Genomic DNA, 112,364 nt, shown 5'->3' with positions numbered 1-112,364 from the left:
CGCGGGCTTCATGGCCTTCCTCGGCTCGATGATCCTGCTCCCGCTCTACCTGCAGAACCTGCGCGGCCTCTCGGAGCTGGAGACGGGCCTGCTGGTCATGCCGGGTGGTGTCGCGATGGGCCTGCTCGGCCCGACGGTGGGGCGCATCTACGACCGCGTGGGTTCACGGCCGCTCGTGATCCCGGGCTCGATCGGGATGGTGGCCTTCCTGTTCGGTCTCAGCCGGATCGGCACCGATACGCCGTACGCGCTCATCCTGGCGCTGCACGTGGGCCTGATGGTGACCCTGGCGATGATCTTCACTCCGGTGTTCACCATCGGGCTCGCCGACCTGGCGCCGCACCTGTACTCGCACGGCAGCTCCCTGCTCGGCACTCTGCAGCAGGTGGCCGGCGCGTTGGGCACGGCCCTGCTCGTGGTCATCCTCGACGGACGCTCGGAGCACCTGGCGGCGTCCGGCGCCGCGCCCGCGGACGCCTTCATGGGCGGGCTGCAGTGGGCGTTCGCGGCCGGGGCCGTGATCGGCGTCGTCGTGGTGGGGCTCGCGCTGCTGCTGCCGGCGAAGGTGGACGCGCCCGAGGGCGCCCCCGCGCCGCACTGACCCGGACTGAACCCCGCGCTCAGTCGGGCTGGGAGCGCCAGTTGATGGCGCCGACCAGGAGCATTCGCAGCTGGGTCCGGGTGGTCTCGGCGATCCGCTCCTCGTCCGGCGAGGACGGGGCCACCGAGATCAGGCGCTCGGCGGTCGACACCATCGCGCCCACGATGAGGCCCGACAGCATCTCGCGGTCGCGTGCGCTCCACTGGTCGGTACCCGGCAGCTGGGCCAGGTCGGCCGCCAGCTCCTTCTCCGCCAGGTCGATGCCGTGCTCGATGGCGGCGCGCACCGCCGGCGGCCCGGCGAACCGCTCGCGAGCGATGAAGCCGAAGTGGGCGTGGTGCTGGCGCACCTGCTCGACGAGGACCGTGACGGACCCGTCGATGATCGTCCGGTAGTCCGCGCCCGCGCCGCGGCGCAGCGCACGCAGCAGGGTGCGCAGCGTGTCCAGGGACTCCTCGACCAGGGTGAGGCCGAGCTCCTCGATCGAGTCGAAGTGACGGTAGAACGCCGTCGGCACGATGCCGACCTCCTTGGCGACCTGCCGCAGGGACAGCGCGAGGAGGGTGGACTCGTCGGACAGGCCCAGCGCCGCGTCCAGGATGGCGCGCCGGGTCCGCTCCTTCTGCTCCAGCCGCGGCACCGTCACGCCTCCATCCTACGAGCAGTGCACATGTGTCCACTGTCACGTGGCCGAGGCGTTGAACGACGCCCGGCTCTGCGTACTGTTTTCGGTGTACGCACGTACACTGAAATCCGAAGGAGGCGCGATGACCGCGCTCATCCCCGAGCAGGCAGTGCCTGCGAATCCCGGCTCCCGGCTCCCGGTGACGCGGCGGGTGCTCGACGGCGTGCTCCGCTCCCGGCTCACCGCCGCCCTGACCACGCCGCACGGCGTGGACCGCTACCTCGAGCGCTTCCACCCCATGTGGGCCGCGCACGACGTCCGCGCGCGCATCGTCTCGGTGCACCGGGAGAACCCGTCCTCGGACGCCGCGCCCGTCGCCACGTTGACCCTGCAGCCCACCACCAGCTGGCGCGGGCACCGCGCCGGCCAGCACGTCCTCGTCGGCGTCGAGCTGCCCGGCTCCGCCCGCCGCCTCACCCGCGCGTTCTCGATCTCCTCGCCCGCCTCGGCGCCCGGCGAGCAGATTACGCTCACCATCCGCGCCCACGCCGAGGGACAGGTCTCCTCGTACCTCGTCAGCGAAGCGCGGCCGGGCATGATCCTGCACCTCTCGCAGGCCCAGGGCGAGTTCACCCTCGCCGAGAGCCCCGCGACCCCCACGGCCAACCACCTGCTGTTCCTCACCGGCGGGTCCGGCATCACCCCGGCCATGTCCATGGTCCGCACCCTGCTGCGCGACGGGTACGACGGCCACGCCGGCCGGCGGGTGACCTTCTTGCACTACGCCCGCAGCCCCGAGGACCAGATCTTCGCCGAGGAGCTGGCCGCCATCGCCGCCGCCGACAACGGCGTCGACGTCCACCTGCGTCACGGCGAGGAGACCTTCAACGAGCTCGAGCTGCGGCGACTGGTGCCGGACTTCCGCAACACCGACACCTGGCTGTGCGGGCCCGCCGGCCTCGTCGAGCTCGTCACCGAGGCCTACACCGACCGCGACGGCGTCCTGGCGCCCCGGTTGCGGATGGAGTTCTTCAAGCCGCTCGTCGCCCGAGCCGCCCGCGGCGACCAGGACGTCACCGGGGAGGTCGCCTTCGCCCGTTCCGGGCTGAGCGCGCCCGCGGACGGCACCAGCCTCCTCGAGCAGGCCGAGGCCCTGGGGCTGAGCCCCGAGCACGGCTGCCGGATGGGCATCTGCTTCTCCTGCACGCGGACCAAGGTCGCGGGCACCACACGCAACCTCCTGACCGGCGAGGAGTCCTCCCTGCCGGACGAGGAGATCCGGATCTGCGTCACCGCCGCTGCCGGCGACTGCCAGATCGACCTCTGAGACGCGCCACCCGCCGTACGAAGGAGCCAGACATGACCAGCACCACCGACCACACCGCCGAGTCCACCGACCACACCGCTGCCGACACCGCTGCCGACACTGCCGATGACACCCGGTACCACGGCCTGACCGCCGAGCAGGTCGAGAGCCTGGGCAAGGAGCTCGACGCGCTGCGCCAGCGCGTGCTGGCCGACCTCGGCGAGGCCGACGCCGCCTACCTGCGCAACGTGGTGAAGACGCAGCGCGGGCTCGAGGTCGCCGGCCGCGCCCTGTTCTACCTGCCGCCCGCCTGGCCGCTCGCGGTCGCCGCGCTCTCGGTGTCGAAGATCCTCGACAACATGGAGATCGGCCACAACGTGATGCACGGCCAGTACGACTTCCTGGGCGACCCGGCCTTCAACTCCCGGATGTTCGACTGGGACACCGTGTGCCCCGGCGAGCAGTGGAAGTACTCGCACAACTACATCCACCACACCTTCACGAACATCATCGGCAAGGACCGCGACATCGGGTACGGCATCCTGCGGATGGACCCCGACCAGAAGTGGCACCCCTACTACCTCGGCAACCCGGTCTACGCCTTCGCGCTGATGGTGCTGTTCGAGTGGGGCGTGGCGCTGCACGACCTCGAGGTCGAGAACATCGTCTCCGGCAAGCGCAGCCTGAAGGACAACAAGCCGCTCTACCCGGGCCTGCTGCGCAAGATCAAGCGCCAGGCGCTCAAGGACTACGTGCTGTTCCCGGCCCTGACCGGCCCGCTGTTCCCGCTGACCTTCGCCGGCAACGCCACCGCCAACCTGGTGCGCAACGTGTGGGCGTTCAACATCATCTTCTGCGGGCACTTCCCGGCGGGCGTCGCGTCGTTCACGGCGGAGGAGACCGCGGAGGAGACCCGGGGGCAGTGGTACCTGCGCCAGATGCTGGGTTCCGCCAACATCACCGGCAGCCGCCTGATGCACCTGATGAGCGGCAACCTCTCGCACCAGATCGAGCACCACCTCTTCCCCGACCTGCCGGCGCGCCGCTACCCGGAGATCGCCGCGGAGGTCCAGGACATCTGTGAGCGCTACGGCCTGCCCTACAACACCGGTCCGCTGCACAAGCAGCTGTTCAGCGTGTTCCGCAAGATCGTCCGGCTCTCCCTGCCGGGCGGTCAGGCGCAGGAGGCACCCGTGCCCGGGCCCGACGCCGGGCGCGACGACGCAGTGGCCGCCTGAGCCAGGTCGGGGGACACTGAGCCCATGAGCCCACGTGATGAGCTGAGCCGAGCCGAGATCGCCAAGGACGCCGTGCAGGCAGGTGCCCAGGCGGCGGCCCACACCGTCGGCGAGGTGACCTCGATCGTCACCCGAGCCGTGGGCGACGTCGCCGGCGCCGTGGGCGGGTTCGCGACCGAGCTCTTCGAGATCCGGGACTCCTCCCGCCGGGCGCTGGCCGAGGCCGCCAGTGGGGACGGTCTCGGGGACGGCCTCGGCCCGGTCGCGGAGGTCGCTCAGATGAACGAGAGCCGGAACCGGTCCATCCGGAACGAGCCCAGCTGACGCGCTCCGGCGAGGAACCCCAGGGGACCCTGGGGGTCGAACGTCCAGCGCGCCCGGCAGGGGAGCGCCTTGGCCGATCCCTTCATGGTCACGAAGGCGGTGTCGGGGTGCTCGGCGATGCCCGGCTGCACCACGTCGCCGGTGAAGGGCACCCGCGGCGCCGCCCGTGAGACGTCGGTGAACCGTGCCGTCACGATCGGTGCGGACGCGGTGCTCGCACCCCAGCGCGCCGACGTCAGCGGCCCGCGGGTCGCGGTCTCGGCCTCGAAGTCGCACAGCTGTTTGGGGATCGCCCAGAGCTCGCGACCGCCGGCCTGGGAGGCGGCCGAGTCGACCCAGATGTCGGTGATCGTCACCGCACCCTTGCCCTCGGGCGTCTTGGTCGTGCGGGCGAGCAGCAGCTCGCGGTAGGTCAGCGGGCTGGGCGCCTCGTAGGAGACCAGCGCGACGCCGTACTGGCCGGCGGGGTGGTGCTCGTCGACGTCCTCGCGCAGCCGCAGGACCGAGAGCCACAGCGAGCCGTGCATGTGCCAGGGAGCAGGGGGGTAGGCGGTCACGGCGGCCACCCTAGTGACGCAGCACACGTGTGGGCGAGGGTCGTGGTCACGCCGTGGACAGGCCCGTGGACAGGCCGGGACGCAGCAGACCCCGGCCCGATGGGCCGGGGTCTGCTGCGTGCCTCGTGCGTCCGGGTCAGTCCTCCGGGTCGTCGAGCCGTGCCAGCCAGGTGGCGAACCGCTCGACGGCGACCTCGAACTCGGGGTTGATGTCGACGAACTCCTGCAGCCGCTCACCCAGCCACGCCAAGGTGACCTCCTCGTCACCCCGACGCCGCTCGAGCTCCTCGATACCGCGGTCGGTGAAGTACACGTCGCCGTCCCCGGATCAGGCGAAGGCCTGCCCGATGAGCACCTTCGCCTCCTCGAGGTGGCGCTTGGCCGTGCCCACCGCGGTGGTCGACGACGCCGCCCGGGTGACCGGCTCGACCTCGCGACCCAGCTGGGGCACCACGTTGAGGTGGTACGTCGGCCACGGGCCCTGGTTGAACGGCTCGTCCTGCACCCAGCGCACCTTGGCGTTCGGGTACTTGTCGAGCTCGGCCTTGATCTCCTCGACCGGCCACGGGTAGAGCTGTTCGACCCGGACGATTGCGACGTCCTCGCGCTCGGACTTCTTGCGCTCCACCACGAGGTCCCAGGTGAGGCGGCCCGAGACCAGCAGCACGGTGCTCACCTTGGCGGGGTCGACGGTGTCGTCGCCGATGACGTTGCGGAAGGCGCCCGAGGTGAAGTCGCCGGGCTGCGACGCCGCCTCCTTGCGCTTGAGCATCGACTTCGGGGTGAAGACGATCAGCGGCTTGTGCTCCTCGCCGAGCGAGTGGCGACGCAGCAGGTGGAAGTACGACGCCGGGGTCGACGGCTGCGCGACGACCATCGCCTCGTCCGCGCACAGGGTCAGGAACCGCTCGATGCGGGCCGAGGAGTGGTCCGCGCCCTGGCCCTCGTAGCCGTGCGGAAGCAGGAGCACCACGCCGGAGTCCTGGCCCCACTTGGTCTTGCCGGAGGTGATGTACTCGTCGATCACCGACTGGGCGCCGTTGACGAAGTCGCCGAACTGCGCCTCCCACAGCACCAGCGCCTCGGGGCGGGCCACCGAGTAGCCGTACTCGAAGCCGAGCGCGGCGTACTCCGAGAGCAGGCTGTCGTAGACGTGGAACTTGGCCTGGTCCTCGGTGAGGTTGGCCAGCGGAGTCCACTCGTCGGCGTTGTGCCGGTCGATCACGGTCGCGAACCGGGACACGAACGTGCCGCGCCGCGAGTCCTGGCCGGCCAGGCGGACCGGGCGACCCTCCATCAGCAGCGAGCCGAAGGCGAGGATCTCGCCGGTGCCCCAGTCGATCGGGCCGTCGGCGATCGCCGCGGCACGACGCTGCAGCTGCGGCATCACCTTGGGGTGCACCGTGAAGCCCTCGGGCGGGCTGACGTAGGCGTCCGCGATCCGCTTGAGGACCTCGTTGGGCACCGCGGTCTGGGTCTCGCCGGCCGGCTTGTCGGGGTAGTCCGGCACGGTGGTCCACTCCGACGGCGCGGCAGTCGCCTCGCGCACCTCGGTGAAGACGCGCTCGAGCTGCTGCTGGTAGTCGCGCAGGACCTGCTCGGCCTCCTCGATCGTGATGTCGCCACGACCGATCAGGGACTCGGTGTAGAGCTTGCGCACCGAGCGCTTCTGCTCGATCAGGTCGTACATCAGCGGCTGGGTGTACGACGGGTCGTCACCCTCGTTGTGGCCGCGGCGGCGGTAGCAGACCAGGTCGATGACCACGTCGCTGTTGAACTGCTGGCGGTACTCGAACGCCAGCCGCGCCACCCGGATGCACGCCTCGGGGTCGTCGCCGTTGACGTGGAAGATCGGCGCCTGCACCATCCGGGCGACGTCGGTGCAGTAGAGCGTGGAGCGCGAGGAGCCCGGCGAGGTGGTGAACCCGACCTGGTTGTTGATGACCAGGTGGATGGTGCCGCCGGTGCGGTAGCCGCGCAGCTGGGAGAGGTTGAGCGTCTCCGCCACCACGCCCTGGCCCGCGAAGGCCGCGTCGCCGTGCACCAGCACGGGCAGCACCGGGAACTCGGCACCGCGGTCGAGCACGTCCTGCTTGGCGCGGGCGATGCCCTCCAGGACCGGGTCGACGGTCTCCAGGTGCGAGGGGTTGGCCGCCACCGAGACCTTGATGGTCTCGCCGGTGCCGGCGACGAACTCGCCCTCCGCGCCGAGGTGGTACTTCACGTCGCCGGAGCCCTGGACCGTGCGCGGGTCGATGTTGCCCTCGAACTCGCGGAAGATCTGGTTGTAGGACTTGCCGACGATGTTGGCCAGCACGTTGAGCCGGCCGCGGTGCGCCATGCCGATGCAGACCTCGTCGAGGCCCGACTGCGCGGCGGCCTCGGCGATCTCGTCGACCACCGGGATGGTGGTCTCGCCGCCCTCGAGGCTGAACCGCTTCTGGCCGACGAACTTCGTCTGCAGGAACGTCTCGAACGCCTCGGCCTGGTTCAGCTTCAGCAGGATCCGCAGCTGCTCCTCGCGCGGCGGCTTGGTGTGCGGCTGCTCCACGCGCTCCTGGATCCAGCGCCGCTGCTCGGGATCCATGATGTGCATGTACTCGATGCCGGTGGTGCGGCAGTAGGAGTCGCGCAGGATGCCCAGGATGTGGCGCAGCTTCATGAAGCGGCGGTCGCCGCCGCCGAAGGAGCCGGTCGGGAACTCCCGGTCGAGGTCCCACAGCGTCAGGCCGTGCGACTCGATGCGCAGGTCCGGGTGGCTGCGCTGCTTGTACTCCAGCGGGTCGGTGTCGGCCATCAGGTGGCCGCGCACGCGGTAGGAGTGGATGAGCTCGAGGATCCGCGCCTGCTTGTCGATCTCGTCGTCGTGCGAGGTCGCGATGTCGGCGTTCCAGCGGATCGGCTCGTAGGGGATGCGCAGCGCGCGGAAGATCTCGTCGTAGAAGCCGTCGGCGCCGAGCAGGTACTGGTGCACCTGGCGCAGGAACTCACCCGACTGGGCGCCCTGGATGACCCGGTGGTCGTAGGTGGACGTCATCGTCAGGATCCGGGAGATCGCGTTGCGCGCGATCGTCTCCTCGGAGGCACCCTGGAACTCCGGCGGGAGGTCCATCGAGCCCACGCCGATGATGGCGGCCTGGCCGGCCATCAGCCGCGGCACCGAGTTGTTGGTGCCCAGGCCACCGACGTTGGTCAGGCTCACCGTCGTGCCGGAGTAGTCCTCCATGGTGAGCTTGTTGTCCTTGGCCTTGCGCACGATCTCCTCGTACGCCGTCCAGAACTGCGCGAAGTCCATCGACTCGCAGGCCTTGATCGACGGCGCCACCAGCTGGCGGGTGCCGTCCTTCTTCTGCTGGTCGATCGCCAGGCCGAGGTTGATGTGCGCCGGGGTCACCATGGCGGGCTTGCCGTCGACCTCGGTGTAGGTGTTGTTCATCGCCGGCTGGGCCTTGATCGCCTTGATGATGGCGTAGCCGATGAGGTGGGTGAACGACACCTTGCCGCCGCGAGCGCGCTTGAGGTGGCTGTTGATGACGATGCGGTTGTCCCACAGCAGCTTCACCGGGATGTTGCGCACCGACGTCGCGGTCGGCACCGACAGCGAGACGTCCATGTTCTTCGCCGTCGCCGCGGGGATGCCGCGCAGCACGGTCACCGTCGGCTCGTCCTGGGCCTGCACCGGCTCAGGCTTCGGCGCGTCCTTCGGCGTCGGCTTCGCGGCGTCGGCCTTGGGCGGAGCCGGGGTGGTGGAGGAGGCAGGGCTGGTCTGCGGCGCCGGCTTGGCCTTCGGCGTCGGCGCGGCCGCAGGCTTCGCAGCCGGTGCCGCGGCCTTCGCCGGGGCGGGCGCGGCGGCCTTCGACGCAGCGGAGCTGCGGGCCGGTGCGGCGGTCTTGGTCGCCGTACCACCGCCCTCGGAGCGGAAGTAGGCCGCCCAGGCCGGATCCACGCTCCCGGGGTCAGCCTCGAACTGCTCCTTCATCTCCTCGACGAGCCACTCGTTGGCTCCGAAGTCAGGGGGAACTGCAGGAGAACCGTTGGACTGGTCCGACGACTGCGTCACGACGTGCTTCGCCTCTTCCGATGAGCTGGACCGACCCGCCGCCGATAGCGGGTGGCTGTCGCTGGACAACGTTAGTCCCATGCCGAAGCAAATGCCGCCCCGCGGGTCCCCTTTGGGGCAGGGTGAGGTCGGACACGCTTCGCGGCGCCCCGTCAGGCGGCGCCGACCGGTGGCCCGCGAGCAGCGGAACCGGGATGATCGAGAGGCGATCCAGAGCCGATCCAGAGCCGATCCAGAGCCGATCCAGAGGCGATCGAGAGGGGAGCCACACCATGCTGCGCAGGATCGATCCCGCTCCGGGCGGGTGGCGGCGACGGGCCGGCGTCGGCGCGTCGCGCCTGCTGGCTACCGGGCGCGCGAGCCTGCTGGCGACCTGCCTCGTGCTCACCCTCGCCGCCTGTTCCGGCGACGACGAGCCGAAGCCGGCGCCGTCCTCGGGATCGGCCCAGGCGAGCGAGTCCGCGCCGGTGACCACGACCGCCCGGATCGGCAAGGTCAGCGGCCGGCTCTCCGACGCGCGTCGGGCGGAGGTGCTCGCCGCCGCGACCAAGATCGTGCAGGCATGGGTCGACGGTGCCTACGTCGGCGACCTCCCGCGCACCGACGTCACCGCCGCCTTCGCCGACTTCACCACCGAGGCCCGCGAGCTGGCGCTGAAGCAGCCGGCGATCATGAGCAACGCGGCGAGCGGCGCGGACCTGGAGTCCGCGACGATCACCGCGAGCACGTTGGGTCTCGACCTGGTCGCGGCTCGCGGCCGGGCCATCGGCGCCACCGCTCGGGTGAGGATCACGATGACGTTGGCCGGTGAGCCCGAGCGCACCGACGTGGTCGCCGGGCGGCTGTTCCTGACACCGTTGAAGGGCAAGTGGCGGGTCTTCGGGTACGACGTCCGCCGCGACGAGGGGGACTGATGAGGATGCGCACGCTGACGATCCGAAAGCTGACGATGCGCAAGGTGGTCCGGACCGCGGTGCTGGGCCTGGTGCTCGGCCTGGTCGCGCTGGTCGTGCCCGACTCGACGCGGGCGCCGGTGGACTTCACGCTGGTCAAGGTCGAGAAGGCGGAGGCCGTCGACGTCGACCCCGACGTCGTCTGGATCCTCGCGGTGGGCTCGGACGCCCGCCCCGGCGAGGACCCGCTGCGCACCCGTGGCGACGCGCTGCAGCTCATCGGGCTGAACTCCCGCACCGGGGCCGCTACCGCGATCGGCATCCCGCGCGACAGCTGGGTGCCCATCCCCGGGGTCGGCTCGAACCGGGTCAACGCCGCACTCTTCTTCGGTGGGCCCAACCTGCTCGGGCGCACCGTGGGCAACCTGGTCGGGATCCAGCCGGACTACGTCATGGTGGCGACCTTCAGCGGCCTGGCGAACCTGATCCGCGGCATCGGTGGGATCACGGTCAACAACCCGCGCGCCTTCTCCGACTCTAGCCTCCACCCCCAGGGCTGGGCGGCCGGCCGGATCAAGATCAACGGCATGAAGGCCGTCGAGTTCGCCCGGGTGCGCAAGTCGCTTCCCGGCGGCGACTTCGACCGCTCCGCCAACCAGCAGCGCGTGCTGCGCGGGATCCAGCGCAAGGTCGCGGCGAAGGCGGCGCGCCCGGGGTTCATCGAGGCCGGGGTGCTGAGCGTGCTGAAGAACCTGCACACCAGGGGAGTCTCGGCGCCTGAGCTGTTCCGCCTCGCCCAGGCGGTCGCCCAGGTCGACCCGGCGAAGGTGAGGACCTGTGTGCTGCCGGGCTCGATCGGCAACGTCGGCGGTGCCAGCGTGGTGCTGCCGAACACCGCGGTCGCCAAGCGCTACGGGCGTGAGGCCCGCAAGGACGCCACGCTCAAGCGCTGCTGACGCCCAGCCCCGCGCCCGAGCCTGCGGCGTCCCGGGCCTCGCGGGCGCCCAGGCCCGCGAGCCGGTCGGCGTGCTCGTTGCCCGGGTCGCCGGCATGGCCCTTGACCCAGTGCCAGGTGACGTCGTGCCTCGCGGCCGCCTCGTCGAGGCGGCGCCACAGGTCGTCGTTCTTGACCGGCGCCTTGGCCGAGGTGCGCCACCCGTTCGCCTTCCACTTCGCCACCCACGAGGTGATCCCGTTGCGCACGTAGCTGCTGTCGGTGTGCAGGTCGACGCTCGCCGGCCGGTTGAGGGCCTCGAGGGCGACGATCGCCGCCATCAGCTCCATCCGGTTGTTCGTGGTCTGCGGCTCGCCGCCGTACAGCTCCTTGAGGTGGGTGCCGTAGCGCAGCACCGCGCCCCAGCCGCCGGGGCCGGGGTTGCCCAGGCAGGCGCCGTCGGTGTGGATCGTGACGGTCTGCGTCACGGCACGAGCTCCAGGAGACCCGCGGCGGTGCGGGCCCGCTCACGCGCCTGCTCGACGTCCTCGCCGAGGGCGAGCGCGACCGCCATCCGGCGCCGGCCCGACACGGCGGGCTTGCCGAACAGGCGCACGCTCGTGTCCGGCACGGCCAGCGCCTCGACGACGCCGGCGATCCGGGGCGCGAGGACCTCGCCCTCGAACACCGCCGCGCAGGACGCCGCCGGGCCGCGGGTGGTGATGGTGGGGATCGGCAGGCCGAGCACCGCGCGAGCGTGCAGCGCGAACTCGGAGAGGTCCTGGGAGACCAGGGTGACCAGGCCGGTGTCGTGCGGGCGCGGTGAGAGCTCGGAGAAGATGACCTCCTCGCCGCGCACGAACAGCTCGACCCCGAACAGCCCGCGTCCGCGTTCGCCGCACAGGTCGGCGACCACGGCGGCCGAGACCTCCTGGGCGCGCGCCACCACGGCGGGGGAGAGCGCCTGGGGCTGCCAGGACTCGCGGTAGTCGCCGTCGACCTGGGTGTGCCCGATCGGGGCGCAGAACGAGATCACGTCGGCCCCGCCGTCGGTCGCGGCGTGCTTGACGGTGAGCAGCGTGATCTCGGTGTCGAAGTCGACGAAGCCCTCGACGATGACGCGTCCGGCGCCGGCGCGTCCACCGGCCTGGGCGTGCTCCCAGGCCGTCCGGGCGTCGGCGGGGGTGTGGACCACCGACTGGCCCTTGCCGGAGGAGGACATCACCGGCTTCACCACGCACGGGGTGCCGATGGTGGCCACCGCGTCCTCGAGCTCGGCCAGGCTGTCCGCGAAGCGGTACGGCGAGGTGGGCAGCCCGAGCTCCTCGGCCGCCAGGCGCCGGATGCCCTCACGGTCCATGGTCAGCCGCGTGGCGCGCGCGGTCGGCACCACGGTGACGCCCTCGGACTCGAGCTCCAGCAGGGTCGGGGTGTGGATGGCCTCGATCTCCGGCACCACCCAGTGCGGCCGCTCCGCCTCGATCACCGCACGCACGGCGGCCGGGTCGAGCATGTCGATGACGTGGCTGCGGTGCGCGACCTGCATCGCCGGCGCACCCGGGTAGCGGTCGACCGCCACCGTCTCCACACCGAGACGCTGGAGCTCGATCACCAGCTCCTTGCCGAGCTCGCCGGAGCCGAGGAGCAGCACCCGGGTGGCGTGCGGGGACAGGGGGGTTCCGAAGATCGTCACGGGCGTCCACTCTAGGCCGCCTCCCGGTGCGGCGGCGTGTTCACGTACTGCCCTGGCCTGCGAGGACGGCAAGCCCGGCGGGGCCGGCCCCTGTGCCGGAGGTTGTGCGGCCCACGACCCCGCGTCGTCCTTCGGAGGGGGCGGTCAGACGTCGACGACGACGCTGGCGGGGAGGTCGACCTCGGGAGCGAGCTCCGCGACGAGGTCGCGAACGCGGGCGTCGAGGTCGGTGATGATGCGACGGACGGTGATCTCGTCCTGGCCGCCGGGGTCGTCGACGGCCCAGTCGCGATAGGCGACGCCGGGGACGTAGGGGCACTCCTCGCCGCAGCCGAGGGTGATGGCGAGGTCGCTGGCGGCGACCATCTCGGTGGTGAGGTGCTCGGGCTGCTCGCGGGACGTGTCGAGGCCGAGCTTCTCGAGTGCGGTGGCGACCTCGGGGTGGATGTGCTCTCCGGGTCGGGTGCCGGCCGACAGGGCGATGAGGGCGCCTTGGGCGTAGTGCTCGGTGAGCACGCGGGCGATGACGGAGCGGCCGCCGTTCCGGACGCAGGCGAAGACCACCTGCCGTACGCGGGGCGCCTCGGCGCTGGGGTGATCGGTCATGGGGCTGTCTCCTGCGCGGTGTCGGGGAAGAAACGGCGTGCCCAGAGGCTGACGTAGACCAGGCCGACGAGGACGGGGACCTCGATGAGCGGTCCGACGACGCCAGCGAGGGCCTGCCCGCTGGTCACGCCGAAGGCCCCGATCGCCACGGCGATGGCGAGCTCGAAGTTGTTGCCGGCCGCGGTGAACGCCACGGTCGTGGACCGGGCGTACCCGAGTCCGATCCAGCGGGCCAGCAGGAGGGACCCGACCCACATGATCGCGAAGTAGGCGACGAGGGGGAGGGCGATGCGGGCGACGTCGAGCGGCTGGGCGGTGATCGTCTCGCCTTGGAGGGCGAAGAGCACGACGATGGTGAACAGCAGGCCGTACAGCGCCCACGGGCCCAGGCGCGGCAGGAGGGCCTGCTCGTACCAGTCGCGTCCGCGCCGGGCCTCGCCGATGCGGCGGGTGAGATAGCCGGCGGCGAGCGGGATGCCGAGGAAGGCTCCGACGCTGCCGGCGATCTGCCATGGCGAGACGTCGAGACCGGTGGCGGACAGGCCGAGCCAGCCGGGCAGCAGGTCGAGGTAGAACCAGCCGAGCAGCGCGAAGGCGAGGACCTGGAAGACGGAGTTGATCGCGACCAGGACGGCAGCGGCCTCGCGGTCGCCGCAGGCCAGGTCGTTCCAGATGATGACCATGGCGATGCAGCGGGCCAGGCCGACGATGATCAGGCCGGTGCGGTACTCGGGCAGGTCGGGCAGCAGCAGCCAGGCCAGGGCGAACATCAGTGCCGGCCCGAGGAGCCAGTTCAGCGCCAGCGACAGCACCATCATCCGTTTGTCGCGGGCGACGGGACCGACCTCGTCGTAGCGGACTCGCGCCAGCACCGGGTACATCATCACCAGCAGCCCGAGCGCGATCGGCACGGAGATCGAGCCGACCTTGATCGCGTCGAGGGCATCGGCCACGACGGGGGTCCACCGACCCGTCAGGAGCCCAACGGCCATCGCTGCCCCGATCCACACCGGCAGGTAGCGGTCGAGGGTGGACAGGCGCCGGGCGACGGGCGCCTCAGCCGTCGTCTGGGTCACGTGGCCGGCTGCTCCGGCTTGGTGGCGCGGATGATCGCGCCGTGCATGCCGGGGACGACCTCGTGGGTGAGCTCGACCTCGGCGTCGACGAACCCGGCCGCCGCGAGCCCGTCGAGGTACTCGGAGCGGGACAGGGCGCCGGCGATGCAGCCGACGTACGAGCCACGCGCGGCGCGCTCGGACGGGGTGAGGTGGTCCTCGGCGACGACGTCGGAGATCCCGATCCGACCACCCGGGGTGAGCACGCGGAACATCTCGGAGATGACCTGGGGCTTGTCGACCGAGAGGTTGATGACGCAGTTGGAGATCACCACGTCGACGGAGGCGTCGGGGAGCGGGACGTCCTCGATGGTGCCCTTGAGGAACTCCACGTTGGTCGCCCCCGCCTTCGCGGCGTTGGCCCGGGCGAGGTCCAGCATCTCGTCGGTCATGTCGACGCCATAGGCGAACCCGGTCCCACCGACCCGGCGCGCGGAGAGCAGGACGTCGATGCCGCCGCCGGAGCCGAGGTCGAGGACCCGCTGGCCAGGACGCAGGTCGGCGACCGCGGTCGGGTTGCCGCAGCCGAGGCTGGCCGCGACCGCCTCGGCGGGCAGGGCGTCCTGGTCGTCGGCGGCGTACAGCGCGGCGCCGAAGGACTCGTCGACAGCGACGTCACCGCTGCAGCACGACGACGTGCCGCAGTTGTCGTCGACCTGGAGGGCGTCGTTGAGCTCGGCGTTCGTCGTGCCGCGGGTGACGGCGGTCGCCGCCTCGGCGTAGCGGCGACGGACCTCCTCGCGTACGTCGGTGACGGAGTCGGTAGCGGAGTCGGTAGCGCGGTCGGTAGCGGGGTCGGTGGTGCTCATGGCAGGTGCTCCTCGGTGCCGTGATCGGATCGAAGGGTGTCGATGCATCGAGATTCGTCGATACATCGAGAGATGTCAATACGTCTGGCACACTGGGCCCGTGACCACCTCCGAGCTGCCCCTTGTCGACGCTGTCGATGGCGTCGATGCGGCCGCGTGCTGCTCGACCGTCGTCGGCGGTGTGCTGGACGTCGACCAGGCGCAGCAGCTCGCGAAGACGTTCAAGGCGCTGGGGGATCCCACCCGAGTCCGGCTGCTGTCGCTCATCGCCGCCCAGCCCGAGCGCGAGGCCTGCATCTGCGACCTCACCGACCCGGTGGGTCTCTCGCAGCCGACGGTCTCGCACCACATGAAGCAGCTCGTCGACGCTGGGCTCGTGGTCCGTGAGCAGCGCGGACGCTGGGCCTTCTACCGCCTGGTCGACGGCACGCTCGAGTCGCTCAGTCGAGCGCTGAGGCCCTGACCGACAGCGTCCTGCGCGGTCGAGAGATGAGAGAAGGCCAGGAGCCCTCAGCGGCTTCCTGGCCTTCGTCTTCGCGAGCGGCTGCCTGTTGCTGCACAGCCATGTCGTGGTGGTGGCGCCTCCGGCAGGATTCGAACCTGCGACACCTGGTACCGGAAACCAGTGCTCTATCCCCTGAGCTACGGAGGCATGCGTCGTCGATCGTTCTCCTGACGCGTTGCGGAACACTACCGGGCGACATCGGTGCGGGGGAAACCGGCACCCGCCGATACTCTTCGCAGGTGACTCCTGCTCAGCTCTCCAGCACCATCGTCGGCGTCCTGACCGCGCTCAGCGAGGAGGGGGCCCTGGCCCTCCCTGACGGCGTCCCGACCGAGGTGAACGTGGAGCGCCCGCGCCAGAAGGGGCACGGCGACTACGCCACCAACGTGGCGATGCAGCTGGCCAAGAAGGCGGGCACCAACCCGCGTGCCCTCGCCGAGCTGATCGCGGAGAGGCTGCGCGCGGCCGACGGCGTCGCGGCGGTCGAGGTCGCGGGCCCCGGCTTCCTCAACGTCAGCGTCGAGGCCGGCGCCCAGGGCCGGGTCGCCGCCGAGGTGGTGCGCGCCGGGGCGTCGTACGGACGCACCGAGGTGCTCGCCGGGCAGCGGATCAACATCGAGTTCATCTCCGCCAACCCGACGGGTCCGCTGCACCTGGGCCACACCCGCTGGGCGGTGCTCGGCGACGCGATCGGCCGGGTGCTGGACGCGGCCGGCGCCGAGGTCACCCGCGAGTTCTACATCAACGACCGCGGCGTGCAGATGAACCATTTCGCCGACTCGATCATCGCCTCCGCGCTAGGGGAGCCGAAGCCCGAGGACGGCTACGCCGGCGCCTACATCGACGACCTCGCGCGCCAGGTCGGCGAGGCGCACCCGGGGATCTTCGAGCTGCCCGCCGACGAGCGCCGCGCGGCCGTGCGCGCCGCCGGCTACGAGGTGCAGCTGCGCGAGCAGCGCGAGACGCTGGACGCCTTCAACACCCACTTCGACGTGTGGTTCTCGGAGCTGTCCCTGCACGAGTCGGGCTCGGTGCCGGAGACCCTGGCCCGGCTCAAGGAGCTCGGCCACGTCTACGAGGAGGGCGGTGCGCTGTGGATGCGCACCACCACCTTCGGCGACGACAAGGACCGGGTGCTGATCAAGTCCGACGGCGAGCTGACCTACTTCGCCTCCGACACCGCCTACTACCTCAACAAGCGCGAGCGCGGCTTCGACCACTGCATCTACCTGCTCGGCGCCGACCACCACGGCTACGTGGGCCGGCTCAAGGCGATGGCCGCGTGCGTCGGGGACGACCCGGCGAAGACCCTGGACGTGATGATCGGCCAGCTGGTCAAGATCCTGCGCGACGGCGAGGAGCTCAAGCTCTCCAAGCGTGCCGGCACGATCGTCACGCTCAACGAGCTCGCCGAGGACATCGGGGTGGACGCGCTGCGCTATTCCCTGGCGCGCTACCCGGCCGACTCGCCGCTGGTGCTGGACGTCGCCGAGATCACCAAGGCCTCCAACGACAACCCCGTGTACTACGTGCAGTACGCCCATGCGCGCACGTGTCGGATGCTCGCGAACGCCGCCGACCTCGGGATGCGGCTGCCCGACCTGGAGCCCGGCGCCGAGAACGGCTTCGACCCCGCGCTGCTCGACCACGAGCGCGACGGCGCGCTGCTGCGCGCGCTGGCCGAGTACCCCCGCGTCGTCGCCAGCGCTGCGGAGCTGCGTGAGCCGCACCGTGTCGCGCGCTACCTGGAGGACACCGCCTCGGTGTTCAACAAGTGGTACGACACCAAGGAGTGCCGGATGCTGCCGCAGGGCGACGAGCCGGTGAGCGCCGCGAACGAGGCCCGGATGGCCCTCGTGGTGGCGACCCGCACGGTGATCGCCAACGGCTTGGACCTGCTCGGCGTCTCGGCGCCCGAGCGGATGTGAGCGGGGACCTGCGATGACGCATGAAGCCGGTTGGGCGCACGCGCCCGGCGCCCTGCGCGGTCCCGCCTGGCTGCAGGCCCCCACCGACGTCAACGCCCTGGTGCCGCAGCTGTGGTCGAGCACCGCGCACAAGACCGACGCCGGTGACCTGGTGGTCGGCGGCATCCCGGTCGCGGACCTGGTCGCCGAGCACAACACCCCGGCCTACGTCCTCGACGAAGACGACTTCCGCAGCCGGGCCCGTGCGTTCCGCGACGCCTTCTCCGACTTCGACGTCTACTACGCCGGCAAGGCGTTCCTGAGCACCGCCGTCGCCCGCTGGATCGACGAGGAGGGCCTGCTCCTCGACGTCTGCTCGGCCGGGGAGCTCACCGTCGCGCTGCGGGCAGGGCTGGACCCGCGCCGCATCGGCTACCACGGCAACAACAAGTCGGTCCCCGAGCTGCGCCGTGCCGTCGCGGCGGGAGTCGGGCGGATCATCGTGGACTCCTTCACCGAGGTCGAGCGCCTCGCCTCGATCACCGCCGACACGGGGTTGACCGCACGCACCATGGTCCGCGTCACGGCCGGTGTCGAGGCCCACACCCACGAGTTCATCGCCACCGCGCACGAGGACCAGAAGTTCGGGTTCTCGATCGCCTCCGGCGACGCGCTGGAGGCGGTGCGCCGGCTGCACGCCGCCCCGGGGGTCGAGCTGCTCGGCCTGCACTCCCACATCGGCAGCCAGATCTTCGACACCGCCGGCTTCGAGATCGCCGCACGTCGCGTCCTCGCGCTGCACGCGCAGGTGCGCGACGAGCTCGGCCTCGCCCTGCCGGAGATGGACCTCGGTGGCGGCTTCGGCATCGCCTACACCACGCAGGACGACCCGAGCACCCCGGCGCTGCTCGCCGAGGGGATGCGGCGCATCGTGGACACCGAGTGCCGCTCGCTCGGCGTGGACCGGCCGCGGCTGTCCATCGAGCCGGGCCGCGCCATCGTCGGACCGGCGATGTGCACCGTCTACACGGTGGGCACGGTCAAGCAGGTCACCCTGGATGCCGGCGCCGTGCGCACCTACATCAGCGTCGACGGCGGGATGAGCGACAACATCCGCACCGCGCTGTACGACGCGGACTACTCCTGCACCCTGGCCGGCCGGCGCTCCGAGGCGCCGCCCGTGCTCGCCAGGGTCGTCGGCAAGCACTGCGAGGCCGGCGACATCGTGGTGCGCGACGAGTTCCTGCCCGCAGACCTCGCCCCCGGCGACCTGCTGGCCGTGCCGGGCACGGGTGCCTACTGCCGGTCCATGTCCTCGAACTACAACCACGCCCTGCGACCGCCGGTGATCGCGGTCAAGGACGGTGCCGCGCGCGTGATCGTGCGTCGCGAGACCGAGGAGGACCTGCTCGCCACCGACCTCGGCTGAGGTCCGACTCAGGGAGCTGCCGCGGTGGCGAGCCCCTCCCGCGCCGTCGCCCGAGCGGTGGACCGGGCGCCGGGGTGTCCGCGACCGATGGCCGTGACGGACTCCGGTCCGTGCGCCGATACCCTTGCTACGTGAACAGTCCCCTCAAGGTCGCCGTGCTCGGCTGCGGGTCCGTCGGGTCGCAGGTCGTGCGCCTCATCGGTGAGCAGGCCGACGACCTGGCCGCCCGGGTCGGTGCTCCCGTCGAGCTCGCCGGCGTCGCCGTACGACGAATCGACGCGCCCCGCGAGGTCGACGTCCCCGCCGAGCTGCTCACCACGGACGCTGCCGGCCTGGTGGCCCGCGATGACGTCGACGTGGTGATCGAGGTCATCGGCGGGATCGAGCCCGCCCGGACGCTGATCCTCTCGGCGCTGGAGAACGGCGCCTCCGTGGTCACCGCCAACAAGGCCCTGCTCGCCGAGGACGGCGCGACGCTGTTCGAGGCGGCCGAGAAGGCCGGGCGCGACCTGTACTACGAGGCCGCCGTCGCGGGGGCCATCCCGATCCTGCGCCCGCTGCGGGAGTCGCTGGCCGGCGACAAGGTCACTCGCGTGCTGGGCATCGTCAACGGCACCACGAACTTCATCCTCGACAAGATGGACACCTCCGGTGCCGGCTTCGCCGACGCCCTCGAGGAGGCGCAGGCGCTGGGCTATGCCGAGGCCGACCCGACTGCCGACGTGGAGGGCTTCGACGCCGCGGCCAAGGCCGCGATCCTGGCCAGCCTGGCGTTCCACACCCGGGTCACCGCCGCCGACGTGCACCGCGAGGGCATCGCCGACGTCACCGCGGCCGACGTCCGCTCGGCGCGCGAGATGGACAGCGTCGTCAAGCTCCTGGCCATCGCCGAGCTGGTCCCCGCCGCCGGCGAGGAGGACCCGGGCGTGAGCGTGCGGGTGCACCCCGCGATGATCCCTCGCTCGCACCCGCTGGCCAGCGTGCGCGAGGCCTACAACGCCGTCTTCGTGGAGTCCGAGGCCGCCGGCCAGCTGATGTTCTACGGCCCCGGCGCCGGCGGCGCGCCGACGGCGAGCGCCGTGCTCGGCGACCTGGTCAGCGTCGCGCGGCACCACCGCCAGGGCACCCGCGGCGTCGGCGAGTCCGTCTACGCCGACCGTGCCGTGCTGCCGATGGGGGAGACCCGGACGCGCTACCACGTCGCCATCGACGTCGAGGACCGCGCCGGCGTGCTGGCCGCGGTCGCGCACGCGTTCGCGGAGCACGAGGTGTCGATCCAGACCGTTCGTCAGGAGGGCCGGGGCAACGACGCCCAGCTCGTCGTGGTCTCGCACGAGGCGACGGACGCGGCGCTCGCCGCGACCGTCGAGCAGCTGCGGGACATGGAGATCGTGCGCGAGGTCACCTCGGTGATGCGCGTCGAGGGAACCGAAGAGTGAGCATGAGCGACACCAGCCAGGCAGCAGCCCCCAACGCCCAGGCCAACGGCCAGTGGCGCGGCGTCATCGAGGAGTACCGCACCCTCCTCGACATCCCGCAGGACACCCCGGCGGTGACGCTGCGCGAAGGCGGCACCCCGCTGGTGCACAGCGACTGGCTCTCCGGGCTGACCGGCGCTCAGGTCTGGCTCAAGGTCGAGGGCAACAACCCCACCGGCTCCTTCAAGGACCGCGGGATGACGACCGCGCTCTCGGTCGCCGTGCACGAGGGCGCGAAGGCCGTGGTGTGCGCCTCGACGGGCAACACGTCCGCCTCCATGGCCGCGTACGCCGCCAAGGCCGGGGTCACCCCCATCGTGCTGGTGCCGGAGGGCAAGATCTCCGCGGGCAAGATGGCGCAGGCGGTGCTGCACGGCTCGCTCGTCATCCAGGTCCGCGGCAACTTCGACGACTGCCTGCGGATGGCCCGGGAGATGGCCTGGAGCTACCCGGTCGCGCTGGTCAACTCCGTCAACCCGGCCCGCCTCGAGGGGCAGAAGACGGCCGCGTTCGAGATCGTCGACTTCCTCGGCGACGCCCCCGACTTCCACCTGCTCCCGGTCGGCAACGCCGGCAACATCTCGGCCTACTGGCTGGGCTACACGCAGTACGCCGCGCTGGGGCGGGCGACCAAGCGCCCGGTGATGCGCGGGTTCCAGGCCGCAGGTGCCGCTCCGCTGGTCACCGGCGAGCCGTTCCCCGAGCCCGAGACCGCGGCCACCGCGATCCGGATCGGCAACCCCGCCTCCTGGAAGCTCGCCGAGGCCGCCCGCGACGAGTCGGGCGGGCGGTTCGCCGCCGTCTCGGACGCGCAGATCCTCGCCGCGCAGAAGCAGCTCGCCGCCAAGGACGGGGTCTTCGTGGAGCCCGCCTCGGCGGCCGGCATCGCCGGCATCCTCGCCGAGCTGGAGGCGGGGGAGTCCTACGCCGGGGCCACGGTGGCGATCACCGTCACCGGCCACGGCCTCAAGGACATCACCACCGCCCTCGAGGGACTGGTGCTGCCCGAGACCGTCGTCGACGCGGACGTCGACGCGGCCGCGCGCGCGGCCGGCCTCTGAGCCCGGTCCGGCGATGACCTTCGTCGACGGGCCCGTGCGGGTCAGCGTGCCGGCCACCTCGGCCAACCTCGGCCCCGGGTTCGACACCCTCGGCCTGGCACTCGACCTGCGCGACACGCTGGAGGCCGAGGTGACCTCCGGCGGCCTGTCCGTGGAGGTGGACGGTCACGGCAAGGGTGAGGTGCCTCTCGACGAGAGCCACCTCGTCGTCCGCGCGATGCAGGCGACGTTCGACCGGCTGGGGCGTTCGCCCGCGGGCCTGCGGCTGTCGTGCACCAACGTGATCCCGCACGCGCGAGGACTCGGCTCCTCCTCGGCGGCGATCGTCGGCGGCGTGTGGCTCGCCCGTGAGCTGGTGGCGGGCGGGCGGCTGCTGCTGAGCGACACCGCGCTGCTGGACCTGGCCGCGCAGCTGGAGGGCCACCCGGACAACGTGGCCCCGGCCATGCTCGGCGGGTTCGTGATCTCCGGGCAGGACGCCGACGGGGTGTTCTTCGCCGTCCCCGGCTCGGTCGACCCCAGGGTCAGCGCCGTGGTCTTCGTGCCGCCCTCGCCCGTCTCCACCGCGGCCGCCCGCCGGCTCCTGCCCGCCCAGGTGCCGCACGCGGACGCCGCTGCGAACGCGGGCCGCGCGGCCCTGCTGGTCGCCGCGCTCTCGGGCCGTCCCGAGGAGCTGCTGCGCGCCACCGAGGACCGGCTGCACCAGGACTACCGCCGCCCGGCGATGCCCGAGAGCCTGGAGCTGGTGGACACGCTGCGCGCGGAGGGCGTGCCGGCGGTCGTCTCCGGTGCGGGCCCGACGGTCCTGGCCTTCACCGAGGGCGTGGGTACGGCGTCCTCGGCCGCGCTGGCCGCCCGCTGCCCGAGCGGCTGGGCGATGCACCAGGTCGCGATCAGCCACGTCGGGGCGGCGCTCGCCGACGCTCGGTGATCTCCCGCTGCGGGGCTGATCCGGGTGGTACATTGACGCTGCGTCGTGACTCGGCGCCCGGCCGGCGCCCTCGGTGCCCGGCCTTCTCCACCGGCTCGGCCGGTTCCGAACGGTCTCGCTCTGCTTCGGTCCGGCTGTGCAGGACTCAGACCAGCTGCCGTTCCGCCGGGTGAACCCGGATCGGACGTGCGTGATACGTGGGAAGGACTCACGTGACCGAATCTCTGGACCCCGCTGACGTCTCCGCTCCGTCCGGCACCGCGCCGGACGCCGCGACGAAGGCTCCGCGCAAGCGCGGGGGCGGGCTCAACGCCATGCTCCTGGCCGACCTCAAGGCGATGGCCGCGGGGATGGGCATCGCCGGGGCGGGCGGGATGAAGAAGGCGGCGCTGATCGAGGCGATCCGCGGCGCCCAGGCGGGCCAGTCGGGCCAGGCGGGCCAGTCGGGCCAGTCCGGACAGTCCGGTCAGGCGCAGCCGGCCGAGGCGGCGTCCGCGCCGGTCGCGGCGTCCGCGCCGGCCGAGCGGCCCGCGCCCCAGTCCGACAAGCCGCGCGTCGAGGTGACCCGACGGGAGCGCACCCGCCGGGGTGCGCGCCCCGCCGCCGAGACCGCGCCCGGCTCCGGCGACGACGCCGCCGCGGCGTCCGTCGGGGCGGGCAACGACACCTCCGCCAAGGCCGGCGAGCCCGACCCCGCCGCGACCAAGGGCGACGCCAAGAACGACGCCAAGAACGACGCCAAGAACGACGGCAGGGACCGCCGGGACGAGGCCGAGGGCGGCGGGGCGAAGTCGCAGGGCAAGGGCGGCCGCGGTGCCCAGGACCGCTCCGGCAGGCCCGAGACCAAGTCCGACAAGCAGGCCGACGGCAGGTCCGAGAAGCAGGCCGACGGCAAGGTGCAGGACAAGCAGGACGGCCGGCAGGACGGCAAGCAGGACGGCAAGCAGGACGGCAAGCAGGACGGCAAGCAGGACGGCAAGCAGGACGGCAAGCAGGACGGCCGCCAGCAGGACGGCCGGGCCGACAAGCAGTCCGCCGGCAAGCAGGACGGCCGGTCCGAGAAGCAGCACGACAGGCAGGACCGCAACGAGGGCCGTGGGGACCAGTCGCGTGCCGGGCACGACGACCACGACGACCACGACCACGACGACGACGGCGAGGGCGGCAGCCGGCGCAACCGCCGTCGCCGCGGTCGCGACCGCGACCGGACCGGTCGCGCAGGCAGCCGCGAGCCCGACACCGAGGTGCGCGAGGACGACGTGCTCGTCCCGGCGGCGGGCATCCTCGACGTCCTCGACAACTACGCGTTCGTGCGGACCAGCGGCTACCTCGCGGGTGCCGACGACGTGTACCTGTCGCTGTCGATGGTGCGCCGCTACGGCCTGCGTCGCGGCGACGCGATCACCGGCCAGGTCCGCCAGCCGCGCGAGGGCGAGCGGCGGGAGAAGTTCAACCCGATGGTGCGCATCGACACCGTGAACGGTGTCGAGCCCGAGCAGGCCAAGCACCGGGTGGACTTCGACTCCCTCACCCCGGTCTCGCCCGACGAGCGGCTGCGCATGGAGACCGGGCCGGACAACCTGACCGGCCGCGTCATCGACCTGGTCGCTCCGGTCGGCAAGGGCCAGCGAGGAGTCATCGAGTCCCCGGCCAACGCCGGGAAGACGACGACGCTGCAGGCGATCGCCGGCGCGCTGACCGCGAACAACCCCGAGTGCCACCTCATGGTGGTCCTCCTCGACGAGCGTCCCGAGGAGGTCACCGACTTCGAGCGCGCGATCAAGGGCGAGGTCATCGCCAGCACCTTCGACCGGCCGGCGACCGACCACACCACGCTCGCCGAGCTCGCCATCGAGCGGGCCAAGCGGCTGGTCGAGCTCGGCCACGACGTCGTCGTGCTGCTCGACGGCCTCACCCGGCTGGGGCGTGCCTACAACCTCGCGGTGCCGGCGTCGGGGCGGATCCTGCCCGGGGGAGTGGACGCCGCGGCGCTGTTCCCGCCGAAGAAGCTGTTCGGTGCGGCCCGCAACATCGAGAACGGCGGCTCGCTGACCATCCTGGCGACGGCATCGGTGGAGACCGGCTCGCGCCTGGACGAGGCGATCTACGACGAGTTCACCGGTACGGCGAACTGGCGCCTCCGGCTCCGTCGGGAGCTGGCCGAGCGCGAGGTGTTCCCGGCGATCGACCCGGTGGCCTCGGGCACGCGACGTGCGGAGCTGCTGCTGGCGAGCGAGGAGGTCGCCGTCCTCGGTGCCCTGCGGCGCGAGCTGGCAGCGGAGGAGGGCCGCCAGGGCGCGGAGGACCTCCTCGAGCAGCTGCGCGGGACCCAGACGAACTACGAGCTGCTGCTGCGCCGCCAGCGAGCGGCGCGCGGCTGAGCGGCTGAGCGGCTGTGCGCACGGAGCGCTGAGCGGGGCGGAACACCGCGCCGCCAGATCTGGTTGAGACCTCCGGGTGGACCGCCCGGCCGCGCCGGTTTGGGCGGGGTCTCGCCGAGAAGTAAGATCACCCGTTGGCTCCGGTTCACGTCCGCATCGGCGTGTGACGACCCGGACCCCCTGTTGAGAGGACACCCATGAAGAAGGACATCCACCCGGAGTACGTGCCGACCGAGGTGACCTGCACCTGCGGCGCCACGTTCACCACCCGTAGCACCGTCGCGTCCGGCGTCATCCGCTCGGACGTGTGCTCGCAGTGCCACCCGTTCTACACCGGCAAGCAGAAGATCCTCGACACCGGCGGCCGCGTGGCCCGCTTCGAGGCCCGCTACGCCAAGGCTGCCAAGAAGTAGCCCGTCTCGAGCGCCGGTCCGCCCCTTCGTGGGGTGGACCGGCGCTCGTCCTTTTGCTCCCTCCGGACCCGTCCGGGCCCGGACCGACCACCAGCCCCCGAGGAGTCCCGTGTTCGAAGCCGTCGAGGGCATGCTCGCCGAGCACGCCGCGCTCGAGTCCCGGCTCGGGCTCCCCGAGACGCACGCCGACCCGCGGCTGGCCCGCACGCTCAACCGCCGTTACGCCGAGCTCAACGCGATCATCGCCACCTGGCGCGAGTGGCGCCAGCTCGGCGAGGACGCGGAGGCGGCGCGGGAGCTGGGCGAGGACGACCCCGCCTTCGCTGCGGAGGTCGAGGGCCTGCTGGCCCAGCAGGAGACCGCGGCGGAGCGGCTGAGGCGGCTGCTCGTCCCACGCGACCCCGCCGACCACAAGGACGCGCTGCTGGAGGTCAAGTCGGGGGAGGGCGGTGAGGAGAGCGCGCTGTTCGCCGGCGACCTGCTCCGGATGTACACCCGGTTCGCCGAGCGCCGCGGCTGGAAGACCGAGGTGCTGGATGCGACCGAGTCCGACCTCGGCGGCTACAAGTCGGTCACCGTGGCGGTGAAGGCGACCGGAACCGTCGAGCCGGGGCAGGCGCCGTACGCCTTGTTGAAGTTCGAGGGTGGCGTGCACCGGGTCCAGCGGGTCCCGGTCACCGAGTCCCAGGGCCGCATCCACACCTCCGCCGCGGGCGTGCTGGTGATGCCGGAGGCCGAGCAGGTCGACGTGGAGGTCCACGACAACGACCTGCGCATCGACGTCTTCCGCTCCTCCGGCCCGGGCGGGCAGAGCGTGAACACGACCGACTCGGCGGTGCGGATCACCCACCTGCCGACCGGCATCGTGGTCAGCTGCCAGAACGAGAAGTCGCAGCTGCAGAACAAGGAGCAGGCGTTGCGCATCCTGCGGGCCCGGCTGCTGCAGGCCGCCCAGGACGCCGCCGCGGCCGAGGCCAGCGACGCGCGGCGCAGCCAGGTCCGCACGGTGGATCGCTCCGAGCGGATCCGGACCTACAACTACCCCGAGAACCGGATCTCCGACCACCGCACCGGCTACAAGTCCTACAACCTCGACCAGGTCCTCGACGGCGACCTGCAGCCGGTGCTCGACTCCTGCGTCGAGGCCGACCTGGCGGCCCGGCTGGCCGCGTTGGAGGAGTGAGCGTGAGCGAGCCCCTCGCCGGCGCCGCCCGGCGACCCCGTGCCCTGCTGGTCGAGGCTGCCGCCCGGCTGGCGGAGGCCGGCGTCGCGAGCCCGGAGCACGACGCGGCGGAGCTGCTCGCCCACACCCTCGACGTCCCGCGCAGCCACCTGCCGCTGGTCGGCGAGGTCGGTGCCGACCAGGTGGCCTCCTTCAAGGCCCTGGTGCAGCGCCGGGCGCAGCGCGAGCCGCTGCAGCACCTGATCGGTCGCGCCTGGTTCCGTCACGTCTCGGTGGCGGTCGGCCCCGGCGTGTTCGTGCCCAGGCCCGAGACCGAGCTGCTCGCCGGCTGGGCCGTGGACGCGGCGCGAGCCGTGCTGGCGACCGGCCGCACCCCGACGGTGGTCGACCTGTGCACCGGGTCCGGGGTGATCGCCCGCAGCCTCGCCGACGAGGTGCCGCAGGCGAGCATCCACGCCGTCGAGCTCGACGCCCCGGCGCACGCCTGGGCGGAGCGCAACCTCGCCGACACCGAGGTCGACCTGCGCCACGGCGACCTGGCCACCGCCTTCGACGACCTGCTCGGCACGGTCGACGTGCTGGTCAGCAATCCGCCGTACGTGCCGTTGGAGGCCTGGGAGTCGGTGGCCCTCGAGGCGCGTGACCACGACCCGCACCTGGCCCTGTTCTCCGGCGCCGACGGGCTGGACGCGATCCGTGAGATCGAGCGGCGGGCGGCCCGGCTGCTGCGTCCCGGCGGGGTGGTGGGCATCGAGCACGCCGATGCTCAGGGCGAGTCCGCACCGGCGGTGTTCACCGAGGCGGGGCGCTGGGAGGAGGTCCGCGACCACCGCGACCTCGCCGGCCGGCCGCGCTACCTGACCGCCCGCCGGCCCCGATGAGCGCGACGGTGGTCGGCGCCACGGCGACGCCGAGGGGGATCCGTGGCGCGGCGGTGCGAGGATGGTCGCCGTGAGCGCCGAGCGGTTCCCCACCCAGTCCGACGAGCAGCGCGAGGCGGCGATCGACGCCGCCGCGACGGCCGTGCGCCGCGGCCGGCTCGTGGTCCTGCCCACCGACACCGTGTACGGCGTCGGCGCCGACGCCTTCGACGCGGCCGCCGTGCAGCGCCTGCTCGCGGCCAAGGGCCGGGGCCGCGAGATGCCGCCGCCGGTCCTCGTGGGCACCGCCGGCACCCTGGACGCCCTGGCGACCCGGGTCCCGGTCTACGTGCCGGTGCTCGTGGAGCGCTTCTGGCCGGGCGCCCTGACCCTGGTCTGTCACCAGCAGCCGTCCCTGCAGTGGGACCTGGGGGAGACCCGCGGCACCGTCGCGGTCCGGATGCCCGACCACGAGGTGGCGCGGGCACTGCTGGACCGCACCGGTCCGCTCGCGGTCAGCTCGGCCAACCTGACCGGCCGGCCGGCGGCGCTCGATGCCGACGAGGCGATGCAGATGCTGGGGGAGTCGGTCGCGGTCGTCGTCGACGGCGGCCCGGCGCCGGGCGGGGTGGCCTCCACCATCGTCGACGCGACCGGCGAGCGCCCACGCCTGCTGCGCGACGGAGCGATCAGCGTCGCCGAGCTCGACGCGGCCCTCGCCGAGCTGGGCCTCACCGTCGACACCGGAGCCGAGTCCGTCGAGGAGGCGCGTCCGAGCGATGCGTGAGTACCTCGTCGTCTTCCTCGTCGCAGCGACGGTCACCTACCTGCTGACCGTGCTGGCGCGCGAGCTGGCGGTGCGGACCGGGGCGGTGGCGAAGGTCCGTGATCGTGACGTCCACGCCACACCCATCCCGTACATGGGTGGGGTGGCCATGCTGGGCGGCCTGTTCGCCGCCTACGTCGTCGCCCGCGAGCTGCCCTTCCTGAGCACCGCCAGCCCCTTCGTGTACGACGACGCGCTGGCCGTGCTCGTCGCCGGCGCCCTGGTCTGCGTGGTGGGTGTGCTGGACGACATCTTCGACCTGGACGCGCTGACCAAGTTCGGCGGGCAGCTGCTCGCGGTCGGGGTGCTGGTCTACTCGGGGATCCAGTTCCGCTACTTCTACAAGTCGACCGGCGAGGTGTTCTCCCTCGACACCGCCCAGGGCGCGCTGCTGACGGCGTTCGTGGTGGTCGCGACCGTGAACGCGGTCAACTTCATCGACGGCCTCGACGGGTTGGCCGCGGGCGTGATCGGGATCAGCGCGTCGGCGTTCTTCCTGTTCTGCTACTCCCTGTCGTTCCTCAACGACGTCAGCCGGGCCACCACCGGCGCGCTGCTGTCCGCGGCGCTGGCCGGTGCGTGCGTGGGGTTCCTGGTGCACAACTTCCACCCGGCGCGGCTGTTCATGGGCGACTCGGGCTCGATGCTGATCGGGATGGTGCTGTCCGCCACCGCGATCACCATCACGACCCAGTTCGCCCCCGGTGACCTGACCCAGGGTGCCGACGGCACCCGGGCCAGCCTGATGCCGGTGCTGCTGCCCGTGGTGCTGCCGATCCTGATCCTCATCGTGCCGCTGGCAGACCTCGTCCTCGCCGTGGTCCGCCGCACCCGGGCCGGTCGCTCGCCGTTCGCCCCCGACAAGCAGCACCTGCACCACCGGCTGCTGGAGATCGGGCACTCGCACCGCCGCGCGGTGGTGATCATGTGGCTGTGGGCCGGGCTGATCGCCTACGGCGTCGTGGTGGCCAGCGTCTTCACCGGCGTCGTCGTGTGGCTGGGCATCGGGACGGGGCTGCTCGTCACCGTCGCGCTCACGTTCGCGCTGCCGAAGGTGAGGGCCGGGGCGTTGGAGAGCGCCATCGACACGGCGCTGGAGACCACGGACCCCGAGATCGAGATCGAGCCGGAGCCGGAGCCGGACGCCGCCGGACCCCCGGGCGTCGGCGTCCGAGACCCCTTGTGATAACTTTCACGAAGTCCCGACGGCCCCCTCGGGGAGCCGCCAGAACCGCGATCCAGAACGGCCGCCGATGAAGACGACCGAGACCCGCCTGCCAGGTGTTCTCGCACGGGCGGCGCTTGCTGCCGGCGTGGCCGGGGCGGCGCTGGTGATCTTGGCCGCGCTCGTCTCCGGGGCGTCTGCCGCCGCCGGTGCCGCTGTCGGTGGCGTGCTCGCGATCGCCGTCTTCGCGTTCGGTGCCTTCGCCGTGGACGCCGTAGCCCGGCTGCTGCCGGCGGCGTCCCTGCTGTTCGCGATGCTCACCTACACCCTGCAGGTGGTGGTGATGGGGCTCGCCTTCGTCGCCTTGAACCGCTCCGGCCTGCTCGACTCCGAGGTCGACCGGGGCTGGCTCGGCGGCGCCATCATCCTGGGCGCGCTGGTGTGGACCGCCGTCCAGCTCCGGCTGGCGACGACGGCCCGCATCCCGATCTACGACACAACGTCGGAGGTGGATGCGCGGTGACCCGGGGTGACTGCTATTGTCCGGGGCGCAATGAGTCAGCCCGAGGAGAGACCCAAGGGCGATCCGTGGCACGCGTTCGGCTACATCACAGCCGGGGTCGCTTTCTACGGGTTGCTCGGCTGGCTTGCGGATCGGTGGCTGGACACCCGGTTCCTCGTGGCGGTCGGCATCCTCGTGGGTGCCGCGCTGGGGATCTACATGACAGCCGCGCGGTTTCGCCCCGATCCGCCGGACAGCACGAAGTCAGACGAGCAGTGAACGCAGAGGAGACCTGGTGACCATCGCAGCCACCGCCCCCATTGCCGCCAGCGGCGGAGGTGACGGGTTCCACGCTCCGGGCCCGAGCATCTTCGAGCTTCCGGCGGCCTTCGACATCGGCGCCCTCGGGGTCACCAAGCCGATGCTGCAGGTGGTCCTCAGTGCGATCCTGGTGTTCGGCCTGCTCTACGCCGCCTCGCGCAGCCGTTCCCTGGTCCCCGGCAAGCTGCAGTTCGCCGGTGAGGGCGCCTACAACTTCGTCCGCAACGGTGTCGGCCGCGACATCATCGGGGGCCACGACTTCGCGAAGTTCGTGCCCTACCTGGTCGCGCTGTTCTTCTTCATCCTGATCAACAACCTGTTCGCGACCTTCCCGGTCTTCCAGTTCCCGACGTTCAGCCGCTCGGGCATGGCCTACGCGCTGGCCGGCCTCTCCTGGCTGGTCTACAACGGCGTGGGCATCCGCAAGCACGGCCTGCTCGGCTACCTGAAGCTGCAGAGCGTGCCGAGCGGGGTCAGCCCGGCCATGTACCCGCTGCTCGTGCCGCTGGAGTTCTTCTCGAACATCCTGGTCCGCCCGGTCACGCTCGCCCTGCGTCTGTTCTGCAACATGTTCGCCGGCCACATCCTGCTGGTGCTGTTCTCGACCGGCGGGTTCTACCTGATCCTGGAGTACGGCGGCATCGGTTACGTGGCGGGTCCGCTCGCACTGGTCCTCGCCATCGCGGTGAGCTTCCTGGAGCTGCTGATCCAGTTCCTCCAGGCCTACGTCTTCGTCCTGCTGAACGCCATGTACATCCAGGGCGCGCTCGCAGACGAGCACTGATCCACACCGCACGACTCCACGTCCCCACAGTTCTCGCACGAGAAAACAACCCGAAAGGAAGAAAGCCATGGGTGGCTCTCTCAACATGATCGGTTACGGCCTGGCTGCCATCGGCCCGGGTATCGGCATCGGTCTCATCTTCGCCGCGTACATCAACGGCGTTGCCCGCCAGCCCGAGGCGCAGAGCCGCCTCCAGTCGATCGCGATCCTCGGCTTCGCGCTCGCCGAGGCACTCGCCATCATCGGTATCGCTCTCGCCTTCGTCCTCACCGGCTCCAGCACTGAGTGACGTTCGTCGTCCGACGACGAACCACCGACCGCACGCTCGACCCAGATAGGTCAGGTCCATGAAATCACTGGTGATCCTCGCTGCCGCGGAGGGAGAGGAGCACAACCCTCTCGTCCCGCTGTGGGAGGAGGTGGTGATCGCCCTCGTGGTGTTCGCCATCCTCTTCTTCGCCATCAAGAAGTTCGTCGTCCCGAACTTCGAGAAGACGTTCGCCGAGCGCACGCAGGCGATCGAGGGTGGCATCGAGGCTGCCGCGAGCAAGCAGGCTGAGGCTGACGCCAAGCTTGCCGAGCTCGAGCAGCAGCTGGCCGATGCCCGTCACGAGGCCGCCCGCATCCGCGAGGAGGCTCGCGAGCAGGGTGCTGCGATCGTGGCCGAGATGCGGGAGCAGGCCCAGGCCGAGTCCGCCCGCATCGTCGAGCACGCCCACACGCAGATCGAGGCGGAGCGCCAGCAGGCGGTCATCTCGCTGCGGGCGGAGGTCGGCGCCCTGGCGACCGGCCTGGCCGGTCGCATCGTCGGGGAGTCCCTGGAGGACGAGGCGCGCCAGTCGCGCGTCGTCGAGCGGTTCCTCGCCGAGATCGAGACGGCTGACGCGGGGAGGGACGCCTGATGGTGTCCTTCCGCGCCGCCTCGGCCGAGGCCATGGCCGCCCTCACCGACAAGCTCGGTGGGGTGGCCGAGGCCTCTGCGGCGAAGGTGGCCGACGACCTCTTCGCCGCAGCGCGGACCCTGCGCTCCGAGGGCGCGCTGCGCCGTTTCGTCACCGACCAGTCGGTGGCGGCCCCGGCGCGTGCCGGCCTCGTCGGCGACGTGTTCGCGGGCAAGGTGGACCCGGCTGCGGCCGAGCTGCTGAGCGCCGCCGTCGCGGCGCGGTGGACGCGGAGCCGCGACCTGCCCGACGCCCTCGAGCAGCTCGGGGTGGTGGCGGCAGTGCGCTCGGTCGGCGCGCAGGCGGAGACCCTGGTGGACGAGCTGTTCGGCGTTCGCCAGCTGGTGAAGCAGAACAGCGACCTGCGCAACGCGCTGTCCGACCCGGCCCGCAGCGCCGCCGACAAGTCGGCGTTGCTGGACACGCTGCTCGGTGGCAAGGTCCTTCCCGCCACCGTGCAGCTGGTGCGCCAGTCGCTCTCGGGCTCCTACCGCACGGTCACCGCCGCGCTGGAGGCCTATGAGCGCACTGCGGCCGACGTGCACGGCGAGAGCGTCGCGACGGTGCACGTGGCCCGCCCGCTCGACGAGCGGGCGCAGCAGCGCCTCAACACCGCGCTCAGCCGGCAGTACGGCCGTTCGGTGCACCTGAACGTCGTCGTCGACCCGGCCGTCATCGGCGGCATCCGGGTCGAGATCGGTCACGACGTCATCGACGGCACCGTGTCCAGCCGCCTGGACGACGCCCGCCGCAAGATCGCCGGCTGACCCGCCCGCCGGAACGCATCCCCAGACTTCCACGCAGCAAAGAAGAGAGAAGGCACCAGAGATGACGGAACTCTCCATCCGTCCGGACGAGATCCGTGACGCCCTCGCCAAGTACGTCTCGGACTACGAGCCCAGCGCCGCCAGCAAGGAGGAGGTCGGCGCCGTCGCCTCCGCCGGCGACGGCATCGCCCGGGTCACCGGTCTGCCCTCGGCCATGGCCAACGAGCTGCTCGAGTTCGAGGACGGCACGCTCGGCCTCGCGCTGAACCTCGAGGACCGCGAGATCGGTGTCGTCATCCTCGGTGACTTCGACAAGATCGAGGAGGGCCAGACGGTCCGCCGCACCGGGGAGATCCTCTCCGTGCCGGTGGGCGAGGGCTACCTCGGCCGCGTGGTCGACCCGCTCGGCAAGCCGATCGACGGCCTGGGCGAGATCGCCACCGAGGGCCGCCGCGCCCTCGAGCTGCAGGCTCCCGGCGTCATGGCCCGCAAGTCGGTGCACGAGCCGCTCGCCACCGGCATCAAGGCGATCGACGCGATGACCCCGATCGGCCGCGGCCAGCGCCAGCTGATCATCGGGGACCGCGCCACCGGCAAGACCACGGTCGCGATCGACACGATCATCAACCAGAAGCAGAACTGGGAGTCGGGCGACCCCTCGAAGCAGGTCCGCTGCATCTACGTCGCCATCGGCCAGAAGGGCTCGACCATCGCCTCGGTGCGTGGTGCCCTCGAGGCGGCCGGCGCGCTGGAGTACACCACCATCGTGGCCGCCCCCGCCTCCGACAGCGCGGGCTTCAAGTACCTCGCGCCGTACACCGGCTCGGCCATCGGCCAGCACTGGATGTACGACGGCAAGCACGTCCTCATCGTGTTCGACGACCTGACCAAGCAGGCCGAGGCCTACCGCGCCGTGTCGCTGCTGCTGCGCCGTCCGCCGGGCCGCGAGGCCTACCCGGGTGACGTCTTCTACCTGCACTCGCGCCTGCTCGAGCGTTGCGCGAAGCTCTCCGACGAGCTCGGCGCGGGCTCGATGACCGGCCTGCCGATCATCGAGACCAAGGCCAACGACGTCTCGGCGTTCATCCCGACCAACGTCATCTCGATCACCGACGGCCAGATCTTCTTGCAGTCGGACCTGTTCGCGGCGAACCAGCGTCCCGCGATCGACGTGGGTATCTCCGTCTCCCGCGTGGGTGGTGCGGCGATGACCAAGGCGATGAAGGCCGTCACCGGCTCGCTGAAGGTCGACCTGGCGCAGTTCCGCGCCATGGAGGCCTTCGCGATGTTCGCCTCCGACCTCGACGCCGCGTCGAAGCAGCAGCTGGCCCGCGGCCAGCGGCTGATGGCGCTGCTCAAGCAGCCCGCCTACTCCCCGTACCCGCTCGAGGAGATGGCCGTCTCCCTGTGGCTGGGCACCTCGGGCCGCCTGGACAAGGTGCCCACCGAGGACGTGCTCCGCTTCGAGAGCGAGTTCCTCGACTACCTGCGCCGCTCGCAGTCGGGCCTGCTGGCCTCGATCCGTGAGAGCCAGAAGTTCGAGGTCGAGGACGACCTCGCCTCGGCGTACGACTCCTTCCTGGACCAGTTCGAGACCTCCGAGGGCGGCAGCATCAAGGTCGGCAGCGAGGCTGCTGCCGAGGCGCTGGCCGACGACGAGCTCGAGCAGGAGCAGATCGTCAAGCAGAAGCGGGGCTGACCCATGGCCGTATCGCTGCGGGAGTACCGCGCGCGGATCAAGTCGACGGAGTCGATGAAGAAGATCACGCGCGCCATGGAGCTCATCGCTGCGTCCCGGATCATCAAGGCGCAGCAGCGGGCTGCTGCGGCGGCTCCGTATGCGCGTGAGCTGACCCGTGCCGTGTCGGCGGTGGCGACGTTCTCGAACGTCGACCACCCGCTGACCCGGGAGCAGGAGAACCCGAAGCGGGCCGCGGTGCTGGTGATCACCAGCGACCGTGGTCTGGCCGGGGCGTACTCCTCGAGCCTCATCAAGGAGGCCGAGCGCCTCTCGGAGCGGTTGCGCGAGGAGGGCAAGGAGATCGACTTCTACCTTGCCGGGCGCAAGGCGGAGGCCTACTACAAGTTCCGCGGGCGCCCCTACGTGCAGGCGTGGACCGGCTTCTCCGACCAGCCCAGCTACGACAAGGCGGCAGAGATCGGCTCCGCGCTGATCGAGGCCTTCCTCAAGGAGCAGGGCGAGGACGGGGACGTGGACGAGGTCCACGTCGTCTACACCCGGTTCCGCTCGATGCTCACCCAGGAGCCGACGGCCATCCGGCTGCTGCCGCTGGAGGTCGTCGAGGGCGAGGAGACCCCGGACACCGCGGATCTGCTGCCGCTGTACGAGTTCGAGCCGTCGGCGGAGCAGGTGCTGGACGGGCTGCTGCCGCAGTACGTCCAGAGCCGGATCTTCTACTGCCTCCTGCAGGCCGCCGCCTCGGAGCTTGCCGCGCGTCAGAAGGCGATGAAGTCGGCCACGGACAACGCGGAAGAGCTGATCAAGAAGTTCACGCGGATCGCCAACCAGGCGCGTCAGGCCGGCATCACCCAGGAGATCAGCGAGATCGTCGGTGGCGTCAACGCCCTCGCCGACGCCACCGCTGCCAACGACTGACCCACTCAGAGTTCACACCAAACGGAGTAAGACATGACTGCAACGGTTGAAGAGACCACCGCCAGCGGTGCGGCCTCGGTGGGTCGGATCGTCCGGGTCATCGGCCCGGTCGTCGACATCGAGTTCCCGACCGATGCGCTGCCCGAGATGTACAACAAGCTCGAGGCCGAGGTGACCTTCGGCGACGAGACCACCTCGCTGCCGCTCGAGGTCGCTCAGCACATCGGTGACGGCATCGTCCGCGCCATCTCGCTGAAGCCGACCGACGGCCTGGTCCGCGGCCAGGCGGTGACCGACACCGGCGGCCCGATCTCGGTGCCCGTCGGCGACGTCACCCTCGGCCACGTGTACAACGCCACCGGCGACGTGCTCAACCTGACCGAGGGCGAGGCCTACGAGGTCAAGGAGCGGTGGGGCATCCACCGCAAGGCGCCCGCCTTCGACCAGCTCGAGTCGAAGACCGAGATGTTCGAGACCGGCATCAAGGTCATCGACCTGCTCGCGCCGTACGTGACCGGTGGAAAGATCGGTCTGTTCGGTGGTGCCGGTGTCGGCAAGACCGTGCTCATCCAGGAGATGATCGCGCGTGTCGCCAAGAACCACGGTGGTGTGTCGGTGTTCGCCGGTGTCGGTGAGCGCACCCGTGAGGGCAACGACCTGATCGTGGAGATGCAGGAGGCCGGCGTCTTCGACAAGGTCGCCCTGGTCTTCGGCCAGATGGACGAGCCGCCGGGGACGCGTCTTCGTGTCGCCCTGTCCGCGCTCACGATGGCGGAGTACTTCCGCGACGTGCAGGGCCAGGACGTGCTGCTGTTCATCGACAACATCTTCCGGTTCACGCAGGCCGGTTCCGAGGTCTCCACGCTGCTCGGCCGCATGCCGTCCGCGGTGGGCTACCAGCCGAACCTGGCCGACGAGATGGGCACGCTCCAGGAGCGGATCACCTCGACGCGGGGTCGCTCGATCACCTCGATGCAGGCGATCTACGTGCCGGCCGACGACTACACCGACCCGGCGCCGGCGGCGACGTTCGCCCACCTCGACGCCACGACCGAGCTGTCCCGCGACATCGCCTCGCAGGGCATCTACCCGGCCGTGGACCCGCTGACCTCGACCTCGCGGATCCTCGACCCGCAGTACATCGGTCAGGCGCACTACGACTGCGCGATCCGCGTCAAGGCGATCCTGCAGCGCAACAAGGAGCTGCAGGACATCATCGCGATCCTGGGTGTCGACGAGCTGTCCGAGGAGGACAAGATCATCGTCTCCCGCGCGCGTCGCATCCAGCGGTTCCTGTCGCAGAACACCTACGTCGCCAAGCAGTTCACCGGCATCGAGGGCTCGACGGTTCCCGTGGCCGACACCATCGAGGCGTTCAACAAGATCGCCAACGGTGAGTACGACCACGTCGCCGAGCAGGCGTTCTTCATGTGCGGCGGTCTCGACGACGTCGAGCGCAACTGGGCCGACATCCAGAAGAGCCTCTGATCATGGCGGACACCACGGTCGACACCCTGCACGTCGAGCTCGTCGCTGCCGACCGGACCGTGTGGTCCGGTGAGGCGGCGATGATCGTCGCGCGGACCGTCGAGGGTGACATCGGTGTGCTGCGCGGTCACGCGCCGCTGCTCTCGCTGCTCTCGGCCTCCGTGGTCGAGATCCAGGTGGCGGGCACCAACGACCTCGTCGTGGTGGCCGTGGACGGCGGGTTCCTCTCGGTCGCCAACGACCGGGTCTCGATCCTGGCCGAGCGGGTGGAGCGGGCCGAGGACATCCACCTCGAGCAGGCTCGCGTCGACCTCGAGGAGGCGCGTCACCTGCTGGAGACCAACAACGAGGCCGAGCAGCGGGTGCGGCACGCCGAGGCTCGCATCCGCGCGGCAGAGAAGGCCTCGTAGTACCCAGATGGCGTGGTGGGAGTGGCTGCTCGACATCTGTGGCGCGCTCCTGCTCGGTTGCGTGCTGTACGGCGCCGGACTCATCGTCCGGCGCCGTCTGCTTGCCCGCAACGGCGGCACCTTCGAGCTGAGCCACCGCTTGCGCCGCGACGTGCCGGAGCGTGGTTGGACCCTCGGCCTGGGCCGGTACTCCGGTGAACGGCTGGAGTGGTTCCGGGTGTTCACGCTCTCGCCGCGGCCCAAGCGTTCGTGGTCGCGTGACGAGCTGCAGTACGACGGCCGGCGCGCGCCCGTCGGCGCTGAGCGCGCGTCGTTGTACCCGGACCACCTGGTGATCTCGTGTGAGTCAGCAGATGGCCCGGTGGAGCTGGCGATGAGCGTGTCCTCGTTGACCGGCTTCCAGGCGTGGCTCGAGGCCAAGCCGCCGGGCACGGACTGGAGCCGCGCGAAGGGTGGCGAGCACTGAGCACGGACACATCACCGGAATCACCGCGGTCCCTCGGGCCGCGGTGATTCTCCTTTTCAGTCCTCGAAGAGGTTGCGGATGTCCTCGGCGCCGATGCCGGCGCCCATCGCGCCGTCGCCGTCCATGACCTGGGCGAAGAGCTCGGCCTTGCGGGCCTTGAGCTCCATGACCTTCTCCTCGACAGTGTCGCTGGCCACCAGCCGGTAGACGTGCACCCGCCGGGTCTGGCCGATGCGGTGTGCCCGGTCGACCGCCTGGGCCTCGGCCGCCGGGTTCCACCAGGGGTCGAGGACGAAGACGTAGTCGGCCTCGGTCAGCGTCAGGCCTACCCCGCCCGCCTTGAGCGAGATGAGGAAGACCGGCGCTGCTCCGGAGCGGAACTCGTCCAGGACCGCGGCCCGGTCGCGAGTCCTGCCGTCGAGGTAGGTGGTGGGGATCTCGGCCTCGTCGAGGCGGTGGCGCACCCGCTGCAGGAACGACGTGAACTGGCTGAACACCAGGGCGCGGTGGCCCTCGGCGCTCAGCTCGGCGAGGTGCTCCACCAGCACGTCGAGCTTGGCCGAGCCGACCCGCTCGTGGGTGGGGTCCACCAGCGCCGGGTCGAGGGCCAGCTGGCGCAGGGTGGTCAGCGCGCTGAAGATCGCCACCCGGTTGCGGTCGAAGTCCTCGACCAGGCCGAGGATGCGCTGGCGCTCTCGAGCCAGGTGGGTGTCGTAGATCTTGCGGTGCCGCGGGTCGAGGGTCACCGGCAGCACCTGCTCCTGCTTCGCGGGCAGGTCGGCGGCGACCAGCTCCTTGGTGCGCCGCAGCAGGAACGGCTTGATCCGGCTCCGGAACCGGCTCAGCACCGCCTGGTCACCCGAGCGCTCCACGGGACGCACCACCCTGTCGGCGAACTGCCGCGGCCACGGGTACAGCCCCGGCACGGTGATCGACAGCAGTGACCACAGCTCCATCAGGCGGTTCTCGAAGGGGGTGCCGGTGACGGCGAGCTTGAAGGGGGCGTCGACGGTGCGCACGGCGGTGTAGGTCTTGCTCTGGTGGTTCTTCACCTGCTGGGCCTCGTCCAGCACGAGGCCGCCCCACCCGACCGCGCCGTGGCTCTCGTGCGCCAGGCGCAGCAACGTGTACGTCGTGACCACCACGTCTGCGTCGCGGGCCAGCGCCGCGACGTCGTCGGTACGACGTCCCACGACCGCCACCCGCAGCCCGGGGGCGTGGCGGCGGACCTCGTCGGCCCAGGCGGTGACGACGCTGGTGGGCGCCACGACGAGGAACGCCCCGTCGTCGGGGCGCTGCGCGCGGGCGTAGGAGATCAGCGCCAGCACCTGCAGCGTCTTGCCCAGCCCCATGTCGTCGGCCAGGATCCCGCCGAGACCGTGCTGCCAGAGGAACGCCAGCCACCAGAACCCCTCGCGCTGATAGCTGCGCAGCTCGGTGGCCAGGTGCACCGGCTCGGGGTGCGGCAGGTCGACGAGGTCGCGCAGCGCCTGCGCGCGGTGGACCCAGTCGGCGACCTGGCGGTCCACGATGCCGGCCTCGGCCAGCTGCGCCCACAGGCCCAGGTCGTGGCGGCTGATGCCGATCCGCTCGCCGTCGCGCTCACGCAGCTCGGCCGCGGCGTCGACGACCTCGCGCAGCCGGTCGAACTCGGGACGGTCGGTGCTCACGTACAGCCCGCTGGGCAGCACCAGGAACTCCTGCTCGTGCGTGAGCGCGGCGAGCACGTCGGGCAGCGGGATCGCCTCCCCGTCGACCGTCACGGCGACGGAGAGGTCGAACCAGTCGGTGGATCCGGCGTCCTGGTCGCCGCCCACGAGGTCGAAGCTGATCTCGGGCGCGGCATCGGTCTCGCGGAAGTCGGGTCGCTCCTCCTCGCGTACGACGACGTCCTCGACCTCGCGCAGCCGCGGCAGCTCGTGGACCGCGAGGGTCAGCGCGTCGCCGTCGGTGAGGGCACCGTGCGTGAGGAGGTCGGCGGGGACGCGGCTCAGGATGCGGCGCTCCGCCACCCGGTCGCGGATCCCGCCGAGGGTGTCGCGGCTGGCAAGGGTGCAGGTGTGCTCGGCATGCTCGCCGTACTCCCAGGTCCAGGTGAGCGCGGCCTTGGTGGCGCTGTGCCAGGTGACGGTCAGGGCCAGGGTCGGGGTGAGCGGCGGGGGCAGCTCGACGGTGCTGCGGTCAGCGCGCACGGTGAGGTGGCGCATCAGGGCGGGCAGCGCGGCGCGCAGCTCCTCGGTCTCACCCGGGGGCACGGTGATGCCCGGCCCGTCCAGGAAGTGGCGCAGCGAGGCCGGCATCGGGGTCGCGAGCTCGGCCAGCACCAGCTCGCCGTCGTCGTCGAGCAGGCCGACGACCGCGGCCGGGTGGCCCACGGGCAGCACCCGGTCGCCGTGCCAGCTGCGCTCACCGACCGTCACCACGGCCTGGAGGCGGGTGCCGGCGCCGTCGCTGTCGTCGAGGTCGACGACGAGGTCGGCCGCCTCGTCGGCGACCCGGACCGCACTGAGCCCGGCGCCGGGAAGGATGGTGACGCCGGCGTCGCGGGCCTGGCGCAGCGCCCGGACGACGTGGTCGCCGAACTCATCCAGGGTGGGGGAGAGGCCGGGCTGGTGGAAGCCCCGGCGGCTCGTCATCAGGGCGTGCAGGGCGGCGATGGCGTCGGCCTGCTCGGGCGGGTAGGCACGCGCACCGTCGGAGGCGATGTCCGACCAGTCCGCCCCGGACTTGATCCACGGCTTGTTCTTGCCACGGCGCAACGGCCGCACGTGCAGGGTGGGGCCCTGGGAGGTGTAGCCGCGGCGCGGCTCCACGAGGGTGATCTCGAGCGCGAGCGGCACCGGGTCGCTCAGGGCCGGTCGCTGCCGTTGCAGGTCGTCGACGAGCACGTCGAGGGTGCGTCGCCAGCCGGGCTGGGTGGGCTGCGGCGTCGCGAAGCTCTGGCGCAGCGTCAGGGCCAGGGCCGCCCCGTGCTTGCACACCGAGCGCACCGGGCAGCTGCACACGGTGAACAACCAGCCGTCGTAGCCCTCGGTGGGCGCCTCGGCGTGCAGCTGCACCTGGTAGGGCTCGTCGCGGCTGCCGAGCACCTCGGCGGTCGCGGTCACCGAGCCCGCGGACAGCATCCCGATCTCGGGTCGGCCCACGCAGCCGTCGGCCACCACGCGCTGGGCGCGCGTGAGCGTGGCGGCGTCGAAATGACGCGCCAGGAAGGTGTCGGTGAGCTGGGCGAGGACGTTCACGGCCCGTCCATCGTGGCACGCGTGCCCGACGGCTCGGACAGGCCTCCACCCGTCGACGCCATCCGCCTCCGCAGGAACACGCGAGGCCCGAGCGGGCTAGGCGTCGCGCTCGCCGCCCGGGACCCAGAGCACGTCGCCCTGCTCGCGGTTCGCGTGGCGGGCGAGGATGAACACGAGGTCCGAGAGCCGGTTGAGGTAGGTGATCGCGAGCTTGTTCATGACCTCGCCGTGCACCTCGTAAGCGGCCCAGGCGGCGCGCTCGGCCCGCCGCACGACGGTGCGCGCGACGTGCAGGTGGGCGGCACCCGGCGTGCCGCCGTTGAGGATGAACGAGCGCAGGCTCGCCAGCTGCTCGTTGTACTCGTCGCACCAGGCCTCGAGGCGGTCGACGTACGACTGCTCGATGCGCAGCGGCGGGTACTCGGGGTCGGGCACGACGGGGGTGCACAGGTCGGCGCCGACGTCGAACAGGTCGTTCTGCACGCGGACCAGCAGCTGCACCACGTCGGGCTCGAGACCGCCGGTGGCCACCGCGACGCCGATGTGGGCGTTGGCCTCGTCCACGTCCGCGTAGGCCGCGAGCCGCAGGTCGGTCTTCGTGGTCACGCTCATGTCGCCGAGCCGGGTCTCCCCGGCGTCGCCGGTGCGGGTGTAGATGCGGGTGAGGTTGACCATGGCGACGAGGGTAGACGACACACTTTTTGCAGTACTTCGGTCTCAGGTGCAACCAATCCGGGTAGCGGGGCGTCATGGTGGTGTAGGCGGTCGGCAACGGCCCCGATCCCGGGAGACCAGATGAGGGAGCGGCAGGTGGACGCAACGGCGCGTCACGAGGCGGCCGGCACGGTGAGCATGGAGATCCGCAGCGAGCACGGCGTGCTGGTGCTCTCCGGCGACCTCGACGTGCGCAGCACGCAGGCGGTGCGCGCGGCCCTCTACTCCCACCTGGCCGAGCAGAGCCGGTACGACGACTCCGCCGTCGCGGTCGTCGACATCAGCGGGGTGCGCTCGGCGGACGCGACGGCGTTGAAGATGCTGGCGGCCGCGAACCGGATCGCGCACCGCACGGGAGCCCGGATCCGGGTGCGGGGCGCCTGCCCGGCGGTGCGCCGGATGCTGCACCTGACCCACCTGATCCGGCTGGTCGAGCTCGAGCGGGAGCCGGTCGGGGCGTGAGCGCGGCCCTCGGCGAGCCGCAGCGCGACGCGGTGTGGTGTTGAGCACAAAGCCAGCCGTTACTTATCGGTAGCAATCGGCCTACGCTTCGGCCTATGAGCACCTCGTCTGACACCCCCGGTCCCGCGAAGGCCTCGCACGCCAAGGACCGCCCCTGGGTGATGCGCACGTACGCCGGCCACTCGACCGCCGAGGCGTCGAACGCGCTCTACCGCACCAACCTGGCCAAGGGACAGACCGGCCTGTCGGTGGCCTTCGACCTGCCCACCCAGACCGGCTACGACCCCGACAGCCCGCTGTCTCGCGGCGAGGTCGGCAAGGTCGGCGTGCCGGTGCCGCACCTGGGCGAGATGCGCAAGCTCTTCGACTCGATCCCGCTCACCGAGATGAACACCTCGATGACGATCAACGCCACCGCGATGTGGATGCTGGCCATGTACCAGGTGGTCGCCGAGGAGCAGAACCCCGACCTCTCGCCGTCCGAGGTGGCCCACCAGCTGGCGGGCACCACGCAGAACGACATCATCAAGGAGTACCTGTCGCGGGGCACGTACGTCTTCCCGCCCGAGCACTCGCTGCGCCTGATCGGCGACATGATCGCCTACACCGTCCACGAGATCCCGAAGTGGAACCCGATCAACATCTGCAGCTACCACCTGCAGGAGGCGGGCGCCACGCCCGTGCAGGAGATCGCCTACGCCATGTGCACCGCGATCGCGGTGCTGGACCAGGTGAAGGCCTCGGGCCAGGTCTCCGACGGAGACTTCGAGAAGGTCGTCGGCCGGATCTCCTTCTTCGTCAACGCCGGGGTGCGCTTCGTCGAGGAGATGTGCAAGATGCGCGCCTTCGTCGAGCTCTGGGACGAGATCACCCGGGAGCGCTACGGCGTCACCGACCCGAAGATGCGGCGCTTCCGCTACGGCGTGCAGGTCAACAGCCTCGGCCTGACCGAGGCGCAGCCGGAGAACAACGTGCAGCGCATCGTGCTCGAGATGCTCGCCGTCACCCTGTCCAAGAAGGCCCGGGCCCGCGCGGTGCAGCTGCCCGCCTGGAACGAGGCGCTCGGCCTGCCCCGGCCCTGGGACCAGCAGTGGTCGCTCCGGCTCCAGCAGGTGCTCGCCTTCGAGTCCGACCTGCTGGAGTACGAGGACATCTTCGACGGCTCGCCCGTCATCGAGGCGAAGGTCGCCGAGCTCGTCGCCGGCGCCAAGGCCGAGATCGACCGGGTGCAGTCCATGGGCGGCGCGATCGCCGCGGTGGACTCCGGCTACATGAAGCAGGAGCTGGTCTCGGCGCACGCGGCCCGTCGCGGCCGGATCGAGACCGGCGAGGAGATCATCGTCGGCGTCAACAAGTTCGACACCACCGAGCCCAGCCCGCTCACCGCGGACCTGGACGGCGCCATCCAGAGCGCCGACCCCGAGGCCGAGCGTGCCGCCCTCGCCTCGGTCGAGGCGTGGAAGGCGCAGCGGGACCAGGGCGAGGTCGAGGCCGCGCTGGCGCGGCTCGCCGACGACGCGAAGAACGGCGCGAACCTGATGCATGCCACCCTCGCGGCTGCCCGGGCCGGGGTCACCACGGGGGAGTGGGCCGGCACCCTGCGCGAGGTGTTCGGCGAGTTCCGTGCGCCCACCGGCGTCTCCGGGGCCGTCGGCGTGGCGGAGGCCGGCGCCGAGCTCACGGTGGTGCGCGAGGCCGTGCAGAAGACCGGTGAGGAGCTCGGGGGAAGGCTGCGGCTGCTGGTCGGCAAGCCCGGCCTCGACGGACACTCCAACGGCGCCGAGCAGGTGGCCGTCCGCGCCCGGGACGCCGGCTTCGAGGTCATCTACCAGGGCATCCGGCTCACCCCCGAGCAGATCGTGGCGGCCGCCGTCGCCGAGGACGTGCACTGCGTCGGGCTCTCGATCCTCTCGGGCTCGCACATGGAGCTGGTGCCGGCGGTGCTCGACGGCCTGAAGGCCGCCGGCATGGACGACGTGCCGGTGATCGTGGGCGGGATCATCCCCGACTCCGACGCCCGGGCGCTGACCGCGCTCGGTGTGGCCGCGGTCTACACCCCCAAGGACTTCGGGCTGACCGAGATCATGGGCGGGATCGTGGAGGTCATCCGCAGGGCCAACGGCCTGGCCTGAGTGGATTGCCGGCTGGGGCCGGTCGGGTGGCTCGCCGCCCGACCGGCCCTCGTCGTTCTCAGCGCCGCCCGGGAGGTCGTGGTCAGTCGGCGGCGATGACCCGGGCCAGTGACTCGGGGTCTCGGCCCACCACCGTGGTGCCGTCGGCGGCGGTCAGGATCGGGCGCTGCAGCAGGCGCGGCTCGCGGGCGAGCAGCTCGATCCACTCGTCGCGCGCGGCGGGGTCCTTGGCCGGAAGGGTGAGGCCGAGCTTGGTCGCGTCGGCGGTCCGCGCGACGTGCCAGGGCTCCAGGCCGAGGCGCTCCAGCACGTCCGCGATCTCGGCGACGGTGGGCGGGTCCTCCAGGTAGCGGCGCACGACGTACTCGGCGCCGGCCGCCTCCAGCTCCGCCTGCGCCGTGCGGCACTTCGAGCAGGACGGGTTCAGCCAGATCTCGATCACGCGGCTCAGCGTAGGGCGAGCTGGTCCACACCCAGGCAAGGGTGGCCTTCGTGACACCTGTCACATAGGTAAGGACAACCTATCTTCGCGCTGCTACTCTCTCGCTGTGGGCAAGAAGGAGAAGTCGTCGAAGGGCAAGCTGCGCAAGCTTCCCAAGACGAAGTGCTGCGTCTCCAAGAAGCGCTGTGATCGCTGCCCGATCCGGATGCTCAAGGAGGGCACCCTCCCCGAGGGCTACACCGTCAAGAAGCGGGAGCTGGTCCGCGTCGACGGCAAGAAGGTCACGAAGAAGCGCCTGCAGAAGGTGGCCTGAGGGCGCCGGCCACTAGGCTTCGGCCATGGCCGCCCCCCGTTTCGCAGAGCAGCTCAACGTCCAGATCGGTCACGAGTTCGCCGCGCACAACCAGTACCTCTCCTGCGCGGTCTACTACGACGCGCTGACCATGCCGCAGCTGGCCGGGTTCTTCTACGCCCAGGCGGTGGAGGAGCGCGAGCACGCACTGATGATGGTGCAGTACCTGCTCGACACCGACGTCCCGGTCCGGATCCCCGGCGTCGAGCAGCCCGTCGCGGAGTTCACCGACATCGCGCACCCGCTGCGGCTCGCGCTCGAGCAGGAGCGCCGGGTCACCGAGCAGGTGCACAACCTGCTCCGGATCGCGCGGGAGGAGAGCGACTTCGCCTCCGAGCAGTTCATGCAGTGGTTCGTCAAGGAGCAGGTGGAGGAGACCGCCACCATGAACGACCTGCTCACTGTCGTCTCCCGCAGCATCGACGACGTCAACGCCATCGAGGAGTGGGTCGCCCGCGAGCGTGCCGGCGAGGTCACGGACCCGACCGCGCCTCCCGTCGCCGGGGCGTGAGGCTGCGGGCCGGCGGGGCCTGCGGGGCCTGCGGGGTCTGCGGCGGGGTCGAGGGTCAGGGACGGGTCGAGCGTCGGCGCTGCCGGTAGAGCCGGACCGCGAGCACGGCACCGGCGACCACGCCGATCACGCCTCCGATGCCCGGCGCGGCCTCGGTGTCGAGGGCCAGGCCCACGCCCAGGCCCACGGCGATGCCGAGCGAGCCGAGCGCGACCACCAGCAGGACGAGCCCGGCGTTGATGAACATCTCCTCCAGGAACAGCCGCGAGAAGCCCGCCTCCGGCGCCGTCGTACGACGTGCGGCGGGCGAGGTGGCCGCGGGTGGCGCGGGAGCCGGGGGAGTGGGGGGATTCGGGGGAGTCGGGGGAGTCGGGGGAGTCGGGGTGGCCGGGGCCAGGCTGATCGCGCGCACCACGGCGGAGACCTGCAGACGCCCGTAGATGTGCGGGAACGTCTCGGTGCCGCCGGGGACCGCCGGCTCCTCCACGACGGGCACGTCGAGCCGGTCGGTGTCGATCTGCAGCAGCACCAGCGGCTCGGTGACCCCGGCGTAGTACCGGTCGCGGACCTCGGCCCACTGGTCGGCGCGGCTGGCGTGGATGAAACCCTCCTCGGCCAGGGTGCGACCCAGCGTGGAGGTGGTGTAGACGCCGTCGCGCTGGGCGCGGGCCCAGTCGCTGGCCAGCGCCAGGTGGAAGATGACGCTCATCGGCACGCTCCGGCTGCCGGCTGAGCGAGGCGCATCAGAAGAGCCGGTCCTCGGCGTTGTCCAGCCCGCGCAGTGCGTCGTAGTCGACGACCGCGCAGGCGATGCCGCGGTCCTCGGCGAGGACGCGTGCCTGCGGCTTGATCTCCTGGGCGGCGAAGATGCCGCGGACCCGGCCCTTGCCGGTCAACAGGGGGTCGCGGTTGAGCAGCTCCAGGTAGCGGGTCAGCTGCTCGACTCCGTCGATCTCGCCGCGGCGCTTGATCTCCACGGCGACGCTGATGCCGGTGATGTCGCGGCACATCAGGTCGACCGGGCCGATGGCGGTGGGGAACTCGCGTCGTACGAGGGTCAGCCCCTCCTGCAGGGTGCCGGGGTGCTCGGCGAGCAGCTCCTGCAGGTGCTTCTCGACGCCGTCCTTCTGCAGCCCGGGGTCGACGCCGAGGTCGTGGGAGGAGTCGTGGAGCAGCTCGTCGATCAGGATCCGCAGGGTGTCGGGGGTGGCGCCCTTGGCGGCCTTCGCGGTGACGGTCCACTCGACGCGACCGTCCTCGGTGGTTCCCTCGCGCACCGTGCAGGGCGGGGACATCCAGTTGAGCGGCTTGTAGGAGCCACCGTCGGAGTGCACGAGGACCGAGCCGTCCGCCTTGAGGATCAGCAGCCGTGTCGCCATCGGGAGATGGGCCGTCAGCCGTCCTGCGTAGTCCACCTGGCAGCGTGCCACGACAACTCTCACGGACACGGAACATACCTGCACCACCCCGCGTACCGAGCGCAGCGGTCCCGGTTCCGCGCGATGCGCGGCGAACGGGTCGCGCGTCGTCGTGACGCACGTCTCAGGCGAACCGAGATCGTATATTACTCACGGGTAGTATTTGGCTGCAGGCGCTGCCATGCTGACCTCCATGACCTCTGGTGAGCAGATCTTCTCCACGCTGGTGCTGCCGTACCTCAACCACGCGGTGCGCACCTACGAGTCCGGCTACGCCTCCGTGGCCGACATCGACGCGGCCATGCGGTTCGGCTGCGGCTACCCCAAGGGCCCCCTGACCGTCCTCGACGAGCTGGGCCTCGCCTCCGTGCGCGACGACCTGTTCGCGCGCCACGCCGAGACCGGCGACCACCTCCACGAGCCGGCCGCGCTGCTGGACAAGATGGCCGCCTCCGGGCGTACCTTCGCCGACGAGGCGGCGGCCGCCGGCCAGGCGGCGGCGCCGCAGCTGCGTCGCGAGATCGCGAAGGTCGGCGTGGTCGGCACCGGCACCATGGCCGCCGGCATCGTCCAGGTCTTCGCCCAGTCCGGGTACGACGTGGTGTTCGTCGGCCGCAGCCAGGACAAGCTCGACGGCGTGGTCGCCGGCATCGCCAAGGGCCTCGACCGGGCGATCGCGAAGGGCCGGAGCACCGAGGAGGATAAGGCGGCCGTGCTGGGCCGGCTCCACGGGTCCACGGAGCGGGAGGCTCTGGGCGAGGTCGACCTCGTCGTCGAGGCCATCGCCGAGGACCTCGAGGTCAAGCTGGCGCTCTTCGCCGACCTTGACCGGATCGCCAAGCCGGGCGCCATCCTGGCCACCACCACGTCCTCGCTCTCGGTCACCCGGCTCGGCGCGGAGACCGGCCGGCCCGAGGACGTCATCGGCATGCACTTCTTCAACCCCGCGCCGGTGATGAAGCTGGTCGAGGTCATCACCACCCCGGCCACCGCGCCGGAGGTCGACGAGACCGTGCGCGCGCTGACCGCCGCTGTCGGCAAGGTCGCGGTCTCGGCCGGCGACCGTGCGGGCTTCATCGTCAACCTGCTGCTCTTCCCCTACCTCAACGACGCGATCCGGCTGCACGAGTCCGGGGTGGGCATCGCCGACATCGACGCCGCGATCAAGGAGCACGCCGGGTTGCCGATGGGTCCGTTCGAGCTGCTCGACGTCGTCGGCAACGACGTGTCGCTGGCCATCCAGAAGGAGCTGCATCGCGAGTTCGGGGAGCCCGGGTTCGCCCCTGCCGCCATGCTCGAGGCGAAGGTCGCCGCCGGCGACCTCGGCCGCAAGACCGGCAAGGGGTTCCACGACTACAGCAAGTAGTCTTCCGCCCGTGACGCTTCACCACACGGCTCTCGGCTCCGCCGGGAGCCGTGTGGTCTTCCTGCACGGCCTGTTCGGCCAGGGGAAGAACTGGACGAGCATCGCCAAGGGGCTCGCCGAGGAGCACCGCGTGCTCCTGGTCGACCTTCCTCACCACGGCCGCTCGCCGTGGTCGGAGTCCTTCGACTACCTCGAGGTCGCCGAGCAGGTCGCCGCCACCATCGCCGAGTCCGGGGAGGGCCCGGTCGCCCTGGTCGGGCACTCGCTGGGCGGCAAGGCCGCGATGGTCACCGCCCTGGTTCACCCCGAGCTCGTCGAGCGGCTCTGCGTCGCCGACATCGCGCCGGTGGCCTACGGCGCGCACCGGGAGTTCGTCGACTTCGTCGCCGCGATGCAGGCGGTGGACCTGGCGAAGGTGGAGCGGCGCTCGGACGCCGAAGACCAGCTCCGCGACGCCGTGCCGGACGAGACCGTCCGTTCCTTCCTGCTGCAGAACCTGCGCCGCGACGCCCGAGCCGCCTCGGGCTGGGGCTGGCAGGTGAACCTGGAGGTGCTGGGCCGCGACCTCGAGGAGATCAGCGGCTGGCCCGCCGAGCGCCTGGCCCACACGGCGCCGTACGACGGGCCGGTGCTGTGGCTGGCCGGGGGCCGTTCGGGCTACGTCCGGCCGGAGAACGACGCCGCGATGGACCGCTGGTTCCCGCGCAACCGCAAGGTGACGATCAAGGAGGCCGGCCACTGGCTGCACTCCGAGCAGCCGGAGATCTTCCTCGAGGTGCTGCGCCGCTTCCTCGGCGACCAGCCCCAGTCCTAGTTCGGGCCCGGTTGCCGGGCGCTCAGTCCTCGTCCGCGGCCTGGCGCGCGCGGTAGGCCGCGACCGCGTTGCGGTTGCCGCAGGTCAGGGAGCAGAACCGCCGGGAGCGGTTGCGGGAGAGGTCGAGGACGATCCCCTCGCACCCCTCGTCCTGGCACAGCCCGAGCCGGGACATCTCGTCGGCGCGGATCACGTCGATCATCGCCATCGCCGTCTCCACGATCATCCGCTCGGCCAGGGGCCGGTCGTCCTCGATGGCGTGCAGGTGCCAGTCGAGGCCGTCGTGCCGCTTGAGCTGGGGTACGGCGTCCGCCTCTCGCAGCATCCGGTTGACCAGCGCCACCGCGCGGTCCCGGTCCGCCGTGAGCAGCTCGCGGAGCCGTGGGATGACGGCACGCACCTGGTCGAGCTCGGCCTGGTCGCCGTCGTGCCGGCCGGTGTAGCCGTGCTCGGAGAAGAACTCGGTCAGCTCGTCGACGCTGGCGATGGAGACGGGTTCGACCGCGGAGTTCACCAGCGCCACCGCCGCCTGCAGCGACAGGTTGGTGTCATGAGTGAAGACCATTTTGACAGGTTACCGCACCGAAACCTACTGTCATGAGTCATGACGACTTTGACTCGTGACGCGGATCTCACCGTGTCGCGCCCCGGACACGGCCCCGGCCTCGGCCTCGCACTGGCCTCCGCGCTGGCCTTCGGCATGTCCGGATCGCTGGCTCGCCCGCTCCTGGACGCGGGCTGGAGCCCGGGGGCTGTCGTCACGCTGCGGATCAGCATCGGCGCCGCGCTCGTGCTGCCGCTGGGGCTGCGCGCGCTGGCCGGCCATTGGGGCCTGCTGCGCCGCGCGCTGCCCACGGTGGTCCTCTACGGCCTCTTCGCCGTCGCCGGTGCCCAGTTCTGCTACTTCTCCGCGGTGCAGACCATGGACGTCGCCGCCGCGCTGATGGTCGAGTACACGGCGCCCGCCCTGGTGGTGGTGTGGATGTGGCTGGCGCACGGGCAGCGCCCGGGTCCGCTGACCGTCCTCGGTGCTGCGATCTCCGCGCTGGGGCTGCTCGTCGTGCTCGACCTCTTCTCCGGCGCGCAGTTCGACCTCGTCGGCACGTTGTGGGCGCTGGCGGCCGCGATCGGCGCCACCGTGTACTTCGTGCTCTCCGCCGACGACGACACCGGGCTGCCGCCGATGACGCTGGCCGCCGCCGGCCTGGTCGTGGGCGGCGTGCTGCTCGGTCTCCTCGGGCTGCTGGGGCTGCTCCCGCTGCACGCGGTGGCCGGCGACATCGACTACGCCGGGCTCGACCTCCCGGTCTGGCTGCCGGTCGTGCTGCTCGGCCTGGTCACCGCTGCCATCGCCTACGGCACCGGCATCGCCGCCTCCCGCCGTCTCGGCTCCCGCCTCGCGTCCTTCGTCGCGCTCGGCGAGATCATCTTCGCCGTGTTCTGGGCCTGGGTCCTGGTCGGCCAGGTGCCCGTCGCCACCCAGCTTGCCGGGGGAGCGTTGATCCTGCTCGGGGTGGTCGCGGTGAAGCTGGGCGAGCGCACCATCGAGCACGAGGAGCCGGTGCTCGTCTGAGCGGTGAGGGCGAACGCCGGGACGGCTAGGGAGACGGCTAGGGAGAGACGGCTACCGGGTGTCCTGGCGCTTCACGACGACCTCGCGGATGATCAGCAGCAGGGCCGAGGCCGCCGGGATGGCCAGCAGGGCGCCGACGACGCCGAGCAGGCTGCCGCCGATCAGGGCGGCGATGACGATGACCGCGCCGGGCAGGTCGACCGACTTGCTCATCACCCGCGGGTAGATCACGTAGTTCTCCACCTGCTGGTAGACCACGTAGAAGATCACGCAGGCGATGCCGGTCTTGATGTCGGTGGCGAAACCGATCGCCGAGACGATCACCGCCCCGATCGTCGCGCCGACCATCGGGATCACGTCGAGGAGCGCCACGACGAAGGCCAGCGCCACGGCGTACTGCCCGATCTCGGTCAACGACAAGAAGATCAGGGACGACAGCCCGGCGCACAGCGCGACGACGAACGCACCGGAGACGTAGCCGCCGATGTTCGCGATCACCTTGTCGCCCAGCAGGGTCACCCGGTCGCGGCGCGAGGCCGGTGCGAGGTTGTAGAACGCGTGCGTCGTGGTGCGCAGCGAGGCCAGGAAGTAGAGCGTCAGGACGACGATCACGAACAGGCTGAAGAACGCCGAGAGGATCTTCAGCCCGACGCCCAGTGCCCCGCCGAAGAGGGTGGAGAGGAAGTCGCCGTCGCTGACGAAGTGCTTGAGGCGGTCGATCACCTCGTACTCGCGGTTGAGCTCCTGGATGCGGTCGTTGCGCTCGAGCTGGTCCAGCCAGCGGGGAGCGTTGTCGCTGATCGAGGAGACCTGGTCGGTGATCACCGGCACGATCGCGACGAGGAAGAGCCCCACGGCGCCCAGGGCGACCGCGATGACGACGCTCACGGACAGTGAGCGCCGCAGCCCGCGCCGCTCGAGGAACTCCACCGACGGGTTGAGACCCGCGGCCAGGAAGAACGCCACCACCACGAGCAGCAGCACCGAGCCGACGCCGAGCAGTGCCTGGAAGAGCCAGATCGCGGTCAGGGCCCCCAGGCCCGCCACGAAGCCGAAGAAGAACGGGGAGCGACGGTCGAAGGGCTCGCCCTGGGCGCCGTACGGCGCGTGCTCGGTGACGGCACCCGGTGCCGGGTCGACGACGGGCGCGGCGGGATCGTGCCCACCGCGCCCGGTCTGTCCGACGGTGCCGGAGGAGTCGCTCAACTCTCGTCCTCACCGAACCCGGCGACGAGCTCGGCGAGCGAGGAGAGCTGGGCGGTGATCGAGGCACGACGCTTCGTCAACCGGTCCAGCTCGGCACGCCGGGCCGCGATCTCACGCTGCAGCTCCGCCTCACCGCTGGAGGTGATGGCCTCGGCCTGTGTGCGCGCGGAGACGATGACCTGCTCGGCCTCGCGACGGGCGCGGGCGAGCAGCCCCTCGGCCTCGGTCTGGGCTGCGGCGCGGTTCGCGGACGCCTGCTTGGACGCCTCGGCCGCTCGCGCCTCAGCCGCCAGGGCACGGGCCTCTGCCTCCTCGACGAGGCGACGGGTCTCCGCGACGGCGGTGTTGTGGTGCTCGGTGGCCTCGCGGGCCAGCCGCTCCTTCTCCATCGCCAGTGCGCGACGCGCCTCCTGCACCTCGCGGTCCACCGCGGCGCGGGCCTGCTCGACCTCGCGCTGGGCCTGGGCGCGCTGCTCGGTGACCTCCTGGTTGGAGGCGAGCCGGAGCTGGTCGGCCTCGCGCCGTGCGGCGGCCAGGGTGTCCTCGGCCTCGCTGCGGGCCAGTGCCCGCTCCTGCTCGGCGTCGGCAAGCAGCCGGGTGCGGTTCTCCTCGAGCTCGCGCAGCTGCACCGCGCGCATGTCGTCGGCCTCGCGGGCCGCCTCGGCCCGGATCGCCTTCGCGTCGCGGGTCGCCTGGTCGCGGATCTCGGCGGCGTCCGCCTCGGCGCTGGTGCGGATCTCCGCGGCCTCCTCCTCGGCGAGGCGCAGCATCGCGCTGGCCCGGCCGCCCAGGCCGGCGTAGGAGGGGTTCTCCATCTCGGCGAGCTCGGCGCGCAGCTTGGCGACCTCCTGGTCCAGGTCGATCACCCGCTGCTCGGTCTCGGCGAGGCTGGCCCCCAGGCTCGCCTTCTCGCCGGCCAGCTGGCGGATCTGGGCGTCGACGGCGTCGCGGTCGTAGCCACCCTTGCGGACCACGGGCAGGTTGCCCAGGCCGGCCGGCGCGCTGGAGAAGCCCACCGGGCGACCCGTGGGCGCCGGCGCAGCGGTCGGGGCGGGGCCGGTGGGGGCGCTGGGGCGGCCCCGGGTGGGCGCGGGCGGGGTGCCCTGGGCCGCCGGGCGGTTGGTCCGGCCGGCGTCCGGGGTGACCGCCGGGATCACCTGGGTGGGCTCGTCGTCGGCCTTGGAAGTCACGGGCTTGGGCTCCTCGCTGGGGGTGGGCTCGTCGTCGAAGATGGACAGACCCTCGTTGCTCATGGGATGAGCCTCCGGCTTTCGCTGCTGGACATGGGGACCACGCCCATGATCCCCGATGGGACGGGGGAAACACAGTGCACCCGCCGGTCGTCCTCGATCCGTTCGGACTCTCCGGCTTGCGGCCAGGTACGACGAACGGCGGGCCCGCGTCGTGCGGACCCGCCGTCCTGTTTGCCCGTGCTGTGCTGGGCTGTGCTTGCGTCGCGCCTCAGATTCCGCGGAAGAGGTTGATCTTGTCGAGGTGCTGCTCGCGCAGCTCGGTGTTCTTCACGCCCAGGCCCTCCTCGGGGGCCAGGCAGAGCACGCCGACCTTGCCCTGGTGCTTGTTGTGGTGCACGTCGAGCGCGGCCTGGCCCGTCTCCTCGAGCGCGTAGGTCTTCGACAGGGTGGGGTGGATCTTGCCCTGGGCGATGAGCCGGTTGGCCTCCCACGACTCGCGGTAGTTGGCGAAGTGGCTGGAGATGATCCGCTTGAGGTTCATCCACAGGTAGCGGTTGTCGTACTCGTGCATGTAGCCGGTGGTCGAGGCGCAGGTGGTGATGGTGCCGCCCTTGCGGGTGACGTACACGGACGCGCCGAAGGTCTCCCGGCCCGGGTGCTCGAAGACGATGTCGATGTCCTCGCCGCCGGTGAGGTCGCGGATGGCCTTGCCGAGGCGCTTCCACTCCTTGGGGTTCTGCTCGGTGCCCTCGGAGTTCCAGAACTTGAAGTCCATCTCGGAGCGGTTGATCACCTTGTCGGCGCCCATGTTGCGCACGATCTGGGCCTTCTCCTCGTTGGAGACCACGCAGATCGGGTTCGCGCCGCCGTTGAGGGCGTACTGCGTCGCGAACCCGCCGAGGCCGCCGGAGGCGCCCCAGATGAGGACGTTGTCGCCCTGCTTCATGTTGCCGCCGTTGGCGGAGACGAGCTGGCGGTAGGCGGTGCAGTTGACCAGGCCCGGGGAGGCGGCCTCCTCCCAGGTGAGGTGCTCGGGCTTGGGCATGAGCTGGTTGGCCTTGACCATGGCGACGTCGGCGAGGCCGCCGAAGTTGGTCTCGAAGCCCCAGATCCGCTGGGAGGTGTCCAGCATCGTGTCGTTGTGGCCGTCAGGCGACTCGAGCTCGACCGAGAGGCAGTGGGCGACGACCCGGTCGCCCGGCTTCCACTTGGTGACGCCCGGGCCCACGGCGAGGACGACGCCGGACAGGTCGGAGCCCACGACGTGGTAGTCGAGGTTGTGGCGCGCGCCCAGGTCGGACTCGCGGCCGTAGCGCTCGAGGAAGCCGAAGGTGGAGACGGGCTCGAAGATCGAGGTCCACACGGTGTTGTAGTTGATCGCCGAGGCCATCACCGCGACGAACGCCTCGCCCGGGCCGAGCTCGGGCAGCGGGACCTGGTCGACGTGGAGGGACTTGCGGGGGTCCTTGTCCCGCGTGGCCAGGCCCTCGAACATGTCGACCTCGTCCTTGTGGACGGTGACGGCTCGGTAGGAGTCCGGGAGCTGGAGGTTGGCGAAGTCCTCGCTCGAGGCTTCGGCCTGGATGGCGTCGAGGATGTGCTGCATGGTCGTCGTCTCCCTGATGCTGGGTCGTGCCCGACGTGGGCGGTGGTGGCATTAGCGGCCGTCGCGAACATTACCCACGAGTAACCAAAGCATGCCTGAATGGTGACCCTCGTCTCACGCGCGCCGCTGATCAGCGTCCGCGCGGGCGGAGGTGGCGTCGAGCCGAGTGCCTGGTGAGGCATGGGCCACGATAGGGCCGTGTCCTCAGCGCCCGCACCCTGGTCCGCGCCCGCCGCCCCGAACGCCTCGGGCGCCTCCGCTGCCTCGCTCGCCCCGGCCGCGCCCGAGACGGTCGACCTCAACGCCGACGTGGGGGAGTCGTTCGGACGGTGGGAGCTGGGGGACGACGCCGCGCTGATGCCTCACCTCACCAGCGCCAACGTCGCGTGCGGCTTCCATGCCGGCGACCCGCTCACGCTGCGGCGAACGTGCGCACTGGCGGTGGAGCACGACGTCGTGATCGGGGCCCAGGTCGGCTACCGCGACCTTGCCGGCTTCGGCCGGCGGTTCATCGACGTGCCGCCGGCCGAGCTCGAGGCCGACGTGCTCTACCAGCTCGCGGCCCTGGACGGGCTCGCCCGGGCCGAGGGTGGCGCCGTCGCCTACCTCAAGCCGCACGGCGCGCTCTACCACGCCGTCGAGGTCCAGCCCGCCCAGGCGGAGGCGGTCATCGCGGCCGTGCACGCCTTCGGCGGGTTGCCGGTCCTGTGCCGGGCCGGCTCGCTCTTCGCCGACCGCGTCTCCCTCGCCGGGCTGACGGCCGTGGGCGAGGGCTTCGCTGACCGGGGCTACCTGCCCGAGGGCGGCCTCGTGCCGCGCTCGGAGCCCGGCGCGCTGCTCACCGATCCGGACCAGGTGGCCGACCAGGCGGTGCGCCTGGCCCGCAGCCCCGGCGTCCGCTCCCTGTGCCTGCACGGCGACACCCCCGGCGCGGCCGGGGCCGCCCGTGCCGTGCGGGCCGCGCTCCGGGACGCGGGCATCGGCGTGGCGCCCTTCGTCCCCCGCCCGACGGCCGGGGCGAGCGCCGGCCGGGGGACGCCGTGATCCGGGTCCACCCCTACGGCGACCGCGGCCTGCTGCTGGAGCTTGCCGACACCGCCGAGGTCGTGGCGTGCGTCGACGCGCTGCGCACCGCTGCGGCGAGCACCGACGTGGTTGCCGACGTGGTGGCCGACATCGTGCCGGGCGCCTGCACGGTGCTCCTCGTGGCGCGGGACGGGGTCGGCCTCGACCGGCTCCGGGACGCGGTGCCCGACGCGGAGGCCCTGACCGCGGCCCGGGCGAGGGGCGCGGAGCACGCGGACGCACCCACCGAGGTCCGGATCCCCGTGCACTACGGCGGGCCCGACCTGGCCGAGGTCGCCGCGGCAACGGGGCTCAGCGAGGACGCGGTCGTGCACGCACACACGGCGACGCCGTGGCGGGTGGCCTTCGGCGGCTTCGCCCCGGGCTTCGCCTACCTCGTCGGCGGCGACCCCCGGCTCGCCGTGCCTCGCCGGCCCACGCCGCGGCCGTCCGTGCCGCCCGGATCGGTCGGGCTGGCCGGCGGGTTCAGCGGCGTCTACCCACGCTCCTCGCCCGGCGGGTGGCAGCTGATCGGCCGCACCGACGCCGTGCTGTGGGACACCGACCGCGAGCCCCCCGCCCTGCTCGGGGCAGGGGCTGTCGTGCGGTTCGAGGCCCGATGAGCGCTGCGGGGCGCGCCCTGGTCGTGCGCGCCGTCAGCGGGCCCGTGCTCGTCCAGGACGCCGGGCGTCCCGGGCACGCCGCGATCGGCGTCGGCGCCAGCGGCGCGGCCGACCGGGCGTCGTACGCGCTGGGGAACCGGCTGGTGGGCAACGAGGCGGGCGCCGCCTGCCTGGAGATCGTCCTCGGCGGGCTCGAGGTGGAGGCGACGGCGACGACGTGGGTCTGCGTGACGGGTGCTCCGGCTCCGCTTCTCCTCGACGGCCGTGCGGAGCCGAGCGGCGCGGTGCTCGCGCTGCGCCCCGGCGCCAGGCTGCGTCTCGACGTGCCGGCCTCGGGCCTGCGCTCCTACCTCGCGGTGCGCGGTGGTCTCGACGTGCCGATGGTGCTCGGCTCCCGCTCGCGGGACACGCTGGCCGGGCTGGGCCCGGCGCCGCTGGCCCCGGGCGACGTCCTCGCGGTGGGGGACCGCGCCGCGGCGTCGCCGTTGGTCGACGCGGTCCCCGCGACGTCGTACGACGACACGCCGGTGCTGCGGGTGGTGCCCGGGCCACGCGCGGACCGGGTCGCGGACCTGGCCCGGCTCGTCGAGGAGTGCTGGCGGGTCGGTGCGGCCAGCGACCGGGTCGGGCTGCGCCTCGAGGGCCGAGGACTGGAGCTCGTGCCGGACCGGGGCGAGCTGCCCAGCGAGGGCGCGCTGCGCGGTGCGATCCAGGTGCCGCCGGACGGAGGACCGGTCGTGTTCGGGCCGGACCACCCCGTGACCGGCGGCTACCCGGTCGCGGCCGTCGTCCTCGACGCCGACACCGACCGCCTCGCCCAGCTCAGGCCCGGCACGGACCTGCGCTTCCGCTGGGCCTGACGCGTCCTGGGTTTCGCCTGGGTTTCGGTGCTGACGGAGGTGAACACCATGGCGCCATGCCCACCATGATCCCCGGCCCACAGCCCACCGTCGGTGAGCGCCAGCGCCGCATCGTCCGCGTCCTGGCGATCGTCGCGCTGGTGCTCGCGGTGGTGCAGGTCGTGGGCATCATCGCCATGGTGATCGCCGACGCCGCCGCGGAGGTGCTCGGCGGCTGGAGCGGGCTGATCGCACTGATGCTGGCGCCCCCGGTGCTGCTGGCGCTCGCCGCCTCGATCGGCGCGATGGTGTGGTCCGCGCGGCCCGCCGGCCTTCCCCTGGCGGTGCTCGGCCTCGCCGTCGGTGCGTTCTCCCTGCTGGGTGTGGTGACGACCATGGTGCCGATCTGAGATGACGAAGCCCTCCGCCCCACCCGGAGGTGGCGACGGAGGGCTTCGCGAGGCGACGAGGTCGGCGCGGGTCAGTGCGCCGCGGCGTCCTTCGCGGGCTCGACGAGCTCGACCAGCACGCCGCCGGCGTCCTTGGGGTGGATGAAGTTGATCCGGCTGTCCGCGGTGCCGCGCTTGGGCTCGGGGTAGAGCAGACGCAGGCCACGCTCGCGCAGGATCGCCGAGACGGCATCGATGTCGGTGACCCGGTAGGCCAGCTGCTGCAGGCCCGGGCCGCTGCGGTCGATGAACTTCGCGATCGTCGAGTCCGCGTTGAGCGGCGCGAGGAGCTGGATCTTGGAGTCGGTGTCGCCGACGGCCACCATCGCCTCGCGCACACCCTGCTCCTCGTTGGTCTCCTCGTGGACCGCGACCATCCCGAAGTTGTCGCGGTAGAAGGCGATCGCCTCGTCCAGGTCGGGCACCGCGATGCCCACGTGGTCGATGGCGGTGAACAGGTGGGCCGGCACGGCGCCGGCCGGCGCGTCGGAGTTGCTCATGGGAATCATTGTGCCGGGCGCAGACCAGCGCCCGGAGCCGGCAGACCGGACGCTGGACCTCTCGCCCACAGTCGCTACCCCCGAGTAGAGTCGATCGGGTTCAGACTGCACCGCTCGAACCGGAGGAACCATGTCCGACAACCCCAGCGTGATCGTCGCCGGCGCTCGCACCCCGATCGGCCGCCTGCTCGGTGGTCTCCAGAGCCAGTCGGCCGCAGACCTGGCCGCCGTGGCCATCAAGGGAGCGCTGGAGAAGGCGGGCGTCTCCGGGGACCAGGTGGACTACCTCATCCTCGGGCAGGTCCTGCAGGCCGGTGCCGGGCAGAACCCCGCCCGCACCGCCGGGCTCAAGGCAGGCCTGCCGCAGAGCGTCCCCTCCATCACCATCAACAAGGTGTGCCTGTCGGGCATCAACGCCATCGCCCAGGCCGACCAGATGATCCGCGCCGGTGAGGCCGAGATCGTGGTCGCCGGCGGCACCGAGTCGATGACCAACGCCCCGCACCTGCTGCTGAAGAGCCGTGAGGGCTTCAAGTACGGCGACACCCCGCTCGTGGACTCCATGGCCTACGACGCGCTCTACGACCAGGCCACCCAGCAGGCGATGGGCAACCTCACCGAGGCGGTCAACGCCGAGCGGGACAACGCCCTGACCCGCGAGGAGCAGGACGAGTTCTCCGCCCGCTCCCACCAGCGTGCCGCGGCGGCGCAGAAGAACGGCGTCTTCGACGAGGAGATCGTCCCGGTCTCCATCCCGCAGCGCAAGGGCGACCCGGTCGTCCTCACTGCCGACGAGGGCGTGCGCGGCGACACCACGGCGGAGTCGCTGTCCAAGCTGCGCCCGGCCTTCTCCAAGTCCGGCACCATCACCGCCGGCTCCGCCTCCCAGATCTCCGACGGCGCCGCCGCCGTGGTGGTCACCAGCAAGAAGAAGGCCGAGGAGCTGGGCCTGCCGATCCTCGCTGAGATCGTCAGCCACGGCCAGGTCGCCGGCCCGGACTCGACCCTGCAGCTGCAGCCGGCCAACGCCACCCGCAAGGCGCTCGACAAGGCCGGCCTGAGCGTGGCCGACCTCGACCTGGTGGAGTTCAACGAGGCGTTCGCGGCCGTCGGCATCGAGTCCGCCCGCGAGCTGGGCCTGGACGAGGAGAAGGTGAACGTCAACGGGGGCGCCATCGCCATCGGTCACCCGCTGGGCGCCTCCGGTGCGCGGATCACGCTGCACCTGGCGCTGGAGCTCAAGCGCCGCGGCGGCGGCCTCGGTGCGGCCGCGCTGTGCGGCGGTGGCGGCCAGGGTGACGCGCTCATCATCCGGGTCCCCGCCAGCTGATCGAGGGACGAGGCTTGTCCGCACCTCTTCGTGCACCTCAGGGCGGCCGTCGCGGGATCACCGCGGCGGCCGTTCCTGCGTTGGTCGAGCGCGCCCGCGAGGGTGACGCGCGCTCCGTCGGCCGGCTGGTCTCCCTCGTGGAGGACGAGTCGCCGCTGCTGCCCGAGCTGACCCGGGCCCTGGTGCCGCACACCGGGCACGCCCGCATCGTCGGGCTCACCGGCGCCCCCGGGGTGGGCAAGTCCACCTCCACCAACGCCCTGATCGGTGAGCTGCGCCGCCGCGGCGACCGGGTGGCGGTGCTGGCGGTGGACCCGTCGTCACCGTTCTCCGGCGGTGCGCTGCTCGGGGACCGGATCCGGATGGGCGACCACGTCCTGGACCCCGGCGTGTTCATCCGCTCGATGGCGGCCCGCGGCCACCTGGGCGGGCTCGCCTGGACCACCCCGCAGGTCCTGCGGGTGCTCGACGCCGTCGGCTTCGACGTGATCCTGCTGGAGACCGTCGGCGTCGGCCAGAGCGAGGTCGAGGTCGCCGGCCAGGCGGACAGCACCGTCGTGCTGCTCGCGCCCGGCATGGGCGACGGGATCCAGGCCGCGAAGGCCGGGATCCTGGAGATCGGTGACGTGTACGTCGTGAACAAGGCCGATCGTGAGGGCGCCGACCGGGTCGCGCGCGACCTGCGCTCCATGCTCGGTCTCGCCGAGCGCCGTGAGGGTGCCTGGCAGCCGCCGGTGCTCAAGACCGCCGCCTCCACGGGCACCGGCGTCGCGGACGTGGTCGACGCACTGGCCGAGCACGCCGCGTGGCTGCGCGAGTCCGGCGGGCTGCACGCCCGCCGGGTGCGGCGTGCGCGCGAGGAGATCGAGACGCTCGCGCTGACGGAGCTGCGCCGACGCTGGGGCACGGTGGGGGAGAGCGACCGGCTGGCCGAGCTCGCCGAGGCTGTCGTCGCCGGCGAGACCGACCCGTACGCCGCCGCCGAGACCCTGCTCTGAGCCGGGACACCGTCAATGCCGCCGTCACTGCCGCCGTCACTGCCGGCGTCATGGCCGCCCGGCAGGGCGCGGCGGTGCCGCGGCCGGCGAGCGTGGCTGGGAGGATGAGCGGGTGAAGGACGTCGTCATCCTCGGCTCGACCGGCTCCATCGGCACCCAGGCCCTCGACCTGGTGCGTGCCAACCCCGACCGCTTCCGGGTGGTCGGCCTGACCGCGGGCGGCAGCAACCCCGCGCTCTTCGAGGCCCAGGTCGCGGAGTTCGCCCCCCGGGTCCACGGACTGGGGGAGGCGGCCAGCGTGGAGGCCGCGCAGGCCGAGTGCGACGTGGTGCTCAACGGCATCACCGGGGCGGTCGGGCTGCGCCCCACCCTGGCGGCCCTCGACGCCGGCACCACCCTGGCCCTGGCCAACAAGGAGTCACTGGTGATGGGCGGGCCGCTCGTGCTGGAGCGGGCCGCGCCCGGCCAGATCGTCCCGGTCGACTCCGAGCACAGCGCGCTGGCGCAGTGCCTGCGCTCCGGCTCCGCCACCGAGGTACGACGCCTGGTCCTCACCGCCAGCGGGGGCCCGTTCCGCGGCCGCACCCGCGAGCAGCTCGCCGGCGTCACCCCGGCCGAGGCGATGGCGCACCCCACCTGGGACATGGGTCCGGTGATCACGATCAACTCCGCCACCTTGGTCAACAAGGGGCTGGAGGTGATCGAGGCGCACCTGCTCTTCGACGTCCCCTACGAGGCGATCGAGGTGGTCGTGCACCCCACCAGCGTGGTGCACTCCATGGTCGAGTTCGTCGACGGCTCGACCATCGTCCAGGCCAGCCCGCCGACCATGATGATCCCGATCGCGCTCGGCCTGGACTGGCCTGACCGGGTGCCGCAGGCGGCGCCGCCGGTCGACTGGACCAGCCCGCAGACCTGGCAGTTCGATCCTCTCGACGACGAGGCGTTCCCGGCCGTGTCGCTGGCCCGCGCGGCAGGCGTGGCCGGCGCGACGGCCCCGGCGGTCTACAACGCCGCCAACGAGGTGGCCGTCGACGCGTTCCGCACCGGCCGGCTGCCGTTCACCGGCATCGTGGAGGTGGTGGCGAGCGTCCTGGCCGATCACGACGTACCCTCGAAGATGCAGCTGAGCCTCGACGACGTCCTGGCGGCCGACGCCTGGGCCCGGCAGGCTGCGACCCGCACCATCGCCGACCGAGAGAACTGATCACGCCCCATGACCGCCCTGCTCTACATCCTCGGCGTCGTCGTCTTCGTCGTCGCCATCCTGGCCTCCATCGGCCTGCACGAGCTCGGCCACATGATCCCCGCCAAGGCGTTCGGCGGGAAGGTGACGCAGTACTTCATCGGGTTCGGTCCCACGGTGTGGAGCAAGCAGGTCGGTGAGACCGAGTACGGCGTCAAGGCCATCCCGCTGGGCGGCTACGTCAAGATCGTCGGGATGCTGCCGCCCGCGGCGCTGGAGGCCGCGGACGAGGTGACGGTCGACTCCGCGGGCAACCAGGTCGTGCGGGTCCGCAAGTCCAACACCGGCATGTTCACCCAGCTGATCTCGGATGCCCGGGCCGCGGAGTGGGAGCTCGTCGGTCCGGAGGACTCCGACCGGCTGTTCTACAAGCTGCCGTGGTGGAAGAAGGTCATCGTGATGGCCGGCGGCCCGTCGGTGAACATCCTGATCGCCTTCGGAATCTTCGCCGCCGTGTTCGCCACCTACGGCAACGCCGCCGACCCGGCTGTGGACACCACGATCGCGGAGGTCCAGGCCTGCGTGATCCCGGCGGAGGAGGACGGCCGGCCCTGCACCGCCGAGGAGCTGGTGGAGTCCCCGGCGCCGGCCTACCGCGCCGGGATCGAGGTCGGCGACCGGGTGGTCTCCTTCAACGGCACCGAGGTGAGCAGCTGGGACCAGGTGCAGCGCCTGGTCCGGGCGAACGGCAGCGGCCCGGCCACCGTCGTGCTCGAGCGTGACGGCCAGCTGGTCACCGTGACCACCAACACCACCGTCACCCCTCGCTTCCTGGAGTCGGGTGACACCGAGACCCAGGAGGTGGGATTCCTCGGCGTGCGGCCCAGCACCCGTCCCACCACCGGCGGCGTCGGCTACACCGTCACGCAGATGGGCGACATGACGGTGGAGGTGGGCAAGGCCCTGGTCACGCTGCCCGCCAAGGTCTGGGGCGTGGCGAAGGCCATCGTCGGGGTCGAGGAGCGCGACCCGCAGGGGCCGGTCAGCATCGTCGGCGGGGGACGGCTCGCGGGGGAGACCGCTTCGCACGACGAGATCCCGGTCAAGGAGAAGACCGTCTCGCTGCTGATGCTGATCGCGGGCTTCAACTTCTTCATCGGCATGTTCAACTTCGTCCCGCTGCTGCCGCTGGACGGTGGGCACATCGCCAGCGCGCTGTGGGAGGGCCTGCGTCGCGGCCGGGCACGGCTGCTGCGGCGCCCGGACCCCGGCTACGTCGATGCCGCCAAGCTGCTGCCCGTGGCGTACGTCGTGGCGAGCGCGCTGCTCGTGATGGGGGTCGTGCTCATCGTCGGCGACCTGGTCGTGCCGCTGAGCCTCGAATCCTGATCCAGGACGGGTCGAAAGTAGGCTGGTCCCCATGACGTCGATCAACCTGGGCATGCCTGCTGCGCCCGCGCCGGTGCTCGCCGCGCGCCGCCCCACCCGTCAGATCCAGGTGGGCAAGGTGGGCGTCGGCAGCGACCACCCCGTCTCGGTGCAGTCGATGACGACCACGCTCACCTCCGACGTCAACGCCACCCTGCAGCAGATCGCCGAGCTGACCGCCGCCGGCTGCGACATCGTCCGGGTGGCCTGCCCCAGCCAGGACGACGCCGACGCGCTGCCCGCGATCGCGAGCAAGGCGCAGATCCCGGTCATCGCCGACATCCACTTCCAGCCCAAGTACGTGTTCGCCGCGATCGAGGCCGGCTGCGCCGCGGTCCGGGTGAACCCGGGCAACATCAAGAAGTTCGACGACCAGGTCAAGGAGATCGCCAAGGCCGCGGCCGACCACGGCACCTCGATCCGGATCGGCGTCAACGCCGGCTCGCTGGACAAGCGCCTGCTGGAGAAGTACGGCAAGGCGACGCCTGAGGCCCTCGTCGAGTCCGCGGTGTGGGAGGCGGGCCTCTTCGAGGAGCACGGCTTCCGCGACTTCAAGATCTCGGTCAAGCACAACGACCCCGTGGTCATGGTCCGCGCCTACGAGCTCCTCGCCGTGGCCGGCGACTGGCCCCTGCACCTCGGTGTCACCGAGGCCGGTCCGGCCTTCCAGGGCACGATCAAGTCCGCGACCGCGTTCGGTGCGCTGCTCTCCAAGGGCATCGGCGACACCATCCGGGTCTCCCTCTCGGCGCCGCCGGTCGAGGAGGTCAAGGTCGGCATCCAGATCCTGCAGTCGCTCAACTTGCGTCCGCGCAAGCTCGAGATCGTCTCCTGCCCCTCGTGCGGTCGCGCGCAGGTCGACGTCTACACCCTCGCCGAGCGGGTCACCGCCGGCCTGGACGGCCTCGAGGTCCCGCTGCGCGTGGCCGTGATGGGCTGTGTGGTGAACGGGCCGGGCGAGGCCCGCGAGGCCGACCTCGGCGTCGCCTCCGGCAACGGCAAGGGGCAGATCTTCGTGAAGGGCGAGGTCATCAAGACCGTGCCCGAGGCCGAGATCGTCGAGACGCTGATCGAGGAGGCGATGAAGCTCGCCGAGTCGATGGAGCCGGTCGAGGGCGCCGAGGCGTCCGTCTCCGTCGGCTGAGTCCGCAGGCCTCCGCACGCCGGTGCTGCCGAGGACCTAGGCTCGAGGAGTGCTGACCACCCGCCAAGGCGTCCGCGTCCTCGCGAGCGCCGACCTGCCTGAGTTCCTCGCCCTGGCGGGGCAGGACCCGGTGGTCAACGTCTTCGCGGTCCACCGCGCCCAGACGACCCGGCTCGAGCCGCGCTGGCTCGGCGGCGAGATGTGGGGGCGCTTCGAGGACGGCGAGATGGTCGCCGCCTGCCACGCCGCGGCGAACCTGGTGCCGGTGCAGGCCACGGTGGAGGACGCCCGGGCGTTCGCCGAGCGCGCGCTGGCGCGTCGTCGTACCTTCTCCACGGTGGTGGGCCCGCAGGCGGCGGTCGGCGCGCTGTGGAACGAGGTGCGCGGGCAGTGGGGCGAGCCGCGCGACGTGCGCTGGGACCAGCGCCACCTCGCCATCGACACCGCGCCGTCGGTCGCCCCGGACCCCGGCGTCCGCGTCGGCGTGCGCGACGACCTGCCCACGCTCTACCCGGCCTGCGTCGCCATGTACACCGAGGAGGTCGGGGTCTCACCGGAGTCCGGCGGCGCCGGCGACCTCTACCGGGCCCGGGTCGCCCAGCTGGTCGGGCGCGCCTGGTCCTTCGTGCGCTACGACGGCGACGAGCTCGTCTTCAAGGCGGAGGTCGCGTGCGCCACGGCCCATGCCGCACAGATCCAGGGGGTCTGGGTGCCGCCGCACCGGCGCGGTCAGGGCCTGGCCACGACCGGCATGGCGGCCGTCGTGCAGCAGGTCCGTGCCCGGCTCGCGCCGACCGTGTCGCTCTACGTCAACGACTGGAACCACTCGGCCCGGGCCGCCTACGCCCGCGTCGGGTTCACCGAGACCGCGCGCTTCGCCACGATCATGTACTAGGCCCGTGCACCAGCCCGTGGACGAGCCGGCCAGGCTCGACCCCGCGCGACCTGCCCACCTCGACTGAGCCCGGGCCCGCCGCTCGCCGTAGAGTGCGCAGCGTGCTGATGCGGATGTCGACCCTGTTCGTTCGGACCCTGCGCGAGGACCCCGCCGACGCGGAGGTGGCCAGCCACCGGCTCCTCGTCCGGGCGGGCTACATCCGCCGCGCGGCGCCGGGGATCTACACCTGGCTCCCGCTGGGGCTGCGGGTGCTGCGCAAGGTCGAGGCCCTCGTCCGCGAGGAGATGGACGCCATCGGCGCGCAGGAGGTCTCCTTCCCGGCGCTGCTTCCCCGCGAGCCCTACGAGGCCACCGGCCGCTGGACCGAGTACGGCGACGGCATCTTCCGGATCAAGGACCGCAAGGACGCCGACTACCTGCTCGGGCCCACGCACGAGGAGATGTTCACGCTCCTGGTCAAGGACATGTACGGCTCGTACAAGGACCTGCCCCTGAGCCTGTACCAGATCCAGACCAAGTACCGCGACGAGGCCCGCCCCCGCGCCGGCCTGCTGCGCGGGCGCGAGTTCACCATGAAGGACTCCTACTCCTTCGACGTCGACGACGCCGGGCTGGAGGCCTCCTACGCCCGGCACCGCGAGGCCTACGTCCGGATCTTCGACCGGCTCGGCTTCGACTACGCGATCGTCGAGGCCACCGCAGGCGCCATGGGCGGGTCCAAGTCGGAGGAGTTCCTCGCGCGCTCCGAGGTGGGCGAGGACACCTACGTCCGCTGCACCCGCTGCGACTACGCCGCCAACGTCGAGGCCGTCCAGGTGCGCCCGACGGAGGTCGCCGCGAGCGCGGAGAACGCGTGGGGCGGCGCGCCGGCCGCGCACGTCGAGGACACCCCGGACACGCCGACCATCGCCCGCCTGGTGGAGCACCTCAACGCCGCGCTGCCGCGCGAGGACCGCCCCTGGCACGCCGGCGACACGCTGAAGAACGTGCTCGTCATGCTCAAGCACCCCGACGGCACCCGCGAGCCGCTGGCGATCGGCCTGCCCGGCGACCGTGAGGTCGACCAGAAGCGGCTCGAGGGTCAGCTCGAGCCGATCGAGGTCGAGCCCTTCGGCGAGGCCGACTTCGCCGCCCACCCGGCGCTGGTCAAGGGCTACATCGGCCCTGGCGTGCTGGGCGAGGAGGGCGCCAGCGGCATCCGCTACCTCCTGGACCCGCGGGTCGCCGACGGCACGCGCTGGGTCACCGGCGCCGACGAGGAGGGCCGCCACAGCGTCGACCTCGTCGCCGGGCGCGACTTCGTCGCGGACGGCACCATCGAGGCCGCCGAGGTCCGCGATGGCGACGCCTGCCCGCACTGCGCGGAGGGCACGCTGGAGTCGGCGCGCGGGATCGAGATGGGCCACGTCTTCCAGCTCGGGCGCAAGTACGCCGAGGCCCTCGGTCTGCAGGTGCTCGACGAGAACGGCAAGCTGGTCACGGTCACCATGGGCTCCTACGGCATCGGCGTGACCCGGGCGGTCGCCGCGGTGGCGGAGGGCAACCACGACGAGATCGGCCTGTGCTGGCCGGCCGCACTGGCACCGGCGGACGTCCACGTGGTCGCCGCCGGGAAGGACCCCGCGATCTTCGAGGCGGCCGAGAAGCTCGTCGCCGACCTCGGCGCAGCCGGCGTCGACGTCCTGTTCGACGACCGGGCCGGCAAGATCAGCCCCGGGGTGAAGTTCAAGGACGCCGAGCTGATCGGCGTCCCCACGATCGTCACCGTGGGCCGCGGCGTCGTCGACGGCGTCGTCGAGGTCAAGGACCGGCGCACCGGGGAGAAGACGGAGCTGGCGCTGGACGGCGCAGCCGCCGCCCTCGCCGAGCGCGTCGCCGGCTGAGGACCCGAGTGACCTGAGGGGCCGGAGGACGGGGTGCCCCGGCCTCCGGCGCCGGCGTGCGCTGCAGGTTTGTGCACTGCACATTTATGAGGATTGCGGTGTGCAGACGCCACCGTCGTTCTGCTGCATGATTATGCACAGGTGCTCGCCGCGGCGGCACCGGTGACCGTGCCCCCGGTCAGCACGCGTTCGTGGTCCCGTCTTCGGGGGGCATCTCGGGAGTTCCCCGGGAGACGGGACCTCGAACCGCGTCCCGGCCGCCCCGCGGCCCGTCGGACGCTCTCAGAGCACGTCAGAGACCCGGCAGCGGCTCGGGCTTCGCGCCGAGTCCCACACCGCGCACGGCGGCGTCGCTGAGCCAGCCCGACAGCTGGGCGCGCAGCTTTCCGGCGGTGCTCGCCACGCCGTACGCGTAGGCGGACGCCGCAGCCTCCTCCAGCTCCCGGGCGCGGGTGCGCACCGCGGACGGAGTGCTCAGGTCTGCGGGCAGCTCGTAGGCGGGCTCCGCGGCGACCGGCGTGGCGCCGGCGGCGCTCAGCGCGGCCACGAGGCGGTCGCGACGGCCCTGATGGGCGCGGTAGGCGCGGGTCAGGGCGGAGGCCAGAGCCGGCTGCGCCGTGCGCGAGGTCTGCGCGGCGAGCGCGCCGTAGACGAAGACCGCCGCGTGCTCGCCCGCCAGCACGACCTGGAGCGCGTCCACCGCTGCCGGGGACAGCCCGTCGTCGCCGACCAGCGCGGCACCGTCGTCGGCGGGTGCCGCGCCCTGCAGCTGGGCCACCGCGGCGGCCATCGCGGCGAAGCGCTGGGCCAGTGCGCCGCTGCCCGCCTCCCGGCTCGCGGTGAGCAGACGCTCGCGCAGGGCGGTCTCCGTGCGCAGCACCTCCTTGCGGGCGGCAGCCTCCGACCCGCCCACCGGTGGCTGCGCGGTGCCGGAGGCCGTCTGCCCGGGCGAGGTGGGGCCGCTCGAGGCGGAGAGGTCGGCGTCGAGCTCGGCGAGGTGGGTGCGGTTGAGGGTCGCGTAGCGGCTCGCCAGCGGGGCCAGCCCGGCGTATGAGGAGCCCGCGGCGGAGGCGAGCGCCTCGGCCTCGACCAGGGCGCTGCGCACCTCCTCGACCAGGTCGCTGTCGGAGTCGAGAGCCGGCGCGGTGGCCTCGACGGCGCCCGGCGTGTCCGGTCCGCCGTCGAGGACGGAGTCGATCGCGTCACAACCGGAGGCGGTCAGCAGGGCCGTGCCGAGGCAGGCCGCGACCAGGAAGCGGCGCAGCGGACGCGTGGGGGGCTCGAGCACGCGAAGACCTTATCTCCGAGGCGATAGGGTGGCCTGGCACAGCCACAACAGGACACGGAGGATTCGCATGGGTTCGGGCCAGCCCGCTCAGGGCGCGACAGCAGAGCGGATCGAAGAAGTCCTCGCGGCACCCCTTGCCGAGCTCGGGCTGGACGTGGAGGCGGTCGAGCTCACGCCTGCCGGCAAGCGTCGGGTGCTCCGCGTGGCGATCGACACCGACGGCGGTCTCACGCTCGACGACGTCGCGGCCGCGACGAAGGTCATCGACCGCGTCCTGGAGGCCGACGGTCCCGCGGGCGGCGCCGAGGTGATGGGCACGCTGCCCTACACCCTCGAGGTGACCTCCCGCGGCGTGGACCGGCCGCTCACCCTGCCCCGGCACTGGCGGCGCAACGCCGGCCGTCTGGTGAAGGTGGTGACCACCGGCGAGACGGGGGAGAGGGACGACCTGCTGGGCCGGATCGTGACCAGCGACGACGAGGGCGTGGTCCTCGACGTCGCCGGCGCGGAGGTCCGGCTCGGGTACGGCGACATCGGCAAGGCCCTGGTGCAGGTGGAGTTCAACCGCCGCCCGGCCGCCGGTGCTCAGGAGCACGACGAGCACGACGAGCACGACCAGCACGACCCGCAGGACCAGCAGGACCGCGTGGACAACAAGGACAAGGACGCCCGCTGATGGACATCGACCTGAACATCCTGCGGATGCTCGAACGTGAGAAGGAGATCAAGTTCGACGTCCTCGTCGACGCGATCGAGCAGGCCCTGCTGACGGCCTACCACAAGACCGAGGGGTCGGTGCCGGGCGCGCGCGTGGAGCTCAACCGCCGTACCGGTCACGTCACCGTGCTCGCGCCCGAGCTGGACGGCGAGGGCAACAAGGTGGGGGAGTACGACGACACCCCGGCCGACTTCGGCCGGATCGCCGCGACCACCGCGAAGCAGATCATGATGCAGCGCCTGCGCGACGCCGAGGACGAGATCAAGTTCGGCGAGTTCTCCGGCAAGGAGGGCGACATCCTCTCCGGCGTGATCCAGCAGGGACGCAACCCCGACGACGTGCTCGTCGACCTCGGCCGGCTCGAGGCGCAGCTGCCCGCGAGCGAGCGGGTGCCGGGTGAGGACTACAGCCACGGCACGCGGATCAAGTGCCTGGTGATCTCGGTGCGCAAGGGCATGCGCGGCCCGCAGGTCACGCTGTCGCGCTCGCACCCCAACCTGGTCAAGAAGCTCTTCGCCCTCGAGGTGCCCGAGATCGCCGACGGCACCGTCGAGATCGCGGCCATCGCCCGCGAGGCCGGGCACCGCACGAAGATCGCGGTGCGCTCCACCGTCCCCGGCGTCAACGCCAAGGGTGCGTGCATCGGTCCCATGGGCCAGCGGGTGCGCAACGTGATGGCCGAGCTCGGTGGGGAGAAGATCGACATCGTCGACCACTCCGACGACCCGGCCGAGATGGTCGCCCACGCGTTGTCCCCGGCCCAGGTGCGCTCGGTGACCGTGGTCGACGCCGCGGCCCGCTCGGCACGCGTCGTCGTACCGGACTTCCAGTTGTCGCTGGCGATCGGCAAGGAGGGGCAGAACGCCCGCCTCGCCGCCCGGCTGACCGGCTGGCGCATCGACATCCACTCCGACGAGGAGTCCTGAGCCCTGCGGGTCCTGTCCCGGGTGCCCGCGGCGTCGTACGGAGCCGTTCGACGCGCGCCTGCGCGGTGCCGGTTCGTGATCCTGACCCCCGGAGCGGTAGAGTCGGGTGCTGGTGGCTCGCCTGATGAAATCCTCTGCTGGACCTGACGCATCCCCGTTACCGGGGCCCGTGAGGACCTGCATCGGATGTCGGCAGCGGGCCGCCAAGCGCGAGTTGTTGCGGGTGACCGCCGGCTCGGACCCGACGACCGGGCAACCGGTCGTCTGGCCGGACCCGGGGGGAGCCGCACCGGGACGCGGGGCGCACCTGCACCCCACCTCCGGTTGCTACGACCTCGCGGTACGGCGGAGAGCCTTCCCCCGAGCGTTGCGCCTGGCGCAGGGCCCCGGAGGTCAGGGACTCTCCACTGCGCCCGTGAGCGAGTACGTCGCCGCGCTGACGATCGATCCGACCGCATCCATCAACTGAGACTGGAGCAGCAGCTCATGAGCACTCGATGAGTACCTCGCGATGAGCCAGTTCGTTCTGCACCACCCACCAACGGTCTGAAGATCCCCCCGGGTCTTGGGCCAGAAGGAGAACCGTGGCCAAGACCCGAGTTTCCGAACTCGCGAAGAAGTACGGCATCCCCAGCAAGGAAGCGCTGGAGAAGCTGAGCGCGATTGGCGAATTCGCCAAGACCGCGTCCTCGAGCATCGAGCTCCCGGCCGTCAAGAAGTTCGAGGCGACCTACGGAGCCGAGCTCCTCGCGAAGATGAAGCCGGCCGACGGTGCCGCCGGCGGGGCTGAGAAGCCCGCCGAGCGCCCGTCGCCCGCCCCGAAGCCTGCCGCGGCGCCCGCCGCCCCGGCTGCTGCAGCTGCGCCGGCCCCCGCGCCGGCCGCGCCCCAGGCGCCTGCTGCCGACAAGCCGGCGGCTCCGCGCCCCGGCCCCCGTCCGGGCCCGAAGGCACCCGCCCCGAAGCCGGCCGAGCCGGCCGAGCCGGTGGAGCAGGTCAAGCCGGCCGAGCCGAAGCCGGCGGAGGCGAAGCCCGCCGCCGCGCCTGCGGCGCCGGCCGCTCCCAAGCCGGGCGGGCCCAAGCCCGCCGCGCCCAAGGCTCCGGCCCCGCGCCCGGTGGGCAAGCCGGGCGGCACGCCCCGCCCGGGCAACAACCCGTTCGCTCCGAGCCAGGGCATGGGCCGTCGGCCCAGCCCGCCGCCGGCTCGTGAGGGTGAGGCCGGACCGGCTGGTCCGCGTCCGCCCGCCGGCGCCGGTGGTCCGCGTCCGGGCATGCCGCCCCGTCCCAACCCGGCGATGATGCCGAAGAACCCTGCCGCGTTCGGCCAGGGCCCCGGTGGCCGTGGCCCCGGTGGCCCGGGCCGCCCCGGCGGCGGCCCTGGCGGTCCCGGTCGTGGCGCACCGGGTCGTGGAGCACCGGGTCGCGGTGCACCGGCCGGTGCGGGTGCAGGCGCACCCGGCCGCGGTCCCGGCGGCTTCGGCCCCGGCGGCGGTCGCCCCGGTGGCGGTCGCCCCGGCCAGCGTGGCCAGACCCAGGGCGCGTTCGGTCGCCCGGGCGGTCCCGCCCGGCGCGGTCGCAAGTCCAAGCGGGCGCGTCGCCAGGAATTCGAGGCCATGGAGGCCCCGACGATCGGCGGGATGCGGGTCCGCAAGGGCAACGGCGAGACCGTGCGTCTCGCTCGTGGCTCCTCGCTGACCGACTTCGCCGAGAAGATCGGTGTCGACGCTGCCTCGCTCGTGCAGATGCTGTTCCACCTCGGTGAGATGGTGACCGCCACGCAGTCGGTGGGCGACGAGACGCTGGAGCTGCTCGGCGACGAGCTCAACTACGTCGTCGAGGTCGTCTCGCCCGAGGACGAGGACCGCGAGCTGCTCGAGTCCTTCGACATCGAGTTCGGCGCCGACGAGGGTGGCGAGGACGACCTGGTCGTCCGCCCGCCCGTCGTCACCGTCATGGGTCACGTCGACCACGGAAAGACCAAGCTGCTCGACGCGCTCCGCAACGCGAACGTCGTCGCGGGCGAGGCCGGTGGCATCACCCAGCACATCGGTGCCTACCAGGTCGCCACGGAGGTCGACGGCACCGAGCGCCGGATCACCTTCATCGACACCCCTGGTCACGAGGCGTTCACCGCCATGCGTGCTCGCGGTGCGCAGGCGACCGACATCGCGATCCTGGTGGTCGCGGCCGACGACGGCGTGATGCCGCAGACGGTCGAGGCGCTCAACCACGCCAAGGCTGCCGGTGTCCCGATCGTGGTCGCGGTCAACAAGATCGACAAGGAGTCCGCCGACCCGACCAAGGTCCGTGGTCAGCTCTCCGAGTACGGCCTGGTGCCCGAGGAGTACGGCGGCGACGCGATGTTCGTCGACGTCTCGGCCAAGGCCGGGCTCAACCTCGACAAGCTGCTCGAGGCGGTCGTGCTGACCGCCGACGCGTCGCTGGACCTGCGCGCCAACCCGGTGCAGGACGCCCAGGGTCTCGTCGTCGAGGCGCACCTGGACCGCGGTCGCGGCCCGGTCGCCACGATCCTCGTGCAGCGCGGAACGCTGCGGGTCGGCGACTCGATCGTCGCCGGTCCGGCCCACGGTCGCGTTCGTGCCATGCTCGACGAGCACGGCAACGAGCTCACCGAGGCCGACCCCGCGCGTCCGGCCATGGTGCTGGGTCTGTCGTCCGTCCCGGGCGCCGGCCAGAACTTCATCGTGGTCGAGGACGACCGGATGGCGCGTCAGATCGCGGAGAAGCGCGAGGCGCGCGAGCGTGCGGCCATGCAGGCCAAGCGCCGCATCCGTCGCACCCTCGAGGACTTCATGGCCTCCATGGAGAAGGGCGAGAGCCAGGAGCTCAACCTCATCCTCAAGGGCGACGTGTCCGGTTCGGTCGAGGCCCTCGAGGACGCCCTCGCCCAGATCGACGTCGGCGACGAGGTCAGCCTGCGGGTCATCGACCGCGGTGTCGGTGCGATCACCGAGACCAACGTCGACCTGGCTGCCGCCTCCGACGCCATCATCATCGGCTTCAACGTCCGGCCCCAGGGCAAGGCGGGCCAGATGGCGGACAAGGAAGGCGTGGAGATCCGATACTACTCGGTCATCTACCAGGCCATCGAGGAGATCGAGGCGGCCCTCAAGGGCATGCTCAAGCCCGAGTACGAGGAGTCGACCCTGGGTCAGGCGGAGATCCGTGCGATCTTCCGCTCGTCCAAGATCGGCAACATCGCGGGCTGCATGGTCATCGACGGCGTCATCCGCCGCAACGCCAAGGTGCGTGTGCTCCGCGACGGTGCGGTCATCGCCGACAACCTCGACCTTGCCTCCCTCAAGCGGGAGAAGGACGACGCGTCGGAGGTCCGGGAGGGCTTCGAGTGCGGTCTCGTGCTCAAGAACTTCCAGGACATCAAGGAGGGCGACATCGTGGAGGCCTTCGAGATGAAGGAGATCCCGCGGAGCTGATCGCCCGCTCCCTGCTCAACCACGCCGCCCGCCCCGTCCCGGGGCGGGCGGCGTGCCCTTCTGGTGATAGGAACGAACCATGGCCAGCCCCCGCGTGCGCAAGATCGCCGACCGGATCAAGGTGATCGTCGCCGAGATGCTCGAGCGTCGGATCAAGGACCCGCGACTGGGTTTCGTCACGGTCACCGACGTGCGGCTCACCGGCGACGCGCAGAACGCCACCATCTACTACACCGTCCTCGGTGAGGACGCCGACCAGCAGGCGACCGCGGCCGCGCTGGAGTCCGCCAAGGGCGTGCTCCGCTCCGAGGTGGGTCGTCAGCTCGGGATGCGGCACGTGCCGTCCCTGGCGTTCGAGTTCGACGGCGTGCCCGAGTCCGCGCGGCACCTCGACGAGGTGCTCGCCCGCGCCCGGCAGGCCGACGAGGCCGTCGCCGCAGCGCGCGCCGGCGCCCAGCCGGCCGGCGAGGCGGACCCGTACAAGAAGCCGCGCGCCGCCGACGACGACGAAGAGACGGCCGACGACACGGCCGACGATCTCGCGGACGACGACCGCGACGAGGACTGAGTCGACGATGGCCTCCTCCGGCCTCGTCGTCATCGACAAGCCCGCGGGCATCACCTCGCACACCGCGGTGGCGCGGGCGCGTCGCTCCCTCGGCACGCGCAAGGTGGGCCATGCCGGGACGCTGGACCCGATGGCCACCGGTGTGCTCGTCCTCGGCGTCGAGCGCGGCACCCGGCTGCTGGGCCACCTGATGCTGACCGAGAAGACGTACTCGGCCACCGTGCGGCTGGGCGCGAGCACCACCACCGACGACGCCGAGGGCGACGTCGTGGCCACCGCCGGCACCGCCCACCTCGCCGAGGCGGACGTGCGTGCGGCGCTGGAGGCGTTCCGCGGCGAGATCGACCAGGTGCCCACCGCGGTGTCGGCGATCAAGGTCGACGGCAAGCGCGCCTACGCCCGGGTCCGCGCCGGCGAGGACGTCGTGCTCGAGCCCCGGCGGGTGACGGTGCACGAGCTGGAGGCCGACGGCTTCCGCCGCGACGGTGAGCACCTCGACCTGGACCTGCGCGTGCGGTGCTCGTCGGGCACCTACATCCGCGCCATCGCCCGCGACCTCGGGGCCGCGCTCGGCGTCGGGGGACACCTCACCGCGCTGCGCAGGCACGCGGTGGGACCGTTCGGCCTGGCCGAGGCGAGCAGCGACCTCGACGACCTCACGGTGCTGCCGATCGCCGAGGCGGCCCGACGCTCCTTCCCGAGCCTGGACCTCGACGAGGAGCAGGCCCGCGACGTCCGGTACGGCCGGCCGCTGGAGCTCCCGCTCGAGGTGCTCACCGCGGTCTTCGCGCCCGACGGGGAGTTCCTCGCGCTCTACCGGCCCGACGGTGCAACGGCCCGCCCAGCCGCGGTCTTCGTGGGCTGAGCGGGCCATCTCGTTCCAGCACCGGCCTCCGCGCAGCCTGCGACCGTGGATGTGGGAGAGTTGCCGCCGTGCAGGTCTGGCGTGAATTCTCCGAGGTGCCGAGGGAGCTCGGCCGCACTGTCGTGACCATCGGCAACTTCGACGGGATGCACCTGGGGCACCAGCAGGTGGTACGTCGCGCGGGCGAGGTCGCCCGCGAGCTCGGCGTGGACCACGTCGTGGCGGTGACCTTCGACCCGCACCCGATCGCGGTGCTGCGCCCCGAGCACGCGCCGGCCACCCTGACGACGATCGAGGAGCGGCTCCGGCTGCTGGGTGAGGCCGGCGTCGACGACGTCCTGGTCGTCCCCTTCTCCCGCGAGATCGCCGCCTGGACGCCCGGGGAGTTCATCGACCGGATCCTGCTGGAGACACTGCACGTCAAGGCCGTGGTGGTCGGCGCGAACTTCCGCTTCGGCGCCCGCGCCGCCGGCGACTGCAACCTGCTGCGTGCCAACGGCAGCGGCAACGACTTCGTGCTCGAGGAGGTCACCCTCGACGGCGGTCCGCAGGTGTGGTCCTCCACCTATGTGCGGACCTGCCTGGCCGCCGGCGACGTCACCGGTGCGGCGGAGGCGCTGGGCCGTGAGTTCACCACCCGCGGCGTCGTCGTGGAGGGGGACAAGCGCGGCCGCGGGCTCGGCTACCCGACCGCGAACGTTCCCGTCCGTGCCGGTGCCGCGGCGCCCGCCGACGGCGTGTACGCCGGCCGGCTGAGGGTCCTCGAGGGACCCGACGCCGGCGTCGCCTTCCCCGCCGCGATCAGCGTCGGCACCAACCCGACCTTCGCCGGTGAGCGCGAGCGGCGCGTGGAGTCCTACGTGCTCGACCGCGACGACCTCGAGCTCTACGGGCGTGAGGTCGAGGTCTCGTTCACCGAGCGCCTGCGCGGCATGGTGCGCTTCGACTCGGTCGAGGACCTGCTCGCCGCGATGGCGAACGACGTGCAGGACGCGCGCAGCATCCTGGGGGACTGAGCCGTGGAGCCGCCCGTGCGTGACGGGGACGTCGCCGCCGCGGAGCGCTGGTTCGTCGACCACGGCCTTCCCTACTTCGTCGACGACCTGCGCGAGGGTGTCGCCCACGGCCTGCGCCGGGGGCGGATCACGACCGTGCTCGCCGCGGCGGCCGTCATCGGGCTCGTCGCGGGCGTCGTCGTCGGCGCGAGCCTCGGCGCGGCGAGCGGCGTCGGCGCGGGGATGACCACCGGCGGGCTGGTGCTCGCCTTGTATGCCGTGGTGACGCTGCGCGCGTGGTTGATCGTCGGCTGGGCGGTGCGCCGTGCCCTGGCCTCGCTCGGGCTCGCGCTGCCCCTGGTGACCCGGGCGCTGCCGCTGCTGCTGCTGTTCATCACCTTCTTGTTCATCAACGCCGAGGTCTGGCAGGTCGCGGCCAGCCTCGACGGCGGCGTGCTGTGGGTGACCGTGCTGCTCTTCGCCGGGTTCGCGGTCGGGTTCCTGCTCACCCGCCTGCCCGAGGAGCTCGACGACGTCGACCAGGAGGTCGAGGCGGACCAGCTGGTGGCCGCCTGCGCCGGCACGCCGCTGGAGGCCGCCGCGCAGCGCCTGGCCGCCCGGGTCGACCGGGTCGGCTCCGTGGACGCCCGGATCATGGGCCTGCAACGGGCGAACCTGCTGCTCGTGCTCCTGGTGGCCCAGGTGGTGCAGGTGCTGCTGCTGGCCGTCGCCGTGTTCGCGTTCTTCATCCTCTTCGGCGTGGTCGCCATGGACCCGCAGGTGGTCAGCCAGTGGACCGGCGGGCCGCTGGAGACGCTCAGCGGACCGGCGGGGGACTGGTTCGGGGAGCGCCTGAGCATCGACCTGCTGCGCGTGTCGATCTTCCTCGCCGCATTCAGCGGGCTCTACTTCACCGTCTATGCGGTGACCGACGAGCTCTATCGCCAGCAGTTCTTCTCCGTGGTCATCCGCGAGCTCGAGCGTGCCGTGAGCGCCCGGGTGGCGTACCGCTCCTTGCGTGAGGCCGACCTCGGAGGTCTCACGCCGACCGAGTAGGTCTCGTCGACCACCGCCTCCCGGGATACGGAGCCCGTCGTATGCGCTGGCGCCGGCGGGGGTACCGGTGCGGCACATCTACCGAAGGAGACCTGTCATGGGTTACGGAGTCGGAATCTTCCTGCTGGCGATCGGGCTGATCCTCGCCCTCGCCGTCCAGGACCGTGTCGAGGGCGTGGAGCTCACGCTCGTCGGCTGGATCCTGGCCGGGGTCGGGGTCCTGGGCATCCTGCTCACCCTGGCCAGCACGGCGCGCTCGCGCAGCTCCCGCACGTACGCCGACGGCACCCACGTGGAGGAGCGTCACCAGGTCCCGCCGCAGGCCTGAGAGGCACCCCTCGGCCGGCACCCAGCGATTGGGTGCCGGCCGAGCTGCGCTGTTAGCCTTGTTCGGTTGCCGTCAGAACGGCCGCGGACAAAGAGAGCTCCAGGATTTCAGGCTGGTGCGCCGCGCAACGAGCGAACAGGGAGTCACCATGGCAGTCGGTACCGACGCTGAGACCAAGAAGAAGATCATCGCCGAGTACGGCACCTCCGAGGGAGACACCGGTTCGCCCGAGGTGCAGATCGCGCTGCTGAGCCACCGCATCGCGCACCTCACCGAGCACCTCAAGACGCACAAGCACGACCACCACAGCCGCCGTGGCCTGTTGCTGCTCGTCGGTCAGCGCCGCCGCCTCCTGAACTACCTCAAGAAGACCGAGATCGAGCGTTACCGCTCCATCGTCGAGCGCCTCGGCCTGCGCCGCTGAGCACCTCGCGCATCTTCTGAACGGGCGACCCTCCAGGGTCGCCCGTTCTGCTTTTTCGGCCCAGGGTCGTTAGTCTGGCCGGTGACAACCAAGTCCCATCCCGCGCGGCAACGAGCCGCGCACGTAGGAATAAGAGAACATCTTGACTGAACCCGTCATCTCTGCCGTCGAAACCGTTCTGGACAACGGCAAGTTCGGCACCCGCACCGTCAAGTTCGAGACGGGCCTGCTGGCCCGCCAGGCCGCCGGCTCGGTGACCGCCTACCTCGACGACGACACGATGCTGCTCTCCGCGACCACCGCGGGCAAGCACCCCAAGGACCACTTCGACTTCTTCCCCTTGACGATCGACGTCGAGGAGCGGATGTACGCCGCGGGCAAGATCCCCGGCTCGTTCTTCCGCAGCGAGGGTCGCCCGGGCGAGGACGCGATCCTCACCTGCCGCCTCATCGACCGCCCGTTGCGCCCGACCTTCAAGAAGGGTCTGCGCAACGAGGTCCAGGTCGTCATCACCGTGATGGCGCTCAACCCGGACGCGCTGTACGACGTGCTGGCGATCAACGCCGCGTCGCTGTCCACCCAGCTCTCGGGCCTGCCCTTCTCGGGTCCGGTCGGCGCCACCCGCGTCGCGCTGATCGAGGGCCAGTGGGTCGCGTTCCCGACCCACAGCCAGCTCGAGAACGCTGTCTTCGACATGGTCGTCGCCGGCCGCGTCACCGAGACCGGCGACGTCGCGATCATGATGGTCGAGGCCGAGGCCACCGAGGACTCGTTCGCCAAGGTCGCCGGCGGCGCCCAGGCGCCGACCGAGGCCGTCGTCGCCGCCGGTCTGGACGCGTCCAAGCCGTTCATCAAGCAGCTGTGCGAGGCCCAGCAGGAGCTCGCCAACGTCGCCGCGAAGCCCGTCCAGGAGTTCCCGGTCTTCCTCGACTACGAGGACGACGTCTACGCCGCCGTCGAGGCCGCCGCGAAGACCGACCTGGCCGCCGCGATGACCATCGGCGACAAGCAGGAGCGCGAGGCCCGGACCGACGAGCTCAAGGCGGCGCTGCTCGAGAAGCTCGCCGGCCAGTTTGAGGGCCGCGAGAAGGAGCTCGGCGCAGCGTTCCGCTCGCTGAACAAGCAGGTCGTGCGCGAGCGCGTGCTGCGTGACAAGGTGCGCATCGACGGTCGCGGCCTGGCCGACATCCGTCCGCTGCACGCCGAGGTCGACGTCGTTCCGCGGGTGCACGGCTCCGCCCTCTTCGAGCGTGGCGAGACCCAGATCCTGGGCGTCACCACCCTCGACATGCTCAAGATGGAGCAGCAGCTCGACACGCTCTCCCCGGAGAAGTACCGCCGCTACATGCACAAGTACGTCTTCGCGCCGTTCTCCACCGGCGAGACCGGCCGCGTCGGCTCGCCGAAGCGTCGCGAGATCGGCCACGGCGCCCTGGCGCGTCGCGCGCTGGTGCCCGTGCTGCCGAGCCGCGAGGAGTTCCCCTACGCGATCCGTCAGATCTCGGAGTGCATGGGCTCCAACGGCTCGACGTCGATGGGCTCGGTCTGCGCCTCGACCCTGTCGCTGCTGCAGGCCGGCGTGCCGCTGAAGGCGGCCGTCGCGGGCATCGCCATGGGTCTGATCTCCGGTGAGGTCGACGGCAAGACGGAGTACGTCGCGCTGACCGACATCCTCGGCGCTGAGGACGCCTTCGGCGACATGGACTTCAAGGTCGCCGGCACCAAGGAGTTCGTCACGGCCCTGCAGCTGGACACCAAGCTCGACGGCATCCCGGCCGAGGTCCTCGCGAAGGCCCTCAACCAGGCCAAGGACGCCCGCCTCGCGATCCTCGAGGTCATGGGCGAGGCGATCGACGGCCCCGAGGAGATGTCGATCCACGCCCCGCGGATCATCACGGTCAAGGTGCCCGTGGACAAGATCGGTGAGGTCATCGGCCCGAAGGGCAAGGTGATCAACCAGATCCAGGACGACACCGGCGCGACCCTGTCGATCGAGGACGACGGCACGGTCTACATCGGCGCGACCAACGGCGAGGCGGCCGAGGCCGCCCGGGCCGCGGTCAACGCGATCGCCAACCCGACGATGCCCGAGGTCGGCGAGCGCTACCTCGGCACCGTCGTGAAGACCACCAACTTCGGTGCCTTCGTCGCGCTGATGCCGGGCAAGGACGGGCTGCTGCACATCAGCAAGCTGCGCGGCCTCGCCGGCGGCAAGCGGGTCGACAACGTCGAGGAGGTCGTCTCGGTCGGTCAGAAGCTGCAGGTCGAGATCGCCGAGATCGACGACCGCGGCAAGCTGTCGCTCGTCCCGGTCGTGGAGGACAGCGAGAGCACCGAGGGCGACGAGTCCGAGGACGCGTGAGCACTGCTCGCAAGGCGACGGCCGGTCAGCTTGATGCTGACCGGCCGTCGGCCGTTTCCCGTGCCTCCACGCACACGCTGGAGACCGTGCGCGACGACACCGGCCAGGTGACGTCGGTGGTGCGGCGCACCCAGCTGCCCTCCGGCCTGCGCATCATCACCGAGCAGATGACCGGCGCCCGGTCCGCCGCCCTGGGCGTCTGGGTCGGGGTCGGCTCCCGGGACGAGGACGCACTGACCCACGGTGCCTCCCACTTCCTCGAGCACGTGTTGTTCAAGGGGACCCGGGAGCGTTCCGCGCTCGACATCTCGATCCAGATGGATGCGGTGGGCGGGGAGTTCAACGCCTTCACCGCCAAGGAGTACACCTGCTTCCACGCCCGGGTGTTGGCCGACGACCTGCCGCTGGCGGTCGACGTGCTCGGCGACATGATCACCGACTCGGTGATCGCGCCGGCCGACGTGGACGCAGAGCGCGACGTCATCCTGGATGAGATCGCGATGCACGACGACGACCCCGACGACGTCGTGCAGAACCTGCTCGCCGAGCTCGCATGGGGCGCCGACGGCGACCTCGGCCGCCCGATCGCCGGTACCACGGACTCGATCGAGGCGATGACACCCGAGCAGGTCATGGACTTCTACCGGCGCCACTACGTCCCGGCCAACACCGTCATCTCGGTGGCCGGCGCGCTCGACCACGGTGCCGTCGTACGGGAGATCGAGAGGGCGTTCGCGCGCAACGGCTGGCTGGACGGCACGGCTGCCCCGCTGCCGCCGCGGCACCTCGCCATCGAGAGCCGCCCCCTGGTCCGCGGCGGGGAGGGCCGGGTCGCGCGGCCCTTCGAGCAGGTGAACCTGGTGGTGGGCCGCGAGGGACTCGACCGTGAGGACGAGCGACGCTTCGCGCTGGGCGTTCTGAACACCGCGCTGGGCGGCGGCACCTCCAGCCGGCTCTTCCAGGAGGTCCGCGAGATCCGCGGGCTGGCCTACTCCGTCTACTCCTTCGCCAGCCACTACACCGACTCCGGGATCTTCGGCGTCGCGGTGGGGTGCCTGCCCGACCGCACCGACGAGGTGCTGGCCGTGGTGCGCGAGCAGCTCGCCCTGATCGCCGCCGAGGGCATCACCGCCGACGAGCTCGCCCGCGGCAAGGGTCAGCTGGTCGGGGGGATGATCCTGGGGCTGGAGGACTCCGGCTCCCGGATGATGCGCTCGGGCAAGAACGAGCTCATACACGGAGACGTGATGGGTATCGACGAGGTGATCGAGCGCATCCGTGCCGTCACCCTGGGGGACGTCCAGGAGCTTGCCGCCGAGGTCTTCAGCCGGGAGGAGCTCCTGGCCGTGGTGGGTCCGGAGGTGCGCTCGTGAGCCGGCCCGGCTGACCTGTCGGGCCGGGCCGCTCCCGACAGGAGAACAGCGATGCCAGCCGTCCAGCCGCCCGACCAGACGAGTCCACCCGAGCAGGGGAGCAGCGGGGGCGACCAGCTCGTACCCGTTGGCGGGGGCAGACGGCTCTTCACCGCACCGCGGGTGTTCCTGCCGGCGGCGGGCCTGCTGGTGGCCTTCGTCGTGGTCACCGCGCTCGCTCCGGCCCGCACGGGGGAGCTCATCGGCCGGTTGAACCAGGGCGTCGTCCAGGACCTCGGGTGGTGGTACATCGCCCTGGTCACCGGCTTCGTGTTCTTCTCGCTGTGGCTGGCCACGTCCCGGATGGGGGACATCGTGCTGGGCCGCGACGACGACGAGCCCGAGTTCGGCCTCGGCTCGTGGTTCGCGATGCTCTTCGCGGCGGGCATGGGCATCGGGCTGGTCTTCTGGGGCGTCGCCGAGCCGCTCAACCACTTCGTGGCACCTCCGCCCGGCGCCGCGGCCGACACCCCCGCGCAGGCCGCACGGACGGCGATGGACACCACCTTCCTGCACTGGGGGCTCCACGCCTGGGCCACCTACGTCGTGGTCGGCCTCGCGATCGCGTACTCGGTGCACCGCCGCGGCAACCCGATCTCGATCCGCTGGGCCCTGCGCCCGCTCCTCGGCGACCGCCTGCAGGGTTTCTGGGGTGACGTCATCGACGTCATCGCCGTGCTCAGCACCTTGTTCGGGGTGGCGACCTCGCTCGGGCTCGGCGTCAGCCAGATCGGTGCCGGTCTCACCTACCTCGAGGTCATCGACGAGCCGACGACCTGGCTGCTCATCGCCTTGGTGATCGGGATCTCCGCCATCGCGCTGATCTCGGTGGTCACCGGCGTCGACAAGGGCATCAAGTGGCTGTCGAACATCAACATGGTCGCCGCGGTCGTGCTTGTGTGCGTCGTGCTGGTGGCCGGGCCGACCGTCTTCATCCTCAGCGACTTCGTGACCCAGATCGGCTCCTACATCCAGAACTTCTTCGAGATGTCGTTCAACGCCCGGCCCTTCCAGGCCGACGGCAAGGAGTGGCTCGGCGGATGGACGACCTTCTACTGGGGCTGGTGGATGAGCTGGGCTCCGTTCGTCGGCGTCTTCATCGCCCGGATCTCCCGCGGACGCACGGTGCGTGAGTTCATCGTCGGCGTGCTGCTGGTGCCGACGACGGTGACCTTCCTGTGGTTCTCTGTGCTGGGCGGCACGGCCCTGCACGCGGAGATCTTCGGCGACGGCGGCGTCGTGGCCGCAGACGGCAGCGTGGACACCAACACGGCGCTCTTCCAGGCGCTCGACCTGTTGCCCGCTGCAGCCGTGCTCAGCGGCCTGGCCATCTTCCTGGTGGTCATCTTCTTCGTCACCAGCTCCGACTCGGGCTCGTTCGTGGTCGGCATGCTCGCCTCCGGCGGCGACCCGAACCCGCCGGCGTGGAGCCGTGCGTTCTGGGCCTTCATGCAGGGCGCGGTGGCCGCTGTGCTGCTCTACGTCGGCCTGGAGGCTCAGAAGACCGACCCGGACGCGAACCCTCTGGGTGCGCTGCAGACCATGGCGATCCTGCTCGCGCTGCCGTTCAGCTTCGTGATGCTCGGCCTCGCCGTGGCCACCGGCAAGGCGCTGCTCGCCGAGAACCGGCTGCGGGTGCGCCGGGAGCGGCGCTGGCTGGCCGAGGCGGTCGCCGCCGAGGTCGCCGACGGCAAGGGCGAGGAGCGCACCGCACCGGCGGGGCGCGACTGAGACCACCCCGGGGCGTCGGGCGCCGTCGGCGCCCGGCCCCGGGTGAGTGGGCTCAGCGGCGGCCGATGATGCCGATGACCGGAGGGTTCTTGGAGTCCACGATGTAGACCCGGAACCCGCCGTCACGCAGCTGCGCGGACGCCTTCTCCAGGATCTCGGGGACCTGCTCGGGCCGGCTGGTGTCGAAGAAGAGGTTCACCGAGCCGCCCGGCATCAACCGCTCGTGCAGCAGCGCGATCTCCTCGTGCGCGTCGCGGACCCAGAACAGGTTCACGTCGAACGCGAAGACCTTGGTGAGCCGCTTGACCGGCACCCGCAGGGTGGCGAGGTCGATCTGGCGCACGGTCAGCTTGCCGGCCTCGAGGTGCTCGGCGCAGCGGGCCTTCGTGCGGTCCACCCCGGCCTCGGAGCGGTCGATGGCGAACATCTTCCCGCGACCCTCGAGGCGTCGACAGATGAGGTCGGCGGCAGCTCCGTTTCCGCACCCCACCTCGAGCACGTGGTCGTTGGGCTGGACGTCCATGAAATCCACCGCCCACCGGATCCGGGCCGGGATCTTGTTCACCATGGGGTCCAGCCTGCCAGAACCCCTGAACGGGTCACGCACTACCTTGGTGCTGTGGTTTCCCATGTGGCTGAGAACGCATCGTCGGGCCGTCTCCGGGTGGGGGTGCTCGGCGCCCGTGGCAAGGTCGGCGCCGAGGTCGTCAAGGCCGTCTGCGACGCCGACGACCTCGACTTCACCGTCGGTGTCGACCAGGGCGACCCGATCACCTCGCTGAGCGAGTCCGGCACCTCCGTGGTGGTCGACTTCACCCACCCCGACGTGGTGATGGACAACCTGCGCTACTGCATCGAGAACGGCATCCACGCGGTCGTCGGCACCACCGGCTTCGACGAGGCGCGGCTGGACACGCTGCGCGGCTGGCTCGCCGAGCACCCCGGCACCGGCGTGCTGATCGCGCCCAACTTCTCGATCGGCGCGATCCTGATGATGCGCTTCTCCGCGATCGCGGCACCGTTCTTCGAGTCCGTCGAGGTCGTCGAGCTGCACCACCCGACCAAGGCCGACGCCCCGAGCGGTACGGCGCGTCGTACTGCCGAGCTCATCGCGGCCGCGCGTCGCGAGGCCGGCAGCCCGCCGATCCCGGACGCCACCTCCACCGGGCTCGAGGGAGCCCGCGGCGCCGACGTCGACGGCATCCGCGTGCACGGTCTGCGCATCCGCGGCCTCGTGGCGCACCAGGAGGTCGTGCTCGGCGGGCTGGGGGAGACCCTCACGATTCGCCACGACTCCCTGGACCGCGTCTCCTTCACCCCCGGCGTGCTCACCGGGGTGCGCCGGATCGCAGACTTCCCTGGCCTCACCGTCGGCCTCGAGACGTTCCTCGACCTCGACTGACCTCGGCTGACCGGGCCCGTCGCGGCGGGGCGGCTCAGAGCAGGCGCAGCAGGGCCGCGAAGGCGGCCGAGCCGAACACGACCACCAGGAACGGCGCCCGCAGCCACAGCAGGCCCACAGCGAAGGCCAGTGCCGCCACCCGCGCGTCCAGGGCCAGCGCCCCGCCCTCGGGTGCGGCCAGCACCTGCACCGTGACCAACGCCGCGAGCAGTGCGACCGGCACGAGGTCCGCAACCCGGGAGACCACCGGGTGCGCCAGCACCGCCGGTGGCACGGACAGCCCCGCCAGCTTGAGCAGGTAGCAGCCGAGCCCGGCGCCGAGCACCGCCCACCAGATCACCGCAGCTCCTCCTGCCCCGGCTGACTCCCTGGCTGCGCCTTCGGCGGCGTCTCCGGCGGCGCCTCGCCGCGGCTCAGCGCACCGACGAGCACCGCCACCCCCGCCGCGACCAGGACCGGCACCCCGGCCGGAGTCACCGTGACCGCCCCGGCCGCGACGACGGCGGCCAGCGCCGCGACCAGCCGGGTGCGCGGCGTCCTCAGGCGCGGCCACAGCAACGCGAGGAACGCGGCGCCGACGGCCGCGTCGAGGCCGAGGTCGCGGGGGTCGCCCAGCTGCTCCCCGGCCACGGCCCCGAGAAGCGTGAACAGGTTCCAGAGCACGAAGATGGTGGCGCCGGTGGTCCAGAACCCGGTCCGGGCCAGCGCGCGGTCGCCGCGGGTCACCGCCATCGCGGTGGACTCGTCGATCAGCACCTGGGCTGCCACCAACCGCCGCCAGCCGCGATAGCCCAGCAGCGGCGCCAGCCGCAGGCCGTAGAGCGTGTTGCGGGTGCCTAGCAGCAGTGCGGCGAGTGCTCCTGCCAGCGGGGTGCCGCCGGAGCCCAGCACGCCCGCCATCGCGAACTGCGAGGCGCCGGTGAACATCAGCAGCGACAGCGCGCAGGTCTGGGCCACGTCGAGGCCGGAGGCGACCCCCACCGCGCCGAAGCTCAGCCCGTAGGTGCCGGTCGCGACGGCCACGCCCAGGCTGTCGCGCACGACGACCCGACGTGCGGTGTCCACCCGGCTCACCCGGCCTCTGCTGGCCGCCCGCGCCGCGCAGCGGCCGGGATCACCACAGCGCCGTGTGCAGGCGGACCTGCCGCACCACCGTGCCGGCGGCCTCCTGCAGCTCGCGGGTCGCCCCGTCCGTCGCCCAGCCGGCGCTGGTGAGGAAGGCGCGCAACGTGTCGTCGGTGGTGCCCACCCAGCACACGGCACGGGTGAAGCCGTCGGCCTCCAGGGTGTCCGCGCACGCCTGGAGCAGCCGTGAGCCGTGGCCGGCGCGGGTGCGCTCGGGGTCGACGGTGAGCTCCACGACCTCGCCGTCCGAGGCGGGGTCCGCGTCCGGGTCGCTGGCCGGCACGGTCAGGGCGAACCCGACGACGGTGTCGTGCGCCAGTGCCACCAGGGCGCGGTGCCGCGCCTCGGGAGGACGGGACAACGAGGCCCGCCAGGCCTCGGCCAGGTCCGTCACGCTCAGGCCGGCCACCGTGAGGCGGCCCTCGCCCGGACCGTCCTCGACGGCGCTGGTCCGGGTGGGGCCGTCCTCGGACGGCAGCGGGAGCGCCGCGGCGTCGTACCGCCGGCGCCAGCAGCGCAGCTGCACCGCGGCGATCCCCGGCGCGTCGGCCGGCCAGCCCACCCGTACGGAGACGTCGGCAGTGACCATGGCGCCATCCTCGCAGGCCGCTGGCGGCCTTCGCGCCGGGGCTAGTGTCGGCGACATGGAGATTCGCAACCTCGGAGCGAGCGGCCTGAGGATCTCGGCCATCGCGTACGGCAACTGGCTCACCCATGGCTCGCAGGTGGAGGAGGAGGCGGCGCTGGCCTGCGTCCGCCAGGCCCTGGACGAGGGCATCACCACCTTCGACACCGCCGACGTCTATGCCAACACCGCCGCCGAGACCGTCCTCGGCAAGGCGCTGGCCGGCGAGCGGCGCGAGGGACTGGAGATCTTCACCAAGGTGTTCTGGCCCACCGGGCCCGGTGGGCACAACGACCACGGCCTGTCCCGCAAGCACATCATGGAGTCCATCGACGGCTCGCTGCGCCGCCTCGGCACCGACTACGTCGACCTCTACCAGGCCCACCGCTACGACCACGAGACGCCGCTGGAGGAGACCATGCTGGCGTTCGCCGACGTGGTGCGTGCCGGCAAGGCGCTCTACATCGGCGTCTCGGAGTGGCGCGCCGAGGAGCTGCGCGCCGCCGCCGAGCTGGCGCGGGAGCTGCGGGTGCCCCTGGTCTCGAACCAGCCGCAGTACTCGATGCTGTGGCGGGTCATCGAGCCCGAGGTGGTGCCCACCTCACGCGAGCTGGGCATCGGCCAGGTCGTGTGGTCCCCGATCGCCCAGGGCGTGCTGACCGGCAAGTACCTGCCCGGCCAGCCGCCCCCGGCGGGCTCGCGGGCCACCGACACCAAGGGCGGTGCCGACAACGTCAGCCGCTGGCTCAAGGACGACGTCCTCGAGCGGGTGCAGCAGCTGAAGCCGATCGCGCAGGACGCCGGCCTGAGCCTCGCGCAGCTGGCGGTGGCCTGGGTGTTGCAGAACGACAACGTCTCCGCGGCGATCATCGGCGCCTCCCGGCCCGAGCAGGTCACCGAGAACGTCAAGGCGGCGGGCGTGAAGCTGGACGCGGAGACGATGGCCGCGATCGACCGGGTGCTCGACGGCGTGGTCGTCACCGACCCGGCCCTGACCCGCTCCCCGCGCCGCTCCGAGGTCCTGGGCTAACCGGTGGTGAGCCCGAACAGGTAGCGGCTCGTCGGCACCAGGTCGAGCCCGTCGGCGGCACCGAAGCGGGCACAGCTGTCCATCAGGGTGCCCAGGCGCCGCTGCAGCTCGGCGTCGTCGCCGCGGCTGCCGTAGAAGGCGTGCGGGTCGCTCATGGCCGCCATGTCGAACAGCTCCTCGACGATGCCGTGGACGTCGCGGCCGCTCTCGGTGAGGTGCTCGAGGACCGGGTGTTGGAGGTAGCCGAACGTGGCCTGGGTGTCGATCGCGACCTGGGTGTGGCGCTCCAGCCAGTCGCCGAGCCACGCCTCGGGCGTCATGGACGCCGGGCGGCGCAGCAGCGCGACGTTGGCCAGCGCCGGCGCGCGCTCGCCGTCCGGCACCGGCGGCGGTGACAGGGGAGTGCGCTCGGCGACCAGCCAGGCGGCGGCACCGGCGTCGAGACGTCGTACGACGTCCAGGGCCGCGGCCACGTCGGCGTCCCACACGCTCAGCAGCGCGGTCACCGGCACGCCGGGCCCGAACCGCATCGCGTCCGCGACGTCGGCGTCGTCGAGGTTGACCTGCAGCCGGGAGGCACCGGCGCGGGCCAGCTCGGTGCGCAGGGCGGGGGAGAGCAGGCGCTCCGGCAGCCCCGGACCGTGCAGGGCGGCGATCAGCTTCACGGCGTCAACCTAGCCGCGGCCGGTCCTCAGCGGTGGTAGTCCTCCGGCAGGGCCTGGCCGATCTTCACGCGCGCCTTGGGCATCCGCATGAACTTCATCTGCATCGCCCGGGTCAGCGCGTAGTAGGTGGTGCCCTTGTAGGACTCCTCGGGGAAGCGCCGCTTGAGCTCGCGCCGGATGCGGAAGCGCAGCACGAACATGTCGGTCACCACGAAGAGCACCGTCGCGAGCAGGATCAGGCTGCTGGCCTGGACCAGCGCGGAGCTGCCGGTGTAGCCCAGCAGCAGGCCGATGATCATCAGCGGGATGACCATCTCGACGATGGAGAAGCGGGCGTCGACGTAGTCGCGGATGAAGCGGCGCATCGGCCCGCGGTCGCGCGGCAGGAAGTACCGCTCGTCGCCTTCCTTCATGCCCTGGCGGATCTTGCGGCTCTGCTCGGCGCGGAGCTCACGCTGCTTGCGGGTCTGCGCCTTCTTGTCGACCGCGGCCTTCGCCCGGGCGCGGGCGGCCGCCTCGGCCTCCTTGCGGGTGGGCGTCGGGCGGCCCTTGCCGCCGGGCTTGACGACGACCGGCTGCTCGACCGGCTCGGACTTGGTGCGCTTGAACACGCTTCGGGCCTTTCTGACCACGCTGGGGTTGGGCTGCTGGGGACGACGCAGGTCGTCAGTCACGACTGGTCCTGCCGGGCAGGTCGAGCATCCGCTGCAGGGCGACCAGCGCCTCCGCCTCGGTCTTCGGGTCGACCTCGATGCGGTTGACCACGACACCCTCGACCAGGCTCTCCAGCGCCCACACCAGGTGCGGCAGGTCGATCCGGTTCATCGTGGAGCAGTAGCAGACGTTGCGGTCCAAGAACATGATGTTCTTGTCCGGGTGGGCCTTCGCCAACCGCTGGACCAGGTTGAGCTCGGTGCCGATGGCCCAGCTGGTGCCGGGCGCGGCCGCCTCGATCTTGTTGATGATGTACTCGGTGGAGCCCACGAAGTCCGCCTTGAGCACCACCTCGTGCTGGCACTCGGGGTGCACCAGGACGTTGAGGTCGCTCACCCGCGCCCGCAGGTCGTCGATGACGTCGGCGCTGAACCGGCCGTGCACCGAGCAGTGACCCTTCCACAGGATCATCCGGGCGTTGGCGAGCTCCTCGGCGCTCAGTCCGCCGTTGGGCTTGAACGGGTTCCACACCACGCACTCGTCCAGGCCGATGCCCAGCTCGAGGACGGCGGTGTTGCGCCCGAGGTGCTGGTCGGGGAGGAACAGGATCTTGGTGTCGGGGCCCTTCTGCGCCATCGCCCACTCGAGAGCGACCTCGGCGTTGGAGGAGGTGCAGACCACGCCGCCGTTGCGACCGCAGAACGCCTTGATGTCGGCGCTGGAGTTCATGTAGGTCACGGGCACGACCTGGTCCTGCACGCCGGCGGCGGCGAGCGCCTCCCACGCCTTCTCCACCTGAGCCAGCCGGGCCATGTCGGCCATAGAGCAGCCGGCGGCGAGGTCGGGCAGCACGACCTTCTGCTCCGGGCCGGTGAGGATGTCGGCGGACTCGGCCATGAAGTGCACGCCGCAGAACACGATGTACTCCGCGTCCGGCCGCGCGGCCGCGTCCCGGGCCAGCTTGAAGGAGTCGCCGGTGACGTCGGCGAACTGGATGACCTCGTCGCGCTGGTAGTGGTGCCCGAGCACGAAGACCCGCTCGCCGAGCTTCTCCTTGGCCGCCCGCGCTCGGGCCACCAGGTCGGGGTCGGAGGCTGCGGGCAGGTCGCCAGGGCACTCGACGCCACGCTCGGAGAGGGGGTCCGAGCCACGGCCCAGCGGCAGCAGCGGGAGGTCCACGGTGGTCATGGGGTCATCCTAGTTCGGGCAAGTCCGTGGAGTTCGAGCGCGGTGGGCCGCCATAACCGTCATCATGTCGTCATGCGTGTTTTGGTGGCCCCTGACAAGTTCGCCGGCACCCTGACTGCGGTGGAGGCGGCCGAGGCCATCGCTGTCGGCTGGCACCGCCACGCGCCCCAGGACGAGGTGGTGCTGGCGCCGATGTCTGATGGCGGCCCCGGGTTCGTGGACGTGCTGCACGCAAGCCTCGGTGGCGACCTGCTCGCGGTGAGCGTCGCCGGCCCAGCCCGCGCAGGCGACACCGGTGACACCCAGGTCCCCGCGACGCTGCTGCTGGTCGGCGGCACGGCGTACGTCGAGAGCGCGCAGGCCTGCGGGATCCACCTCACCGGCGGCCGGCACGGGGAGCGGCACACCACCGCGGGGGTGGGGGCGCTGGTGAAGGAGGCCGTGGCGGCGGGCGCGCAGCGAGTGGTGGTGGGCCTCGGCGGCAGCGGGACCGTCGACGGTGGCGCCGGCCTGCTCGCAGCGCTGGGGGCGCGCGCGGACGTGCCGCTGGACGCCGGCGGAGCGATGCTGCGCGGCGTGCGCACGGTCGACCTGCGCCCCGCTCGGGCCGTCGTCACCGGCGTCGATCTCGTCGCCGCCACCGACGTCGACAGCCCGCTGGCGGGGCTCTTCGGTGCGGCCAAGACGTTCGGGGCCCAGAAGGGCCTGGACGAGGGGGCGCAGATCGTCGTCGACGGCTACCTGCAGGAGCTCGCGCTGGCCACGGACCGGCGCCTCGCACTGGAGCCGGGTGCCGGCGCCGCCGGCGGCCTCGGGTTCGCGCTGCTGCTGCTCGGCGGCGCGCGGGTGCCGGGCTTCGCGCTGGTCGCCGACGCGGTGGGCCTGGCCGAGCACGCGCGCCACGCCGACATCGTGATCACCGGGGAGGGCTCCTTCGACTTCTCCAGCCGGACCGGCAAGGTGCCCGCCGGCGTCGCCGCGGTCGCAGCCGAGGCGCTGCGCCCCTGTGTCGTGCTGGCCGGCGAGGTCCTCGTCGGGGCCCGGGAGATGCGGGCCCTGGGCATGGACGGCGCCTACTCGCTGGTGGACGCCTTCGGTCGCGAGCGCGCGTTCGCCGACCCCGCCGGCGCGCTGAGCGACCTGGCGGCTCGGGTCGCGCGCACCTGGTCCGCCTGAGGCGCGGCAGAACACACCCTCCCGGGTGGAACATGTTCTAGTCTGAGCGCCGTGGCAGACATCACAGAACGATTCGACGCGCTCCGTGCCGCCGAGGACGCCGCTCCCGCGGACCTCGACGCGCTGTGGTCCGAGCTCAGCACCGTGACGGTCCCCGAGATGCTCGGGGCGTGGCGCGGCGGCGACTTCGCGACCGGGCACGTGCTCAGCGACGTGCTGCGCAAGATCCGGTGGCACGGCAAGCGGTTCGAGGGTCCGCTGGTCGCGGTGCCGCTGGTGTGCCGCGACGAGGCCGGCGAGCTGTACTCCAACACCAAGGCCGCCGGCGGCGGCGAGGCGTCGCTGTGGGAGGTCGGCTTCCGCGGCGAGACGACCGCGACGATGGTCTACGACAACCTGCCCGTCCTGGACCACTTCAAGAAGGTCGACGACGACACCGTGATGGGGATCATGAACGGCAAGCTCGACAGCGCCTTCGGCATCGCGGACCTCTACTACTTCTGGCTGGAGCGTGAGGCATGAGCATCCGGACGACGGCAGTGCTGGTCGAGGAGCCGGGCGGTCCCTTCGTCCTCGGTGAGGTCGAGCTGGACGAGCCCCGAGAGGACGAGGTGCTGGTGCGCATCGTCGCCACCGGCCTGTGCCACACCGACCTCACGGTGCCGACCATGCTCCCCGCCGAGATGATGCCGATCGTCGTCGGGCACGAGGGCACCGGCGTGGTCGAGCGGGTCGGCGCGGCGGTCAGCGGCATCGAGGTCGGCGACCACGTCGTGCTCAGCTTCCGCTCCTGCCGAGCGTGCGGCCCCTGCCTCGCCGGCGACGTCGGCTACTGCGAGCAGTCGCTGCTGCTCAACTACATGGCGATGCGCCCGGACGGCTCGACCACGATGCGGCGCGAGTCCGGTCCGGTCTTCGGCAGCTTCTTCGGCCAGTCCAGCTTCGCGCGGCACGCCCTGGCGTACGCCGACAACGTCGTCGTCGTGGACAAGTCGCTCGACCTGACGCGGCTGGCTCCCTTCGGCTGCGGGTTCCAGACCGGCGCCGGGACGGTGCTCAACCTGTTGCAGCCGGCGGCCGAGGACCCGCTGGTGGTCTTCGGTGCGGGCGCCGTCGGGCTGGCAGCGATCGCCATGGCCCGCGGGCTCGGGGTGAGCACGGTGGTCGCGGTCGACCCCGCCCCCGGGCGCCGCGCCGTCGCGGAGAAGTACGGCGCACTCGCGCTGGACCCCGCCGCGGAGGGGGAGCCGGACGTCGCGGAACGGGTCAAGGCGCTCACCGGCGGTGGAGCGCGCTACGCGATCGACACCACCGCCCTGCCGGCGGTGGTGCTGCAGGCGCAGCACTCGCTGCGCACCCGCGGGATGCTCGTCGCGCTGGGCCTGGGGGCGCCGGAGTACACGATCGACGCCATCGACCTGCTGCAGACCGGCAAGATCGTGCGCTCCTCGATCGAGGGCGAGTCCGACCCCCTCGTCACCGTCCCCGAGCTCATCGAGCACCGCAGCGCCGGGCGCTTCGACGTGGACCACCTGGTGACGACGTACCCGTTCACCAAGATCGCCGAGGCCGTGGCGGACTCCGCGGCCGGCACGGTCGTCAAGCCTGTTCTGGTGTGGGAGGAATAACCGGCGTTGTGCGAGGATTGTGGCTAGGCGAGAACCGAAACCCACGACTTTGGAGTGACCATGAGCGACCAGTGCTGCGGAGGCGCCCACAACCACGAGGCCCCGAGCGCGACCACGACCGTCGCGGAGCCCGTCACCTTCGAGCGGCGTGAGGACCAGATCAACCTCAGCCCGGTGGCGGCGGCCAAGGTGAGCAGCCTGCTGGCGCAGGAGGGGCGCGCCGACCTCCAGCTGCGGATCTCGGTCCAGCCGGGTGGTTGCAGCGGCCTGCGCTACCAGCTGTTCTTCGACGAGCGCAGCCTCGACGGTGACGTCGTCACCGACTTCGACGGCGTCTCCGTCGTCGTCGACCGGATGAGCGTGCCCTACCTGAACGGTGCCGTGATCGACTTCGTCGACACCATCGAGAAGCAGGGCTTCACCATCGACAACCCGAACGCGACCGGGTCCTGCGCCTGCGGCGACTCCTTCCACTGAGTCCTATGCAGGGGTGAACGACCCCGCACAGCAACGAGGCCCCCGCCGTCCGGCGGGGGCCTCGTTGCGTCCTGGGCCGCTCAGTCCAGGTGCAGGTGCAGCGCGTTGGCGAGGCGCTGTGCGGCCGCGGAGATCGCGATGTCGCGCTTGGCGACCTCGCGGGGGAACTCGTCGAAGTGGATGCTCGGGGCGGGACGGGTCGCCTTGACCGCGGCCCGGGCGAGCTCCCGGTTGACTGCCATGAAGTCGGCGTGCAGGTCGGCGGGGGTGGCGATCTCCTCGTACGGCGTCATGGCCACGACGCTAAGCGTTACCGAGGGGTACTCCCAGTGGGACCGGCCGTCGGCATGGGAGGTCTGCGGTTAACCTTTCGTTTCGTGACTGCTCCCACGGGCTCCTTGCTCATCGCCGGCTCGATCGCGACCGACCACCTCATGACGTTCGGCGGCAAGTTCGCCGACTCCCTCGTCGTCGAGCAGCTGGACAAGCTCTCGGTCTCGTTCCTGGTCGACGACCTCGAGATCCGCAGGGGAGGAGTCGCTCCCAACATGTGCTTCGGCCTCGCCCACCTGGGGCTGCGCCCGGTGCTCGTCGGCGCCGCCGGTGGGGACTTCGCCGACTACCGGTCCTGGCTCGAGCGTCACGGCGTGGACTGCGACTCGGTCCACATCTCCGAGACCCAGCACACCGCCCGGTTCGTGTGCACCACCGACTCCACCATGGCCCAGTTCGCCTCGTTCTACCCCGGGGCGATGAGCGAGGCCGCCCAGATCGAGCTCGCGCCGATCGTCGCGCGCGTCGGGGAGCCGACCTACGTGCTGGTCGGTGCCGACGACCCCGACGCGATGCGCCGCCACACCGACGAGTGCCGCCAGCGCGGCTACCCGTTCATCGCCGACTGCTCCCAGCAGCTGGCGTTCGCCGAGGGCGACCTGATCCGCGACCTCATCGACGGCGCCGCGATCCTGTTCTCCAACGAGTACGAGTCCCACGTCATCGAGAAGAAGACCGGGTGGTCGGCCGAGGAGATCCTCGACCGAGTCGGGTTCCAGGTCACCACGCTGGGCAAGGACGGCGTCCGGGTCACCAGCAAGGACGGCACCTCCTTCGAGGTCCCCGCCGCCAGCGACGTCGCCGCGATCGAGCCCACCGGCGTCGGCGACGCGTTCCGTGCCGGCTTCCTGGCCGCCCTGTCCTGGGGCACCTCGCTCGAGCGGGCGGCCCAGGTCGGCTGCGTCCTGGCCGCCTACGTCGTGGAGACCGTCGGCACCCAGGAGTACTCCTTCACCCACGCCGAGTTCGTCGAGCGCGTCCGGGGCTCCTACGGCGACGCCGCAGCCGACGAGGTCGCGACCCACCTGGCCTGAGCCGCCGGTCGGCGAGCCCTCGGTCGCCGAGCCCCCGCTGCGCGGCTCAGCCGAGACGTCGTACGACGTAGCGCGGGGCGCCGTCGTCGGCGACGTCCTCGCCGACGTACTCCTGCCCCCGCATCCGGCACCACGCGGGCACGTCGTGCCGGGCGGCGGGGTCGTGGGCGACGACGGCGAGCCGTTCGCCGATCGGCACGGAACCCAACGCCTTGGCCAGCTCGATGATCGGTCGCGGGCAGGGCTGGTCGCGGCAGTCGAGCTCGCGCACCACGGCCCCGGTCACAGCCCCGCCCGACGCCGGATGTCGGTGACCGCCTCGCGCAGAGCACGGCAGAACGCCTCCACCTGCTCCTCGGTGGTGTCCCGCTCCAGGGAGACCCGCACGTTGCCGTGGGTGAGCGCGCCCATCGCGGCCAGCACGTGGCTCGGCTCGAGGGTCGAGGCGGTGCACGCCGACCCGCTCGCCACCGCGAAGCCTCGTCGGGCCAGCTCGGTCACGATCTCGTCGCCGGCCACGTAGAGGCAGGAGAAGGTGACCAGGTGCGGCAGCCGCTGCACCGGGTCGCCGACGACCTCGGTGTCGCCCAGGTCGAGGGCGGCCGCCCGGATCCGCTCCACCAGCCGGAACTGCCGTGCGGCCACCTCTGCGCGTTCGGCCAGCACGGCCTGCAGCGCCGCCGCGGCGGCGAGGGCGCCCGGCACGTCCACGGAGGCCGCGTCGAGGCCGTCGAGCCCTTCGTCGCCCGGCAGGGCCGGGCTCCAGCGGGTGCCGCGGCGCACGGCCAGCACACCCACGCCCGCGGGACCGCCCCACTTGCGGGCGGAGGCGGTCAGCACGTCCCAGCGCTGCGGCAACCGCACCCGTCCCACCGCGGCCGCGGCGTCCACGAGCAGGGGCACGTCCTCGGGCAGGTCGACCTCGTCGACGGGCTGGAGCGTGCCCACCTCCTGGTTCGCCGCCTGCAGGGCCACGGCGGCGACCCCGGGGCGCCGCGCAGCCTGCGCCAGCGCGGTCTCGTCGACCCGGCCGGTGTGGTCGACGGGCACCCGCACGTGGGCGCCGGAGCCGTGCCCTGAGCCGTGCCCTGAGCCGTGCCACGACAGCGCCTGCAGCACCGCTGAGTGCTCGACGGCGGAGGACACCACGGACCCACCCCCGGCGGGGGAGAGGAGCCCGAGGAGCCCGCGGTGCACGGCGTCGGTGCCCGAGGCGGTGAACCCGACCTCGTCGGCGCGCATGCCGAGGCACTCCGCGACCACCGCCCGCGCGTTGTCGAGCAGCAGGCGTGCGTCGCGACCGGGCCCGTGCAAGCGGCGCGGATCGGCGTAGCCGCGCTCGAGCGCAGCGAGGAGCGTGTCCCGCGCGGCGGGGTGCAGGCGCTCGGCGGAGGCGGTATCGAGGTACACCTGCGGGGTACTGCTCACGTCCCGACCCTAGAGCAGACAGCATGGCGTGGGCCCGGACGCCCGCGGCGGTGTGCGCCGTCCGCGCGGTGTCGACCCCGCCCCCCGACCGGGCGAGCCCTCCGCTAGTGTTTGCCGTGTTCTAACCCTCGAGAGGAAGGCTCGTTCGTGGGCTGGTGGCACCCCGATCGCTCGCGGACGGCGCAGCGGCGATTCCGTCGCGCGACCCCGCTCGCTGGATCCGTCGCACTCGCAGCCGCTCTGTCCGGCTGTTCGACCGACACCCAATGGGAACGGTTCGGCATGCCGGACATCAAGGCCGAACAGGGCGAGCACATCCTCACGCTCTGGCAGGGCGCCTGGATCGCTGCGTTGATCACCGGTGTGATCACGTGGGCGCTCATCATCGGCGTCCCGCTGTGGTTCCGTCGTCGTCGTGACGACGAGGTCCCGGTCCAGACGCGTTACAACCTGCCGATCGAGATCTTCTACACGATCTTCCCGGTCATCATGGTCATCGCGTTCTTCTCGCAGACCGTTCGCGTGCAGAACGTGGCGCTGGAGATGGACCCGGAGCCCGACGTGGTGGTCACGGTCGTCGGCCAGAAGTGGTCCTGGACCTTCAACTACCCCGACACCGAGGCTGCGGGCGGCAAGAACGTCTTCACCTCCGGTGACGGCGACGAGTTCCCCCAGCTGGTCATCCCGGTCGACCAGACCGTGGAGTTCCAGCTCTACAGCCCGGACGTCATCCACAACTTCGGCATCCCTGCCTTCGCGATGCGGATGGACGTCATCCCCGGCAACGACAACGCCTTCCAGGTGAAGCCGACCGAGACCGGCACGTACGACGGCAAGTGCTACGAGCTCTGTGGCGCCTACCACTCGCGCATGCTGTTCACGGTGAAGGTCGTGACCGAGGCCGAGTACCAGGACTACCTGGCCGGACTCGCTCAGAACCCCGACAACGTCTCCGAAGCACCCGTCCTGGGCGGCGAGTACTCCCGGAACCTCATCAACCCCGACGAGGAGGAGAGCGAGTGACTGCGACTGCTGCTCGCTCCGCCGACCTGACCGCGCGCAAGCCGCTCGGCCAGCAGGTCGTGCGGGTGCTCACCACCACCGATCACAAGCTGATCGGCAACCTGTACTTCGTCACCGCGATGGCTTGGTTCATCCTCGGTGGCATCATGGCGCTGCTGATCAGGTCCGAGCTGGCCTATCCCGGTAGCCAGCTGGTCAACGAGGAGCTGTACAACCAGCTCTTCACCATGCACGGCACGATCATGCTGCTGCTGTTCGCCACGCCGCTGTTCTTCGGCTTCGGAAACGCGATCATGCCGCTGCAGATCGGCGCTCCGGACGTGGCGTTCCCGCGCCTGAACATGTTCAGCTACTGGTTGTACCTGTTCGGTGGCCTCATCGCCGCCGCCGGCTTCCTCACCCCCTCGGGTGCGGCCTCGTTCGGCTGGTTCGCCTACGCGCCGCTGTCCGACTCGGTCAACAGCCCCGGCGTCGGTGGCGACCTGTGGATCATGGGCCTGTGGATGGCCGGTCTCGGCACCATCCTGGGTGCGGTCAACTTCATCACCACCATCATCTGCATGCGTGTCCCCGGCATGACCATGTTCCGGATGCCGATCTTCACCTGGACGGTGCTGATCACCGCGATCCTCGTCCTGATCGCGTTCCCGATCCTGGCCGGCGCGCTGCTGTCGCTGGAGGCGGATCGCCAGCTCGGCGCGCACGTCTTCGACAGCGCCACCGGTGGCGCGGTCCTGTGGCAGCACCTCTTCTGGTTCTTCGGACACCCAGAGGTGTACATCATCGCGCTGCCGTTCTTCGGCATCATCTCCGAGATCCTGCCGGTGTTCAGCCGCAAGCCGATCTTCGGCTACGTGGGCCTCGTCGGCGCGACGCTCGCCATCGCGATCCTCTCGGTTGCGGTGTGGGCACACCACATGTACGTCACCGGCGCGGTGAACCTCGCGTTCTTCTCCGGCATGACGTTCCTGATCGCGGTGCCCACCGGTGTGAAGTTCTTCAACTGGATCGGCACCATGTGGGGCGGGTCCGTACGGATGGACACGCCGATGCTCTGGTCGATCGGCTTCCTCACCACCTTCCTCTTCGGTGGTCTGACCGGTGTCATCCTGGCGAGCCCGCCGCTGGACTTCGCCGTCTCCGACTCCTACTTCGTGGTGGCGCACTTCCACTACACGGTGTTCGGCACGGTCGTCTTCGCGATGTTCGCCGGCTTCTACTTCTGGTGGCCGAAGTTCACCGGTCGGATGCTCGACGAGCGGCTCGGCAAGATCCACTTCTGGCTGCTCTTCGTGGGCTTCCACGCCACCTTCCTGGTGCAGCACTGGCTGGGTGTCGAGGGCATGCCGCGTCGCTACGCCGACTACCTGCCCGGCGACGACTGGGAGTTCCTGAACCAGGTCTCCACGGTGGGCGCCTTCGTCCTGGCCTCCTCGATGCTGCCGTTCTTCTACAACGTCTACGTCTCCCGCAAGAGCCCGCTGGTCGGCACCGACGACCCGTGGGGCTGGGGCCGGTCGCTGGAGTGGGCCACGAGCTGCCCGCCGCCGCGGCACAACTTCGTCACGATCCCGCGGATCCGCTCGGAGTCCCCGGCGTTCGACCTCCACCACCCGGAGATCGCCGCCATCGAGATGTACGACAACCCGGCTGAGTCGGGCAGCGCGGTGGGCGACCTGCCCGACACCGAGGGCCGTGCCGAGCACCTGAACGAGCAGATGAACAAGGATGGTGGCGACCGATGAAGATCGAGGCATGGGTCTTCGGTGTGACCACGGTCTTCCTGGTCCTGGTCACGCCCGCCTACTGGTTCATCACCGACGCCGGTGACTCCGGCGCCGACTGGACGGGCACCTCGGCGCTGGTGATGACCACGCTGCTCGCGGCCATGGTCACGTTCTACCTGGGCTTCCAGGCCCAGCGGATGGACGCGCGTCCCGAGGACCGCAAGGACGGCGAGATCGCCGACGGCGCCGGCGAGCTCGGCTTCTTCCCGCCGTTCTCGTGGTGGCCCCTGTGGTGCGCGATGACGCTGAGCACGATGGTGTTCGCGCTGGCGATGCTCGCCTGGTGGCTCTTCATCATCGGTTTGGTCCTCGGCGCGATCGCGCTGGTGGGCTGGATCTTCGAGTACTACCGGGGCGACTTCGCCCACTGAGCAACAGGCTCGAACTTCTCACAGCGGCGCCCCACCTCCCGGTGGGGCGCCGCTGCGACATTTCCCGCTCGGCCGATCCGGCTTTACCCTGCTGAGGTGTCCACTTCACTCCGCCTCCGCCTCCGCCTCCGCTCCGCAGCCCGTGCCTGTGCCGCCGTCTCGCTCGTCGCGGTGCTCGTCGCTGCCTGCGACGGCTCAGGCGGTGCACCCGGCGCCCGGAGCGGTGACGCGCCCGCCGGCGCCGGCGGCACCGAAGCCGCCGCGGCCACGCCTCAGGTGAGTCTCAACGTCGACGACGGTGCCACCGACGTACCGGTCGACACGCTGGTGAAGGTCGGCAGCACCGACGGGCGGATCACCGCAGTGAAGGTCCGCTCCGCCGCCGGCCCCGTGCGCGGCGAGCTGAGTGCCGACGGTGCCAGCTGGAGAGCCACCGACCGGCTCGAGCCGGGTGCCCGCTACCGGGTCCGCACGACGGTCGAGGGGGAGGACGGCACCCCCGTCACCTCCGTGGCGAAGTTCACGACCCGCGCGCTGAACCTCGACGAGCAGACCTACCCCTCGGTGTCACCCATCGACGGCGAGACCGTCGGGGTGGGTATGCCGGTCGTCGTCACCTTCGACCTCCCGGTCAAGCGCAAGGCCGCGTTCGAGAAGCGGATGAAGGTGACCTCCCAGCCCGCCCAGGCCGGCTCGTGGCGTTGGGTGAGCGATCGTGAGGCGCACTGGCGCCCACGGGAGTACTGGCAGCCCGGCACCAAGGTCAGTGTGTCCGTCGGCGTGAACAGCGTGCCCGCCGGTGGCGGCATCTACGGCCAGGAGAACCGCACCGTGTCCTTCCAGGTCGGCAAGGCACACATCTACAAGGTCAACGCGAAGACGCACACCATGAAGGTCTTCGAGGACGGCAAGCTGCTGCGGACGCTGCCGATCACCACGGGCAAGGAAGGGTTCACCACCCGCTCCGGCGTCAAGGTGATCATGGAGAAGTCCGCGACGCGGCGCATGAACTCCGAGACCGTCGGCATCGCACAGGGCTCCGCCGAGGCCTACGACATCGACGACGTGAAGTGGGCGATGCGCGTGACCAGCTCGGGGGAGTTCATCCACGGCGCCCCGTGGTCCGTCGGCTCCCAGGGCCGCGCGAACGTCTCCCACGGTTGCACCGGGATGAGCGACGCCGACGCCGGCTGGCTCTACGACATGAGCCGACGCGGCGACGTCGTCGAGTACGTCGGCACGGACCGCCCGATGGAGCCCGACAACGGGTACGGCGACTGGAACATCGACTGGGACGACTACGTCGAGGGCTCGGCCCTGAGCTGACTAGGGGAAGCCTCGGCGCGTCTCGGAGTACACCCACCAACCCCGGAGCCACTCGTACTGCACGACAATGCCGACGGCCACTACCGTCGCGACCAGGACGATGCGGGCGACGCGGCTGCTGCGGAGCCCGAGCTCGGCGAGTGGCCAGCAGAACACGATGGCCAGCATCGTGTAGCGCGTGATGCTGGGGACCGGTCGCACGGTCACGACCAGGAACGCGGCGTAGGAAGCGGCCCACGTCCGCAGCTCGCTGGGCCACAGTCGCGCGTCGGGGCGGAGCACGAAGTAGGCCGCGAGGGCTACGGCCACGGCGACGACGTACCCGAGGCCGAGGTCCCGCGTCGCAGCGACCGCCCAGGAGTTCCAACCGGAGCCCAGCCACGCCTCCTGGGTCAGCAGGTAGGCGTTGATCCGGCCGGTGAGGAGCCCTGCGATGCCCGGCCAGATGCCGAAGGCGACGACCGTCGAGCAGAGTGCGACCGTGAGGTGCTTGGCGTCCCTGGGGGAGAGACGTCCTTCAGCCCGGCGGCGTCGGAGGGCATGGAGCGCGAGGACGGGCGCGAAGGCGATCGAGATGGGTCGGGTGACGCCGAGCAGCAACATCATCAGCGCGAAGGCGCCGTAGCGATGCTTCTGCAAGGCGCTCAGCGCGGCCACGATCACGAGGAGGGCGAGGCCCTCGCTGTACGCGGCGGCGAACACGGGCGCGGTGGGGAAGCAGTTGATGCCTAGCACCAGCGCGCCGGCGAGCCATGGTCCCGCGTGCTGCTGCACCATCGTGTAGAGCCAGCACATGGCAACGGTGCTGGCCACGATGCTGATGGTCACGGCCGCGACGCTGAAGGGAAGCCCCGTGACGGTCATGAGGCTGCGGACCAGCATGGGATAGGCGGGGAAGAAGGCCCAGGAGTTCTGCTGGACGTTGCCGTCCGCGTCGACGGGCAGGGAGCCGGGGTACCCCTCCGTGGCGATCGACTGGTACCACTGGCCGTCCCAGTTGGTGACCATCCCGAGCACGCCCGGGTCGGCCGGGGTGGCGCGATAGGTGTTGAGGGCCTCGGCCAATGCATCCGAGCTCTGCTGGTACCGGCTCAGCACCGCGAAGAGAACGAGATCCACGACCCGGGCCAGCGTGCAGACGAGCAGGGGAATCCGCACGGCTCGCAGCACCCGGAGCACACGCCTCGTCAGTGCCGTCCGATGAGTGAGGGCCTCGTGGTCGTGCTGGGTGGACGCCACGATCGGGTGCCTTTTCTCTGTGACGGTCTTTGTCGGCGACGGTGATCTGCTTGCTGCCGAGCGGATCTTAGGGCAGCGGAGTTCCTCCGGAGGCGGGTTCCACGGATCGGTCCGTCCTGGTGCTTTGGACGAAAGGGTCGTCCAAAGCCAGAAGGCCCCCACCAAGATGGTGGGGGCCTTCTGAGAGCCAGCTCAGTGCTCGGCGGGACCGTGCCGGTTGGGACCGGCGGAGATCTGGTCCTCGAGCTCGTGCAGCTCGTGCTCGGAGTGGTGCTGAGCCTCCTCGAGCTCCGCTGCGGTGGGCTTCTGCACGTTGTCCGCGAAGAACAGCGCCTGCAGTCGAGCCCGCAGCTTGCGGCGGCGCAGCTTCTTGCCCTTGAGCCCGGACGCCTCGATCTCCTCGATCGACTCCGGCTTCGGGTCGTCGTCGCGAGCGGTGAGGGCGTAGGCCTCCTCGAGCGGCAGCGGCAGGTGCTTCTCCGCGTACGCGCCCTCGGGGGAGCGGACCAGGACACCGCTCTCGTAGCCGTGCAGCAGCTTCGCCTCGTCCGCACGCTGCAGCGAGATGCACCAGCGCCGGGTGATGATGAACGCGATCACCGGTCCGACGAACACCGCTGCCCGGAGGAAGTAGGTGATCTGGTTGATGCTCAGGTGCATCTTGATCGCGATGATGTCGTTGCCGCCTGCGGCCCACGAGAGACCGTAGAACGTCATCAGGGCGACCATGATCGCCGTGCGCGTGGGAGCGTTCCGCGGGCGCTGGAGCAGGTGGTGCTCCCGCTTGTCGCCGGTGATCCAGGACTCGAGGAACGGCAGCAGGATCAGGACCATCAGCAGCAGCGGCGGCGCGACCAGGATCGGGATCATCACGTTCCAGGAGACCGTGAAGCCCCACAGGTGCGTCTCCCACGCCGGGATGATCCGCAGCAGGCCGTCCGGCCAGCCCATGTACCAGTCGGGCTGCGAGCCGGCGGTGACCTTCGACGGGTCGTACGGGCCGTACTTCCACACCGGGTTCAGCGAGAACAGGCCGCCGAAGAGAGCGATCACGCCGAAGACGATGAAGAAGAACCCGCCGGCCTTGGCCGCGTAGACGGGGAGCATCGGGTAGCCGACAACGTTCTCCTCGGTCCGGCCGGGGCCAGGCCACTGCGTGTGCTTGTGGTAGACGAGCAGCAACATGTGCGCGGCCACCAGCGCCAGCAGGATGCCGGGGATCAGCAAGATGTGCATCGCGTAGAACCGCGGGATGATCGAGTCACCCGGGAACTCGCCACCGAAGAGGAAGAACGACATGTAGGTGCCGACCACCGGGGTCGCCTTCATGAAGCCGTCCGCGGCCCGGACACCGGTGCCGGAGAGCAGGTCGTCAGGCAGTGAGTAACCGGTGAAGCCCTCGATGGTGCCCAGGAGCAGCAGCAGGCAGCCGATCACCCAGTTCAGCTCGCGCGGCTTGCGGAACGCGCCGGTGAAGTAGACGCGCATCAGGTGGACCATCATCGAGCCGATGAAGATCATCGCGCCCCAGTGGTGCATCTGACGCATCAGCAGTCCGCCGCGGACGTCGAACGAGATCTCGAGCGTCGAGGCCATGGCGGCCGACATGTGGACGCCGCGCAGCGGGTCGTAGGAGCCGTTGTAGTTGACCTCGGCCATGCTCGGGTCGAACCACAGCGTCAGGAAGACACCGGTGAGGAGCACGACAACGAAGCTCCACAGCGCGATCTCACCGAGCATGAAGGACCAGTGGTCCGGGAAGACCTTGCGCAGGTTCTTCTTCATCACGGAGCCGAGACCGAGCCGCTCGTCGGCCCAGTTGGCGATCGCGCCACCCCGGGTCGTGCCGTTGGCAGCGGCCGGCTCGGAGCCGTTGGTCGAGGCGACCTTGTTCAGATCAACGCTCATAGTAGTCACGCTCCCAGAAGCTCGGGCCGACCGGTTCGTCGAAGTCGCTCGCAGCGACGAGGTAGCCCTCGTCGTCCACGGCCAGCGGCAGCTGGGGGAGTGGACGGCCGGCCGGGCCGAACACGACCTTGCCGGAGTCCGCGAGGTCGAAGGTCGACTGGTGGCAGGGGCACAGCAGGTGGTGGGTCGTCCGCTCGTTCAGCGAGATCGGGCAGCCGACGTGGGTGCAGATCTTGGAGTAGGCGACGATGCCGTCGACGGCCCAGTTCTCACGGCTCTGGCCGTCCTTGTCCTTGCCGTGCTTGATGTCCTCGGGCTGCATGCGCAGCAGGATCAGCGAGGCCTTGGACTTGTGGACCTGCAGCTCGATGCCCTCGACGTCCGCCGGGTCGATGTCGTACCGCTCCGGGTTGTGCAGCGCATCGGGCTGGGCGTTGACGAGGTCGCCGATCTCGAGGTCGGACGGCAGGATCGGGGTCCAGATGCCGTCACGGACGATCCGCATGGGGCGGTTCGGCAGGCCGCGGCCCCAGATCGTGTGGTACAGGGCGTCGCCCGGCAGGGGGCCGAGGTCGCGGAGCAGGACGACGGCGGGCAGACCCAGGAGGCCGACGGCGCCGAGCAGGGAGTTCCGGATCAGCGGACGGCGAGCGATACCGGACTCCTCGAGCCCGTCGCTCAGCGCCTGCAGAGTGGTCTCGCGGTCCTCGTCGCTGGAGCGGGCCGGGTGGCGCATCTCCGTCATCTCGTGGTCACCCATGAGCTTGCGGGCCCACTGGATGATGCCGACGCCGATGAACAGCAGGGCGAGACCGAGGCTGAGGCCGAGTGCCATGTTGGAGGCACCGAAGCCGCCGATGACGTGCCAGTTGTCGCCGATCTTCAGCGTGAAGTAGGCGACCAGGAAGGCGACGGTGCTCAGCGCGGAGAGCAGGAAGAATCCCACGACCTGGCGCTCGGCACGCTTCTCCTTGGCCGGGTCGACGTCGGTCGGCCGCCACTGGTGCTCGGGCAGCCCTGGGTCCGCGATCGGTCCGGTGACCGCGAGTTCCCCTCCGTGGGGATCGGTGGTGTGTGCGTCGCTCACGCTGCCGCCTCGTCCTTCTTCTTGCTCGAGCGGGTGGAGTGTGCCGCGATCCAGACCGCGAACCCGACGAGGCTGCCGATGCCGACGACCCAGACCGTGATTCCCTCGCTCACCGGGCCGAGGCCGCCGAACGTGAACCCGCCGTAGCTGGGGGACTCGTCGAGGGTCTCGAGGTAGGCGATGACGGCCTTCTTGTCCGCCGGCGGGATGTTGCCGTCGGAGAACGTGTCCATGGTCTGCGGGCCGGTCAGCATGGCCTCGTAGATGTGCTTGGGCTCGACGCCGCGGATCTTGGGGGCGTAGCCGCCGCGGGGCATCGCCCCGCCGGAGCCCTCGAAGTTGTGGCAGGCGGTGCAGTTGGCCAGGAAGATCTGGCCGCCGCGCACGACGAGCTCCTCGAGCTCGTCGTCGCTCATGCCCGCGGTGGAGTAGAGCTCCTTGTCCGGGATCGCCGGGCCGGTGCCCAGCGACGCGACGTACGCGGACAGCGCTGCGGTCTCGTCCTTGGTGTAGACGACCTTCTTGCGCGGAGCCTGCTGGCCCGGCTGGGCCATCGGCATGCGGCCGGTGCCGACCTGGAAGTCGACGGAGGCGGCGCCCACGTCGGTCAGGGCGGGGCCGTACTGCGAGCCGCCCTGAGTCAGGACGCCCTCGCCGTTCTTGCCGTGGCAGAAGGCACAGCCGACCAGGAAGAGCTCGCGGCCCTGCTGGACCAGCTCCTCCTGGTCCTGCCTCGTGTCGGCCTGGGCAGGCGCGAACGCGGCGTACAGGCCGCCGGTCAGCAGCAGGCCGCACACCAGCACCATGAGCCCGGCGAGCGGGCCGCGGCGGTGCCGGGAGAGGCGACCGGCGGATCGGTTCAGAAGGCGCACAATCAGTCCTTGTGGGTCCGGGTCGGATCAGTGGGCGAACAAGTTGTCGTCATCGACATCACCGGGTCACTGGACCAGGTAGATCGTCGCGAACAGGCCGATCCACACGACGTCGACGAAGTGCCAGTAGTAGGACACGACGATCGCGCTGACAGCCTGCTCGTGGGTGAAGCGCCGGGCGACGTAGGTACGCCCCAGGACGAAGAGGAAGGCGATGAGCCCGCCGATCACGTGGATCCCGTGGAAGCCCGTGGTCAGGTAGAACATCGTGCCGTAGCCGTCGTTCGGCAGCGTCACGCCGTGGTGGATCAGCTCGGCGTACTCCAGTGCCTGGCCGGCGACGAAGACGGCGCCCATGATGTAAGTGAGGATGAACCACTCACGCAGGCCCCAGCCGGCCCGGCCGCCCCAGAACTTCCAGAGCGGGCCGCCGCGGCGGACTTGGCCGCGCTCAGCGGCGAAGACGCCCCACTGGCAGGTGAAGGAGGACAGCACGAGGATGGTCGTGTTGACCGTCGCGAAGGGCACGTTGAGCAGTGCGGTGTTCTCCGCCCACATTTCCGGTGAGACCGACCGGATCGTGAAGTACGACGCGAAGAGCGCCGCGAAGAACATGAGCTCGCTCGAGAGCCAGACGATGGTGCCGACGGCGACCATGCTCGGTCGGTCGTGCTGTCCATGGAGGCGCGAGGCCGGAAGGGATGCGGATGCTGTGGTCGCCACGGGCGTCATTATTGCCCCATCCCGCTCGCCGGGCACCCCGACCCCCCCCATCGGGCACGGCAGGGACCGCGACCTACGCTCGAAGCATTCGAGGAGGTGCCCGTGGGGTCGCTGTCAATGGCAACCGTTGCAATAGTGGAACCGCTCCCTGAGTTCAACCTGAGTGCGGTGTGGACGGAGTGGGGGGTCGCCCCCCTGCCCCTGGTGCTGACCGTGTGGGGCGTGGGCCTCTACGCCCTCGGCGTCGCCACGCTCCGCCGCCGCGGGGACGCCTGGCCGATCGGGCGGACCCTGGCGTTCATGATCGGGATGGCGGCGTTCTACTTCGTCACCTCCTCGGGCATCGCGGCCTACGACGAGGTGCTGCTCAGCGTGCACATGGTCCAGCACATGGTGCTGTCGATGATCGTGCCGCTGTCGCTGGCGCTCGGCGCCCCGGTGACGCTTGCCCTCCGCACGCTGCCGCCCGCGCCCCGGCGCTGGCTGCTGTTCGTCGTGCACTCGCGCCTGGCGAAGGTGCTGTCGTTCCCGCCGCTGGCGTTCGGCCTCTATGTCCTCTCGCCGTGGGCGCTGTACTTCACCGGTTGGTACGACGCCTCGCTGAGCTCGGCGTACGTGCACGAGATGATGCACGTCCACCTGGTCGCCGTCGGCGCCATCTTCTTCTGGCCGATCGTCGGGGTGGACCCCCTGCCCGGACGCGTCTCGCACCCGTTCCGGGTGCTGCTCACCGTGCTCACCCTGCCCTTCCACGCCTTCCTGGGCGTGACGATCATGGGCCAGGTCACCCTGCTCGGTGCCGAGCACTACCTCGCGCTGCGGGAGGGCCCGATGGGTTCCTGGCTGCCCGACCCCTTCAAGGACCAGGAGCTCGCCGGCGGCATCCTGTGGGGCGCCGGTGACCTCGTCGGCATCGTGTTCTTCATCGCACTGTTCGCCCAGTGGGTGCGCTCCTCGATGCAGGAGGCCAAGCGGGAGGACCGCCGCCTGGACCGGCTCGAGCGGCAGCAGCGGCTCGCGGCCGCCGCGACCGACCCGGTCCCGGGTGCGGAGCGGAGCGAGTAGCATCGCGAGCGTGAGCTTCCCGAAGGCGTTGCAGGTGCTCGTGTACAGCGACGATGTGCACACCCGTGAGCAGGTCATCCTCGCCCTGGGACGGCGGCCCCACCCGGACCTCCCGGAGCTGGAGTACGTCGAGGTCGCCACGGAGCCGGTCGTCATCCAGCACATGGACGCCGGTCAGGTCGCGCTCGCGATCCTGGACGGCGAGGCCGTGCCCGCCGGCGGGATGGGGATCGCCAAGCAGCTCAAGGACGAGATCCATGACTGTCCTCCGCTCCTCGTGCTCACCGGGCGACCGCAGGACGCCTGGCTCGCGACCTGGTCGCGCGCCGACGCCGCCGTCTCGCACCCGATCGACCCGATCGTGCTCGCCGACGCCGTCGTGTCGCTGCTGCGCTCGCGCGTCCCGGCCTGAGCGCCGTGATGGACTGGCCTGACGTCCTCGGCACCCTGACCGCCGGGAAGGACCTGGAGCCTGCCCAGGCGGCATGGGCGATGGGTGAGATCCTCGCCGGCGCCGCCACCTCGGCGCAGATCGCCGGCTTCGTGGTCGCGTTGCGCACCAAGGGCGAGACCGCCGCGGAGCTCACCGGCCTGGTCGACGCCATGTACGGCGTGATGACGCCGATCAGCGTCCCCGGCCGGCTGCTCGACGTGGTCGGCACCGGTGGTGACCGCTCGTTCTCCGTCAACATCTCCACGATGTCGGCCATCGTCGCCGCCGGAGCCGGCGCGCGAGTGGTCAAGCACGGCAACCGCTCGGCCTCGTCGAAGTCCGGCACCGCCGACGTGCTCGAGGCACTCGGGGTGCGCCTCGACCTGCCCGCCGACCGGGTCGCGGAGATCGCGGTCGAGGCCGGCATCACCTTCTGCTTCGCCGCCTCCTTCCACCCGGCCATGCGCTACGCCGCGGCTCCCCGCAAGGAGCTGGGCATCGGGACCGCGTTCAACGTCCTCGGCCCGCTCGCGAACCCGACCCGGCCGCAGGCACAGGCCATCGGCTGCGCGGACGTCCGGATGGCGCCGGTCATGGCGCACGTGTTCGCCGCCCGCGGCGTGGACGCCTGGGTCTTCCGCGGCGACGACGGCCTGGACGAGCTCACGACCACCACCACCTCCCGGCTGTGGGTGGTGCACGACGGTGCGGTCGAGGAGGGCACCGTGGATCCTGCCGCGTTCGGTCTCGCCCCCGCCACCACCGAGGACCTCCGGGGCGGTGACGCCGAGCACAACGCCGGGGTCGTGCGTGCCCTGCTCGCCGGTCGCACCGGGCCGGTGCGCGACGCCGTGCTGCTGAACGCCGGCGCCGCACTGGCGGTCTACGACGCGGCCGGCAAGCCGGTCGCCGAGGCGCTCGCGGCCGGCATCGAGCGTGCCGCCGAGGCCATCGACAGCGGGGCGGCCGCCGCGACGCTGGAGCGCTGGGTGGCGGCGGCCTCCGCCTGATCGCTCAGCCGCCGGCTGGGGGAGCGACCAGGTAGACCAGGTCGTCGGAGGTTCGGACCACCTGCCAGCCGTGGTCCTGCAGTGCCGCAGCGACACGATCGTCCTCGGGCAGCAGCGCGACCTGGGCGCCCAGCCGCTCCAGGGTCCGCTTCCAGCCCGGCTCCAGCCGGGCCAGGTCGTCGTAGGCCTCGAGCTCGGCGTCGGTGTAGACGTCGCCGTAACCGTGGATGGGGACGTCGAGGTCCTGGTCCGTCCAGAGGAGCACCGCCCCCGTCGCCCGATCGGTGAGGACCACGCTTCGAGCCGGCAGGTCCGCGAGCACGTCGGCGAACGGCTCGATCTCGCTCGCCGGCACGTCACGCAGGGGCAAGAGTCCCGCGACGACGACCACCGCGGCCGCGAGCACACCCACGAACGTCAGCTCGCCGGAACCGGGCTGGGAACCGGGCTGGGCGCCGGGATGGCCGCCGGTGCGGCCGCCGGTGCGTCGGCGAAGCCGACCGAGCTCGCCGGCGACGACGGCGGCCAACACGACGAGCGCGAGCGGGAGGGTGCGCTGGGAGTAGATCGAGAACAGGACGCCCAGGCCCAGCAGGGCCACGTCGTAGGGCTCCACCCGGTCTCGCCGGATCGTGAGCAGGACGGCCAGGGCGAGCAGGAGGGTGACCGGTGCCGCGCCCAGGGTGAGCAGCTCGGGGGCCGCCCACTCGGCGAAGTGCTCTGAACGGGAGCCGACCTGCAGGACCGCCCCGACCAGGCGCGGTCCCACCGGGGTGAGGCAGGCCGCGCCGAGCATCCCGGCCGGGACCGCGAGGAGACGGAGCGCCCGGGGCATCAGGCGGTCGTGGGGCCGGCTAGCGCGCTGCTGCCAGCAGACGCCGACGGCCAGGACGAGGCTGGCCGCGACGCCGAGCACCCACATCCCGTGGCTCATCGCCCACACCCAGCCCAGCGGCACCAGCCACCACGGGGCACGTCCGGTCCTGCGGGCGAGGTCCCAGGAGGCGAGGACGCCGACCAGGAAGAGGTAGCTCAGCACCTGTGGACGCCCGGTGAGGTAGGGGAGGCAACCGACGACGACGGCGAGGGTGAGGGTCATCGCCGTGCCCGGGCGGGTGCGGCTGCGCAAGTACAGGTAGACGGCGCCTGCGAAACCCGCCAGCAGGGTCGCCAGCACGAGGGCCAGGGCGCCCTCGGAGCGCTCGGCGATCCACGACACCACCACCTGGGGCAGCCACTGCGTCGGGGCCCAGTCGTTGCTGGCGGCGCTGGTGACGTGCCCGGGATGACGCAACGACCAGGTGTCGCGGAACTCGCTGCCGAAGCGGAGGTGGAAGTACGTGTCGAACGAGCGGTAGGGGCGACTCGCGACGGCGGCGAGCAGGGCGACGAGGAGCAGGCTCGTGACGGGTGGCCAGGCGCGGATCAGCAGCGGAAAGCGGGAGCGGGCCGGTGCGCCCTCATTCGCGGAGAGGTGGTCCCTCACCCTCAGTCGAGACCGATCGAGAATGCGGCCTCGAGGTCGTGGCGGGAGTAGGCGCGGTAGGCGATGTGCGTCTCGGTGTCGACGACGCCCTCGACCTTGTTGAGCCGGTCGGCGACCACGGCGGCGATGTCGTCGTGGCGTGCGACGCGGATGAGCGCGATCAGGTCGATCTGCCCGGTCACGGAGTAGACCTCGCTCACCCCGTCGAGGGCGGCGATCGCCTCCGCCACCTCGGGGATCCGGGCGGTCTCGGCCTGCACGAAGACGATGGCGGTGATCATGTGCCCACCTTAGTGAGCAAGGTCGCGAAGCGGGCCGACCCGGCGACCGGACAGCTCCACTCGCCCACGACGTCCACCAGCCGGATCCCGGGCTTCTCCAGCCAGCGCAGCACCCGCTCCGACTCCTCCGCGCTCGCCGCCGGCGTCGGCCCCGGGGTCCGCAGCACCGTCTCCGACGATGCGCGCAGGCCCTCCACGTAGGCGACGGCGTCCGCGCCGGAGGGGATGACGCCCGCGCCGGCCAGCCGGCCGAACCGGACGACGTGCACGGACCAGCGGCCGTCGTCCTCGCGTCGCGTCGCGACCACCTCCGCGCAGCGGGTGAGGGCGCTCAGCCGCTGGGTGCGCGCCGTGGCCCGCACCAGGGCGGCCAGCCGGTCCCGGTGCTGCGCGGCCTCCTCGAAGCGCTCCTGCTCCGCCAGGGTGCGCATCCGGGCGTCGATCTGCTCGACCACGTCGTCGGGCCTGCGCTGGAGCGTGTCACGCAGCTGGCGGACCACGGCGGCGTACGTCTGGACGTCGACGCTGCCGTCGCAGGGGGCCAGACAGCGGTCGAGCTCGGCGAGCACGCAGGGTGAGCGGGACGGCCGGAGCGGCAGCCGGCCGGTGCACTGGCGGACGGGGAAGACCTCGTGCAACGCGGCGAGCGCCTCCTCGGCGCGCGCCCGCGAGGAGAACGGACCGATGTAGTCGGCCTCGTCGTCCAGGACCCGCTTGACCAGGGTCAGCCGGGGCCATGGCTCCTTGGTCAGCTTGAGCCAGGTCACCTTCTCCGGGAACCGCGAGCGGCGGTTGTAGGGCGGCTTGTGCTCGGCGATCAGGCGCAGCTCGCGGACCTCGGCCTCCAGTGCGGTCGCGCACTCGATCCCGGTCACCGCCGCCGCGAGCTGCACCATCTCCCCGATCCGGGTGCGCTTCTCGGAGGCGGTGAAGTAGGTCCGGACCCGTCGGCGCAGGTCCTTCGAGGTGCCGACGTACAGCACCCGCTCGCCCTCGTCGCGGAAGAGGTAGACGCCCGGGGCGTTCGGGAGGCCGTCGGCGAGGTGCCGCTTGCGCCTCGCGGCCGGCGCCACGCGCGAGGAGTACGCCTGCAGCTCCTCGAGCGTGTCGACGCCGAGGCCGCCGAGGCGCTCCATCAGGCCGTGCAGCACGTCGACCGTCGCCCGCGCGTCGGCGAGGGCGCGGTGGTTGGGGGTGGTCTGTGCCCGGAACAGCGTGGCCAACGAGGAGAGCTTGTGGTTGGGCGCCTCGTCCCGGGTGACGACGTGCCGGGCGAGCTTCACGGTGTCGAGCACCTCGAAGTCCGGCCACGCCAGGTCGTGGACGCCGGCGAAGTGCTTCAGGAACCCGACGTCGAACCGGGCGTTGTGCGCCACGAGCACCGTCCCTGCCGCGAACTCCAGGAAGGCCGGCAGCGCCGTGCCGATCCGCGGCGCATCGGCGACCATCCGGTTGGTGATGCCGGTGAGGACGGCGATGAACGCCGGGATGGAGGTGTCCGGGTTGACCAGCGTCTGGAACTCGCCGAGCACCTCGCCAGCGCGGACCTTGACCGCGCCGATCTCGGTGATCCGGTCGCCGTCGCGTGCGGAGCCGCCGGTCGTCTCGAGGTCGACCACGCAGAACGTGACCTCGCGCAACGGTCGACCGAGCTCCTCGAACGAGAGCTGCGCCTCCCAGTGAGGGGACGAGGGCGTGACGGTGCTGCCGGGCATGGGGTGACCGTAAGGGCGACCCCCGACGAACGATGTGGCGAGTTCTGTCGGAGGGTCGGTGCAGCGTGTCCGGCATGACAACCACGATCGATTGCGACACCTGTGTGGTGCGCGGCCTGTCGTGCCACGACTGCGTGGTCACGGTGCTGCTGGGCCCTCCGCCCGAGCTGCGGGTCGACGACGACGAGCTGCGCGCTCTCGGCGCCCTCGCCGAGGGCGGGCTGGTGCCGCCGCTCCGGCTGGTGCGGCCGGTCGCGGCGCCGCACGTCGAGTCCGCCTGAGGCACCGCTGGGGCTGCTGTGACTCGTGTGGCCTGGTGTGGCGAACCTCCCGCAGCGAGGCCCACAACACGCGGGTGCGCGGTTTGGTGAGGCCTGATGCAGGGGATTAGAGTCGGCCCTCGAAGTGTCCGAGGAAGTGGGTCGACCGACCTGCCGGACACTGCGCTGAGTCCGAGGCCGCTCGCGGTCGCGGAGCCGGGGAACCACTCAATCTGGGGTGAATCCCGCACGAGGCGTGACCTCGCCAGCCCTACCGGGTTGAGGGGGGAACGAGGAGTGCGGGTAGGGCATGTCGTG

At 71.4% G+C, this 112,364-nt stretch carries 113 protein-coding genes, 1 tRNA gene and 1 riboswitch (2 of these 115 cut by a window edge); of the genes, 75 read left to right on the top strand and 39 right to left on the bottom strand.

The window, feature by feature from the left end; all coding sequences use genetic code 11:
- A protein-coding gene (locus KG111_RS11680; protein ID WP_205292570.1) for an MDR family MFS transporter crosses the window boundary here: on the top strand, positions 1-601 show its final stretch. The gene continues 902 nt to the left of window position 1, outside the view; the window shows 601 of its 1,503 coding nt (coding positions 903-1,503); the start codon falls outside the window, past its left edge; the stop codon is at positions 599-601.
- A 19-nt stretch (positions 602-620) separates the two neighbouring features.
- Here KG111_RS11680 and KG111_RS11675 read toward each other — a convergent pair whose 3' ends face one another.
- Positions 621-1,247 carry a TetR family transcriptional regulator gene (locus KG111_RS11675; protein ID WP_249666100.1) on the bottom strand — a complete coding sequence of 209 codons (627 nt, stop codon included), beginning with the start codon at positions 1,245-1,247 and terminating at the stop codon, positions 621-623.
- 121 nt (positions 1,248-1,368) lie between these two features.
- Here KG111_RS11675 and KG111_RS11670 point away from each other — a divergent pair, with 121 nt between their 5' ends.
- Genes KG111_RS11670 through KG111_RS11660 form a run of 3 tightly spaced genes read left to right on the top strand, consistent with a single transcriptional unit; the run spans position 1,369 to position 4,094 of the window.
- Entirely contained in the window at positions 1,369-2,553 is a 1,185-nt protein-coding gene (locus KG111_RS11670) for a flavin reductase family protein (RefSeq protein WP_205292571.1), read from the top strand.
- A 32-nt stretch (positions 2,554-2,585) separates the two neighbouring features.
- On the top strand, positions 2,586-3,770 hold the full coding sequence (locus tag KG111_RS11665; RefSeq protein ID WP_205292572.1) for a fatty acid desaturase family protein: 1,185 nt from the start codon (positions 2,586-2,588) through the stop codon (positions 3,768-3,770).
- A 24-nt stretch (positions 3,771-3,794) separates the two neighbouring features.
- Positions 3,795-4,094: a hypothetical protein gene (locus KG111_RS11660; protein WP_213449988.1), complete on the top strand. Its 300-nt coding sequence runs from the start codon at positions 3,795-3,797 to the stop codon at positions 4,092-4,094.
- Here the strand turns inward: KG111_RS11660 and KG111_RS11655 are convergent.
- The 3 genes from KG111_RS11655 to KG111_RS11645 form a co-directional block, all read right to left on the bottom strand.
- Positions 4,046-4,651 carry an acetoacetate decarboxylase family protein gene (locus KG111_RS11655; RefSeq protein WP_205292573.1) on the bottom strand — a complete coding sequence of 202 codons (606 nt, stop codon included), beginning with the start codon at positions 4,649-4,651 and terminating at the stop codon, positions 4,046-4,048. The two genes, KG111_RS11660 and KG111_RS11655, sit on opposite strands and share 49 nt — an antisense overlap.
- A gap of 136 nt (positions 4,652-4,787) precedes the next feature.
- Positions 4,788-4,964, bottom strand: a complete 177-nt coding sequence (locus tag KG111_RS11650; RefSeq protein ID WP_205292574.1) for a DUF6104 family protein — start codon at positions 4,962-4,964, stop codon at positions 4,788-4,790.
- A gap of 15 nt (positions 4,965-4,979) precedes the next feature.
- Positions 4,980-8,711, bottom strand: coding sequence for a multifunctional oxoglutarate decarboxylase/oxoglutarate dehydrogenase thiamine pyrophosphate-binding subunit/dihydrolipoyllysine-residue succinyltransferase subunit (locus KG111_RS11645; RefSeq protein ID WP_249666099.1), 3,732 nt, complete (start codon positions 8,709-8,711; stop codon positions 4,980-4,982).
- 272 nt (positions 8,712-8,983) lie between these two features.
- Between KG111_RS11645 and KG111_RS11640 the strand changes: the two genes are divergently transcribed.
- Positions 8,984-9,625 (top strand): hypothetical protein, encoded by a 642-nt coding sequence (locus tag KG111_RS11640; protein ID WP_205292576.1) that lies wholly within the window; start codon positions 8,984-8,986, stop codon positions 9,623-9,625.
- Positions 9,625-10,560 (top strand): LCP family protein, encoded by a 936-nt coding sequence (locus KG111_RS11635; protein WP_240196044.1) that lies wholly within the window; start codon positions 9,625-9,627, stop codon positions 10,558-10,560. Before KG111_RS11640 ends, KG111_RS11635 begins: the two co-directional genes overlap by 1 nt.
- Here KG111_RS11635 and rnhA read toward each other — a convergent pair.
- The 5 genes from rnhA to arsM form a co-directional block, all read right to left on the bottom strand.
- Positions 10,547-11,026, bottom strand: coding sequence for a ribonuclease HI (gene rnhA / locus KG111_RS11630; protein WP_205292577.1), 480 nt, complete (start codon positions 11,024-11,026; stop codon positions 10,547-10,549). The genes KG111_RS11635 and rnhA overlap by 14 nt on opposite strands.
- Entirely contained in the window at positions 11,023-12,231 is a 1,209-nt protein-coding gene (gene purT / locus KG111_RS11625; RefSeq protein WP_205292578.1) for a formate-dependent phosphoribosylglycinamide formyltransferase, read from the bottom strand. The genes rnhA and purT overlap by 4 nt, the downstream gene beginning before the upstream one ends.
- Before the next feature lie 144 nt (positions 12,232-12,375).
- Positions 12,376-12,837, bottom strand: coding sequence for an arsenate-mycothiol transferase ArsC (locus KG111_RS11620; RefSeq protein WP_205292579.1), 462 nt, complete (start codon positions 12,835-12,837; stop codon positions 12,376-12,378).
- Positions 12,834-13,913 carry an ACR3 family arsenite efflux transporter gene (gene arsB, locus KG111_RS11615; protein WP_205292580.1) on the bottom strand — a complete coding sequence of 360 codons (1,080 nt, stop codon included), beginning with the start codon at positions 13,911-13,913 and terminating at the stop codon, positions 12,834-12,836. The genes KG111_RS11620 and arsB overlap by 4 nt, the downstream gene beginning before the upstream one ends.
- Positions 13,910-14,761, bottom strand: coding sequence for an arsenite methyltransferase (arsM, locus tag KG111_RS11610; protein WP_205292581.1), 852 nt, complete (start codon positions 14,759-14,761; stop codon positions 13,910-13,912). The genes arsB and arsM overlap by 4 nt, the downstream gene beginning before the upstream one ends.
- A gap of 100 nt (positions 14,762-14,861) precedes the next feature.
- Here arsM and KG111_RS11605 point away from each other — a divergent pair, with 100 nt between their 5' ends.
- Positions 14,862-15,224 (top strand): ArsR/SmtB family transcription factor, encoded by a 363-nt coding sequence (locus tag KG111_RS11605; RefSeq protein WP_249666098.1) that lies wholly within the window; start codon positions 14,862-14,864, stop codon positions 15,222-15,224.
- A gap of 113 nt (positions 15,225-15,337) precedes the next feature.
- Here KG111_RS11605 and KG111_RS11600 read toward each other — a convergent pair.
- A tRNA-Arg gene (locus KG111_RS11600) sits at positions 15,338-15,413 on the bottom strand.
- 92 nt (positions 15,414-15,505) lie between these two features.
- Here KG111_RS11600 and argS point away from each other — a divergent pair.
- From argS to KG111_RS11490, 22 genes are all read left to right on the top strand, one after another.
- Complete coding sequence (gene argS, locus KG111_RS11595) at positions 15,506-17,194, top strand: arginine--tRNA ligase (RefSeq protein ID WP_205292582.1); 1,689 nt, start codon at positions 15,506-15,508, stop codon at positions 17,192-17,194.
- Positions 17,195-17,207: 13 nt separating this feature from the next.
- Positions 17,208-18,602, top strand: coding sequence for a diaminopimelate decarboxylase (lysA, locus tag KG111_RS11590; RefSeq protein ID WP_205292583.1), 1,395 nt, complete (start codon positions 17,208-17,210; stop codon positions 18,600-18,602).
- A 131-nt stretch (positions 18,603-18,733) separates the two neighbouring features.
- Positions 18,734-20,041: a homoserine dehydrogenase gene (locus KG111_RS11585; protein ID WP_205292584.1), complete on the top strand. Its 1,308-nt coding sequence runs from the start codon at positions 18,734-18,736 to the stop codon at positions 20,039-20,041.
- Positions 20,042-20,043: 2 nt separating this feature from the next.
- On the top strand, positions 20,044-21,141 hold the full coding sequence (thrC, locus tag KG111_RS11580; RefSeq protein ID WP_205292585.1) for a threonine synthase: 1,098 nt from the start codon (positions 20,044-20,046) through the stop codon (positions 21,139-21,141).
- 13 nt (positions 21,142-21,154) lie between these two features.
- Positions 21,155-22,072, top strand: a complete 918-nt coding sequence (gene thrB / locus KG111_RS11575; RefSeq protein WP_205292586.1) for a homoserine kinase — start codon at positions 21,155-21,157, stop codon at positions 22,070-22,072.
- Between the two features lie 212 nt (positions 22,073-22,284).
- The gene (rho, locus tag KG111_RS11570; RefSeq protein WP_205292587.1) at positions 22,285-24,453 is read left to right on the top strand and encodes a transcription termination factor Rho; all 2,169 of its coding nucleotides are present in this window, start codon (positions 22,285-22,287) and stop codon (positions 24,451-24,453) included.
- Between the two features lie 197 nt (positions 24,454-24,650).
- Positions 24,651-24,866 carry a 50S ribosomal protein L31 gene (gene rpmE, locus KG111_RS11565; protein WP_205292588.1) on the top strand — a complete coding sequence of 72 codons (216 nt, stop codon included), beginning with the start codon at positions 24,651-24,653 and terminating at the stop codon, positions 24,864-24,866.
- Between the two features lie 109 nt (positions 24,867-24,975).
- On the top strand, positions 24,976-26,049 hold the full coding sequence (gene prfA / locus KG111_RS11560) for a peptide chain release factor 1 (protein ID WP_205292589.1): 1,074 nt from the start codon (positions 24,976-24,978) through the stop codon (positions 26,047-26,049).
- A gap of 2 nt (positions 26,050-26,051) precedes the next feature.
- The gene (gene prmC / locus KG111_RS11555) at positions 26,052-26,930 is read left to right on the top strand and encodes a peptide chain release factor N(5)-glutamine methyltransferase (protein WP_213449987.1); all 879 of its coding nucleotides are present in this window, start codon (positions 26,052-26,054) and stop codon (positions 26,928-26,930) included.
- A 70-nt stretch (positions 26,931-27,000) separates the two neighbouring features.
- Positions 27,001-27,696, top strand: a complete 696-nt coding sequence (locus tag KG111_RS11550; RefSeq protein ID WP_249666097.1) for an L-threonylcarbamoyladenylate synthase — start codon at positions 27,001-27,003, stop codon at positions 27,694-27,696.
- Positions 27,689-28,921: a glycosyltransferase family 4 protein gene (locus KG111_RS11545; RefSeq protein WP_205292591.1), complete on the top strand. Its 1,233-nt coding sequence runs from the start codon at positions 27,689-27,691 to the stop codon at positions 28,919-28,921. The genes KG111_RS11550 and KG111_RS11545 overlap by 8 nt, the downstream gene beginning before the upstream one ends.
- Before the next feature lie 67 nt (positions 28,922-28,988).
- Positions 28,989-29,423, top strand: coding sequence for a hypothetical protein (locus KG111_RS11540; protein WP_205292592.1), 435 nt, complete (start codon positions 28,989-28,991; stop codon positions 29,421-29,423).
- 30 nt (positions 29,424-29,453) lie between these two features.
- Positions 29,454-29,681: an AtpZ/AtpI family protein gene (locus KG111_RS11535; RefSeq protein ID WP_205292593.1), complete on the top strand. Its 228-nt coding sequence runs from the start codon at positions 29,454-29,456 to the stop codon at positions 29,679-29,681.
- 16 nt (positions 29,682-29,697) lie between these two features.
- Positions 29,698-30,507, top strand: coding sequence for a F0F1 ATP synthase subunit A (atpB, locus tag KG111_RS11530; protein WP_205292594.1), 810 nt, complete (start codon positions 29,698-29,700; stop codon positions 30,505-30,507).
- 67 nt (positions 30,508-30,574) lie between these two features.
- On the top strand, positions 30,575-30,796 hold the full coding sequence (gene atpE / locus KG111_RS11525; RefSeq protein ID WP_028655139.1) for an ATP synthase F0 subunit C: 222 nt from the start codon (positions 30,575-30,577) through the stop codon (positions 30,794-30,796).
- A 58-nt stretch (positions 30,797-30,854) separates the two neighbouring features.
- On the top strand, positions 30,855-31,409 hold the full coding sequence (locus tag KG111_RS11520; protein ID WP_205292595.1) for a F0F1 ATP synthase subunit B: 555 nt from the start codon (positions 30,855-30,857) through the stop codon (positions 31,407-31,409).
- A complete protein-coding gene (locus tag KG111_RS11515) occupies positions 31,409-32,215 on the top strand; it encodes a F0F1 ATP synthase subunit delta (protein ID WP_205292596.1) in 807 nt (268 codons plus the stop codon). Before KG111_RS11520 ends, KG111_RS11515 begins: the two co-directional genes overlap by 1 nt.
- A gap of 61 nt (positions 32,216-32,276) precedes the next feature.
- Positions 32,277-33,914: a F0F1 ATP synthase subunit alpha gene (gene atpA / locus KG111_RS11510; RefSeq protein ID WP_205292597.1), complete on the top strand. Its 1,638-nt coding sequence runs from the start codon at positions 32,277-32,279 to the stop codon at positions 33,912-33,914.
- A gap of 3 nt (positions 33,915-33,917) precedes the next feature.
- Positions 33,918-34,832: a F0F1 ATP synthase subunit gamma gene (locus KG111_RS11505; protein ID WP_205292598.1), complete on the top strand. Its 915-nt coding sequence runs from the start codon at positions 33,918-33,920 to the stop codon at positions 34,830-34,832.
- Between the two features lie 33 nt (positions 34,833-34,865).
- Complete coding sequence (atpD, locus tag KG111_RS11500) at positions 34,866-36,320, top strand: F0F1 ATP synthase subunit beta (protein WP_205292599.1); 1,455 nt, start codon at positions 34,866-34,868, stop codon at positions 36,318-36,320.
- A gap of 2 nt (positions 36,321-36,322) precedes the next feature.
- Positions 36,323-36,730: a F0F1 ATP synthase subunit epsilon gene (locus KG111_RS11495; protein WP_205292600.1), complete on the top strand. Its 408-nt coding sequence runs from the start codon at positions 36,323-36,325 to the stop codon at positions 36,728-36,730.
- 7 nt (positions 36,731-36,737) lie between these two features.
- Positions 36,738-37,196 carry a DUF2550 domain-containing protein gene (locus KG111_RS11490; RefSeq protein ID WP_205292601.1) on the top strand — a complete coding sequence of 153 codons (459 nt, stop codon included), beginning with the start codon at positions 36,738-36,740 and terminating at the stop codon, positions 37,194-37,196.
- Positions 37,197-37,252: 56 nt separating this feature from the next.
- Here the strand turns inward: KG111_RS11490 and KG111_RS11485 are convergent, their stop codons facing one another.
- Together KG111_RS11485 and KG111_RS11480 are read right to left on the bottom strand one after the other, a co-directional pair.
- Positions 37,253-40,438 carry a DEAD/DEAH box helicase gene (locus KG111_RS11485; RefSeq protein ID WP_205292602.1) on the bottom strand — a complete coding sequence of 1,062 codons (3,186 nt, stop codon included), beginning with the start codon at positions 40,436-40,438 and terminating at the stop codon, positions 37,253-37,255.
- Positions 40,439-40,534: 96 nt separating this feature from the next.
- A complete protein-coding gene (locus KG111_RS11480; RefSeq protein ID WP_205292603.1) occupies positions 40,535-41,113 on the bottom strand; it encodes a cob(I)yrinic acid a,c-diamide adenosyltransferase in 579 nt (192 codons plus the stop codon).
- A gap of 120 nt (positions 41,114-41,233) precedes the next feature.
- On the opposite strand from KG111_RS11480, the gene KG111_RS11475 reads away from it, so the two are divergent.
- Positions 41,234-41,614, top strand: coding sequence for an STAS domain-containing protein (locus KG111_RS11475; protein WP_240196045.1), 381 nt, complete (start codon positions 41,234-41,236; stop codon positions 41,612-41,614).
- 95 nt (positions 41,615-41,709) lie between these two features.
- Entirely contained in the window at positions 41,710-43,746 is a 2,037-nt protein-coding gene (locus tag KG111_RS11470) for a protein meaA (protein ID WP_205292604.1), read from the top strand.
- An 82-nt stretch (positions 43,747-43,828) separates the two neighbouring features.
- Here KG111_RS11470 and KG111_RS11465 read toward each other — a convergent pair whose 3' ends face one another.
- The gene (locus KG111_RS11465; protein ID WP_249666096.1) at positions 43,829-44,188 is read right to left on the bottom strand and encodes an ArsC/Spx/MgsR family protein; all 360 of its coding nucleotides are present in this window, start codon (positions 44,186-44,188) and stop codon (positions 43,829-43,831) included.
- A gap of 106 nt (positions 44,189-44,294) precedes the next feature.
- Here KG111_RS11465 and KG111_RS11460 point away from each other — a divergent pair, with 106 nt between their 5' ends.
- Together KG111_RS11460 and KG111_RS11455 are read left to right on the top strand one after the other, a co-directional pair.
- Positions 44,295-44,501 (top strand): hypothetical protein, encoded by a 207-nt coding sequence (locus KG111_RS11460; protein WP_205292642.1) that lies wholly within the window; start codon positions 44,295-44,297, stop codon positions 44,499-44,501.
- A 25-nt stretch (positions 44,502-44,526) separates the two neighbouring features.
- Positions 44,527-45,051, top strand: a complete 525-nt coding sequence (locus KG111_RS11455; protein WP_205292605.1) for a ferritin — start codon at positions 44,527-44,529, stop codon at positions 45,049-45,051.
- Between the two features lie 55 nt (positions 45,052-45,106).
- Here KG111_RS11455 and KG111_RS11450 read toward each other — a convergent pair whose 3' ends face one another.
- Both KG111_RS11450 and nucS read right to left on the bottom strand, forming a co-directional pair.
- The gene (locus KG111_RS11450; RefSeq protein ID WP_205292606.1) at positions 45,107-45,760 is read right to left on the bottom strand and encodes a DUF952 domain-containing protein; all 654 of its coding nucleotides are present in this window, start codon (positions 45,758-45,760) and stop codon (positions 45,107-45,109) included.
- A gap of 34 nt (positions 45,761-45,794) precedes the next feature.
- Positions 45,795-46,493 carry an endonuclease NucS gene (nucS, locus tag KG111_RS11445; RefSeq protein WP_205292607.1) on the bottom strand — a complete coding sequence of 233 codons (699 nt, stop codon included), beginning with the start codon at positions 46,491-46,493 and terminating at the stop codon, positions 45,795-45,797.
- Positions 46,494-46,662: 169 nt separating this feature from the next.
- On the opposite strand from nucS, the gene KG111_RS11440 reads away from it, so the two are divergent.
- Together KG111_RS11440 and KG111_RS11435 are read left to right on the top strand one after the other, a co-directional pair.
- The gene (locus KG111_RS11440; RefSeq protein WP_240196046.1) at positions 46,663-47,835 is read left to right on the top strand and encodes a 3-hydroxyacyl-CoA dehydrogenase NAD-binding domain-containing protein; all 1,173 of its coding nucleotides are present in this window, start codon (positions 46,663-46,665) and stop codon (positions 47,833-47,835) included.
- A gap of 10 nt (positions 47,836-47,845) precedes the next feature.
- A complete protein-coding gene (locus KG111_RS11435) occupies positions 47,846-48,649 on the top strand; it encodes an alpha/beta fold hydrolase (RefSeq protein WP_205292609.1) in 804 nt (267 codons plus the stop codon).
- A gap of 22 nt (positions 48,650-48,671) precedes the next feature.
- Here KG111_RS11435 and KG111_RS11430 read toward each other — a convergent pair whose 3' ends face one another.
- Entirely contained in the window at positions 48,672-49,214 is a 543-nt protein-coding gene (locus KG111_RS11430; RefSeq protein ID WP_205292610.1) for a CGNR zinc finger domain-containing protein, read from the bottom strand.
- Between the two features lie 72 nt (positions 49,215-49,286).
- Here KG111_RS11430 and KG111_RS11425 point away from each other — a divergent pair, with 72 nt between their 5' ends.
- Positions 49,287-50,222, top strand: coding sequence for a DMT family transporter (locus tag KG111_RS11425; RefSeq protein ID WP_249666095.1), 936 nt, complete (start codon positions 49,287-49,289; stop codon positions 50,220-50,222).
- Between the two features lie 51 nt (positions 50,223-50,273).
- Here KG111_RS11425 and KG111_RS11420 read toward each other — a convergent pair whose 3' ends face one another.
- The 3 genes from KG111_RS11420 to ccrA all read right to left on the bottom strand — a co-directional run bounded on the left by KG111_RS11420 (position 50,274) and on the right by ccrA (position 54,227).
- A complete protein-coding gene (locus KG111_RS11420) occupies positions 50,274-51,428 on the bottom strand; it encodes an AI-2E family transporter (protein ID WP_205292612.1) in 1,155 nt (384 codons plus the stop codon).
- A complete protein-coding gene (locus KG111_RS11415) occupies positions 51,425-52,681 on the bottom strand; it encodes a coiled-coil domain-containing protein (protein ID WP_240196047.1) in 1,257 nt (418 codons plus the stop codon). The genes KG111_RS11420 and KG111_RS11415 overlap by 4 nt, the downstream gene beginning before the upstream one ends.
- Before the next feature lie 208 nt (positions 52,682-52,889).
- The gene (ccrA, locus tag KG111_RS11410; RefSeq protein ID WP_205292613.1) at positions 52,890-54,227 is read right to left on the bottom strand and encodes a crotonyl-CoA carboxylase/reductase; all 1,338 of its coding nucleotides are present in this window, start codon (positions 54,225-54,227) and stop codon (positions 52,890-52,892) included.
- 198 nt (positions 54,228-54,425) lie between these two features.
- Here ccrA and KG111_RS11405 point away from each other — a divergent pair, with 198 nt between their 5' ends.
- Genes KG111_RS11405 through KG111_RS11390 form a run of 4 tightly spaced genes read left to right on the top strand, consistent with a single transcriptional unit; the run spans position 54,426 to position 57,164 of the window.
- The gene (locus KG111_RS11405; protein ID WP_283770551.1) at positions 54,426-55,271 is read left to right on the top strand and encodes a LamB/YcsF family protein; all 846 of its coding nucleotides are present in this window, start codon (positions 54,426-54,428) and stop codon (positions 55,269-55,271) included.
- Complete coding sequence (locus KG111_RS11400) at positions 55,268-55,915, top strand: 5-oxoprolinase subunit B family protein (protein ID WP_249666094.1); 648 nt, start codon at positions 55,268-55,270, stop codon at positions 55,913-55,915. Before KG111_RS11405 ends, KG111_RS11400 begins: the two co-directional genes overlap by 4 nt.
- On the top strand, positions 55,912-56,775 hold the full coding sequence (locus tag KG111_RS11395) for a 5-oxoprolinase subunit C family protein (protein ID WP_205292615.1): 864 nt from the start codon (positions 55,912-55,914) through the stop codon (positions 56,773-56,775). Before KG111_RS11400 ends, KG111_RS11395 begins: the two co-directional genes overlap by 4 nt.
- A 56-nt stretch (positions 56,776-56,831) precedes the next feature.
- Complete coding sequence (locus KG111_RS11390) at positions 56,832-57,164, top strand: hypothetical protein (protein ID WP_205292616.1); 333 nt, start codon at positions 56,832-56,834, stop codon at positions 57,162-57,164.
- A gap of 71 nt (positions 57,165-57,235) precedes the next feature.
- Here KG111_RS11390 and mce read toward each other — a convergent pair whose 3' ends face one another.
- Positions 57,236-57,703, bottom strand: a complete 468-nt coding sequence (mce, locus tag KG111_RS11385) for a methylmalonyl-CoA epimerase (RefSeq protein WP_205292617.1) — start codon at positions 57,701-57,703, stop codon at positions 57,236-57,238.
- A 130-nt stretch (positions 57,704-57,833) separates the two neighbouring features.
- Here mce and KG111_RS11380 point away from each other — a divergent pair, with 130 nt between their 5' ends.
- The 7 genes from KG111_RS11380 to KG111_RS11350 all read left to right on the top strand — a co-directional run bounded on the left by KG111_RS11380 (position 57,834) and on the right by KG111_RS11350 (position 66,570).
- A complete protein-coding gene (locus KG111_RS11380; RefSeq protein WP_205292618.1) occupies positions 57,834-59,033 on the top strand; it encodes an acetyl-CoA C-acetyltransferase in 1,200 nt (399 codons plus the stop codon).
- A 14-nt stretch (positions 59,034-59,047) separates the two neighbouring features.
- Positions 59,048-60,031 carry a methylmalonyl Co-A mutase-associated GTPase MeaB gene (meaB, locus tag KG111_RS11375; protein ID WP_240196048.1) on the top strand — a complete coding sequence of 328 codons (984 nt, stop codon included), beginning with the start codon at positions 59,048-59,050 and terminating at the stop codon, positions 60,029-60,031.
- A 112-nt stretch (positions 60,032-60,143) separates the two neighbouring features.
- On the top strand, positions 60,144-61,238 hold the full coding sequence (gene dxr / locus KG111_RS11370) for a 1-deoxy-D-xylulose-5-phosphate reductoisomerase (RefSeq protein ID WP_205292619.1): 1,095 nt from the start codon (positions 60,144-60,146) through the stop codon (positions 61,236-61,238).
- Between the two features lie 9 nt (positions 61,239-61,247).
- Positions 61,248-62,606, top strand: a complete 1,359-nt coding sequence (locus tag KG111_RS11365) for a M50 family metallopeptidase (protein ID WP_205292620.1) — start codon at positions 61,248-61,250, stop codon at positions 62,604-62,606.
- Positions 62,607-62,637: 31 nt separating this feature from the next.
- Positions 62,638-63,789, top strand: a complete 1,152-nt coding sequence (gene ispG, locus KG111_RS11360) for a flavodoxin-dependent (E)-4-hydroxy-3-methylbut-2-enyl-diphosphate synthase (protein ID WP_205292621.1) — start codon at positions 62,638-62,640, stop codon at positions 63,787-63,789.
- A 49-nt stretch (positions 63,790-63,838) separates the two neighbouring features.
- Entirely contained in the window at positions 63,839-64,684 is an 846-nt protein-coding gene (locus tag KG111_RS11355) for a GNAT family N-acetyltransferase (protein WP_205292622.1), read from the top strand.
- Between the two features lie 101 nt (positions 64,685-64,785).
- Complete coding sequence (locus tag KG111_RS11350; RefSeq protein ID WP_205292623.1) at positions 64,786-66,570, top strand: proline--tRNA ligase; 1,785 nt, start codon at positions 64,786-64,788, stop codon at positions 66,568-66,570.
- Between the two features lie 292 nt (positions 66,571-66,862).
- Here KG111_RS11350 and KG111_RS11345 read toward each other — a convergent pair whose 3' ends face one another.
- Positions 66,863-67,858 carry a DUF4439 domain-containing protein gene (locus tag KG111_RS11345; protein ID WP_205292624.1) on the bottom strand — a complete coding sequence of 332 codons (996 nt, stop codon included), beginning with the start codon at positions 67,856-67,858 and terminating at the stop codon, positions 66,863-66,865.
- Between the two features lie 67 nt (positions 67,859-67,925).
- Between KG111_RS11345 and rimP the strand changes: the two genes are divergently transcribed.
- The 13 genes from rimP to KG111_RS11280 all read left to right on the top strand — a co-directional run bounded on the left by rimP (position 67,926) and on the right by KG111_RS11280 (position 82,695).
- Positions 67,926-68,534 (top strand): ribosome maturation factor RimP, encoded by a 609-nt coding sequence (rimP, locus tag KG111_RS11340; RefSeq protein ID WP_205292625.1) that lies wholly within the window; start codon positions 67,926-67,928, stop codon positions 68,532-68,534.
- Positions 68,534-69,502, top strand: coding sequence for a transcription termination factor NusA (nusA, locus tag KG111_RS11335; RefSeq protein ID WP_205292626.1), 969 nt, complete (start codon positions 68,534-68,536; stop codon positions 69,500-69,502). The genes rimP and nusA overlap by 1 nt, the downstream gene beginning before the upstream one ends.
- Before the next feature lie 124 nt (positions 69,503-69,626).
- Entirely contained in the window at positions 69,627-69,971 is a 345-nt protein-coding gene (locus KG111_RS11330) for a YlxR family protein (RefSeq protein WP_205292641.1), read from the top strand.
- Positions 69,972-70,086: 115 nt separating this feature from the next.
- On the top strand, positions 70,087-72,954 hold the full coding sequence (gene infB, locus KG111_RS11325) for a translation initiation factor IF-2 (protein WP_213449986.1): 2,868 nt from the start codon (positions 70,087-70,089) through the stop codon (positions 72,952-72,954).
- A 79-nt stretch (positions 72,955-73,033) separates the two neighbouring features.
- Positions 73,034-73,522 carry a 30S ribosome-binding factor RbfA gene (gene rbfA, locus KG111_RS11320; protein ID WP_205292720.1) on the top strand — a complete coding sequence of 163 codons (489 nt, stop codon included), beginning with the start codon at positions 73,034-73,036 and terminating at the stop codon, positions 73,520-73,522.
- A gap of 7 nt (positions 73,523-73,529) precedes the next feature.
- On the top strand, positions 73,530-74,387 hold the full coding sequence (truB, locus tag KG111_RS11315; RefSeq protein WP_205292719.1) for a tRNA pseudouridine(55) synthase TruB: 858 nt from the start codon (positions 73,530-73,532) through the stop codon (positions 74,385-74,387).
- A gap of 68 nt (positions 74,388-74,455) precedes the next feature.
- Positions 74,456-75,403 carry a bifunctional riboflavin kinase/FAD synthetase gene (locus KG111_RS11310; protein WP_205292718.1) on the top strand — a complete coding sequence of 316 codons (948 nt, stop codon included), beginning with the start codon at positions 74,456-74,458 and terminating at the stop codon, positions 75,401-75,403.
- Positions 75,404-75,418: 15 nt separating this feature from the next.
- Entirely contained in the window at positions 75,419-76,438 is a 1,020-nt protein-coding gene (locus KG111_RS11305) for a hypothetical protein (protein WP_240196075.1), read from the top strand.
- A gap of 97 nt (positions 76,439-76,535) precedes the next feature.
- On the top strand, positions 76,536-76,766 hold the full coding sequence (locus KG111_RS11300) for a DUF6458 family protein (RefSeq protein WP_205292716.1): 231 nt from the start codon (positions 76,536-76,538) through the stop codon (positions 76,764-76,766).
- 148 nt (positions 76,767-76,914) lie between these two features.
- A complete protein-coding gene (gene rpsO / locus KG111_RS11295) occupies positions 76,915-77,190 on the top strand; it encodes a 30S ribosomal protein S15 (protein ID WP_205292715.1) in 276 nt (91 codons plus the stop codon).
- Positions 77,191-77,332: 142 nt separating this feature from the next.
- Positions 77,333-79,552, top strand: a complete 2,220-nt coding sequence (locus KG111_RS11290) for a polyribonucleotide nucleotidyltransferase (protein ID WP_205292714.1) — start codon at positions 77,333-77,335, stop codon at positions 79,550-79,552.
- 86 nt (positions 79,553-79,638) lie between these two features.
- On the top strand, positions 79,639-80,925 hold the full coding sequence (locus tag KG111_RS11285; RefSeq protein WP_249666093.1) for a M16 family metallopeptidase: 1,287 nt from the start codon (positions 79,639-79,641) through the stop codon (positions 80,923-80,925).
- Positions 80,926-80,976: 51 nt separating this feature from the next.
- Positions 80,977-82,695, top strand: coding sequence for a BCCT family transporter (locus KG111_RS11280; RefSeq protein WP_205292712.1), 1,719 nt, complete (start codon positions 80,977-80,979; stop codon positions 82,693-82,695).
- Between the two features lie 52 nt (positions 82,696-82,747).
- Here the strand turns inward: KG111_RS11280 and KG111_RS11275 are convergent, their stop codons facing one another.
- Positions 82,748-83,263, bottom strand: coding sequence for a class I SAM-dependent methyltransferase (locus KG111_RS11275; protein ID WP_205292711.1), 516 nt, complete (start codon positions 83,261-83,263; stop codon positions 82,748-82,750).
- Between the two features lie 63 nt (positions 83,264-83,326).
- Between KG111_RS11275 and dapB the strand changes: the two genes are divergently transcribed.
- Positions 83,327-84,097, top strand: coding sequence for a 4-hydroxy-tetrahydrodipicolinate reductase (gene dapB / locus KG111_RS11270; RefSeq protein ID WP_205292710.1), 771 nt, complete (start codon positions 83,327-83,329; stop codon positions 84,095-84,097).
- 34 nt (positions 84,098-84,131) lie between these two features.
- Here the strand turns inward: dapB and KG111_RS11265 are convergent, their stop codons facing one another.
- Genes KG111_RS11265 through KG111_RS11255 form a run of 3 tightly spaced genes read right to left on the bottom strand, consistent with a single transcriptional unit; the run spans position 84,132 to position 85,811 of the window.
- Positions 84,132-84,437 carry an AzlD domain-containing protein gene (locus KG111_RS11265; RefSeq protein WP_205292709.1) on the bottom strand — a complete coding sequence of 102 codons (306 nt, stop codon included), beginning with the start codon at positions 84,435-84,437 and terminating at the stop codon, positions 84,132-84,134.
- A complete protein-coding gene (locus KG111_RS11260; protein ID WP_205292708.1) occupies positions 84,434-85,171 on the bottom strand; it encodes an AzlC family ABC transporter permease in 738 nt (245 codons plus the stop codon). The genes KG111_RS11265 and KG111_RS11260 overlap by 4 nt, the downstream gene beginning before the upstream one ends.
- Before the next feature lie 40 nt (positions 85,172-85,211).
- Positions 85,212-85,811: a GNAT family N-acetyltransferase gene (locus KG111_RS11255; protein ID WP_205292707.1), complete on the bottom strand. Its 600-nt coding sequence runs from the start codon at positions 85,809-85,811 to the stop codon at positions 85,212-85,214.
- A gap of 55 nt (positions 85,812-85,866) precedes the next feature.
- Here KG111_RS11255 and KG111_RS11250 point away from each other — a divergent pair, with 55 nt between their 5' ends.
- Positions 85,867-86,877, top strand: coding sequence for an aldo/keto reductase family protein (locus KG111_RS11250; RefSeq protein ID WP_205292706.1), 1,011 nt, complete (start codon positions 85,867-85,869; stop codon positions 86,875-86,877).
- Here KG111_RS11250 and KG111_RS11245 read toward each other — a convergent pair.
- From KG111_RS11245 to nadA, 3 genes are read right to left on the bottom strand one after another with little or no spacing between them, the layout of a single operon-like run.
- The gene (locus KG111_RS11245) at positions 86,874-87,542 is read right to left on the bottom strand and encodes an EthD domain-containing protein (RefSeq protein ID WP_205292705.1); all 669 of its coding nucleotides are present in this window, start codon (positions 87,540-87,542) and stop codon (positions 86,874-86,876) included. The two genes, KG111_RS11250 and KG111_RS11245, sit on opposite strands and share 4 nt — an antisense overlap.
- 26 nt (positions 87,543-87,568) lie before the next feature.
- Entirely contained in the window at positions 87,569-88,216 is a 648-nt protein-coding gene (locus KG111_RS11240) for a DUF3043 domain-containing protein (protein ID WP_249666092.1), read from the bottom strand.
- Positions 88,209-89,384 (bottom strand): quinolinate synthase NadA, encoded by a 1,176-nt coding sequence (gene nadA / locus KG111_RS11235; protein ID WP_205292704.1) that lies wholly within the window; start codon positions 89,382-89,384, stop codon positions 88,209-88,211. The genes KG111_RS11240 and nadA overlap by 8 nt, the downstream gene beginning before the upstream one ends.
- Before the next feature lie 72 nt (positions 89,385-89,456).
- Between nadA and KG111_RS11230 the strand changes: the two genes are divergently transcribed.
- Genes KG111_RS11230 through KG111_RS11215 form a run of 4 tightly spaced genes read left to right on the top strand, consistent with a single transcriptional unit; the run spans position 89,457 to position 92,665 of the window.
- Entirely contained in the window at positions 89,457-90,560 is a 1,104-nt protein-coding gene (locus tag KG111_RS11230; protein ID WP_205292703.1) for a glycerate kinase, read from the top strand.
- A gap of 51 nt (positions 90,561-90,611) precedes the next feature.
- Positions 90,612-91,082 (top strand): DUF4334 domain-containing protein, encoded by a 471-nt coding sequence (locus KG111_RS11225; RefSeq protein ID WP_205292702.1) that lies wholly within the window; start codon positions 90,612-90,614, stop codon positions 91,080-91,082.
- A complete protein-coding gene (locus tag KG111_RS11220) occupies positions 91,079-92,188 on the top strand; it encodes an NAD(P)-dependent alcohol dehydrogenase (protein ID WP_205292701.1) in 1,110 nt (369 codons plus the stop codon). The genes KG111_RS11225 and KG111_RS11220 overlap by 4 nt, the downstream gene beginning before the upstream one ends.
- A gap of 60 nt (positions 92,189-92,248) precedes the next feature.
- Entirely contained in the window at positions 92,249-92,665 is a 417-nt protein-coding gene (locus KG111_RS11215; RefSeq protein WP_240196074.1) for a HesB/IscA family protein, read from the top strand.
- 80 nt (positions 92,666-92,745) lie between these two features.
- On the opposite strand, the gene KG111_RS11210 is transcribed toward KG111_RS11215, so the two are convergent.
- Positions 92,746-92,958: a hypothetical protein gene (locus KG111_RS11210; protein ID WP_205292700.1), complete on the bottom strand. Its 213-nt coding sequence runs from the start codon at positions 92,956-92,958 to the stop codon at positions 92,746-92,748.
- 141 nt (positions 92,959-93,099) lie between these two features.
- Here KG111_RS11210 and KG111_RS11205 point away from each other — a divergent pair, with 141 nt between their 5' ends.
- Entirely contained in the window at positions 93,100-94,032 is a 933-nt protein-coding gene (locus tag KG111_RS11205; RefSeq protein WP_240196097.1) for a carbohydrate kinase family protein, read from the top strand.
- Positions 94,033-94,078: 46 nt separating this feature from the next.
- On the opposite strand, the gene KG111_RS11200 is transcribed toward KG111_RS11205, so the two are convergent.
- Together KG111_RS11200 and KG111_RS11195 are read right to left on the bottom strand one after the other, a co-directional pair.
- Positions 94,079-94,318 carry a sulfurtransferase TusA family protein gene (locus KG111_RS11200; protein WP_249666091.1) on the bottom strand — a complete coding sequence of 80 codons (240 nt, stop codon included), beginning with the start codon at positions 94,316-94,318 and terminating at the stop codon, positions 94,079-94,081.
- Positions 94,315-95,460, bottom strand: a complete 1,146-nt coding sequence (locus KG111_RS11195) for a cysteine desulfurase family protein (protein WP_205292698.1) — start codon at positions 95,458-95,460, stop codon at positions 94,315-94,317. The genes KG111_RS11200 and KG111_RS11195 overlap by 4 nt, the downstream gene beginning before the upstream one ends.
- A gap of 147 nt (positions 95,461-95,607) precedes the next feature.
- Here KG111_RS11195 and ctaC point away from each other — a divergent pair, with 147 nt between their 5' ends.
- From ctaC to KG111_RS11175, 4 genes are all read left to right on the top strand, one after another.
- Entirely contained in the window at positions 95,608-96,483 is an 876-nt protein-coding gene (ctaC, locus tag KG111_RS11190; RefSeq protein ID WP_432806864.1) for an aa3-type cytochrome oxidase subunit II, read from the top strand.
- A complete protein-coding gene (gene ctaD, locus KG111_RS11185; protein ID WP_205292696.1) occupies positions 96,480-98,228 on the top strand; it encodes an aa3-type cytochrome oxidase subunit I in 1,749 nt (582 codons plus the stop codon). Before ctaC ends, ctaD begins: the two co-directional genes overlap by 4 nt.
- A complete protein-coding gene (locus tag KG111_RS11180; protein WP_205292695.1) occupies positions 98,225-98,641 on the top strand; it encodes a cytochrome c oxidase subunit 4 in 417 nt (138 codons plus the stop codon). Before ctaD ends, KG111_RS11180 begins: the two co-directional genes overlap by 4 nt.
- 96 nt (positions 98,642-98,737) lie before the next feature.
- Positions 98,738-99,967 carry a L,D-transpeptidase gene (locus KG111_RS11175; protein ID WP_249666090.1) on the top strand — a complete coding sequence of 410 codons (1,230 nt, stop codon included), beginning with the start codon at positions 98,738-98,740 and terminating at the stop codon, positions 99,965-99,967.
- Here KG111_RS11175 and KG111_RS11170 read toward each other — a convergent pair whose 3' ends face one another.
- From KG111_RS11170 to ctaE, 5 genes are all read right to left on the bottom strand, one after another.
- Positions 99,968-101,206, bottom strand: a complete 1,239-nt coding sequence (locus KG111_RS11170) for a hypothetical protein (protein ID WP_213449985.1) — start codon at positions 101,204-101,206, stop codon at positions 99,968-99,970.
- Positions 101,207-101,398: 192 nt separating this feature from the next.
- The gene (gene qcrB, locus KG111_RS11165; protein ID WP_205292693.1) at positions 101,399-103,114 is read right to left on the bottom strand and encodes a cytochrome bc1 complex cytochrome b subunit; all 1,716 of its coding nucleotides are present in this window, start codon (positions 103,112-103,114) and stop codon (positions 101,399-101,401) included.
- Positions 103,104-104,201 (bottom strand): cytochrome bc1 complex Rieske iron-sulfur subunit, encoded by a 1,098-nt coding sequence (gene qcrA, locus KG111_RS11160; protein ID WP_205292692.1) that lies wholly within the window; start codon positions 104,199-104,201, stop codon positions 103,104-103,106. The genes qcrB and qcrA overlap by 11 nt, the downstream gene beginning before the upstream one ends.
- On the bottom strand, positions 104,198-105,073 hold the full coding sequence (qcrC, locus tag KG111_RS11155; protein WP_249666089.1) for a cytochrome bc1 complex diheme cytochrome c subunit: 876 nt from the start codon (positions 105,071-105,073) through the stop codon (positions 104,198-104,200). The genes qcrA and qcrC overlap by 4 nt, the downstream gene beginning before the upstream one ends.
- A gap of 66 nt (positions 105,074-105,139) precedes the next feature.
- Positions 105,140-105,805: an aa3-type cytochrome oxidase subunit III gene (ctaE, locus tag KG111_RS11150; RefSeq protein ID WP_205292691.1), complete on the bottom strand. Its 666-nt coding sequence runs from the start codon at positions 105,803-105,805 to the stop codon at positions 105,140-105,142.
- A gap of 126 nt (positions 105,806-105,931) precedes the next feature.
- Here ctaE and KG111_RS11145 point away from each other — a divergent pair, with 126 nt between their 5' ends.
- From KG111_RS11145 to trpD, 3 genes are read left to right on the top strand one after another with little or no spacing between them, the layout of a single operon-like run.
- Positions 105,932-106,861: a cytochrome c oxidase assembly protein gene (locus KG111_RS11145; protein WP_249666088.1), complete on the top strand. Its 930-nt coding sequence runs from the start codon at positions 105,932-105,934 to the stop codon at positions 106,859-106,861.
- A 10-nt stretch (positions 106,862-106,871) separates the two neighbouring features.
- Positions 106,872-107,273 (top strand): Rv3143 family two-component system response regulator, encoded by a 402-nt coding sequence (locus tag KG111_RS11140; protein WP_205292689.1) that lies wholly within the window; start codon positions 106,872-106,874, stop codon positions 107,271-107,273.
- 8 nt (positions 107,274-107,281) lie between these two features.
- The gene (gene trpD, locus KG111_RS11135) at positions 107,282-108,304 is read left to right on the top strand and encodes an anthranilate phosphoribosyltransferase (RefSeq protein ID WP_205292688.1); all 1,023 of its coding nucleotides are present in this window, start codon (positions 107,282-107,284) and stop codon (positions 108,302-108,304) included.
- A gap of 4 nt (positions 108,305-108,308) precedes the next feature.
- On the opposite strand, the gene KG111_RS11130 is transcribed toward trpD, so the two are convergent.
- From KG111_RS11130 to KG111_RS11120, 3 genes are read right to left on the bottom strand one after another with little or no spacing between them, the layout of a single operon-like run.
- Positions 108,309-109,790 carry a hypothetical protein gene (locus KG111_RS11130; protein ID WP_205292687.1) on the bottom strand — a complete coding sequence of 494 codons (1,482 nt, stop codon included), beginning with the start codon at positions 109,788-109,790 and terminating at the stop codon, positions 108,309-108,311.
- 2 nt (positions 109,791-109,792) lie between these two features.
- On the bottom strand, positions 109,793-110,071 hold the full coding sequence (locus tag KG111_RS11125; RefSeq protein ID WP_205292686.1) for an Lrp/AsnC family transcriptional regulator: 279 nt from the start codon (positions 110,069-110,071) through the stop codon (positions 109,793-109,795).
- Positions 110,068-111,786, bottom strand: coding sequence for a DEDD exonuclease domain-containing protein (locus KG111_RS11120; RefSeq protein ID WP_205292685.1), 1,719 nt, complete (start codon positions 111,784-111,786; stop codon positions 110,068-110,070). The genes KG111_RS11125 and KG111_RS11120 overlap by 4 nt, the downstream gene beginning before the upstream one ends.
- A gap of 74 nt (positions 111,787-111,860) precedes the next feature.
- Between KG111_RS11120 and KG111_RS11115 the strand changes: the two genes are divergently transcribed.
- Positions 111,861-112,067, top strand: coding sequence for a hypothetical protein (locus tag KG111_RS11115; protein ID WP_205292684.1), 207 nt, complete (start codon positions 111,861-111,863; stop codon positions 112,065-112,067).
- Positions 112,068-112,220: 153 nt separating this feature from the next.
- A riboswitch (cyclic di-AMP (ydaO/yuaA leader) is annotated at positions 112,221-112,364 on the top strand (it continues 44 nt past the right edge of the window).

Source organism: Nocardioides faecalis (genome assembly GCF_018388425.1).
Lineage (GTDB): Bacteria > Actinomycetota > Actinomycetes > Propionibacteriales > Nocardioidaceae > Nocardioides > Nocardioides faecalis.
Note: the sequence above shows the minus strand (reverse complement) of the source record. Positions and strands in the feature narration are given on the sequence as shown.

Bases quoted from the DNA above. Each gene is read 5' to 3' on its own strand.
- KG111_RS11505 (WP_205292598.1), top strand. From the start codon at position 33,918: ATGGCCGTATCGCTGCGGGAGTACCGCGCGCGGATCAAGTCGACGGAG.
- KG111_RS11210 (WP_205292700.1), bottom strand. From the start codon at position 92,958: ATGACGCCGTACGAGGAGATCGCCACCCCCGCCGACCTGCACGCCGAC.
- ctaE (WP_205292691.1), bottom strand. From the start codon at position 105,805: ATGACGCCCGTGGCGACCACAGCATCCGCATCCCTTCCGGCCTCGCGC.
- truB (WP_205292719.1), top strand. From the start codon at position 73,530: ATGGCCTCCTCCGGCCTCGTCGTCATCGACAAGCCCGCGGGCATCACC.
- KG111_RS11380 (WP_205292618.1), top strand. From the start codon at position 57,834: ATGTCCGACAACCCCAGCGTGATCGTCGCCGGCGCTCGCACCCCGATC.
- KG111_RS11230 (WP_205292703.1), top strand. From the start codon at position 89,457: ATGCGTGTTTTGGTGGCCCCTGACAAGTTCGCCGGCACCCTGACTGCG.
- KG111_RS11475 (WP_240196045.1), top strand. From the start codon at position 41,234: ATGAGGGAGCGGCAGGTGGACGCAACGGCGCGTCACGAGGCGGCCGGC.
- KG111_RS11540 (WP_205292592.1), top strand. From the start codon at position 28,989: ATGAAGACGACCGAGACCCGCCTGCCAGGTGTTCTCGCACGGGCGGCG.
- mce (WP_205292617.1), bottom strand. From the start codon at position 57,703: ATGAGCAACTCCGACGCGCCGGCCGGCGCCGTGCCGGCCCACCTGTTC.
- rimP (WP_205292625.1), top strand. From the start codon at position 67,926: ATGGGTTCGGGCCAGCCCGCTCAGGGCGCGACAGCAGAGCGGATCGAA.
- KG111_RS11635 (WP_240196044.1), top strand. From the start codon at position 9,625: ATGAGGATGCGCACGCTGACGATCCGAAAGCTGACGATGCGCAAGGTG.
- rpmE (WP_205292588.1), top strand. From the start codon at position 24,651: ATGAAGAAGGACATCCACCCGGAGTACGTGCCGACCGAGGTGACCTGC.
- atpD (WP_205292599.1), top strand. From the start codon at position 34,866: ATGACTGCAACGGTTGAAGAGACCACCGCCAGCGGTGCGGCCTCGGTG.
- KG111_RS11300 (WP_205292716.1), top strand. From the start codon at position 76,536: ATGGGTTACGGAGTCGGAATCTTCCTGCTGGCGATCGGGCTGATCCTC.
- KG111_RS11470 (WP_205292604.1), top strand. From the start codon at position 41,710: ATGAGCACCTCGTCTGACACCCCCGGTCCCGCGAAGGCCTCGCACGCC.
- ccrA (WP_205292613.1), bottom strand. From the start codon at position 54,227: ATGCAGCACATCCTCGACGCCATCCAGGCCGAAGCCTCGAGCGAGGAC.
- KG111_RS11330 (WP_205292641.1), top strand. From the start codon at position 69,627: ATGAAATCCTCTGCTGGACCTGACGCATCCCCGTTACCGGGGCCCGTG.
- KG111_RS11480 (WP_205292603.1), bottom strand. From the start codon at position 41,113: ATGGTCAACCTCACCCGCATCTACACCCGCACCGGCGACGCCGGGGAG.
- KG111_RS11450 (WP_205292606.1), bottom strand. From the start codon at position 45,760: ATGAGCGTCATCTTCCACCTGGCGCTGGCCAGCGACTGGGCCCGCGCC.
- lysA (WP_205292583.1), top strand. From the start codon at position 17,208: ATGACGCATGAAGCCGGTTGGGCGCACGCGCCCGGCGCCCTGCGCGGT.
- KG111_RS11250 (WP_205292706.1), top strand. From the start codon at position 85,867: ATGGAGATTCGCAACCTCGGAGCGAGCGGCCTGAGGATCTCGGCCATC.
- trpD (WP_205292688.1), top strand. From the start codon at position 107,282: ATGGACTGGCCTGACGTCCTCGGCACCCTGACCGCCGGGAAGGACCTG.
- KG111_RS11535 (WP_205292593.1), top strand. From the start codon at position 29,454: ATGAGTCAGCCCGAGGAGAGACCCAAGGGCGATCCGTGGCACGCGTTC.
- KG111_RS11495 (WP_205292600.1), top strand. From the start codon at position 36,323: ATGGCGGACACCACGGTCGACACCCTGCACGTCGAGCTCGTCGCTGCC.
- KG111_RS11275 (WP_205292711.1), bottom strand. From the start codon at position 83,263: ATGGTGAACAAGATCCCGGCCCGGATCCGGTGGGCGGTGGATTTCATG.
- KG111_RS11220 (WP_205292701.1), top strand. From the start codon at position 91,079: ATGAGCATCCGGACGACGGCAGTGCTGGTCGAGGAGCCGGGCGGTCCC.
- KG111_RS11520 (WP_205292595.1), top strand. From the start codon at position 30,855: ATGAAATCACTGGTGATCCTCGCTGCCGCGGAGGGAGAGGAGCACAAC.
- KG111_RS11115 (WP_205292684.1), top strand. From the start codon at position 111,861: ATGACAACCACGATCGATTGCGACACCTGTGTGGTGCGCGGCCTGTCG.
- KG111_RS11125 (WP_205292686.1), bottom strand. From the start codon at position 110,071: ATGATCACCGCCATCGTCTTCGTGCAGGCCGAGACCGCCCGGATCCCC.
- KG111_RS11120 (WP_205292685.1), bottom strand. From the start codon at position 111,786: ATGCCCGGCAGCACCGTCACGCCCTCGTCCCCTCACTGGGAGGCGCAG.
- KG111_RS11180 (WP_205292695.1), top strand. From the start codon at position 98,225: ATGAAGATCGAGGCATGGGTCTTCGGTGTGACCACGGTCTTCCTGGTC.
- KG111_RS11395 (WP_205292615.1), top strand. From the start codon at position 55,912: ATGAGCGCTGCGGGGCGCGCCCTGGTCGTGCGCGCCGTCAGCGGGCCC.
- rbfA (WP_205292720.1), top strand. From the start codon at position 73,034: ATGGCCAGCCCCCGCGTGCGCAAGATCGCCGACCGGATCAAGGTGATC.
- KG111_RS11215 (WP_240196074.1), top strand. From the start codon at position 92,249: ATGAGCGACCAGTGCTGCGGAGGCGCCCACAACCACGAGGCCCCGAGC.
- KG111_RS11455 (WP_205292605.1), top strand. From the start codon at position 44,527: ATGGCCGCCCCCCGTTTCGCAGAGCAGCTCAACGTCCAGATCGGTCAC.
- arsM (WP_205292581.1), bottom strand. From the start codon at position 14,761: ATGAGCACCACCGACCCCGCTACCGACCGCGCTACCGACTCCGCTACC.
- KG111_RS11280 (WP_205292712.1), top strand. From the start codon at position 80,977: ATGCCAGCCGTCCAGCCGCCCGACCAGACGAGTCCACCCGAGCAGGGG.
- KG111_RS11205 (WP_240196097.1), top strand. From the start codon at position 93,100: ATGACGTTCGGCGGCAAGTTCGCCGACTCCCTCGTCGTCGAGCAGCTG.
- rpsO (WP_205292715.1), top strand. From the start codon at position 76,915: ATGGCAGTCGGTACCGACGCTGAGACCAAGAAGAAGATCATCGCCGAG.
- KG111_RS11660 (WP_213449988.1), top strand. From the start codon at position 3,795: ATGAGCCCACGTGATGAGCTGAGCCGAGCCGAGATCGCCAAGGACGCC.
- qcrB (WP_205292693.1), bottom strand. From the start codon at position 103,114: ATGAGCGTTGATCTGAACAAGGTCGCCTCGACCAACGGCTCCGAGCCG.
- ispG (WP_205292621.1), top strand. From the start codon at position 62,638: ATGACGTCGATCAACCTGGGCATGCCTGCTGCGCCCGCGCCGGTGCTC.
- KG111_RS11255 (WP_205292707.1), bottom strand. From the start codon at position 85,811: ATGGTCACTGCCGACGTCTCCGTACGGGTGGGCTGGCCGGCCGACGCG.
- thrB (WP_205292586.1), top strand. From the start codon at position 21,155: ATGACCTTCGTCGACGGGCCCGTGCGGGTCAGCGTGCCGGCCACCTCG.
- nadA (WP_205292704.1), bottom strand. From the start codon at position 89,384: ATGACCACCGTGGACCTCCCGCTGCTGCCGCTGGGCCGTGGCTCGGAC.
- KG111_RS11670 (WP_205292571.1), top strand. From the start codon at position 1,369: ATGACCGCGCTCATCCCCGAGCAGGCAGTGCCTGCGAATCCCGGCTCC.
- KG111_RS11365 (WP_205292620.1), top strand. From the start codon at position 61,248: ATGACCGCCCTGCTCTACATCCTCGGCGTCGTCGTCTTCGTCGTCGCC.
- KG111_RS11665 (WP_205292572.1), top strand. From the start codon at position 2,586: ATGACCAGCACCACCGACCACACCGCCGAGTCCACCGACCACACCGCT.
- KG111_RS11390 (WP_205292616.1), top strand. From the start codon at position 56,832: ATGCCCACCATGATCCCCGGCCCACAGCCCACCGTCGGTGAGCGCCAG.
- KG111_RS11415 (WP_240196047.1), bottom strand. From the start codon at position 52,681: ATGAGCAACGAGGGTCTGTCCATCTTCGACGACGAGCCCACCCCCAGC.
- KG111_RS11490 (WP_205292601.1), top strand. From the start codon at position 36,738: ATGGCGTGGTGGGAGTGGCTGCTCGACATCTGTGGCGCGCTCCTGCTC.
- KG111_RS11640 (WP_205292576.1), top strand. From the start codon at position 8,984: ATGCTGCGCAGGATCGATCCCGCTCCGGGCGGGTGGCGGCGACGGGCC.
- KG111_RS11545 (WP_205292591.1), top strand. From the start codon at position 27,689: ATGCGTGAGTACCTCGTCGTCTTCCTCGTCGCAGCGACGGTCACCTAC.
- atpE (WP_028655139.1), top strand. From the start codon at position 30,575: ATGGGTGGCTCTCTCAACATGATCGGTTACGGCCTGGCTGCCATCGGC.
- KG111_RS11620 (WP_205292579.1), bottom strand. From the start codon at position 12,837: ATGACCGATCACCCCAGCGCCGAGGCGCCCCGCGTACGGCAGGTGGTC.
- thrC (WP_205292585.1), top strand. From the start codon at position 20,044: ATGAGCGACACCAGCCAGGCAGCAGCCCCCAACGCCCAGGCCAACGGC.
- KG111_RS11440 (WP_240196046.1), top strand. From the start codon at position 46,663: ATGACCTCTGGTGAGCAGATCTTCTCCACGCTGGTGCTGCCGTACCTC.
- KG111_RS11515 (WP_205292596.1), top strand. From the start codon at position 31,409: ATGGTGTCCTTCCGCGCCGCCTCGGCCGAGGCCATGGCCGCCCTCACC.
- KG111_RS11430 (WP_205292610.1), bottom strand. From the start codon at position 49,214: ATGGTCTTCACTCATGACACCAACCTGTCGCTGCAGGCGGCGGTGGCG.
- atpA (WP_205292597.1), top strand. From the start codon at position 32,277: ATGACGGAACTCTCCATCCGTCCGGACGAGATCCGTGACGCCCTCGCC.
- nusA (WP_205292626.1), top strand. From the start codon at position 68,534: ATGGACATCGACCTGAACATCCTGCGGATGCTCGAACGTGAGAAGGAG.